92 protein-coding genes and 4 pseudogenes (1 of these 96 cut by a window edge) are annotated in these 115343 nt (G+C 73.8%); 36 read left to right on the top strand and 60 right to left on the bottom strand.

Annotation, left to right across the window (positions count from 1 at the left end; all coding sequences use genetic code 11):
• Positions 1-39 precede the first annotated feature (39 nt).
• On the top strand, positions 40-204 hold the full coding sequence (locus tag OG946_RS29350; protein ID WP_326798972.1) for a hypothetical protein: 165 nt from the start codon (positions 40-42) through the stop codon (positions 202-204).
• Between the two features lie 455 nt (positions 205-659).
• On the opposite strand, the gene OG946_RS29345 is transcribed toward OG946_RS29350, so the two are convergent.
• From OG946_RS29345 to OG946_RS29310, 8 genes and pseudogenes are all read right to left on the bottom strand, one after another.
• The gene (locus OG946_RS29345) at positions 660-998 is read right to left on the bottom strand and encodes a MerR family transcriptional regulator (RefSeq protein WP_326798971.1); all 339 of its coding nucleotides are present in this window, start codon (positions 996-998) and stop codon (positions 660-662) included.
• 482 nt (positions 999-1480) lie between these two features.
• Positions 1481-1633: pseudogene (locus OG946_RS29340) on the bottom strand (DUF2267 domain-containing protein); the annotation flags it as partial.
• Between the two features lie 60 nt (positions 1634-1693).
• Positions 1694-1795 (bottom strand): annotated as a pseudogene (locus OG946_RS29335) (DUF2267 domain-containing protein); the annotation flags it as partial.
• A gap of 94 nt (positions 1796-1889) precedes the next feature.
• Positions 1890-2489, bottom strand: coding sequence for an alkaline shock response membrane anchor protein AmaP (gene amaP / locus OG946_RS29330; RefSeq protein ID WP_326798970.1), 600 nt, complete (start codon positions 2487-2489; stop codon positions 1890-1892).
• A 6-nt stretch (positions 2490-2495) separates the two neighbouring features.
• A complete protein-coding gene (locus tag OG946_RS29325; protein ID WP_326798969.1) occupies positions 2496-3122 on the bottom strand; it encodes a DUF6286 domain-containing protein in 627 nt (208 codons plus the stop codon).
• The gene (locus tag OG946_RS29320; protein WP_442814520.1) at positions 3119-3463 is read right to left on the bottom strand and encodes a hypothetical protein; all 345 of its coding nucleotides are present in this window, start codon (positions 3461-3463) and stop codon (positions 3119-3121) included. The genes OG946_RS29325 and OG946_RS29320 overlap by 4 nt, the downstream gene beginning before the upstream one ends.
• A 60-nt stretch (positions 3464-3523) precedes the next feature.
• The gene (locus OG946_RS29315; RefSeq protein ID WP_326798967.1) at positions 3524-3730 is read right to left on the bottom strand and encodes a hypothetical protein; all 207 of its coding nucleotides are present in this window, start codon (positions 3728-3730) and stop codon (positions 3524-3526) included.
• Positions 3731-3768: 38 nt separating this feature from the next.
• Complete coding sequence (locus OG946_RS29310; protein WP_326798966.1) at positions 3769-4260, bottom strand: Asp23/Gls24 family envelope stress response protein; 492 nt, start codon at positions 4258-4260, stop codon at positions 3769-3771.
• Between the two features lie 885 nt (positions 4261-5145).
• Here OG946_RS29310 and OG946_RS29305 point away from each other — a divergent pair.
• The 3 genes and pseudogenes from OG946_RS29305 to OG946_RS36225 form a co-directional block, all read left to right on the top strand.
• A complete protein-coding gene (locus OG946_RS29305; protein ID WP_326798965.1) occupies positions 5146-5409 on the top strand; it encodes a CopG family transcriptional regulator in 264 nt (87 codons plus the stop codon).
• On the top strand, positions 5406-5822 hold the full coding sequence (locus OG946_RS29300) for a type II toxin-antitoxin system VapC family toxin (RefSeq protein WP_326798964.1): 417 nt from the start codon (positions 5406-5408) through the stop codon (positions 5820-5822). The genes OG946_RS29305 and OG946_RS29300 overlap by 4 nt, the downstream gene beginning before the upstream one ends.
• Before the next feature lie 507 nt (positions 5823-6329).
• Positions 6330-6645 (top strand): annotated as a pseudogene (locus tag OG946_RS36225) (transposase); the annotation flags it as partial.
• A gap of 293 nt (positions 6646-6938) precedes the next feature.
• Here OG946_RS36225 and OG946_RS29290 read toward each other — a convergent pair.
• Positions 6939-8297 carry a class I SAM-dependent RNA methyltransferase gene (locus tag OG946_RS29290; protein WP_326798963.1) on the bottom strand — a complete coding sequence of 453 codons (1359 nt, stop codon included), beginning with the start codon at positions 8295-8297 and terminating at the stop codon, positions 6939-6941.
• 193 nt (positions 8298-8490) lie between these two features.
• On the opposite strand from OG946_RS29290, the gene OG946_RS29285 reads away from it, so the two are divergent.
• Both OG946_RS29285 and OG946_RS29280 read left to right on the top strand, forming a co-directional pair.
• Positions 8491-9162, top strand: coding sequence for a potassium channel family protein (locus tag OG946_RS29285; RefSeq protein ID WP_101421036.1), 672 nt, complete (start codon positions 8491-8493; stop codon positions 9160-9162).
• Positions 9163-9226: 64 nt separating this feature from the next.
• Positions 9227-9895, top strand: coding sequence for a potassium channel family protein (locus tag OG946_RS29280; protein WP_326798962.1), 669 nt, complete (start codon positions 9227-9229; stop codon positions 9893-9895).
• Between the two features lie 257 nt (positions 9896-10152).
• Here the strand turns inward: OG946_RS29280 and OG946_RS29275 are convergent, their stop codons facing one another.
• The 11 genes from OG946_RS29275 to OG946_RS29225 form a co-directional block, all read right to left on the bottom strand.
• Positions 10153-10980 (bottom strand): DUF3159 domain-containing protein, encoded by an 828-nt coding sequence (locus tag OG946_RS29275; RefSeq protein ID WP_326798961.1) that lies wholly within the window; start codon positions 10978-10980, stop codon positions 10153-10155.
• Complete coding sequence (locus OG946_RS29270) at positions 10977-11381, bottom strand: OB-fold nucleic acid binding domain-containing protein (RefSeq protein ID WP_326798960.1); 405 nt, start codon at positions 11379-11381, stop codon at positions 10977-10979. Before OG946_RS29270 ends, OG946_RS29275 begins: the two co-directional genes overlap by 4 nt.
• Positions 11382-11413: 32 nt before the next feature.
• Positions 11414-12097, bottom strand: a complete 684-nt coding sequence (locus OG946_RS29265; protein WP_326798959.1) for a response regulator — start codon at positions 12095-12097, stop codon at positions 11414-11416.
• 100 nt (positions 12098-12197) lie between these two features.
• Positions 12198-14759 (bottom strand): sensor histidine kinase KdpD, encoded by a 2562-nt coding sequence (locus OG946_RS29260; protein ID WP_326798958.1) that lies wholly within the window; start codon positions 14757-14759, stop codon positions 12198-12200.
• Between the two features lie 181 nt (positions 14760-14940).
• A complete protein-coding gene (locus OG946_RS29255; protein WP_326798957.1) occupies positions 14941-15711 on the bottom strand; it encodes an ABC transporter ATP-binding protein in 771 nt (256 codons plus the stop codon).
• Positions 15708-16706: an ABC transporter ATP-binding protein gene (locus OG946_RS29250; RefSeq protein WP_326798956.1), complete on the bottom strand. Its 999-nt coding sequence runs from the start codon at positions 16704-16706 to the stop codon at positions 15708-15710. Before OG946_RS29250 ends, OG946_RS29255 begins: the two co-directional genes overlap by 4 nt.
• Before the next feature lie 105 nt (positions 16707-16811).
• A complete protein-coding gene (locus tag OG946_RS29245) occupies positions 16812-19748 on the bottom strand; it encodes an FtsX-like permease family protein (protein ID WP_326798955.1) in 2937 nt (978 codons plus the stop codon).
• The gene (locus tag OG946_RS29240) at positions 19745-23176 is read right to left on the bottom strand and encodes an FtsX-like permease family protein (protein WP_326798954.1); all 3432 of its coding nucleotides are present in this window, start codon (positions 23174-23176) and stop codon (positions 19745-19747) included. Before OG946_RS29240 ends, OG946_RS29245 begins: the two co-directional genes overlap by 4 nt.
• Before the next feature lie 240 nt (positions 23177-23416).
• Positions 23417-24187, bottom strand: coding sequence for a DUF3710 domain-containing protein (locus tag OG946_RS29235; protein WP_326798953.1), 771 nt, complete (start codon positions 24185-24187; stop codon positions 23417-23419).
• 1 nt (position 24188) lies between these two features.
• Positions 24189-24710: a dUTP diphosphatase gene (dut, locus tag OG946_RS29230; protein ID WP_326798952.1), complete on the bottom strand. Its 522-nt coding sequence runs from the start codon at positions 24708-24710 to the stop codon at positions 24189-24191.
• Positions 24707-25288, bottom strand: a complete 582-nt coding sequence (locus OG946_RS29225) for a PaaI family thioesterase (protein WP_326798951.1) — start codon at positions 25286-25288, stop codon at positions 24707-24709. Before OG946_RS29225 ends, dut begins: the two co-directional genes overlap by 4 nt.
• Positions 25289-25359: 71 nt before the next feature.
• Here OG946_RS29225 and OG946_RS29220 point away from each other — a divergent pair, with 71 nt between their 5' ends.
• Entirely contained in the window at positions 25360-25812 is a 453-nt protein-coding gene (locus OG946_RS29220; RefSeq protein ID WP_101421049.1) for a DUF3093 domain-containing protein, read from the top strand.
• Positions 25813-25834: 22 nt separating this feature from the next.
• On the opposite strand, the gene OG946_RS29215 is transcribed toward OG946_RS29220, so the two are convergent.
• The 4 genes from OG946_RS29215 to OG946_RS29200 all read right to left on the bottom strand — a co-directional run bounded on the left by OG946_RS29215 (position 25835) and on the right by OG946_RS29200 (position 29208).
• Positions 25835-26623, bottom strand: coding sequence for a hypothetical protein (locus OG946_RS29215; protein ID WP_326798950.1), 789 nt, complete (start codon positions 26621-26623; stop codon positions 25835-25837).
• A gap of 8 nt (positions 26624-26631) precedes the next feature.
• Positions 26632-26931, bottom strand: a complete 300-nt coding sequence (locus OG946_RS29210; protein WP_018838171.1) for a DUF4193 domain-containing protein — start codon at positions 26929-26931, stop codon at positions 26632-26634.
• A 316-nt stretch (positions 26932-27247) separates the two neighbouring features.
• Positions 27248-28516, bottom strand: a complete 1269-nt coding sequence (locus OG946_RS29205; RefSeq protein WP_326798949.1) for a sensor histidine kinase — start codon at positions 28514-28516, stop codon at positions 27248-27250.
• A 38-nt stretch (positions 28517-28554) separates the two neighbouring features.
• Positions 28555-29208: a response regulator transcription factor gene (locus OG946_RS29200; protein WP_101421051.1), complete on the bottom strand. Its 654-nt coding sequence runs from the start codon at positions 29206-29208 to the stop codon at positions 28555-28557.
• 294 nt (positions 29209-29502) lie between these two features.
• On the opposite strand from OG946_RS29200, the gene OG946_RS29195 reads away from it, so the two are divergent.
• Positions 29503-29679 (top strand): hypothetical protein, encoded by a 177-nt coding sequence (locus OG946_RS29195; RefSeq protein ID WP_164492590.1) that lies wholly within the window; start codon positions 29503-29505, stop codon positions 29677-29679.
• Between the two features lie 233 nt (positions 29680-29912).
• Here the strand turns inward: OG946_RS29195 and OG946_RS29190 are convergent, their stop codons facing one another.
• Together OG946_RS29190 and OG946_RS29185 are read right to left on the bottom strand one after the other, a co-directional pair.
• A complete protein-coding gene (locus tag OG946_RS29190; RefSeq protein ID WP_326798948.1) occupies positions 29913-30737 on the bottom strand; it encodes an inositol monophosphatase family protein in 825 nt (274 codons plus the stop codon).
• Between the two features lie 85 nt (positions 30738-30822).
• Entirely contained in the window at positions 30823-31938 is a 1116-nt protein-coding gene (locus OG946_RS29185; protein WP_326798947.1) for a ferrochelatase, read from the bottom strand.
• Positions 31939-32089: 151 nt separating this feature from the next.
• Between OG946_RS29185 and OG946_RS29180 the strand changes: the two genes are divergently transcribed.
• Positions 32090-33421, top strand: coding sequence for a D-arabinono-1,4-lactone oxidase (locus OG946_RS29180; protein ID WP_326798946.1), 1332 nt, complete (start codon positions 32090-32092; stop codon positions 33419-33421).
• Positions 33422-33446: 25 nt separating this feature from the next.
• Here OG946_RS29180 and OG946_RS29175 read toward each other — a convergent pair whose 3' ends face one another.
• Positions 33447-34541: a hypothetical protein gene (locus OG946_RS29175; RefSeq protein WP_326798945.1), complete on the bottom strand. Its 1095-nt coding sequence runs from the start codon at positions 34539-34541 to the stop codon at positions 33447-33449.
• Positions 34542-34952: 411 nt separating this feature from the next.
• Here OG946_RS29175 and sepH point away from each other — a divergent pair, with 411 nt between their 5' ends.
• Positions 34953-36038, top strand: coding sequence for a septation protein SepH (gene sepH, locus OG946_RS29170; RefSeq protein ID WP_326798944.1), 1086 nt, complete (start codon positions 34953-34955; stop codon positions 36036-36038).
• A gap of 129 nt (positions 36039-36167) precedes the next feature.
• On the opposite strand, the gene OG946_RS29165 is transcribed toward sepH, so the two are convergent.
• The gene (locus OG946_RS29165) at positions 36168-36995 is read right to left on the bottom strand and encodes a sulfurtransferase (protein WP_326798943.1); all 828 of its coding nucleotides are present in this window, start codon (positions 36993-36995) and stop codon (positions 36168-36170) included.
• A gap of 252 nt (positions 36996-37247) precedes the next feature.
• Between OG946_RS29165 and OG946_RS29160 the strand changes: the two genes are divergently transcribed.
• Entirely contained in the window at positions 37248-37964 is a 717-nt protein-coding gene (locus tag OG946_RS29160) for a VOC family protein (RefSeq protein WP_442814652.1), read from the top strand.
• A 45-nt stretch (positions 37965-38009) separates the two neighbouring features.
• On the opposite strand, the gene OG946_RS29155 is transcribed toward OG946_RS29160, so the two are convergent.
• The 3 genes from OG946_RS29155 to OG946_RS29145 form a co-directional block, all read right to left on the bottom strand.
• The gene (locus OG946_RS29155; protein WP_326798941.1) at positions 38010-39224 is read right to left on the bottom strand and encodes an alkaline phosphatase family protein; all 1215 of its coding nucleotides are present in this window, start codon (positions 39222-39224) and stop codon (positions 38010-38012) included.
• A complete protein-coding gene (locus OG946_RS29150) occupies positions 39224-39814 on the bottom strand; it encodes a DUF5998 family protein (RefSeq protein WP_047018498.1) in 591 nt (196 codons plus the stop codon). The genes OG946_RS29155 and OG946_RS29150 overlap by 1 nt, the downstream gene beginning before the upstream one ends.
• 185 nt (positions 39815-39999) lie before the next feature.
• Positions 40000-42882, bottom strand: a complete 2883-nt coding sequence (locus OG946_RS29145; protein WP_326798940.1) for a GNAT family N-acetyltransferase — start codon at positions 42880-42882, stop codon at positions 40000-40002.
• A gap of 222 nt (positions 42883-43104) precedes the next feature.
• On the opposite strand from OG946_RS29145, the gene OG946_RS29140 reads away from it, so the two are divergent.
• Positions 43105-43389, top strand: a complete 285-nt coding sequence (locus OG946_RS29140; protein WP_326798939.1) for an HPr family phosphocarrier protein — start codon at positions 43105-43107, stop codon at positions 43387-43389.
• Between the two features lie 118 nt (positions 43390-43507).
• Here the strand turns inward: OG946_RS29140 and OG946_RS29135 are convergent, their stop codons facing one another.
• From OG946_RS29135 to OG946_RS29125, 3 genes are all read right to left on the bottom strand, one after another.
• Complete coding sequence (locus OG946_RS29135; protein ID WP_326800397.1) at positions 43508-44197, bottom strand: GntR family transcriptional regulator; 690 nt, start codon at positions 44195-44197, stop codon at positions 43508-43510.
• 151 nt (positions 44198-44348) lie between these two features.
• A complete protein-coding gene (locus OG946_RS29130; protein ID WP_442814650.1) occupies positions 44349-45713 on the bottom strand; it encodes a M16 family metallopeptidase in 1365 nt (454 codons plus the stop codon).
• 20 nt (positions 45714-45733) lie between these two features.
• On the bottom strand, positions 45734-47089 hold the full coding sequence (locus OG946_RS29125) for a M16 family metallopeptidase (protein WP_326798936.1): 1356 nt from the start codon (positions 47087-47089) through the stop codon (positions 45734-45736).
• A gap of 177 nt (positions 47090-47266) precedes the next feature.
• On the opposite strand from OG946_RS29125, the gene OG946_RS29120 reads away from it, so the two are divergent.
• The 4 genes from OG946_RS29120 to OG946_RS29105 all read left to right on the top strand — a co-directional run bounded on the left by OG946_RS29120 (position 47267) and on the right by OG946_RS29105 (position 53209).
• Positions 47267-49720, top strand: a complete 2454-nt coding sequence (locus OG946_RS29120; RefSeq protein WP_326798935.1) for a DNA gyrase/topoisomerase IV subunit A — start codon at positions 47267-47269, stop codon at positions 49718-49720.
• 100 nt (positions 49721-49820) lie between these two features.
• Positions 49821-50774 carry a threonine ammonia-lyase gene (locus tag OG946_RS29115; RefSeq protein WP_326798934.1) on the top strand — a complete coding sequence of 318 codons (954 nt, stop codon included), beginning with the start codon at positions 49821-49823 and terminating at the stop codon, positions 50772-50774.
• Positions 50775-50867: 93 nt separating this feature from the next.
• On the top strand, positions 50868-51572 hold the full coding sequence (locus tag OG946_RS29110) for a DUF485 domain-containing protein (protein WP_442814519.1): 705 nt from the start codon (positions 50868-50870) through the stop codon (positions 51570-51572).
• Entirely contained in the window at positions 51569-53209 is a 1641-nt protein-coding gene (locus tag OG946_RS29105) for a solute symporter family protein (RefSeq protein ID WP_326798933.1), read from the top strand. Before OG946_RS29110 ends, OG946_RS29105 begins: the two co-directional genes overlap by 4 nt.
• A gap of 15 nt (positions 53210-53224) precedes the next feature.
• Here OG946_RS29105 and OG946_RS29100 read toward each other — a convergent pair whose 3' ends face one another.
• Together OG946_RS29100 and OG946_RS29095 are read right to left on the bottom strand one after the other, a co-directional pair.
• Positions 53225-54889 carry a sensor histidine kinase gene (locus OG946_RS29100; protein WP_326798932.1) on the bottom strand — a complete coding sequence of 555 codons (1665 nt, stop codon included), beginning with the start codon at positions 54887-54889 and terminating at the stop codon, positions 53225-53227.
• A gap of 168 nt (positions 54890-55057) precedes the next feature.
• Positions 55058-56023: a sucrase ferredoxin gene (locus tag OG946_RS29095; protein WP_326798931.1), complete on the bottom strand. Its 966-nt coding sequence runs from the start codon at positions 56021-56023 to the stop codon at positions 55058-55060.
• 222 nt (positions 56024-56245) lie between these two features.
• Here OG946_RS29095 and OG946_RS29090 point away from each other — a divergent pair, with 222 nt between their 5' ends.
• The 6 genes and pseudogenes from OG946_RS29090 (at position 56246) to OG946_RS36220 (ending at position 63524) form a co-directional block, all read left to right on the top strand.
• Positions 56246-57250 (top strand): LacI family DNA-binding transcriptional regulator, encoded by a 1005-nt coding sequence (locus OG946_RS29090; RefSeq protein WP_326798930.1) that lies wholly within the window; start codon positions 56246-56248, stop codon positions 57248-57250.
• Between the two features lie 136 nt (positions 57251-57386).
• Positions 57387-58781 carry an ABC transporter substrate-binding protein gene (locus tag OG946_RS29085; RefSeq protein ID WP_326798929.1) on the top strand — a complete coding sequence of 465 codons (1395 nt, stop codon included), beginning with the start codon at positions 57387-57389 and terminating at the stop codon, positions 58779-58781.
• Positions 58782-58783: 2 nt separating this feature from the next.
• Positions 58784-59734: a carbohydrate ABC transporter permease gene (locus tag OG946_RS29080; protein WP_326798928.1), complete on the top strand. Its 951-nt coding sequence runs from the start codon at positions 58784-58786 to the stop codon at positions 59732-59734.
• A gap of 16 nt (positions 59735-59750) precedes the next feature.
• A complete protein-coding gene (locus OG946_RS29075) occupies positions 59751-60632 on the top strand; it encodes a carbohydrate ABC transporter permease (protein ID WP_326798927.1) in 882 nt (293 codons plus the stop codon).
• Positions 60633-60682: 50 nt separating this feature from the next.
• Complete coding sequence (locus OG946_RS29070) at positions 60683-62338, top strand: glycoside hydrolase family 13 protein (protein ID WP_326800395.1); 1656 nt, start codon at positions 60683-60685, stop codon at positions 62336-62338.
• A gap of 63 nt (positions 62339-62401) precedes the next feature.
• Positions 62402-63524, top strand: a pseudogene (locus OG946_RS36220) (hypothetical protein).
• A 50-nt stretch (positions 63525-63574) separates the two neighbouring features.
• Here the strand turns inward: OG946_RS36220 and OG946_RS29055 are convergent.
• Positions 63575-65689, bottom strand: coding sequence for a DNA gyrase/topoisomerase IV subunit B (locus OG946_RS29055; protein WP_326798924.1), 2115 nt, complete (start codon positions 65687-65689; stop codon positions 63575-63577).
• Positions 65690-66121: 432 nt separating this feature from the next.
• On the opposite strand from OG946_RS29055, the gene OG946_RS29050 reads away from it, so the two are divergent.
• Complete coding sequence (locus tag OG946_RS29050) at positions 66122-66352, top strand: DUF7455 domain-containing protein (RefSeq protein ID WP_047018479.1); 231 nt, start codon at positions 66122-66124, stop codon at positions 66350-66352.
• Between the two features lie 187 nt (positions 66353-66539).
• Here the strand turns inward: OG946_RS29050 and OG946_RS29045 are convergent, their stop codons facing one another.
• Positions 66540-67379, bottom strand: a complete 840-nt coding sequence (locus OG946_RS29045) for a S1 family peptidase (RefSeq protein ID WP_326798923.1) — start codon at positions 67377-67379, stop codon at positions 66540-66542.
• 212 nt (positions 67380-67591) lie between these two features.
• Here OG946_RS29045 and OG946_RS29040 point away from each other — a divergent pair, with 212 nt between their 5' ends.
• Complete coding sequence (locus OG946_RS29040) at positions 67592-68794, top strand: IS110 family transposase (protein ID WP_326795825.1); 1203 nt, start codon at positions 67592-67594, stop codon at positions 68792-68794.
• Between the two features lie 198 nt (positions 68795-68992).
• On the opposite strand, the gene OG946_RS29035 is transcribed toward OG946_RS29040, so the two are convergent.
• The 7 genes from OG946_RS29035 to OG946_RS29005 all read right to left on the bottom strand — a co-directional run bounded on the left by OG946_RS29035 (position 68993) and on the right by OG946_RS29005 (position 79968).
• A complete protein-coding gene (locus tag OG946_RS29035; RefSeq protein ID WP_326798922.1) occupies positions 68993-71374 on the bottom strand; it encodes a hypothetical protein in 2382 nt (793 codons plus the stop codon).
• Complete coding sequence (locus tag OG946_RS29030; protein ID WP_326798921.1) at positions 71349-72302, bottom strand: patatin-like phospholipase family protein; 954 nt, start codon at positions 72300-72302, stop codon at positions 71349-71351. The genes OG946_RS29035 and OG946_RS29030 overlap by 26 nt, the downstream gene beginning before the upstream one ends.
• A gap of 278 nt (positions 72303-72580) precedes the next feature.
• Complete coding sequence (locus OG946_RS29025) at positions 72581-74170, bottom strand: RNA polymerase sigma factor (protein ID WP_326798920.1); 1590 nt, start codon at positions 74168-74170, stop codon at positions 72581-72583.
• Between the two features lie 772 nt (positions 74171-74942).
• Entirely contained in the window at positions 74943-75947 is a 1005-nt protein-coding gene (locus OG946_RS29020) for a FadR/GntR family transcriptional regulator (RefSeq protein ID WP_326798919.1), read from the bottom strand.
• Between the two features lie 67 nt (positions 75948-76014).
• Positions 76015-77949, bottom strand: a complete 1935-nt coding sequence (locus OG946_RS29015) for an ATP-binding cassette domain-containing protein (RefSeq protein WP_326798918.1) — start codon at positions 77947-77949, stop codon at positions 76015-76017.
• A gap of 275 nt (positions 77950-78224) precedes the next feature.
• A complete protein-coding gene (locus OG946_RS29010) occupies positions 78225-78980 on the bottom strand; it encodes an NUDIX hydrolase (protein WP_326798917.1) in 756 nt (251 codons plus the stop codon).
• 151 nt (positions 78981-79131) lie between these two features.
• Positions 79132-79968 (bottom strand): SDR family NAD(P)-dependent oxidoreductase, encoded by an 837-nt coding sequence (locus OG946_RS29005; RefSeq protein WP_326798916.1) that lies wholly within the window; start codon positions 79966-79968, stop codon positions 79132-79134.
• Between the two features lie 115 nt (positions 79969-80083).
• Here OG946_RS29005 and OG946_RS29000 point away from each other — a divergent pair, with 115 nt between their 5' ends.
• On the top strand, positions 80084-80740 hold the full coding sequence (locus OG946_RS29000; protein WP_326798915.1) for a TetR/AcrR family transcriptional regulator: 657 nt from the start codon (positions 80084-80086) through the stop codon (positions 80738-80740).
• 30 nt (positions 80741-80770) lie between these two features.
• Here OG946_RS29000 and OG946_RS28995 read toward each other — a convergent pair whose 3' ends face one another.
• A complete protein-coding gene (locus tag OG946_RS28995) occupies positions 80771-83074 on the bottom strand; it encodes a glycogen debranching N-terminal domain-containing protein (protein WP_326800394.1) in 2304 nt (767 codons plus the stop codon).
• A gap of 211 nt (positions 83075-83285) precedes the next feature.
• Positions 83286-84581 carry a DUF4192 domain-containing protein gene (locus OG946_RS28990; protein ID WP_326798914.1) on the bottom strand — a complete coding sequence of 432 codons (1296 nt, stop codon included), beginning with the start codon at positions 84579-84581 and terminating at the stop codon, positions 83286-83288.
• Between the two features lie 197 nt (positions 84582-84778).
• On the opposite strand from OG946_RS28990, the gene OG946_RS28985 reads away from it, so the two are divergent.
• Positions 84779-85648, top strand: coding sequence for an SAM-dependent methyltransferase (locus OG946_RS28985; RefSeq protein ID WP_326798913.1), 870 nt, complete (start codon positions 84779-84781; stop codon positions 85646-85648).
• Between the two features lie 52 nt (positions 85649-85700).
• Here the strand turns inward: OG946_RS28985 and OG946_RS28980 are convergent, their stop codons facing one another.
• Positions 85701-87860 carry a RecQ family ATP-dependent DNA helicase gene (locus OG946_RS28980; RefSeq protein WP_326798912.1) on the bottom strand — a complete coding sequence of 720 codons (2160 nt, stop codon included), beginning with the start codon at positions 87858-87860 and terminating at the stop codon, positions 85701-85703.
• Between the two features lie 352 nt (positions 87861-88212).
• Between OG946_RS28980 and OG946_RS28975 the strand changes: the two genes are divergently transcribed.
• Positions 88213-88863, top strand: a complete 651-nt coding sequence (locus tag OG946_RS28975) for a hypothetical protein (RefSeq protein ID WP_326798911.1) — start codon at positions 88213-88215, stop codon at positions 88861-88863.
• Between the two features lie 36 nt (positions 88864-88899).
• Here the strand turns inward: OG946_RS28975 and OG946_RS28970 are convergent, their stop codons facing one another.
• The 3 genes from OG946_RS28970 to OG946_RS28960 all read right to left on the bottom strand — a co-directional run bounded on the left by OG946_RS28970 (position 88900) and on the right by OG946_RS28960 (position 91051).
• On the bottom strand, positions 88900-89484 hold the full coding sequence (locus OG946_RS28970) for a hypothetical protein (protein WP_326798910.1): 585 nt from the start codon (positions 89482-89484) through the stop codon (positions 88900-88902).
• A gap of 124 nt (positions 89485-89608) precedes the next feature.
• Positions 89609-90322, bottom strand: a complete 714-nt coding sequence (locus tag OG946_RS28965) for a ribonuclease HII (protein WP_326798909.1) — start codon at positions 90320-90322, stop codon at positions 89609-89611.
• A gap of 96 nt (positions 90323-90418) precedes the next feature.
• Positions 90419-91051: a TetR/AcrR family transcriptional regulator gene (locus OG946_RS28960; RefSeq protein ID WP_326798908.1), complete on the bottom strand. Its 633-nt coding sequence runs from the start codon at positions 91049-91051 to the stop codon at positions 90419-90421.
• A 181-nt stretch (positions 91052-91232) separates the two neighbouring features.
• On the opposite strand from OG946_RS28960, the gene OG946_RS28955 reads away from it, so the two are divergent.
• The gene (locus tag OG946_RS28955; protein ID WP_326798907.1) at positions 91233-92714 is read left to right on the top strand and encodes an MFS transporter; all 1482 of its coding nucleotides are present in this window, start codon (positions 91233-91235) and stop codon (positions 92712-92714) included.
• Positions 92715-92911: 197 nt separating this feature from the next.
• On the opposite strand, the gene OG946_RS28950 is transcribed toward OG946_RS28955, so the two are convergent.
• Genes OG946_RS28950 through OG946_RS28940 form a run of 3 tightly spaced genes read right to left on the bottom strand, consistent with a single transcriptional unit; the run spans position 92912 to position 95110 of the window.
• On the bottom strand, positions 92912-94006 hold the full coding sequence (locus tag OG946_RS28950; protein WP_326800393.1) for an ADP-ribosylglycohydrolase family protein: 1095 nt from the start codon (positions 94004-94006) through the stop codon (positions 92912-92914).
• 22 nt (positions 94007-94028) lie between these two features.
• Complete coding sequence (locus OG946_RS28945) at positions 94029-94634, bottom strand: YdbC family protein (protein ID WP_326798906.1); 606 nt, start codon at positions 94632-94634, stop codon at positions 94029-94031.
• A 53-nt stretch (positions 94635-94687) separates the two neighbouring features.
• Positions 94688-95110, bottom strand: a complete 423-nt coding sequence (locus tag OG946_RS28940; RefSeq protein ID WP_326798905.1) for a RidA family protein — start codon at positions 95108-95110, stop codon at positions 94688-94690.
• A 101-nt stretch (positions 95111-95211) separates the two neighbouring features.
• Here OG946_RS28940 and OG946_RS28935 point away from each other — a divergent pair, with 101 nt between their 5' ends.
• The gene (locus OG946_RS28935; protein WP_326798904.1) at positions 95212-96111 is read left to right on the top strand and encodes a LysR family transcriptional regulator; all 900 of its coding nucleotides are present in this window, start codon (positions 95212-95214) and stop codon (positions 96109-96111) included.
• 199 nt (positions 96112-96310) lie between these two features.
• Here OG946_RS28935 and OG946_RS28930 read toward each other — a convergent pair whose 3' ends face one another.
• Together OG946_RS28930 and nrdR are read right to left on the bottom strand one after the other, a co-directional pair.
• Positions 96311-99193: a vitamin B12-dependent ribonucleotide reductase gene (locus OG946_RS28930; RefSeq protein WP_326798903.1), complete on the bottom strand. Its 2883-nt coding sequence runs from the start codon at positions 99191-99193 to the stop codon at positions 96311-96313.
• A 148-nt stretch (positions 99194-99341) separates the two neighbouring features.
• Positions 99342-99935: a transcriptional regulator NrdR gene (gene nrdR, locus OG946_RS28925; RefSeq protein WP_326798902.1), complete on the bottom strand. Its 594-nt coding sequence runs from the start codon at positions 99933-99935 to the stop codon at positions 99342-99344.
• Positions 99936-100442: 507 nt separating this feature from the next.
• Between nrdR and lexA the strand changes: the two genes are divergently transcribed.
• The gene (gene lexA, locus OG946_RS28920; RefSeq protein ID WP_326798901.1) at positions 100443-101234 is read left to right on the top strand and encodes a transcriptional repressor LexA; all 792 of its coding nucleotides are present in this window, start codon (positions 100443-100445) and stop codon (positions 101232-101234) included.
• Positions 101235-101628: 394 nt separating this feature from the next.
• Here the strand turns inward: lexA and recX are convergent, their stop codons facing one another.
• On the bottom strand, positions 101629-102435 hold the full coding sequence (gene recX / locus OG946_RS28915; protein WP_326798900.1) for a recombination regulator RecX: 807 nt from the start codon (positions 102433-102435) through the stop codon (positions 101629-101631).
• Positions 102436-102438: 3 nt separating this feature from the next.
• Positions 102439-103578: a recombinase RecA gene (recA, locus tag OG946_RS28910; protein ID WP_326798899.1), complete on the bottom strand. Its 1140-nt coding sequence runs from the start codon at positions 103576-103578 to the stop codon at positions 102439-102441.
• Between the two features lie 250 nt (positions 103579-103828).
• Here recA and OG946_RS28905 point away from each other — a divergent pair, with 250 nt between their 5' ends.
• Positions 103829-104554 (top strand): class I SAM-dependent methyltransferase, encoded by a 726-nt coding sequence (locus tag OG946_RS28905; RefSeq protein ID WP_326798898.1) that lies wholly within the window; start codon positions 103829-103831, stop codon positions 104552-104554.
• 51 nt (positions 104555-104605) lie between these two features.
• Here OG946_RS28905 and OG946_RS28900 read toward each other — a convergent pair whose 3' ends face one another.
• Both OG946_RS28900 and OG946_RS28895 read right to left on the bottom strand, forming a co-directional pair.
• Positions 104606-105607, bottom strand: a complete 1002-nt coding sequence (locus OG946_RS28900; protein WP_326798897.1) for a TAXI family TRAP transporter solute-binding subunit — start codon at positions 105605-105607, stop codon at positions 104606-104608.
• Positions 105608-105732: 125 nt separating this feature from the next.
• Positions 105733-106914 (bottom strand): trypsin-like serine peptidase, encoded by a 1182-nt coding sequence (locus tag OG946_RS28895; protein ID WP_326798896.1) that lies wholly within the window; start codon positions 106912-106914, stop codon positions 105733-105735.
• A gap of 366 nt (positions 106915-107280) precedes the next feature.
• Between OG946_RS28895 and OG946_RS28890 the strand changes: the two genes are divergently transcribed.
• The 5 genes from OG946_RS28890 to OG946_RS28870 all read left to right on the top strand — a co-directional run.
• Positions 107281-109227 carry an IucA/IucC family protein gene (locus tag OG946_RS28890; RefSeq protein ID WP_326798895.1) on the top strand — a complete coding sequence of 649 codons (1947 nt, stop codon included), beginning with the start codon at positions 107281-107283 and terminating at the stop codon, positions 109225-109227.
• Positions 109228-109267: 40 nt separating this feature from the next.
• A complete protein-coding gene (locus OG946_RS28885; protein WP_326798894.1) occupies positions 109268-110029 on the top strand; it encodes a GNAT family N-acetyltransferase in 762 nt (253 codons plus the stop codon).
• 21 nt (positions 110030-110050) lie between these two features.
• A complete protein-coding gene (locus OG946_RS28880) occupies positions 110051-111862 on the top strand; it encodes an IucA/IucC family protein (protein ID WP_326798893.1) in 1812 nt (603 codons plus the stop codon).
• 40 nt (positions 111863-111902) lie between these two features.
• A complete protein-coding gene (locus OG946_RS28875) occupies positions 111903-113957 on the top strand; it encodes an ATP-dependent DNA helicase (protein WP_326798892.1) in 2055 nt (684 codons plus the stop codon).
• Positions 113958-114054: 97 nt separating this feature from the next.
• Positions 114055-115343, top strand: the 5' portion of a protein-coding gene (locus OG946_RS28870) for a RelA/SpoT family protein (protein WP_326798891.1). Its footprint extends 934 nt past the window's final position; 1289 of the gene's 2223 nt are visible here — the first part of the coding sequence; it begins with the start codon at positions 114055-114057; the stop codon falls past the right edge of the window.

Raw genomic sequence — 115343 nt, 5'->3', positions numbered from 1 at the left:
GTTCTCGGGGCCCGCGGGGCGAGTCCGTACCGGTGCGGGGTGGAGTTCCCGGAGCGCCCGCGCGGTGCCGATCCGCAGACCTTCGCCGCGGGGCAGAACGTGCCGTTCTCCGTCAACGAGCGTCAAGAAGGAGAAGACTGGCGCGCGGCTGCCCCAGCAAGGCGGTACACCATTGCCATCCGCCAGGGTCAGGTTCAGCGCTGATCACCCGGACGACGATCACTTAGCTGCGGCCGGCACGGTGAGGGCGCCGAACTCGTCGCGCACGCGGCCGGGTAGGCGCGGCGGATGCCACCCTGGCCGTCGAGGTCTGCGGTCCCCGCGGAAGCCCGCCGTGCCGTTCGCGCAGGGCCCGCTCGTGATCCCGATCCGTGACCATCAGACGGCGCAACCCGTCTCCTTCGACCAATCAGCCCGCCGCGCAGCCCCGTCGGGCGAAACCGGTCCCGCGACGTACCAAGGCAGGTGCGCGCATGAAGCTCGCCCTTGACCGTACATCCCGTGCTGCCGGCGTCCGCCGCACGTCTGCCCCGTGCCCACCCGCCGAAGAAGCAAGCCGGAAGGTGCCTGACACCTTCGAGGTCGGCACCGGCGGCACCTTCACCGCACCCGGCGCAAGCGCGCGCGGAAAGTGCCGCAGGCCGGGCGGGTACGCCGCTTCAGGCATCGGACTTGGGACGGCGTTCAGGGGCCTGCCGGTCCCGTTCTTCATTGATGCGCTTGGCCTCGCCGAGCTGGTCTTCGAGGCTGATGATGCGGCAGGCGGCCTCGACGGGGGTGCCCTGGTCGACGAGTTCGCGGGCGCGGGCGGCGAGTCGCAGCTGGTGGCGGGAGTAGCGGCGGTGTCCGCCCGACGAGCGGAGGGGGGTGATGAGGCGGGCTTCTCCGAGGGTGCGGAGGAAGGCGGGGCTGGTGCCGAGTATTTCGGCGGCACGCCCCATGGTGTAGGCGGGGTAGTCATCGTCGTCGAGACGGCCGAGCGGGTCTTCTTCGGTCATGCACACCTCTGATAGGGAAACGCATCGAGGGGCCCTGGCGCCGAACGGCGCCAGGGCCCGAGGGGGGTTTGCAACACCATCTGCCGGCTTTCAGATGCCGGCCACTGTTATCCGCACTGCCGCCAGAGAAGAGGCGGGGAGTGCGAGGATCGCGGATGTGTGACCGTGTGACCACCTTCCGTTCCGGGGCCTGCGGTACCCGGGCTGTTCATGACTTCGCCCGGGCGATCCTGATGGCGTCTGCTTCCTCCTTCTCCTCTACTCGTCTGTCACTGCTGTCTTTCCTGCGGGCAGTTCGTCCTCTGCCACGCCTTCTCGATCTCTTGGCTACGTGTAGAAGACTACGACAGCCCACCGCGGATGTCTATTCCGGCCACGACAGATTTTCCGTGTGCGGGGTAGCCGACTTCTACCGTCTCAGGCATGCGAAAAGTTGCACGCGCGCACGCGTCTTAGGTGTGAGGGGGGTGCACGGAGGAGCATGTCGGCTGGCGTTCCAGCCCGGCCAGAACCAGGCGGACGACTACGTCGGCTCGCTGCCGGGAGGGGTAGGCGCCCTCGTAGCGGGCCCGCTCCAGCAACTGTTCGTATGCCGCCCCGTACTGCCGGGGTAGCACGTGCCGGTCGGAGATCACTGGGTCGTTCGCCTTTCTGCCTGCGGCCCGGTGGTGTCCGGGCGCCGGCGTGCCGGATGGTCAGGTGGAGCGGAGGCGGCCGGAGAGCAGGTCGTAGCCGACCGGGAGCTGGAGCAGGATCCGGCCCATGAGGTCCTCTCCGGCGGCGTCGGCGACGCCCTCGCGGACACTCGCTGCCGCCGCAGGGGAGGATGATGACGGCTGCCGCGACGACGCCATCGCTCAGGTGTTCGCTGTGGCGCAGGTGTGGGAATCTTCAAAGGACGCGGTCTGCGCGGTGTGAAGTTGCTCGAAGCCGGATCTCGGTCGGTAGCTGGTCTGTCCCTACGGCATCGCGGGCATGGGGAATTGCTTCGTCGGCGATGAGGGCAACAGTGCGCGCGGGGTCGGCGTGCGGGGCCAGCCGCAGGGACAGCCAGGTACGGGGATGGGTGCGGCGGCCGACCAGGCGGGTGGCTGCCCGGTCGACGCCAGGAAATGCCCCGGCTTCCGCGGACAGGGCGTCCTCCAGGGCGCGGCCGTTCACCTGGGCCGTCTCGCCGTCGTGGGTGTCCACCAGTACCTCGCTCAGTCGGCGACGGCGCACCTGGGCCAGCAGCCACCACAGGGTGAGCAGGAGGATGACGGCCAGCGCGGCGATGACGACGGGCCACCACCATCCCTGGTCGCGCCATCGGGTTCGGTCGGCGTCGCTGAGCAGGACCTGTTGGGGTCGGTCCCAGGGCCAGGCGCTGGGGAAGTGCCATCGGCGCAGGAGATCCAGTCCGCCAAGCAGCGCAGTCCCGCCGAAGCCGAGGAGGACCAGACCGCACGCTCCGAGCAGCAGCCGGTTGACGATCAGGCGTGCCTGGCGCATGTCACCTCACCACCTCTTCGCCCGTTTCGCGTAGACGGACAGTTTCGGCTGGCGGGCCAGTGCAAGCTGGCGCAGCTCCTGGTCCAGGGTGGTGCGGAGCTCTTTGCGTACGTCATCCAGGTTGCGGAAGTGGGAGATGGCGTGCGCTTTGACGCGTCGTCGGCCAACGGACAGCTTTGCTGACTGGACGCCGGAGATTTCCATGGCACGGTCGCGCAGGATCAACGCGGCCGCTGAGCGTTCAAGGCCGGCGCGGATGTCACCGCAGGGGCGCTGCATCGGGAGCAGATTACGCAGTCCGGGAGTCAGCGCCGTGACCACGAGCCACAACCCGATCGCGGTGATCGCGGCTGTGCTGGCCAAGACCCAGGTGTTGTCCAGGTGGACGGTGGACAGCTTGTGGGCGAGCCAGCGGCGCCAGTGCATACCTGGTCGTCCGGCGCGGACCGACACCACGTCGTAGAGCAGGAAGCCGGAAGCGACCAGCACGATCAGCGCGACGATGCTCGCAGGAACCCTGCGGGCCGACCAGAACCGCCGGGCCCGGCCGGCGTCCATGGCGGCACCGCTACCGAGGACGCCGCCCGCTTTCGAGCGGGCGAGCTCGCCATCGGGAAGGCTCTCCTCACTCACCGCGCCCGCTCCCTGCCGGACGCCTGCGGTCCGCGCAGTCGTTCGACGCGCACGGCGACCTGGAGAATGGTCATGCCCGCCAGGCTTTCGACACGTTCACTCACCCGCCGGCGGACTTCGGCACACTGGATGCCGATCTGCGTGGGGTAGTCCAGGTCAACGCTGACCTGTACCTGGGCCTGACCGAAGCCGTTCCCGCCCTGGGGGCGTACCGAGACCTTGGCCCGTGCGGTCGCCGTCGTGGAGCCCGCTGCCGGGCCCTGTGTGTGAGCAGGGCTGCGTGCGCGTAGCGCCTCGCGCGCCTCTTGCATCGCGATCTTGGCTACCACCCGGTCCGCCACCCGTGTCGCGCCCCGGGCTTCGGACCTCACTCGTGGAGCCGCTGGTGTCGTCACCGGGCCTCACCTGCGCCGGTCGAAACGGTCGCCGCTTCCGCCTCTTCCGGCGCGGAAGAGGTCGCCCATCTCCAGGTCGCCGTCGGCAACCCGCCCGAGAACGAACCCGATCAAGCCCAGGACCACCACCACGACAAAGGCTCCGAAACCACCGAAGTACCCGGCGAAGCCAGCCGCCATCCCGGCTGCCACGCCGATCGCGGTCATGCTCATCATGTGCTCCCTACCCAGCACTGGCCGGCGCGACCGGACTACCTGATCGTTCTGCCACCGTCTTCTTCGTCCTCGTCTTCAGGCAATTTGACGTCGTCGACCGCGATGTTGACCTCGACAACATCCAGGCCCGTCATCCGCTCCACAGCCGCAATAACACTCTCCCTGACCTCCGAGGCCAGGTCCGCGATGGGGAAGCCGTACTCGACCACGAGATCTAGATCGAGGGCGCACTGCACCTCGCCGACCTCGGCCTTCACTCCACGGGTGACGGACGACCTGCTGCTCGCACCACCGGGAACCCGGTCGCGGACGGTGCCGAGCGTACGCGTGATACCGCCGCCCATGGCGTGTACGCCCGGCACGTCCCTCGCGGCCAGCCCCGCGATCTTCTCGACCACCCCGTCGGCGATGGTGGTCCGGCCGCGATCGCCCTGCGCAACCTGCCTGCCGGCGCCACCTCCATGACCGCCCTCACCGCCCTGACGGCCCGCAGGCGCAGACTGTGGTTTTTCCGTCTCGTGGGACACCACGAAGCCACCTCTCACTTGATCAACAAGATCCTCTTACATGATTTGCCCCGAATGAAAGATTTGGCACAGTAGTCCCACTTTTATTGCGGCAATGAGGTGAATGTGCATCGCGAACGGTGAGCGGTTGACCGCCCCGGCGCCCACAGACACGGGCGCTTCGGATCGCGGCGCACGCCCACCGGGCGGCCGTGGCCCACCGTGTCGAAGTCCTGCACGCCCTGCGGGCGGCGTTGATGCGGATCGCCGGCTGCCGTATCGGCATGGCCGGCCAGCGCCTGAGGGCTGCGCGACCCTCAGGCACGAGCCGTCCTGGCCGCTGCCCCCACTCCCCGGGCCGCATCCCGGCTGGACCACAAGACCCTGGCCCACCTGCTCAGTGCGGCAGGCAGGAAACGCAGAGTGGAAGGCGAAGCCGAGAGACTCCACATGAACTTCAGCAGCCCCGTGATGCTCCTCGACCCCCCGTGGCGAAGACGCCGAGGCTGTGCATGAGCGTCACGACACCTCGGAGAGCGTCATTTCAGCGTCAGAATATCGCCCATACCGCACACAACGCACCTCATGCGCATCATGAAAACCGAAGGTCAGGCCGCCTTTTCGGCCCTCACAAGCACTGCCACGCACTCCATGTGGTGGGTCATCGAGAAGAGATCGAATTTCGACTACTCGGAAAGAAATGCAGGTCAGAGCCGGTACACGTCTCAAAATCACGCCCGGTACGCGCCATCAGCGTCAAACGAGCGTCACGGATCACCAAGGCGGCAGGCAGTGATGTGCCAGCTGTCCAGACGACGAGGGCGCCCAGAGCACACAGGGACTTGCCTGATCGCGCAGCCCGAACGACACCGAACCAGGAGGAGCATCAGCGGTAAGATAGGTAGCATGAGTGAAGCCACCGGCAAGTACTCCATCACCATGCCGCGGGACATCGCCGAGGCCGCCCGCGACCGCAGCGGACCCTCCGGCCTCTCCGCCTACGTCGCCGCAGCGGTCGCCCGTCAGGTCGAGCGCGACAATCTCAACGAGCTCATCGCCGTCGCGGAGGCGGAACACGGCCCAGTCACCGACGAGGAGATCCAGGCCCTGCGCGACGAGCTCCACCGGGCCCGGCAGCAGCAGGGCTCGGGCCGGGCGGACGCCGCGTGACCCGCACCTCCCCCGCGGTCCCGGGCGGCACCCTCGTCCTGGACAGCGAAGGGCTAGCGAAGGCCGTCCTGCGCGACCGGACTGTCACAACCTGGCTCGCCCTCGCACGCGCCGATGATCTCCGGGTCATCACCTCCGCGGCCACCCTGGTCGAGGTTATCCACCCTCGGATCAACCGCCCCGCCCTGGAGTGGGCCCTCTCCCGGCTGGTCGTGGAACCGGTCACCGACCCGCTCGCCCGGCACGCCTCTACGCTCCTCGCCGACGCCGGTCTCCACGGCCACAAATACGCCATCGACGCCATACTCGCCGCGACCGCACTCGGCGCCCCCGGCCCCACCACCGTGCTCACCTCCGACCCCGAGGACCTCACCGCCCTCTGCGGGACACGGGCCACCGTGATCAAGATCTGACGGGAACCGCCTCGCTTGCCGCCCGGCGTGAAGTACAACTGCCGCAGTGACCGCATCCTCACATGGTCAGCCTTCTCCGTGCCGCGCAGGCCACCGAAGCGCGCTGGCCGAGCCGACTGCGCGGCGGCACCCGAGCCGCCCCCAAGTCCGCTTCTTGCCGCAATGGGGGGGATCCTCCGGTTCACGGTCGGACCCACCCCTCACACGCTCAGCCCCCTGAACCGCCCCTGCGTTCCCGCGTACGTTCGGCCTGAGTCGTGTCGTCGCCGATGAGCCCTGCGAAGACCAGTGCGCGCGAGCCGTCAAGGCTGGCCTTGAGAAGATGCGCCACGCACGACCGGAACGCCGGGGACGGATCTGCGGCCAGCCGGTCCAGGTGGAGCACCATTAAGGCGGCCCGTGAGCCGTCCTGGTCATGGATCAGCAGGTTGCCCAGACTCTCGGCCGCACTGCCTCGTACTGAATTGATCCCGTCGAAGTACAGATCGGGGTTGCCGAGGGTCGGCCCCGATGGTCAGACAGATGCTGCTGGACGCCAAGGAGGACCTGACCGCCTTCGCGGTCTTCCCACTCCAGCACTGGAAAGAGATCCAGTCGACGAACCCGCTGGAGCGGATCAACCGCGAGATCAAACGCCGCACCGACGTCGTGCAGGTCTCCCCCCAACCCCGCCGCCCCAGAGCGACTGACCACCGCCGTGCTCGCCGAGACGCACGACGAATGGATCGCCTTCCCCCGCCGCTGCCTACCCGAAGGCAGCATGACCGAGCTCCACACCGAAAACCGGACCACAGACCAGCCACCCGCCCCTACACCACTCCAGGGGACATGGCCGCGATACGGGCGACGAGCTCGGCCGCAGCGTCTCCCACACCTGCTTCGCCCCGCCCCCGATAGCCGCCCGTGTCCCCGTGCTACCCCACCTGAATGCCCGTCAGAACGAGCGTCATTTCAGCGTCATGACTGCCAGGACACCCCGCCCGCAGACCAGGCAACAATCAGCCATTGCACCAGAAAAGCCCAGGTCAGATCCTATGGGGCCATACCATCACGCCTCGAACTGTTTCCGCGGGGGAAAGATGTCGAATCCATCCCCCGTTTCCACAAAATTGCAGGTCAGTGCCCCTTCTCGGCCCTCACAAGCACTGCCACGCACTCCATGTGGTGGGTCATCGGGAAGAGGTCGAAGGCTCGGGTCCACTTCGGGGTGTAGCCCGCGGCGGTGAAGTAGGAGAGGTCTCGGGCCAGGGCTGCCGGGTCGCAGGCGACGTAGGCGATGCGGCGGGGGTGGAGGGCGGTGACCTGGGTGATCACCTGGCGGCCGGCGCCGGTGCGGGGTGGGTCCAGGACGACGAGGTCCGCTTCTGTGATGCCCGTGCGGGGGAGGACGCGGTCGACCTTGCCCTGTTCGATGCGGACGCGGTCGAGGTCGGCGAGGTTGTGGCGGGCGTCCGCGGCGGCGCGTTTGCCGGACTCGATGCCGAGGACCGCGCCCTTCGGGCCGACGCGTTCGGCGAGGGCGCCGGCGAAGAGGCCGACGCCGCAGTAGAGGTCGAGGGCCATGTCGCCCTTCTTCGGCATCAGGCCCGTCATCACCGTCTCGACGAGCAGGTCCGCGCCCCGCGGGTGCACCTGCCAGAAGCCGCCCGCGCCGACGCGCCAGGTGCGGCCCGCGGCGCGTTCGCGGACGAAGTCGCGGCCGTGGACGCGGTGGATCGCGGCGGGGGCGCCGGGGGTGCGGGGGTCTTCCGCGCGGAGCACGGAGACGGGGCGGTCCAGTTCGACCAGGGGGAGCCGGCCGCCCGGGCGGGGGGTGAGGACGACCTGGCGGTCGCCGGAGCCGGTGGCGGCGATGGCCTCGACCGTGGCCAGTTGCGGCCACTCACGGCTCTCCACGCCCAGTTCCTCCACCTCCGGGGCGGCGATCAGGCAGCGGTCCACGGGCTGCACCTCGTGCGAGCGGTGCTTGCGCAGGCCCGCGCGGCCGCCGGGGTCGATCGCGTACTGCACCCGGGTGCGCCATGCCGGCACCTCGCCCTTCGGCACCTTGTCGCCCGGCACCGGCTCCACCGTGCCGTCCCACCCCGCGTCCTCGGCGGTGAGCCCCGCGAGCCGGGTCAGTTGCTCGGCGAGTACGTCGGCCTTCAGCCGGCGCTGGGCGCCCGGGGCGACGTGCTGGAAGTCGCAGCCGCCGCACTTGCCGGGGCCGGCGTAGGGGCACGGCGCCTCGATGCGGTCCTTCGCCGGTTCCAGCACCCGGACCGCGTCCGCGCGCAGGAAGCGTGCGCCGGCGCGTCCCTCGGTGACCCGCGCGACGACCCGTTCGCCGGGCAGCGTGTGGCGTACGAAGAGCACCTGGCCCTCCGCCGTGCGGGCCACGCAGTGCCCGCCGTGCGCCACCGGGCCGACCTCGACCTCGTACTCGTCCCCGACCACGCTCGGGGACGTGGCGTGGGCCTGCTGTTCTTCGGGCACGGGGCGGACTCCTGGGGCTGGTTCTGTGGCTGCGGGCGGACCGGGCGCGCGCCAGTCTAGGCGGCCCGCCCGACCCGTACCGTACGGGCGGGCCCATCGGCCCCACCCGTCTACCGGCGCCACCCGGGGTGCTCCCCGGCCCAGAGGGTGTGTAGCTTGAACAGAAAAGCCGGACAGGGCGAAGGGACGCCGTGTGCACATCGTGATCATGGGGTGCGGCCGGGTGGGCTCCACCCTGGCGCGCACGCTGGAGCAGCAAGGGCACACGGTGTCGGTGATCGACCGCGACCCCACCGCCTTCCGCCGCCTCGGCCCCGGCTTCGGCGGGCGCCGCATCACCGGCATCGGCTTCGACCAGGACACCCTGAAGGACGCCGGCATCGAGGAGGCGGGGGCCTTCGCCGCGGTCAGCTCCGGCGACAACTCGAACATCATCGCCGCCCGCGTCGCCCGCGAGATGTTCGGCGTCGAGAACGTCGCCGCCCGGATCTACGACCCCCGCCGCGCCGAGGTCTACCAGCGGCTCGGCATCCCCACCGTCGCCACCGTCCGCTGGACCGCCGACCAGATGCTGCGCCGGCTGCTGCCCTCGGGCGCGGAGCCGCTGTGGCGGGACCCGAGCGGCCGGGTGGAGCTGGCGGAGGTGCACACCTCGGCGTCGTGGATCGGGCGCCGGGTGGCCGAGCTGCAGGAGGAGACGGGCGTACGGGTCGCGTTCCTCACCCGGCAGGGCGAGGCCGTGCTGCCCACCGCGAAGACGGTGCTGCAGGACGGCGACCTGGTGCATGTGATCATGCGTACCGACGAGGTGGAGCAGGTCGAGGCGGCCTGCGCGAAGGGCCCGGAGACGGAGGACCGACGGTGAGCGACGCACTCGCGGCCGCCCGGCCGCACGCTGAGGCGCGCGGGGAAGTGAACGGAGCAGCGCTGTGAGAGTCGCGATCGCAGGTGCCGGTGCGGTGGGCCGCTCCATCGCGGGCGAGCTGCTGGACAACGGGCACGAGGTCCTGCTCATCGACAAGACGCCCACCGCCATCGCCGTCGAGCGGGTGCCGCGGGCGGAGTGGCTGCTCGCCGACGCCTGCGAGATCGCCTCGCTGGACGAGGCGGCGCTGCAGCGCTGCCACGTGGTCATCGCCGCCACCGGCGACGACAAGGTCAACCTCGTCGTCTCGCTGCTCGCCAAGACCGAGTACGGCGTGCCGCGCGTGGTCGCCCGGGTCAACAACCCGCGCAACGAGTGGCTCTTCACCGAGGCGTGGGGCGTGGACGTCGCCGTCTCCACGCCGCGGCTGATGTCCGCCCTGGTGGAGGAGGCCGTCAGCGTCGGCGACCTGGTCCGGCTGCTGCGCTTCAGCCACGGCGACGCGAACCTCGTCGAGCTGACCCTGCCGGAGGAGTCGGCCCTCACGGGCACCGCCGTCGGCGACGTCGACTGGCCCGCGGACACCACGCTGGTGACGATCATCCGCGGCAGCACGGTCCTCACCCCGAAGCCGGACGACACCCTGGAGGCGGGCGACGAGCTGCTGTTCGTGGCCGCGCAGGCGCGCGAGGAGCAGTTGGAGGAGCTGCTTTCGGTACGCCGCGAAGGCTGACCCGGCGGCGCGCTAGGGTCTGTCTTCAATCTCCCGTCTGCGGCTGGGGGTACCGCCCACGTGCGCGCAGCGCGCTGTGGGGGAGCCCGGCACGCACGCTCGCTGCGTTGCCGGGATCGACCGAAGAGGCCCACTATGCGGACGACCCTCCGCCTTGCGAGCGCACGCACCAGACTCCCCCTACGCCCTGAGGGCGTGGGCGGTGCCCCCCGCGCCGCCCGCCCTGCGGGCGAACGACGCGAGATCGACGACAGACCCTAGTCGCGCTCGGCCGCCGGGTGGCCGCGCTTCTCGCGTTCCTCCTGTGCCTTCTCCTCCGCTTCCGCCTCCGCGATCACGTCGATCGGCGGCGGCGCCTGCTTGAGGAAGATGTACGTGAGCGTGACCGCGAGCAGCAGCGGCGGGATCTTCAGTGCCACGATCACCCAGCCGAACTCCTTGGGGTCGGCCCAGAAGTACAGCGGGAAGAGGATCGCGGACTTGGCGAGGAAGATCAGGCCCCAGGCCCAGCTCGCCTTGGCGTACGCCTTCTTGCGGCCGGGGTTGCGGGTGCGCCACGACAGGTTCTCGCGGAACAGCGGGCCGAGGATCACCCCGATCAGCGGCAGGCCCGCGAGGGTGCTGAGGATGTACGCGAGCGCCAGCCCGAGGCCGTAGAGCAGCCCGGGGAGGTAGAAATCCTTGGCGTTGCCGGTCATGTTCGCGAAGGCGACGCCGATGGCCACGCCGAAGACGCCGCTGAAGGCGTGCTTGAAGGTGCCGCCGGTGATCAGCCGGGAGAGGCCGAGCAGCAGCGAGACCCCGAGCGCGGCGATCGCGGAGGGCTTGATGTCCGAGCCGATGGTGTAGACGAGCACGAAGACGAGCCCCGGGACCGTGGTCTCCACCATGCCGCGGATGCCGCCGAACGCCTCGGCCATGGCGGCCTGGGTGACAGCGTGCGAGTCGCCCTCCGGTACGTCGGAGGCGGTGCGGCCGGCATCGTCCTCGGACGAGGGCGCCGGTGCGGGTGCGGTCCCGGGTGGGCCGCCGGTCGCGCCGGTGCCGCCGGCGCGCTCGTCGGCCGGCTTCTGGAAAGACGTCACCGCTGCTCCTGTCCGAGGGGTCGCAGTTCGTACTTGGGGTTGAAGAGCACCCGCCGCCCGCGGCTCATGGCGATCCGTCCTGAGGCGGTCAGGCTGCGGCCCGGCTCGATGCCGGTGATGGCGCGGCGGCCGAGCCAGACCAGGTCGAGCGAGTCCGTGCCGTCGAAGAGCTCCGCCTGCAGCGCGGGGACGCCGGCGCGCGGCTGGAGCGTGACGGTGCGGAGACTGCCGGTGACGGTGACGACGGCGCGGTCGTGGCACTGCCGGATCGGCGTGACGTCGGCGGTCTCCTCGTCGGGCGGGAGGCTGTCCTCCACCGGCGGCTCCGCGGCGCCGGTGATACGGCCCAGCAGCCGGCGGAACGGGCCGGCGGGTCGGTCGGCGCTACGGGCGGGGTCCATGCCCGCAGGGTACCCGCACGGGGCGGTCCGTTTCACTGCTCGAAGCGGTAGCCCATGCCCGGCTCGGTGACGAAGTGGCGCGGGTGGGCCGGGTCGGCCTCCAGCTTGCGGCGGAGCTGGGCCATGTAGACCCGCAGGTAGTTGGTCTCCGTGCCGTACGAGGGCCCCCAGACCTCCTTGAGGAGCTGCTTCTGGCTGACCAGCCGGCCGGCGTTGCGTACCAGCACTTCGAGCAGGTGCCACTCGGTGGGCGTGAGGCGGACGTCGGCGCCGTCGCGGTGGACCTTCTTGGCCGCGAGGTCGACGGTGAAGGCGTCCGTGGTGACGACGGCCTCGTCCCCGACGGGCGCGGAGGGCTCGGCGCGGCGGACGGCGGCGCGCAGCCGGGCCAGCAGCTCGTCCATGCCGAAGGGCTTGGTCACGTAGTCGTCCGCGCCCGCGTCGAGGGCCTCGACCTTCTCGTCCGAGCTGTGCCGGGCGGAGAGCACCAGGATCGGCACCCGGGTCCAGCCGCGGATGCCGCGGATGACGTCGACGCCGTCCATGTCGGGCAGGCCGAGATCCAGGACGATCACGTCGGGGTGGCGGTCGGCGGCGAGCTTGAGGGCGGTGGCGCCGTCCTGGGCGGCGTCGACCTCGTACTTACGCGCTTTGAGGTTGATGACGAGCGCGCGCACGATCTGCGGCTCGTCGTCGACCACGAGCACCCGGTGCATGGCGGCTGCCTTTCGTCCATTCGGAGGATACGGATACGGAGACGGGGCGCGCGCGCCGGCGCCGCCGGGGAGCCGGCGGCCGCGTACGGGACGGCGGGAGTCACGTCGTCGCCTGGGCCGGCAGCTCGGCGGACGCGGGGGTGCCGCGGCCCGGGGCCGCCCGCAGCGTGAGCACCATCGTCAGCCCGCCGCCGGGGGTGTCCTCGGCGACGAGGGTGCCGCCCACCGCCTCGGCGAAGCCACGGGCGACCGCGAGGCCGAGGCCCACGCCGGCGCCGCGGGGGGCGTCCCCGTAGCGCTGGAAGGGCTCGAAGATCCGGTCCTTGCCGCTGTCGGGGACCCCGGGGCCGCGGTCGACGACGCGCAGCTCGACCCGGTCGCCGAGGGCGCTCGCCTGCACCAGGACGGGGGTGCCCGGCGGGCTGTACTTGACCGCGTTCTCGACCACGTTCGCCACCGAGCGCTCCAGCAGCCCGGCGTCGACGGTGACCATCGGCAGGGTCTCGGGGATCCCGAGCGTGACGCTGCCCTCGGGCACGCCGGCCAGCGCCTTGGGCACCACCTCGTCGAGGTCGACCTCGCGCAGCAGCGGGGTGACGGTGCCGGTCTGCAGGCGGGACATGTCGAGCAGGTTGCCGACGAGGGCGTCGAGCCGGTCGGCGCCCTCCTCGATGGCGGCGAGCAGCTCCGCCTCGTCCTCCTCGGACCAGGCGACGTCGTCGGAGCGCAGCGAGGTGACGGCGGCCTTGATGGCGGCGAGCGGGGTGCGCAGGTCGTGGCTGACGGCGGCGAGCAGCGCGGTGCGGATGCGGTTGCCCTCGGCCAGCTTGCGGGCCTCCACGGCCTCGGCGGCCAGCCGCTGCCGCTCCAGTACGACGGCCGCCTGGGCGGCGAACGCGCCGAGCACCCGGCGGTCGGCGGCGGGCAGCTTGCGGCCGGTGAGCGCCAGCGCCATGTCGTCGCCCACGGGCATGTCGGCGTCGGCGTCGTCCGGGCCCGGGGGGGCGCCGGCGCTGCCGCCGACGCGGCCGACGCAGGTCCAGCCGTCCTCGCCGCGCTGCCGCTCGAAGAGCGACACGGACTCCATGCCGAACGTCTCGCGCACCCGGTCCAGGAGCGATTCGAGCGACCCCTCGCCGCGCAGCACGCTGCCCGCGAGCAGCGACATCACCTCCGACTCGGCGCGCAGCCGGGCGGCCTGGGAGGTGCGGCGGGCGGCGAGGTCGACGACGGACGCCACCGCGACGGCGACCGCGAAGAAGACCACGAGGGCGACGATGTTGCGCGCGTCGGCGATGGTGAAGGTCTCCACGGGCGGGGTGAAGTAGTAGTTCAGCAGCAGCGAGCCGACCCCGGCGGAGGCCAGCGCCGGCAGCGTGCCGCCGAGGAGGGCCGCCAGCACGGTGGCGAAGAGGAACAGCAGCACCTCGTTGGCCAGCCCGAGGGTCCGGTCGAGCCTGAGCATCACGGCGGTGAGCAGCACGGGCCCGACCAGGCCGACGAGCCAGCCGGCGACGATACGGCCGCGGCCGAGGCCGGCGCCGCGGGCCATCGGCAGCCCGCGGCCCTTGGCGACCTCGCCGTGGGTGACGATGTGCACGTCGAGGTCGGGCCCGGACTCGCGGGCGACGGTCGCGCCCACGCCGGGGCCGAAGGCGTACTGCCACGCCTTGCGGCGGCTGGAGCCCAGCACGATCTGGGTGGCGTTGACGCCGCGCGCGAACTCCAGCAGGGCGTCCGGCACGTCGTCGCCGATGACGTGGTGGAACGTACCGCCCAGGTCCTCGACAAGGGTGCGCTGGACGGCCAGCTCCTCGGGCGGGGCGGTGTTCAGGGGGGTCAGGCCGTCGCTGCGGGAGATGTAGACGGCCATGATCTCGCCGCCCGCGCCCTTGGTCGCCAGCCGGGCGCCGCGGCGGATGAGCGTACGGCCCTCGGGGCCGCCGGTGATGCCGACGACGATGCGCTCGCGAGCCTGCCAGGTGTCGCGGATGTCGTGCTCGCTGCGGTACTCCCGCAGGTAGTCGTCGACGCGGTCGGCGACCCAGAGCAGCGCCAGCTCGCGCAGGGCGGTGAGGTTGCCGGGGCGGAAGTAGTTGGACAGCGCGGCGTCGATCTTGCCGGGGTCGTAGATGTTGCCGTGGGCCATGCGGCGGCGGAGCGCCTCGGGCGACATGTCGACAAGCTCGATCTGGCCGGCCTTGCGGACCACGGCGTCCGGCACGGTCTCCCGCTGCCGTACACCGGTGATGGCCTCCACGACGTCCCCCAGCGACTCCAGGTGCTGGATGTTGACGGTCGATATGACGTCGATGCCGGCGCTCAGCAGCTCCTTGATGTCCTGCCAGCGCTTCTCGTTGCGGGAGCCGGGGACGTTGGTGTGGGCCATCTCGTCGACGAGCGCCACGGCGGGCCGGCGGGCGAGGACGGCGTCCACGTCCATCTCGGTGAACCGCGTGCCGCGGTAGTCCAGCTCGCGGCGCGGTATCTGCTCCAGGCCGTAGAGCAGCACCTCGGTGCGCGGCCGGTCGTGGTGCTCGACGAAACCCACGACCACGTCGGTGCCGCGCTCCAGCCGTCGGTGCGCCTCGGAGAGCATCGCGTAGGTCTTGCCCACGCCCGGCGCCGCGCCCAGGTAGATCCGCAGCTTGCCCCGTGTCATGACTCGATTGTCCGTCCGCTTTCGTGCATGTCGCACCGTCGAGCGTACGACCGCGCGGGCGGTCCGGCGCCCCCGGCGAGGGCCGGGGACCGGACCTTGACGCGTCTCTGACGGGAGCCGGGGGCGCCGCGGGGCCGTGGGGCGTACGGGTGGCGGGCGGCGGGTGCGGCGGTCGTACGGGTCAGAGGGCCGGCGGCTCCCCGGCCGTGCCCGCCTCCGAGTGGTCCGTGATCGTGCCGTCGCGCAGCTCCAGGACCCGGTCCGCCAGGTCCAGCAGCGCCGCGTCGTGCGTGGCCACCAGCGCCGTGACGTCCTCGCTGCGCACCACCGCCCGCAGCAACTCCATCACCGCGTGCCCCGTCTCCGCGTCCAACTGCCCCGTCGGCTCGTCCGCGATGATCAGCGCAGGACGGTTCGCCAGCGCCCGGGCGATCGCCACCCGCTGCTGCTGCCCGCCGGACAGCTCCCCCGGCCGCTGCGCGGCGTGGTCCGCGAGCCCGACCAGCGCGAGCAGCAGCTCCACCCGCTCCTCGCGCTCCCGCGGCGGTACCTTGCGCAGCCGCATCGGCACCCCGACGTTCTCTGCCGCGGACAGGATCGGGATCAGCCCGAACGACTGGAAGACCAGCCCGATCCGGTCCCGCCGCAGCTCCAGCAGCTCCGCCTCGCCGAGCCCGGACAGCGCCACGCCGTCCAGCTCGATCCGGCCGGAGTCGGCGACGTCGAGCCCGGCGACGAGGTTCAGCAGCGTCGTCTTGCCGGAGCCCGAGCGGCCCTTCAGCGCGACCAGCTCGCCGCGCGGCACCCGCAGCGACACCCCGCGCAGGGCGTGCACGGCGGTGGCGCCGCTGCCGTACGTGCGGTGCAGGTCCTCGACGACGACCATGGCCCCGGCGCCGGCCGCCGCCCGTTCCCGTACCGCCGTGCCTTCTCTGCCGGTGTCCTCGCTCATGCGTCCTCCCCCTCGTCGCGCCGCCCGCCGGGCGGCTCGCCCTGTCCTTCCGGCGCGGCCGGCTCCCCGCCGGCCCGCCACACCCCGACGTGGCCCCGCTCCGCGGTCAGCCGGACCCGTCGCCGCAGACCGTACCGCTCGACGTACTCGCGCGGGAGCTGCAGCCTGCCGACCCGGTCGAGCACGGCGTACTCCGCGGCCGTCAGCCCCTCGTCCCGCAGCGTCTCGGCGGCGGTGCGGCCGTCGCGGATCTGCACCGTGCGGCGGACCTGACGGGAGACCAGCGGGTCGTGGGTGACGACGAGGACGGTGGTGGCCAGCTCCTCGTTGGCGCGGCGCAGCGCGGCGAAGACCTGCTCGCCGCTCGCGGTGTCCAGCTCCCCGGTCGGCTCGTCGGCCAGCAGCACCCGCGGCCGGTTGGCGGCGGCGACGGCCACGGCGACGCGCTGCTGCTCGCCGCCGGACAGCTCGCCGGGGCGGCGGTGCGCGCAGTCCGCGACGCCGAGGGCGTCGAGCAGGTCGGCGGCCCGGGCGGGGCGCTCGCGGCGGGGGACGCGGGCGTACGCCATGGGCAGCGCAACGTTCTCCTGGGCGGTCAGGTACGGCAGCAGGTTGCGGGCGGTCTGCTGCCAGACGAAGCCGACGGTGCGGCGCCGGTACGCCAGCCGCTCGCGGCGGCCCATGGCGAGCAGGTCGTGCCCGGCGACGCGGGCGCGGCCCGCGGTGGGCACGTCGAGGCCGGAGAGGATGCCGAGGAGGGTGGACTTGCCGGATCCCGAGGCGCCGACGAGGGCGGTCATCTCACCTTCCGCGACGGCGAGATCGAGGCCCTGGAGGGCCTGCACCTCGACGCCTTCGGTGTGGAAGATGCGGACGAGGTTGTCACAGTCGACGACGGGCCCGCCGCCCCCGGCGGCGGGCGCGGCCCGGGCGGCGGCCTCCAAGTCGGCGAGGTCGGGGGGCGGGTCCTGGGCCGGGGTGCGGGGTTCGGTCACGCGGACCTCCTGGGCCGGGTCCGGGCGGTCGGGGATGTGCGGTGGGGCATGGGGCCGGGCGTGCCGGACGGGCTGCCCGCGGTCCCCGCCGGGCGGCGATCGCGGTCATCGGTCCTCCCCCACGCGCAGGGCCGTCAGGCGGCGGGTGCGGCGGGTGGTCACCGCGTCGGCGGCTGCCGCCGCGGCGACGAGGGCGAGCAGACCGAGGGTCAGGGCGGCGGTGAGGAGGAGGTCGGGGTGGCGGGAGGGGGCGGTGGGGCCGCCGGTGAGGGCCTGGAGGTCCAGGGCCGGGCCCAGGGCCGCGGGCAGTGCGAGGCCCAGGACGAGGCCGCCGGCCGCGGCGGCGAGGGCGAGCGGGGCGAGTTGCAGGACGCCGAGGGCGGTGGCGCCGCGCCGGCCGAGGCCGAGGAGGCGCAGGTACGCGGTGGTGCGGGCGCGCTCAGGGGCGGAGAGCAGCAGCTCCACGAGCAGCGTGAGCAGCGCCAGCGCGGCGGCCAGCGCCGCGCACACGGCGTGCGCGCCGCGGATCGCGCCGAGCACGCCGTCGTCGCGGTCCGCCGCCCGCTCCTCCGCGGTGATCAGCAGTTCCCCGTACGGGCTGCCGTAGCCGGTGCCGGGCGCGGCGGCGCGCAGGGCGGCGGGGGTGGCGGTCCCGTAGTACAGGACGGCGGCCGTGCCGCGGGGGGTGTCCGCGGCGCGCTCCCGGTCCGCGGCGGCGAGCGCCGCGGTGTCGGCGAGCAGCAGCGGCCGGTCCGCGCCCGGCGCCGCGCCGCTCGCCCCGTACAGCGGGCCGAAGGCCGCGTCCCGCGCCGCGCCCCCGGCCAGCCGCCCCGCGACCCGCACCCGCACCCCCGGCCACTCCGTCTCGTACGTCTCCCCGGTACGGACCTCCCCCCGCTCCCCGCCGGCCAGCACCGGGAGCACCAGCCGCCCCGCGCCGTCCCGCCGCGGCGCCCCCAGCCCCGCGACCGCCGCCGCGGCCGAACCGGGGTCGGCCCGGCGCAGCGCCGCCCCGTCGACGGCGAGCACGTCGGCGCCGCGCTGCCCGAGGCCGGTGACGGCGCTGGTCAGGTCGGTGCGAACGAGCCGTACCCGCACCGCCTCCGCCACGCCCGGCGCCCGGCGCAGCGCCTCGTCGGCGGCGGGCCCTGCGGCGTCGGTGAGCACGGCGTCGGCGCCGCCGGTCCGCCATTCGAGCGCGTCGCGGCGGCCCTCCTCGACGGTGCCGGTGACCAGGCCGCCGAAGACCGCGGCGCCCAGGGTGGCGACGAGCACGAGCAGCGCGAGCACGGCGGCGGGCGCGTCGCGGGCGGCGCGGGAGAGCACCAGCAGGCCGAGCGGGCCGCGGCGGCGGGCCGCGAGCCGCGCCAGCAGGCGCAGCGGCGGCGGGTAGGCCCGTATCAGCAGCACCACGACCGCCAGCCCGCACAGCAGCGGCGCCCCGGCGACCAGCGGGTCCGACGCGCCGCTGCCGGCCGTGCCGCGCACCCGCAGCGCCCACACGCCGGCGCCGGCGAGCAGCAGCACGGCGGCCTCCGCGGTCAGCCGCCGCCCCGTACTCCCCCGGCGGCGGCGCGGGCCCGGCCGCCGGTCCCGTACCGCCGCCCAGGTCAGCGCGGGCAGCGCCAGCCAGGCCGCACCCGCGACCGCGGCCGCCGGCCACACCGACGGCGCCGCGCCGCCGGGCAGCGCCAGCCGCGCCCCCGCGTACCCCGCCGCCAGCGCCGCGCCCGCCACGGGCGCGTACTGCGCGGCGCGGGACAGCGCGACGCCCGGCGCGGAGGCACCGCGGGCGCGCCGCAGCCGGTGCTCGCCGAGCCGCCGCCGCACCGCGAGCCGGGCGGTGACGAGGACGGCGGCGAGGCCGACGCCGACGACGGAGGCGAGGGCGAGGGAGACGACGGTGGCGGCCTGGTCCCACTCGGCGTCGAAGTCGCGGACGAGCGGCTGGACTTCGTCGGTACGGGTCGGGCGCTCGGCGTGGTGGGAGCCGTAGATGCACAGGGGGTTGCCGGTGGTGGCGCAGAAGTTGTCGGCGGAGGCGCGGTCGTACGCGGCGAGGCCGCGGATCAGCGCGGCGCGGCCGTCGTCGCCGGCGAAGCGGGCAGCGGCCTCGTCGCGGTCCTCGTCCGTCTCCGCGACCTCCAGCCGGAGCCGCCACTCGACGGTGAGCTGCGGCAGCCCGCGGGCGAGGAGGGCGTCGAGCGCGCCGGGGGCGATGAGCGCCTGGGCCTCGGCGGGCCCGCGGTCGGCGGGGAGCGGGACGGCGAGGAGCGGGTTGCCACGCCAGAGGCGGGCGGCGGGGTCGGGGCGGAGGAAGCCGGTGACGACGACGGGGGTGTCCAGTTGGGCGACGCGCGGGGTGAGGGCCAGCTCCTGGCCGAGGCGCAGGCCCAGCGCGTCGCGGGTGCGGGTGGAGACGGCGATCTCGACGGGCCCGTCGGGGCCGGTGTCGCGCGGAGGGCGGCCGGCGGCGTAGCCGGCGGGGCCGGGGGCCTCGGTGGTGTGGAGCAGGGAGAGGGCGGCGGTGCCGCGGGGGGCGTCGAGGGTGGCGGCGGGGACGAGGACCTGGTGCCCGGGCTTGCCGAGGAGACCGTCGAGGGCGTCGGGGGAGCCGGTGGTCACGTCGTGCCCGGCCTGCTCCAGGTCGTCGGCGAGGCGGGTACTGCCTTCCCCCGACGGTCCGGTGACCGGCTGACCGAACGTCACGGTGCGGGTGAGCAGGGGGCGTTCGTCCTGCGCGGCGGCGATCCGGTCGACGAGCGCGCGGCCGGCGGCCAGGTCGAGGAGCGGGGGCGCGGCGGTGGCGACGGCGGCGAGGACCGCGACGAGCACGCCGAGGCAGGCGAAGGCGGGCAGGTCGGCGCGGGCCTCGCGCCAGGCGCGGGGGCGGAGGGCGGGGCGGGGCGCTTGGTCGGAGGCGGCTCGCCGGTCCGCGCCGCTCGCGCCGGAGCCTTGGCCCGTAGCGGCCGTGCCCGCCGTCTTTCCCGTACGAACCGGGCCGCCCGCCCGCTCCGTACGCCACCGCCGCCACCCCCTCATTCGTCCCCCGCCCTCAGCACCCGCGCCAGGTCCGTGCGCGCCAGCGCCCGCGCGGTCGCCGTGACCGCGAGGCAGATCAGCGCCGTCACCGCCGCCGCGACCACCGCCACCCGCACCCACGGCACCGCCACCGCCAGCTCCGGGTGCACCGGCGCCCCGGTCTCCGTGACCGTCACCGCCGGTATCACCGCAGCCGCGAGCGCCACCCCCGTCGCCGTGCCCACCGCGGCGGCGAACGCCGCGACGCAGAGCTGCTCCGTCCACAGCAGCGCCGTCAACTGCCGCGTCCGTACGCCCAGCGCCCGCAGCAGCGCGAACTCCCGCGCCCGCGCCCGTACCGCCAGCACGCTGTGCAGCGCGAAGCCGACGACGGCGAACGCCGGTGCCAGCACCAGGCACAGCCGCAGCGCCCCGTCCGTGCCCTCGCGCAGCGGCGACGCCGCCAGCTCCGCCCGCTCCCCCGGCACGTCCCGCGCCGTACCCAGCTCCGGGCGCCGCTCGACGGCCGCGCGGGCGGCACCGGCGGCGCCGCCGCGGGCGGCCAGCCACCAGTGCGACTCCACCGGCGGGTCGAGCCCGGCCCGTACGAGATACGCCGCGAGCACCCGGGTGTCGACCAGCAGCCGCCCCCGCCGCGGGTCGGTGCCGGGGACGGCGTCGACGCTGCCGACGACCCGCGCCCGCAGCTCCGTGCCGCCCGGCAGCCCGGCGCGCAGGGTCTCGCCGACCTCCGCCTGGCCCGCGGCGAGCAGCGGGCCGGTGGCGAGCACGGGCACGGGCCGCGGCTTGCCCTGGCCGGTGAGGCCGAGTTGGACCTGCCAGCTCAGCAGTTCGTCGGGCAGCGAGGTGTCCGGGCCGCGCAGCACGCCGTCGAAGAGCGTGTCGGGAGCGGTGCGCAGTTCGCAGAGGACGAACCCGGTGGCGCGGCGCGGCGGCATGCCGCGCGTCGGCGCCGGCTTGCGTCCCGGGCAGCCGGCGAGCCCGCGGTCGGGCCGCTCGCCGCCGATGAGGTCCCGCCAGCCGGCGCCGCGCGGGGCGCCCGCGAAGTCGTCGATCGTCAGCCGGTACGTGCGCTGCGCGGCCTCCTCCTCCGTGTGCAACTGGAGCCCGGTGAGCCGCAGCGGGTACTGGTACCCGGCGAGCGGGAGGCTCATCCGGTGCGCCCGGCCGTCGGCGGGCGGCAGGGAGCCGGAGACGGTGTGCGCGAGGCCGTCGGCGTCCTCCAGGGTGGCGGCGAGCGTGAACGGCTCGGCGGTGCCGGGGCCGTCCGCGTCGAGCCGTACGCGCATGCCCAGGGCGTCGGGGCGGCCCGGCAGCGGCAGCCCGTGGGACTGCGCCTCTTCTGTGCCGCCGAGCGCGGCGAACACGTCGTACGGCAGGCCCGCCCCGTCCCGGACGGCGGGCACGGGGCCGGCGGCGGCGCCGGTGCGGAGCGTCGGCAGCACCTCCGCGGAGTCCAGCGCGGTCAGCCCCGCGAACGAGGTGCCGACGGTGACGTCCCAGTCCACCACCGGCGTGGCCGCGGCGACGCCGGGCAGCCGGCCGTACCGTGCGTGGCGCTCCGCGCGCGGCACGAAGCCCGCGCCCTCCTGCCCGGCCTCGACGCTCAGGTCGGCGCCGACGGCGAACGCGGACTGGTCGCGGTCGCCGCGGTCGAGCACCGCGAGGGCGGTGGCGCCGAGCGCGGCGATGGCCAGCGCGAGCGCGACGAGCAGCGCGGGACCCGCCTGCCCGGCCGCCCGGCGGCCCAGGTGCCAGCCGCCCAGCGGCAGGACCAGGCCCGCGGAGCGGCGCGCGAGCCGGTCGGCGGCGCGGGCGGCGAGCGGCAGCAGCCGGAGCGCGAGCAGCACGGTCGCGGCGGTGAGGGCGACGGGCGCGAGCACGACGACGGGGTCGACGGTGCCGGAGTCGGCGACCGGGGTGCGGTACGTGACGAGTTGCAGCCAGCCGACCGCGGCGACCCCGGCCAGCGCCAGGTCCGCACCCGCCCGCTGGTACGCCGCAAGGCGCGGCACCCGGCGCCGCAGCCGGGCCACCGCGCGCCGGTCCCGGGCGGCCCGGGCGACGGGCGTGAGCGCCGCGGCGGCGTGCACGGCGAGCGCCAGCGCGGCGACCGTCCACCCCGCGCCGGTCGCGGCACTCCCCGGCACCGGCCCGTCGAACAGCCCGGCCTCGGCAAGACCCCGTAGCAGCGGGCCCGCCGGATACGGCGCGGCCAGCGCGGCGGGCAGCGCCACCGCGGCCCACTGCGCCGCGGCCCCGCAGACGAGCCGCAGCGGCCCGGCGCCGCGGCTGCCGAGCAGCACCACCTCGGCGGCGCGGTGCCGGGCGAGCTGCCTGGCGGTCAGCACGAGCGCGGCGAGGGCCAGCGAGGCGAGCAGGGCCACGGGCAGGTACGTACCGGCCCGCGCGACGGCGACGGGCACGTCCAACTGCCGCAGCGCGTACGGCAGGTCGGTGGCCGCCTCGGTGTCGGCGAGCGCGCCGCCGCCCCGGCCGAAGACGACCCGCTCGGCGTCCCCCGCGGCCAGCGCGACGACGCGCTCCCGCAACGGCCCGACCTGCCCGAGCCGCAGCCGCCGCGCGTCGGGCACGGCGAGCCACACGGCTCTGGCGTCCCGCCGGAGTAAGGGATGCCTGGCGAAGACGCGCCGGTCGACGAGGCCGACGCTGTCGGGGGTGCCGAAGGTCCCGGTGAGGTCCTGCCAGAGGGGCGCGCGGGGGTCGCGCGGAACGTAGAGCCCGGAGACCCGCATGGCCAGCGGCCGCACCGCGGCATCGCCTCCGGAGCCGGCGCCGGGGTCCTCGCCGCCGGAGCCGCGGCCTTCGCCGGCCGCGCTCTCGTCTCCCGTGCCGGAACCGCCGCCGCCCGCGCCCGAGTCGGAGCCCTCGCCGCCGCCCTCCGCGGCGGCGTCCTCGTCGCCGCCCAGGGCGAAGTCGTCGCCCGTCGCCAGGCCCAGCCGCGCCGCATAGCCCTCGTCGAGGACGACCTCCACCGGCCCCCCGGCCGCCGCCCCGGCCCGCGGCCACTCCCCCTCCGTCAGCCGCGCCTGGCGGCCGGCATCCTCCGCCCACAGCAGCGAAAGACCCACCGCGCCCCGCCCGCCGACGCCGCTCCCGGCCACGGCCAACTGCTGCTCCCGCGCGGCCGGCGCCCGCACCAGCCGCGTCGTCCGGTGCGCCACCTCGCCGTACGTACGCGCCAGCGCGCCCCGCACGGGTCCGTCCGCGCGCGCCACGGCGTCCGGGTCGTACGCCCCGCTGATCCGCACCGCCGCGTCCGGATCCGCCGCGAGCCGCTCCCTGGCCCCGGTCTCCGCGGCCTGCTCGGCGACCGCGACGAGCGCGGCGAGGACGGTGACGGCCAGGAGGAGGGCGAGCGCGGCAGCGGCCAGCACGAGGCCGTGGTGCGCGCTCTGCCGCAGCACCGGCGGTAGCCTGCGCCCCGGCCGCGCGACGGTCGCCGTCAACGGTCCCCCCATGTCCCGGATGCCGGGAGAATAAGCGAGCCGCAAACGCCCCGGGCAGCCCCGGAACCCGCCGTCACCGCTTCGTTACCCGGGGGTGGCGGCCACCGGGTTCACTGGGGCCCCGCCCACACACCACGGCGGCGGGCCGGGTCGTCATGACCCGGCCCGCCGCCGTACAACCGCTTCCGCGCGGAACGCTCAGCGCACCTCGGTGATCTCCGGGCCGCGCGCCAGCGAATCGATGCCGCCCGCGAACCGCGAGCCCTCGCTCGCCTCGTCCTGCTGCACCCCGTCCGGCACCATCTGCGCGTCCGTCGGCAACTGCAGCACGATCGGGTCCCGCGGCGCCATGGGCCCGTCACCGCGTACGACGACGGTCTCGCGGAAGATCTTCTCCAGCACCCCCGCCGCCTGCGGCTGCACCGCGGCGTGGCCGGAGATCACCCCGCGCAGGAACCACCGCGGGCCGTCGCAGCCGACGAACCGCACGACCTGCATGCCGCTCTTGCCGTCCGGCAGCTTGACCGGCACCTGCGCGCGCAGCTCCCAGCCGAGGCTGTCCTTGTGCTCGTCGATGATGCCGCCCTGCTTGGTGATGCCGTTGGCGATCTCGGTGCGGACCTCGCCCCAGATGCCCTCGTTCTTGGGGGCGGCGAAGCCCTGCAACTGGATCGCGCTGTCCCGCAGCACCACGGTCGCGGCGACGATCGAGTCGCCCGCCACCTCGACACGCAGCTCCATGCCCTCGACCCCGGGGACGAGCAGGCCGCCGAGGTCCACCCGGCCGCGGCCGGCGTCCTCGACCTCGCCGATGTCCCACGGTCCTTCGGGCCGCTCCTCGGGGGGCAGCGCGTAGCGGCGCTCCTCCCCGTCCTCCGGCTCGTCCGCCGACTCGGCGTCCTCCGCGGCCACGCCGTCGGCGAGCTTGTCGGCGGGCTCCTCCTGCCCCTTGCGACGACGTCCGAACACGTCACTGTCCTTCCCGGTCGGCAATGACCGAAGCGTATCCATGAACTGCCTGACGGTCCCCGAGGGAGGCGTGCCCTCCGGTCGAACCGTGCCCACCCTCGCCCCTGGCGGAACCGGGGAGCTCGGATACCTCGTGGAAGCGGGCCTTCTCCACCTGCTGGATCACGAGCTGGGCGATCCGGTCGAAACGCTCGAACCGCACCGGGCGGCGCGGGTCGAGGTTGACCACGTTCACCTTGATCTCCCCACGGTACCCGGCATCCACCGTCCCCGGGGCGTTGACGAGGGTGACGCCGCAGCGGGCGGCGAGCCCGGAGCGCGGGTGGACGAACGCGGCGTAGCCGTCGGGCAGGGCGATGGCGATGCCGGTGGGCAGGATGACGCGCTCACCGGGGGGCAGCTCCGCGGGCCGGGTGGTGACGAGGTCGACGCCGGCGTCGCCGGGGTGCGCGTACGCCGGGAGCGGTACCTCGGGGTCGACGCGGCGGATCAGCACGTCCACCGGCTCCCGCCCGGCCGTCACGGGTTCACCTCGAACGCGCGGGCCCGCCGGACCTGGTCGGGGTCGGCCATCGCGGCCCGGATCTCGCGGTCCCGGCCGTGCTCGACGAAGTGGTCCACGTTCACCTCCACGAACAGGGCGTCGGCGCGTACGGCCACCGGTCCTTCGGGGGCGTCGAGGCGGCCTGCGGCGGTGGAGTAGATCTTGCGGCCGGCGACGGCACGGACGTGGGCGGCCAGGTGGAGCGTGGTGCCCACCGGCACCGGGCGCAGGAAGTCGGTCTCCAGCCTGCCGGTCACCGTGATGGTGCGCAGCAGCCAGCTCAGCGCGCCCAGCGTCTCGTCGAGCGCGGAGGTGAGCACCCCGCCGTGGGCGAGGCCCGGGGCGCCCTGGTGGGCGGCCTTGACGGTGAACTCCGCGGTCACGCTCACGCCCTCGCCCGCCCGCGCGGCCAGGTGCAGGCCGTGCTCCTGCTCGGCGCCGCAGCCGAAGCACTGGTCGTAGTGGGAGCCGAGGAGCTGTCCCGGCGCCGGGGCGTCCGGGTGCCGCGCGGGTTCCGCGGCGCCGGGCGGCGGGGTCAGCTTGTCACTTGCAGTCACGCGGCCAGAGCCTACCTGCGCACCCGACCCGCGGCCGAGCCGCGGTCGGGGGCCGTGGGAGGCTGGTCGCCATGGAGACGACGCAGAGCTACGACGAGCGGCTGAGCGCACCGCGGTCCTGGTGGGGTCTGGCGGTGGGCACGGGGGTGTGCCTGGCGCTGATGCTGACGCCCTTCGGGACGCTGCCGCTGCTGGCCGGGCTCGCCGGCGGGACGGCGCTGGCGGCGGTCGGCGTCAGCTCGTACGGGTCGGCGCGGATCCGCATCGTCGCCGGGAAGCTCGTCACCGACGACGCCCGGGTCCCGCTGACGGCGCTGGGCGAGGCGCAGGCGCTGGACGCGGAGGAGGCGCGGGCCTGGCGTACGCACAAGGCGGACACGCGCGCGTACATGCTGCTGCGCGGGTACATCCCGACGGCGGTGCGGGTGGAGGTCACGGATCCGGAGGACCCGACGCCGTATCTCTACCTGTCGACGCGGCAGCCGGAGCGGCTGGTCGCGGCGCTCAGGTCCGCCGCGGGCTGAGGGCGGGACGCGCGAGCGCGCCTCAGCGCTCACCCGGCGGCAGCGCCCGCGGGTCGCCCTTCGGCAGTCCCGTGCCCGTGCCCCCGGCGCCGGTGCGGCCGCCGGGGTCCCCGGGCGTCGCAAGCTCCCCGCCCGCGGGCGGGAGCGCGTCCCACGGGACCTGGCGGGCGCGCAGGTCGTCGCGGATGCGCTCGGCGAGGTTGCTCGTATCCCTGCGGTTCATCAGCGCACCGGCGGCCGCGCCCATGAGGAACGGGGCGAGGGTCGGCAGGTTCCGCACGGTGCGCTTGAGGATCTGCTGCCGCAGCCGGCGGCGCATGGGGGCGCCGAGTACGGCGTCGAAGCTGACACTGCCCTTGAGCACAGCGGTGTCGATGCCGCGCTCGTCGGTCCAGGCGCCGAGGTACGCCATGGCCCGCTGCCGAGCCGGGCCCGCCGCCCGTACCCCGTACACCTCGTGCAGCTCGGCGATCAGCTTCAGCTCTATCGAGGCCACCGCCACGATCTCGGCGGCGAGTTCGGCGGGCATGGCTGGCGGCGCGGGCATCATCGCCGCCGCTCCGATGCCCGCGCCGACCGTGGCGCTCCCCTTCACCGCACCGGCGACGAGCCGGTCGGCGATCTCCTCCGGGCCGAGCCCGGGGAACTGCCGGCGCAGGGTCGCCAGGTCGCGGACCGGGACGCGCGGCGCCGTCTGCACGATGGCGTCCGCCACCCGCTCAAGCGCCGCCCGGACGCGCCGGTCGGGGCGCGTCCGCTGCAGGATCCCGGTCTTCGGCCCGGCGGGACCGGAGCCGGCCGTGGGGGGCACGGCCGGCCTCAGGCCGCGCAGTCGCGGCAGATCGGCTGGCCGTTCTTCTCGGCGGCCAACTGGCTGCGGTGGTGCACCAGGAAGCAGCTCATGCAGGTGAACTCGTCCTCCTGGCGGGGCAGGACCCGCACGGACAGCTCCTCGTTGGAGAGATCCGCACCGGGCAGTTCCAGCCCCTCGTTCTGCTCGAATTCGTCGACGTCGACGGCGGCGGCCGACTTGTCGCTGCGCCGCGCCTTCAGCTCTTCGATGCTGTCTTCGTTGACGTCGTCGTCTGTCTTGCGTGGGGTGTCGTAGTCCGTTGCCATTCTCGCTCTCCCCCTCCGGGTGGTCAGTGAGTCTCCAGCGCACGTAACGCATGAGAGGCCGGTCTTGTGCCCGACCCGAAGCGGAGATTTTGCCTCACATCAAGGTCTGTTACGCAATCGACACCCAGCCGCCCCCCGCAGGGGTGATCGCGGCCGGATGGCGAAAGGGACCATACGCGGTCCCGGGCCCTTCTCGTGCACGCCACCCCGTGTACTTCCCGTGACCGCATCCTGCGGAAACGCGGATCTTACGGGCTTTTCCCGGAATACGGCGATGACGCAGCGCACACGCCCGGGATGAGTGGAATGTGACGTATCACACAGTCTGCATGGGCAGGGCGACGCGAATCACCAGGCCCCCGCCTTCGCGCGGCTGTGCGGTCACCGTCCCGCCGTGCGCGCGAATGACGGATCTCACAATGGACAGCCCCAGTCCTACCCCCTTGTCACTGCCCGTACGCTCCGTACGAAGACGCCGGAACGGCTCGAAAAGGTTGTCCACCTCGTACGCCGGGACGACCGGTCCGGTGTTGGCGACCGTCAGCACGGCGACGCCGGGCTGCGCCTCCGTCGCCACCTCGACCCAGCCCCCCTCGGGGACGTTGTACCGCACGGCGTTCTGCACCAGGTTCAGCCCCACCCGCTCCAGCAGCACCCCGTTGCCCTGGACGTACGCGGGCTTGCGCACCCCGCGCAGCTCGACGCCCCTGCCCTGCGCCTCGCCGCGGGTCTGGTCCAGCGCCTGGGAGGCCACCTCGGCGAGGTCGACGGGCTTTCTGTCGACGATCTCGTTCTCGCTGCGGGCGAGCAGCAGCAGGCCCTCCACCAGCTGCTCGCTGCGCTCGTTGGTGGCCAGCAGGGTCTTGCCGAGCTGCTGCAGCTCCGGCGACGCCTGGGGATCGGAGAGCTGGACCTCCAGCAGAGTGCGGTTGATCGCCAGCGGCGTGCGCAGCTCGTGCGAGGCGTTGGCGACGAAGCGCTGCTGGGCGTTGAACGCCCGGTCGAGTCTGTCGAGCATGTCGTCGAAGGTGTCCGCCAGCTCCTTCAGCTCGTCGTCGGGGCCGTCCAGCTCGATCCGCTTGTGCAGGTCGGAACCGGCCACGCTGCGCGCGGTGCGGGTGATACGGCCGAGCGGCGAGAGCACCCGGCCGGCGACGACGTAGCCGAAGGCGAAGGCCAGGACCGTCATCCCCAGCAGCGCGAGCAGCGACTTGCGCAGCAGGGAGTCCAGGGCGAGCTGGCGGCGCCGCTCGATGCAGGCCTCCAGGATGCCGTTGAACTGGTCGTACGTCTTGGCGTCCGAGACCTCGGGACAGGGCCCGCTGGCCACCTGCACGGTGCCGCTGCTCTCCAGCAGCTTGAAGGGGGTGGCGAAGCTGTCCAGGGCGGTGGCGGCCAGCAGATAGATGATGGCCAGCAGCACCATGCCGGCCATCAGGAACATGCCGCCGTAGATCAGCGTGAGGCGTATCCGGATGGTCGGGCGCAGCCAGTACGGCGCCGCGCCCTCCCGGGGGTCCCAGGTGGGCTTGGGCGGGGTGCCGGCGGGCAGCTCGTCCGACGCGGAGCGTCTGTTGTCGTCCATAGGGCCATCCGTCGGGTGCGTGGGGGTGCGTCGGGGCGTCAGATGCGGTAGCCGGAGCCGGGCACCGTGATGATCACGGGGGGCTCGCCGAGCTTGCGGCGCAGCGTCATGACGGTGACGCGTACGACGTTGGTGAACGGGTCCGTGTTCTCGTCCCACGCCTTCTCCAGCAACTGCTCCGCGGAGACCACGCCGCCCTCGGCCCGCATCAGGACCTCGAGCACCGCGAACTCCTTCGGCGCGAGCTGCACGAGCCGCCCGTCCCGGTAGACCTCCCGGCGGCCCGGGTCGAGCTTGATCCCGGACCGCTCCAGCACCGGGGGCAGCGCCTGGGTGCTGCGGCGGCCGAGGGCGCGCACGCGCGCCGTGAGTTCGCTGAAGGCGAACGGCTTGGGCAGGTAGTCGTCCGCGCCCAGCTCCAGACCCTCGACGCGGTCGCGGACGTCGCCCGCCGCGGTCAGCATCAGCACGCGGGTGGGCAGGCCCAGCTCGACGACCTTGCTGCACACGTCGTCGCCGTGGACCAGCGGCAGGTCGCGGTCGAGCACGACCACGTCGTAGTCGTTCAGCTCGATGCGGTCGATGGCCGCCGCGCCGTCGTAGACGACGTCCACGGCCATCGCCTCCCGGCGCAGGCCGGTGGCCACCGCGTCGGCGAGCAGTTGCTCGTCCTCGACGACGAGTACGCGCACGGCGGGGTCCTCTCTACGTGGTGCGTGGGGGCACGGAACGGGGCTGAAGAACAGCTCCATCCTGCCTGCAATGTGCGTAAACCGGTGGTAAGCAGCCGGGCACCCAAAGATTCTGCGGATCCGATGTTTCCACCCCGGGTACTGCGGGGAGGACGATTCCACACCCGCCGATCACGTTTCCCAGCCTCCATTCCCGGCATGGCACACAGGCTGTAGCCGGAAGGACGGTCTCCGTGATCTGAACCGTCGGCACACCCCCAAGTGCCTCGACCCGACGACGAGGGGGCGCACACAATGGACGCTTTCACCGCTGGCATTCTGCAGCGCATCAAGAAGGCCGAGAACGAGCTGGACCGCGCCCGCGAGGAAGGCGACGAGTTCGGTGTCGAGGTCGAGCAGGAGGAGCTGGACGATCTGCGCCGGCTCGCCGCCGACCACGGCGTCGAGGTCGGCGCCGGCTCCGGAGTCTGACCCGCCCGACGCCCACACCGCCCCGGCACCCCGACGGTGCCGGGGCGCCGCATTGTCCGCAGGTGTCCGGGAGGCGTCGGCGGGGTGGCGTGAGGGTTTCGGGGTACGGGCCGGAAGGTGGCGCCGCTCCGGCGGGGGCGTACGCGCGGGAACGGCCGGGGGCACGGGCCGCGGGACCGGGGTGAGGGCCCGTACGACCGCCTGAGGCGGCGGTACGGCGCGGGCCGGGAGGATCAGTCGTGCCAGGCGCCCAGCTCGTCCAGCAGCCGCTGGAGCGGCTCGAAGAGCCCCGGCACCGCGGCGACGGTCAGGTCCCCGTCGGGCCGCCCGCCGGGCCGGGAGCCGGTCAGCGCGCCGCCCTCGCGGGCGATGAGGTCGCCGGCGGCCAGGTCCCACGGGTTCAGGCCGCGCTCGTAGTAGCCGTCGAGCCGGCCGCAGGCCACGTCGCACAGGTCGATCGCCGCCGAGCCGCCGCGGCGGATGTCGCGCACCCGGGGGATGAGCAGGCGGGCCACCTCGGCCTGGTGCGCGCGCACGTCGAGGACGTAGTTGAAGCCGGTGGAGACCAGCGCCTGGTCCATCGGCGGGGCGGGCCGGCAGTGCGCCGGTGCGCCGTTGACGAAGGCGCCGCCGCCGCGTACGGCGTGGTACGTCTCGCCGCGCATCGGCGCCGCCACGACGCCGACGACGGCCTCGCCCACGTACTCGGCGGCGATGCTGACCGACCAGTCGGGACGGCCGTAGAGGTAGTTCACGGTGCCGTCGATCGGGTCGACGACCCAGCGCACCCCGCTGCTCCCGGGCCGGCTCGCGCCCTCCTCGCCCAGGATCCCGTCGGCGGGCCGGTGCTCGGTCAGGAAGCCGGTGATCAGCTTCTCGGCGGCGAAGTCCATCTCGGTGACGACGTCGATGGCGCTGGACTTCGTCGCGGCCACGCCGAGGTCGGCGGGCCGGCGGTCGCGCAGCAGCTCGCCCGCGCGGCGCGCGGCCTCCAGCGCCAGGGCCAGCAGCTCGTCGTGGGGCGCGGCGGCGGGCTCGGGGCGGGGCTCGTCGGTCACGGTGCTCCTCGGGTGCGGGGGTGGGTGCCGCGGGCGGCTGCCGGGCGGCCGTCCGCCGGCTGTTCCGGCGGCGCCTGCGGTGGCGTCAGTCGGCGCCCGCGGTCGCGGGCCGGGGGTTGCGGGCCGGGCAGCAGCCCGCCGGGCAGACGTCGTGGCTCGGCCCCAGCCGGCCCAGCGCGAGCCGCTCGACGGGCTCCCCGCGCTCGGTCGCGGCCCGCTCCAGGACCAGCTTCCGCAGCGTCTCGACGAACTTCTGCCGCGCCCCGACGGTCGCGGACCGCACGGCGGGCAGGCCCAGCTCGGCCGCCTTCGCCGCCGCCTCGGTGTCGAGGTCGTACAGGACCTCCATGTGGTCCGAGACGAAGCCGATAGGCACCATCACGACCGCGGGCGCCCCGGCGGCGTGCAGCTCCTCCAGGTGGTCGCGGATGTCCGGTTCCAGCCACGGGATGTGCGGGGCGCCGCTGCGCGACTGGTAGACGAGCCGCCAGGGCCGCTGCACCTCGGTGAGCACGGCCACGGTGTCCGCGACCAGCTTGGCGACGTCCATGTGCTGCGCCACGTACGCGCCGCCGTCGCCGTGGTCCTCCGGGGGGCCCGAGGTGTCGGCGGCGGCGGTGGGGATGGAGTGGGTGGTGAACGCGAGGTGGGCGCCGTCGCGTACGTCCTCGGGCAGCCGCGCCAGCGCGTCCTGCACGCCGACGACCATGTCGCGGACGAAGCCGGGGGCGTTGAAGTAGTGCCGCAGCTTGTCGACGCGCGGCGGCTCCAGGCCCTCGGCGGTCAGCGCGGCCAGCGACTCGGCCAGGTTCTCGCGGTACTGCCGGCAGCCCGAGTACGAGGCGTACGCGCTGGTGACCAGCGCCAGCACCCGCCGGTGCCCGGCCTCGGTCATCTCCCGCAGGGTGTCGGTGAGGTACGGGGCCCAGTTGCGGTTGCCCCAGTAGACCGGGAGGTCGAGGCCCACCTCCGCGAAGTCCTTGCGCAGGGCCGCGAGCAGCGCGCGGTTCTGCGCGTTGATGGGGCTCACGCCGTCGAAGAGGTGGTAGTGCTTGCCCACCTCCTCCAGCCGCTCGCGCGGGATGCCTCGTCCCCGGGTGACGTTCTCCAGGAACGGAACGACATCTTCCGGGCCCTCGGGGCCGCCGAAGGACAGCAGCAGAAGGGCGTCGTACGGCTGGGAGGACGGCACGTCTGGCATGTCTTCGATCCTGCCATGAGCCCGCCCCTGGCCCGAGCCGGGCACCGGCGTCAGGACGGTCCGTACGCGTGAGTATCATCCCTGTCCAACCGGGGGCCGAGAGCCGGGACGAGGGGCCGTACGACGGGCCCGTTCAGCGGATGGACGGCGGATGCATCAGGTGAGGAGCACGAGTGCCGCGGGCGCCTGGCGCAACTGGGCGGGCACCGTCGCCGCCCGTCCTGCGCGCACCGTCAGCCCTGCCACCACCGCCGAGGTCGCCGACGCCGTACGGGCCGCCGCCGACGAAGGGCTGAAGGTCAAGGCCGTCGGTACGGGCCACTCCTTCACCGCCGCCGCGGCCACCGGCGGGCTCATGATCCGCCCGGAGCGGCTGGTCGGCATCCACGAGATCGACCGCGAGGCCGGCACCGTCACCGTCGCCGCGGGCACCCCGCTGCACCAGCTCAACCACGCCCTCGCCGCGGCCGGCCTCTCGCTGACCAACATGGGCGACATCATGGCGCAGACCGTGTCCGGCGCCACCGCCACCGGCACCCACGGCACCGGCCGCTCCTCCGCCTCGCTGGCCGCCCAGATCACCGCGCTGGAGCTGGTGACGGCCGACGGCCGGGCGCGTACGTACACGGCGGCCGACACCGGCGAGGACGCGGCGGTCTTCGCCGCCGCCCGGCTCGGCATCGGCGCGCTGGGCGTCGTCACCTCGCTGACCTTCGCGGTGGAACCGGTCTTCCTGCTCACCGCGCGGGAGGAGCCGATGGCGCTCCCGGACGTCCTCGCGTCCTTCGATGAACTGACCGAGGAGAACGAGCACTTCGAGTTCTACTGGTTCCCGCACACCGGCCGGTGCAACACCAAGCGCAACAACCGCAGCGAGGGCCCCGCCGAGCCGCTCGGCCGGATCGGCGGATGGATCGACGACGAACTGCTCTCCAACGGCGTCTTCCGGGCGGCCTGCGCGGTGGGGCGGGCGGTGCCCGCGGCGATCCCGGGCATCGCGGCGGTCTCCAGCCGCGCGCTGTCGGCGCGGACGTACACGGACATCCCGTACAAGGTCTTCACCAGCCCGCGGCGGGTGCGGTTCGTGGAGATGGAGTACGCGCTGCCGCGGGCGGCGGCCGTGGCCGCGATCCGGGAGCTGAAGGCGATGGTCGACCGGTCGGGGCTGCGGATCAGCTTCCCGGTGGAGGTACGGGTCGCGCCCGCGGACGACATCCCGCTGTCGACGGCGTCGGGGCGGGACACGGCGTACGTCGCGGTGCACCTGTACCGGGGGACGCCGCACCAGGCGTACTTCACGGCGGTGGAGCGGATCATGACGGCGCACGGCGGCCGGCCGCACTGGGGGAAGCTGCACAGCCGGGACGCGGAGTATCTGGCGGGGGTGTACCCGCGGTTCGGGGAGTTCACCGGGGTACGGGACCGGCTGGATCCCGGACGGGTGTTCGGGAACGACTACTTGCGGCGGGTATTGGGGGACTGAGCGCCCCGCGGGGGCGCCCCCGCGGCTACTGCGGCGCCCCCGGTGCCGTGGTGCCGTCCGGCTGCGGGGACGCCGGCGCCTCGCCCGTGCCGGGCTCCTCGGGTTCCTCGGGTTCCTCGCCGGTGCCCGGCGGCGTCGGGGTGGGCGTAGGGGCCGGGCTCGTGCCGCCGTCCTTGGTGCCGGGTGCGGGGCCGTCGCCGCCGCCGGGCCGCGGGGTGGACGTGCCGCCGGGGTCGGGGTGTTCGCCGGTGCCCTCGTCCGGGGAGCCGGTGCCGCCGACCCGGGGTTCGCCGGAGCCGGTGCCGGAGGTGCCGCCGGTGCCGCCGGTCTCCTCGGTGCCGGGTTCATGGGTGTCGTCGGTGGTGTGGCCGCCCCCGCCGGGCGCCGGCGGGGAGTCGGACTTTCGTTCGCCGGGGCTGAAAGACGTGCCGGTGCGGTCGTCGCCCCAGGCGTTGGAGAGCGGTCCGCCGGTGAGCTTCTCGATGCCGAAGACCACGGCCATCACGGCGGTGAAGGTCCCGGCGGCGACCAGCGCGAGGCGCCGCCAGCCGCGGGCGCGGGTGCCGTGGGTGCTGGCGCTGCCGAAGCCCCCGGTGGGGGCGGGTGCGGCGAGCACGGTGGTGGCGTCGCCGGGCTCCGGGCGGGCGACGGGCAGGAGTTGGGTCGCGTCGTCCGCCGCGGGGCGCACGGTGGGCAGCAGTTGGGTCGCGTCGTCCGCCGCGCCGGGCGCGCCCGGGAGGAGCCGCGTCTCGTCCCCGGCCGGCGGCGCCACGGTCCTGAGCAGGTGCGTCTCGTCGTCCGCCCGGTTGCGTACGGGCGTCCGCAGCGGCGTCGTCTGCTTGTGCAGCGCCTTCGGCGCCGCGACCGCCGCGTCCTTCAACTGCTGGCCCGTACGCCGGAAGACGTGCTGGAAGAGCGCGCCGCCCGCGGTGGCGCCCACGCTGACGACGCCGGCGCCGATGATCGTGCCGTACACACCCATGCTGGAGGCGAGGAACGCGGCCACCATCGTGGCCGACGCACCGCCCGCGACCTGGGCGCCGCTGAGTTCGATCTTCCCCTTGCGCTTCTCCTCGCCACCGTCGTCCGCCGTCCGGTCCGCCGTGCCCCGCATCTCCATCCCAAGATCGCTCCGATGGCCTCCTGCCCTCATGGACGAGCGCGCGGACGGACCCGTTAGTTCCGATTCCTGGGATTCTGTGATGCAACGCACCTCTTGATCGAACCGGGGCGCAACAGGCAGACTCAACTGCCGTGCAACGTTCCGCGTTCGGTGGCGCGCCGGTCCACCCGCATGGCTCGAATGGAGTACTGTGGGCGAGCCAGTGCCCCGGTGCCCGTCCGACGGCGGCGATCACGGCCGCTGCGTTGCAAATGCGTAACCGTGTCATAACGGCGCATCGGGTTCCAAGACCCGACACGCCGGGCAACTCAGCAATGTTGTGGCAGGCTGCACCCGGGCAGGCCACACTCGACTAGCGGGAAGAGCAGCGACGCACCGAACGTCGGCAGGCACCACCGGGAGGTTCCCATGCCCGAACTGCGTGTCGTGGCGGTCAGTAACGACGGCACACGGCTGGTGCTGAAGGCTGCGGACAGTACGGAGTACACCCTTCCGATTGACGAGCGTCTGCGCGCCGCGGTGCGCAACGACCGTGCGCGGCTCGGCCAGATCGAGATCGAGGTCGAGAATCATCTGCGCCCCCGCGACATCCAGGCGCGGATACGAGCCGGAGCGTCCGCGGAGGAGGTCGCCGCGCTCGCCGGGATCCCCGTCGACCGCGTCCGCCGCTTCGAGGGCCCCGTGCTCGCGGAGCGTGCGTTCATGGCCGAGCGCGCCCGCAAGACGCCCCTGCGGCGGCCCGGCGAGAGCGCCGGTCCCGCACTGGGCGAGGCGGTCGCCGAGCGGCTGATGATGCGCGGCGCGGAGAAGGATTCCGCGCGGTGGGACTCCTGGCGCCGGGACGACGGCACGTGGGAGGTGCTGCTCGTCTACCGCGTCGCGGGTGAGCCGCACAGCGCCGGCTGGACGTACGACCCGCCGCGGCGGCTCGTGCAGCCCGTCGACGACGAGGCGCGCGCGCTGATCGGCGAGACCGACGCCTCGCCCGAGCCGAGCCTGCCCTTCGTGCCCAAGATCGCGCGGCTGCCCCGGAGTCCGGAGCGGCCTTCCGACGGGCGCGGGGACCGGGACGGCGCCGGTGAGGACCGCGACTCCCTGACCAGCCTGCTGGAGGCGGTGCCGAGCTTCCGGGGTGACCTGGTGGTGCCGGACCAGTCCGCGCCCGCCGCCGCGTCCGACGGGCCCGCCGCCACGGCGGGTTCTGCGGGTTCCGCGACCAAGCCGGGGCCGGTCCACGGTCCGGTGCCGGGGCCGCCGCCCGAGGAGGAGCCCGAGCCGCCCGCGGTGGAGGAGGAGCCTCCGGCGCCCGCGGCGAGCGCGGGTTCCGCGTACGCGGACGTGCTGATGCCGCGGAGCGTCTCGGCGCACCGGGAGCGGCTGACCGGGCAGACGGACCGGCAGGCGGAGGCCGACGGCGTGCGGCCCGGCAGGCGTGCCGCGGTGCCGAGCTGGGACGAGATCGTGTTCGGAAGCAGGCGCAAGAAGCCGGAGTAGCCGTACGGCCGGGCGCGGTTCGCGGGGACTCGTCCCTACGGACCGCGCCGCCGCCCTCCGCCGCGCCACCCCGGTGGACGCCGCCCGCCCCGGCGTTGCTCCGGTACGCGGGCGGCGCCACCCGCGCCGTCAGCCCGGCTCCGCGCCCGTCGCCACCGGCCGCGCCGGGTCCGCCACCCACTCCGACCACGAACCCGGGTACAGCGCCGCGGGAATGCCCGCGATCGCCAGGGCCAGCACCTCCTGGGCGGCGGACACCCCCGAGCCGCAGTACACCCCGACCTCCGTGCCCGGCGCAGCCCCGAGCGCCCGGAAGCGCGCCGCCAGCTCCGGCGCGGGCAGGAAGGTCCGGTCCGCGCCCAGGTTCTCCGTCGTCGGCGCCGAGACCGCGCCGGGGATGTGGCCCGCGACCGGGTCGATGGGCTCCGTCTCGCCGCGGTACCGCTCCCCCGCGCGGGCGTCGAACAGCACGCCGCGGCGGGCGAGTACGCCGGCCTCCGCCGCGGTGAGCACCGGCAGCGCACCCGGCTCCGGCGTGAAGTCCCCCTCGCCTGCCGCGGGCGCCTCCCGGGAGAGTTCGCCGGGCCAGGCGGCGAGGCCGCCGTCGAGGACGCGGACGTCGGGGTGGCCGGTGTAGCGCAGCAGCCACCAGCAGCGCGCGGCGGACCAGCCCTGCCCGCCGTCGTATACGATCACGGGCCGCTCGCGGGAGACGCCCGCGCGGCGCATGGCCGCGCCGAAGACGGCGAAGTCGGGGAGCGGATGGCGGCCCGCGGGTCCTGGCGGGGCGGCCAGCTCGGCGTCCAGGTCGACGTAGACGGCGCCCGGGATGTGGCCCGCCTCGTACTCGGGGCGGCCGGGCGGGCCGCCGAGGGTGTAGCGCACGTCGAGCACGACAGGCGGCCGCGGGCCCGCCAGGTCGCTCGCGAGATCGGTTCCGGAGATGATGGCATCCATGGAGGCCATCCTGGCGCAGTGCCGCGCCGCGCCTCCCGCCCCCGTCCCCCACCCTGCCCGAAAGCGAACATCTCCCGGCGAGACGGACAATTCTTCAGATCGATCGGCGCAGAGGGGGCGCACTGCGGCACGGGGGATGGAAATATTCGCAGTGGCGTCACCGGAACGTCACCCACCGCCACCTTCCGATGGTCAGAGAGGGCTGCCATGTCCGAAGGAGCGATCCTCAGCGCGCCGGGCACACCGTGCTGGGTGAGCCTGATGGTGCACGGGCTGGACACGACCGAGGAGTTCTACCGGGGCCTGTTCGGCTGGACCTTCGAGGAGGGCCCGCGCACGCTCGGCGCGTACCGGCTGGCACGCCTCGACGGCGGCCAGATCGCCGGGATCGGCGCGATGGCCCCGGAGCGCAGGCTGCCGGTGGCCTGGACCCCGTACCTGGCGACCGACGACGCCGACGCCGCCACCGAGCTGGTGCGCTGCTGCGGCGGGACGGTGGGGGTGGGGCCGCTGGACGCCGACGCGGCCGGCCGGAAGGCGCTCTGCTCGGATCCGGCGGGGGCGGTGTTCGGGGTGTGGCAGCCGCGGCGGCCTCCGGAGGTGGAGCGGCGGGCGCGTCCCGGCACCCCGGTCTGGAACGACCTGCTGGTGCCGGAGCCGACGATGGTCGCGAAGTTCTACGAGCTGGTCTTCGGCTACGACGTACGTTCGGAGGACGACACCGCGACGCTCTACGTCCAGGACCGGCCCGTGGCGTCGGTCTGCGCCGCCGACGAGGAGACACTGCGCGAGACGGGGCCGCGCTGGACGACGCACTTCGAAGTCGCCGACGTGGACGCCTCCGTGGCGCGCGCGGTGGAGCTGGGCGGGCGGCTGGTGCGCGAGCCGCACGAGACCCCGGCGGGGCGGATGGCGGAGGTCGCGGACGTCGCGGGCGCGCGGTTCACGCTGGTGCACACGCCGCACTAGCCGTACGGTGCCGCCGGTCCGCCCCGTTCTTGCGGGGTTTGCGGGTCAGGAGCGTACGGTCAGCAGCGGGACCAACTGCTCCGCCGGGGTCAGCGAGCCGTGCATGCCGGCGAGCGCGGATTCCTTCGGCTCGGTGCGGGTGGCGACGATCGCGATGTCGTCGGCCGCGGCGACGATGACGTCCCCGAGCCGGTCCCGCACCCGCTCGTCGACCTTCGGCCCGAACCACCCCAGCGCGACGGCCTCGTCGCGGCTCACCACCCAGGCGCGCTCGCCCAGCACCTCGCGCCAGACGGTGAGCACGTCGGCGGCGGCGCCCGGGGCGGCGTACAGGTGCCGCGCGCGGCCCTCGCCGCCGAGGAGGCGCACGCCGGCGCGCAGCTCCCAGTCCTCGTCGACGTCGTAGCGGGCGTCGGCGGTGAAGGGGATGTCGACCATCCCGTGGTCGGCGGTGACGTAGAGCGCGGCGCGCGGCGGCAGTTGCTCGGCGAGGCGGCGGGCGAGGCGGTCGGCGTAGCCGAGCTGGCCGCGCCAGGCGTCGGAGTCGACGCCGTGCCGGTGGCCGTTGCCGTCGACCTCGCTGTAGTAGGTGTAGACGAGCGTACGGTCCGCGGCGGCGAGCTGCTCCGCGGTGACGTCCATCCGCTCCTCCCCCGACAGCCGGCCGTGGAAGGTGCCGCCGCTGAGCGCGATCGTCGTCAGCGGGGTGGTCTCGAACGCGGGCGAGGAGACCTGCGCGGTGTGCACGCCGGCGTCGTGGGCCAGTTGGAAGACCGTGGGGTACGGCTGCCACGCGCGCGGCGCCGTCCAGGGCTGCCAGCGCAACTGGTTCATCAGCTCGCCGGTCTCCGGGTCGCGCACCGTGTAGCCCGGCAGGCCGTGGGCGCCGGGCGGCAGGCCGGTGCCCACCGAGGCGAGCGAGGTGGCGGTGGTGGCGGGGAAGCCGGCGGTCAGCGGCTCACCGGTGGCGAGACCGTGCAGGAACGGGGCGTCCTCGGGGTGGGCGAGCAACTGCTCCCAGCCCAGGCCGTCGATGAGGAACACGCAGACGCGGTCGGCCGGTTCGACCCCGGCGAGGACCGGGCCGAAGCCGGGGACCCCGAGGCCGGCGGCGGCGCTGGGCAGCAGGTCGGCCAGGGAGCGGGTGCCGTAGCGGGGAGCGGGCGCGGCGGCGGGGTCGAGCGGCGCGGGCCAGTCCCCGGCGCCCGGTGGCGCGCCGTCCCGCGTTCCGCTTCCCGGTGTCCCCCCCGTGGCGGCCATCAGGCTTCGGGGCCGGCGGCGGTGGCCTCGGAGAGCGCTTGGGCGAAGGTCAGGGCCTGCCGTACGGTCTCGGGGCCGTCGCCGGCCTCGCTGACGCGCAGGCTCAGGTCGTCGGCGGTGGCGGAGCCGGTGTAGCCGTGGTCGGCGTCGCAGTTGGGGTCGCCGCAGGTGGCGGGCTCCATGTCGAGCCGGCTGACGGCGCCCCAGCCGACGGTCAGGACGACCTCGCGGGGCAGGGTGCCGGGGGTGTACGCCTCGGGGTTGCCGACGACGCGGCTGAGGACGACGGAGGAGATCCGGGCGAGCTTGACGGACTCGGTGGAGGTGGTGGCGTACGGCGTCGGGGAGGTGGTGTCCGCGGCCTGCTCGTCGGTGTGGCTGACGATGAAGCGGCTGTCGGTGAGCACGAGCACGGTGACGTGCCGCCTGACCTCGTTGGCGTCGAACGTCGTCTCCTGGTGGACCAGGTACGCGGACACGGGCTCCCCGCCGACGGCGGCCTCCACCGCCTCCGCCACGAGGGCGGGGTAGTAGCCGCTGCGCTCGATCGCCGCGCGCAGCCCCTTGGTCGCGGTCCCGGTCTTAGCCATGCGCCCATCCTACGGCCCGGAGGGGCCGCCCCGGTCCGCTGTCGCGAGGCTCGGGGGGCGGACGGGGCACGCGGGTTGGCACGCGCACCGGCCGCCGCGCGGGCGCGGGCCGGCATCCGGGCCGGTCGGGGCCGCCGGCCGCCGCCCGGGGCGGCTCGGTGCCGCGGGGCGGCGGGCCCCGAGGGTCAGTAGCGGGGCATGCGGCGGGCGCCGAGGTCGATGCGGGGCGGCGGCGGGGCCAGCCGCAGGGCGGCGGAGAGCACGCTGACGCCCTGCGGGGCCACCACGACCGGGGACAGCTCGGCGGAGACCACCTCGGGGTGCTCGTCGACGAAGATCGACAGCCGCAGCAGCAGCTCCTCCAGGGCCGCGGTGTCCACCGGCTGGGCGCCGCGCCAGCCGAAGAGCAGCGGGGCGCCGCGGATGGCGCGGATCAGCTCGGCGGCGTCGCGGTCGGTGGCGGGCACGAGCCGGTGCGCGAGGTCGCCGAGCAGCTCGGAGGGGGCGCCGGCCAGGCCGAAGGAGAGCACCGCGCCGACACCGGGGTCGACGGTGGCCCGTACCACGGTGTCGACGCCGCGCGGGGCCATGGCCTGCACCGCGGGCTGCACCTCGGCGGCGCCGAGTGTGCCGGTCAGCTCGGCGTGGGCGAGGCGCAACTGGTCCTCGCCGGCGAGGTCGAGGCGTACGCCGCCGAGGTCGGGGCGGTGCCGCAGGTGGACTGCGGTGGTCTTGAGCGCCACGGGGTAGCCGAGCCGGGCGGCGGCGGCCGCGGCGGCGTCCGGGTCGGGGGCGGGGAGCGCGGGCAGCACGTTGATCCCGTAGCGGCGGAGCATGCGCGCGGCGGCCTGCTCGGGGACGTCGACGGGCACGCCCTCCGCCTCTGCCGCGGGGGCGCTCGCGGCGGTACGGTCCCGGGGCGCGGATCCGTCCGCGCGGCCCGTACCGGCGGCAGGCTCCCGCCGCGCGCCGCCCGGCGCCCAGTCGGGCGGGACCCCGTCGTCGGCGCCCGCCGCCGGGCTCCGCTCCCCCAGCAGCCCGGCGATGTCCGCGGCCGCCCCGGCCGGGTCCAGGTCGTCGTACTCCGGCACCCGTCCCGGGTCCGCCGCCCGCCGGCGCCACTGGGCGTACCTGACCGCCTGCGCCAGCGCCCGCGCGGCCCGCTCCCCGGCCGGGTAGGTCGGGATGCCGTCCGGCGGGGCCGCCAGGGCGCCGGGCAGGCCCTCGATCTCCAGGTGGACGACGGCCACCGGCTTCGTCGCGCCGGCCGCCGCCGCGCGCAGCGCATCCGCGAGCGCCCCCGCGTCCTGCGGTCCCGGCACCGCGGCGAGCGCGGGCACGTCGGGGTCGGCGACCCACGGGATGGCCGTCACCAGCACCGCGTCGCAGCCGTCCTCGGCCAGCGCGGCGGCGACCGCGGCCCGGAAGTCCTCGGGCGCCGCGGCGGCGGTCAGGTCGCGCGGGGGCAGCGGGCGCAGCCCGGCGGCGCGGCAGGCGTCGTACGCGAGGAGCCCGAGGGAGTCGGAGTTGCCGACGATCGCGACCCGCGGCCCGGCCGGCAGCGGCTGGGCGGCGAGCAGCAGCCCGGTGTCGACGAGTTCGGTGACGGTGTCGACGGCGACGACGCCGGCCTGGCGCAGCAGCGCGCCGACGGTCTCGGCGGGCACCGACGTGCCGGGCACGGCGTGTCCCGGCGGCGTACTGGCGCTGTGCCGGGCGCCCTTGACGACCACGACCGGCTTGACGGCGGCGGTGCGGCGGGCGAGGCGGGTGAACTTGCGCGGGTTGCCGAGGGATTCGAGGTACATGAGGACGACGTCGGTGGCGGCGTCGTCGTGCCAGTACTGCAGCAGGTCGTTGCCGGAGACGTCGGCGCGGTTGCCCGCGGAGACGAACGTGGACACCCCGGTGAGCACCGCGCCCGGCCGCCGGTGCAGCCCGGACAGCAGCGCGATGCCGATGGCGCCGGACTGGGTGAAGACCCCGACGCGGCCGCTGCCCGCGGGCTCGGGGGCCAGGGTGGCGTTCAGGCGTACGGGCGGGGCGGTGTTGAGGACGCCGAAGGCGTTCGGGCCGATGACCCGCATGCCGTGGCCGCGGGCCTGCCGGACCAGGTCACGCTGCCGCGCGCGCCCGGCTGCGCCGGCCTCGGCGTAGCCGGAGGAGAGCACGACGAGTCCCTGGACGCCCTGTTCGCCGCAGTCGTCGACGACGCCGGGGACGCGGGCGGCGGGCACGGCGACGACGGCGAGGTCGACGGGCTCGTCGATGTCCCGTACGGAGCGGCGGGCGGGGACGTCCTCGGGCAGGAGCCGGTCCTGGCCTTCCGGGTAGGCGTGGTTGACGGCGTAGAGGCGGCCGGTGAAGCCGGCGGAGAGGAGGTTGGCGAGGACCGTGCGGCCGACGCCGCCGGGGCGGCGGCCGACGCCGATCACGGCGACGGAGCGCGGGGCGAGCAGCCGCTGGACGGAGCGGGCCTCGGCGCGCTGCTCGCGGGCGTGCATGACGGCGAGCGAGCGCTCGGTGGGCTCCAGCTCGAACTCCAGCCGCACGACGCCGTCCTCGAAACTGCGCTTCTGGGTGTAGCCGGCGTCCGTGAACACCTTCATCATGCGGCTGTTGGCGGGGAGCACGTCGGCGACGAAGCGGCGTACGCCGCGCTCCCGGGCGCAGGCGGCGATGTGCTCCAGCAGGGCGGAGGCGACGCCGCGCCCCTGCTGGTCGTCCTGGACGAGGAACGCGACTTCGGCCTGCGTGGCACCGTCGGCGGCCGGCTCGATGCGGTCGTAGCGCACGGTGGCGATGAAGGCGTCGCCGACGACGGCCGCCAAGCCCACCCGGTCGACGTAGTCGTGATGGGTGAAGCGGTGGACGTCCCGGGCGGACAGCCGGGGGTGCGGGGCGAAGAAGCGCAGGTACTTGGACTCGTCGGAGACCCGGTCGAAGAACGCGACGAGCCGGTCGGCGTCGTCCGGGACGATCGGCCTGACCTGCGCGGTGCCGCCGTCGCGCAGCACGACGTCGGCTTCCCAGTGGGTGGGGTACTCGGGTGCCGACGGGGTGGCCATGGGGCCCAGGTTACGGTCCGCGCACGCTGGCGGGAGCGGGCGCGGCAGGGCAGTCTGAGGTGACCGCGGGGCGTGCCGGGCACCGCGGGCGGCCGGGGCGGGCGGCGCAGGGCCGCGCTCCGGGACGTAAGCACAGGCCGGCCGCGGTCCGGCCGCGGTCAGGCCGGCTCGGCGCGCGTGCAAGGATGGTCTAGACAACTAGAACGATGGAAGGGCAACACCATGGTTGAGCGCCGCGTCACCGTCGGCTGGGCCGAGGGGCTGCACGCCCGTCCCGCGTCGATCTTCGTGCGGGCGGCCACCGCCGCCGGCATCCCGGTGACGATCGCGAAGGCCCCCGACGGGAACGCCGTCAACGCCGCCTCCATGCTGGCCGTGCTGGGTCTGGGCGCGAAGGGCGGCGACGAGATCGTCCTCGCCTCCGACGACGACGCCTCGGACCTCGCGCTCGACCGGCTGGCGAAGCTGGTCCAGGAGGGCCTGGACGAGCTGCCGGAAACCGTCTGACGCCCGTACACGCGAATCCGCGCACCGTGCGGCAGGGAATTGGCCGGTTACCGCCGCTCGAATTCCGGCGGTCCCGCGCATTTCCCCGCCCCGCCGATTTCCGCGCGGCACGTCATTGTTACGGCTGATCGCTTCCCGTGTTTACGGCATGTTTCCGAGAACTCACCCGCACGGTTCTCCGCAATTCGTACGCGCCCGCCGAACGCTCCACGTGCACCGTGGCGAGGCTCCGCGCCCGCTCGGCGTCCCCGCGCGCCACGGCGTCGGCGATCGCGCCGTGCTCGTCCCACGCCTCCACCGTCCGGACCGCGGGCGAGGCCCCGTACAGCCAGGCCACCTTCCGGCGCACCTGCACCAGCAGCGCGGTGAGGTTCCGGCTGCCGGTGGCCTGCGCCAGCGTCTCGTGGAACCACGTGCTCAGTGACGGCAACTCCGCGACGTGCCCGCGCTGCGCCCGCTCCCTGCCCAGCCGCACCAGCCCGTGCAGCACCTTGAGATGGGCCTCCGTACGCCGCTGCGCCGCGCGGGCGGCGCCCAGCGGCTCCAGCAGCGCGCGTATCTCCAGCACGTCCGCGGCGTCCTGCGCGGTGGGCTCGGCGACGCAGGCGCCGGCGTGCCGCTTCGTGGTGACGAAGCCCTCCGACTCCAGCGTCCGCAGCGCCTCGCGGACCGGCACCCGCGAGACGCCGTACCGGCGCGCGAGGTGCTCCTCGGCGAGCCGGGCGCCCTGGGCGAAGAATCCCGAGACGATGTCGTCGCGTATCGCCGAGCACACCGCCTGGGAAATACCGCCGTTCACCGCGCACACCGCATCATCCACGCCCCTTAGCGCCGCCGGATGAACAGTATGGCAGCGGTATGCGAATTGCGGCAGGAACGCGAAAGAGCCCGGCGTCTCCGCCGGGCTCTTTCCGGTCTGCTACGGGCCCTTCACCGCGGGCCGCGGTAAAAGCCGGCAATCAGCCGGACACGACCCTGACCTCACCGATGCCCAGCCCCCGCACCGGCTCGGCGATCTTCTCCGCGTCGCCGACGAGCACGGTGACGAGGCGGTCCGTGGGGAACGCGCTCAGCACCGCCGCCGTGGCCTCCACCGTGCCGGTGTCCGCGAGCCGGGCGTACTGCCGGGCCTGGTAGTCGTCCGGAAGCTGCTGCTCGACCTGGTCGGCCAGCGTGCCGGCGACCGCGGCCGACGTCTCGTACCGCAGCGGGGCCACGCCGACCAGGAAGTCCGCGGCCGCGTCCCGCTCGGCGTCGGTCAGCCCGTCGGCCAGCGAGCTCAGCACCTGCCAGGTGTCCGCCAGCGCGGGGCCGGTCACGTCGGTCTCCACGGAGCCGCCGATGGCCAGCAGCGCGGCGCCGGTGCCGTCGGCCGGCGAGCGCAGCGACTGGGCGGAGGCGCGGACGCCGTAGGTGTAGCCCTTCTCCTCGCGCAGCACGACGTCCAGGCGGGAGGTGAGGGTGCCGCCGAGGCAGTACGTGCCGAGGAGCTGGGCGGGCCAGACGGCGTCGTGCCGGTCGGCGCCGACCCGGCCGACGAGCATCTGCGTCTGCACCGCGCCCGGCCGGTCGACGATGACGACCCGGCCGGTGTCGTCCGCGGCCACCGGCGGCAGCGGGCGGGCCTCGGCGGGGGTGCCGGTCCAGGCGCCGAGGGTGCCGGCCAGCGCGTCGTCCACGTCGGCGCCGGTCAGGTCGCCGACGACCACGACGGTGGCGGTGGCGGGCCGGACGTGGGCGTCGTAGAAGGCCCGTACGGACGCGGCGTCGATGCGCGCGACGGACTCCTCCGTCCCCCAGCGGGGGCGGGAGAGCCGGTCGCCGGCGTCGAACAGCTCCGCGTACAGCGCCATCGCGGCGCGCCGGCCGGGGTTGGCCAGCTCGTGCGGGATCTCGTCCAGCCGGTTGGCGACCAGCCGCTCGATCTCGTCGTCCGGGAAGGCGGGCGCGCGCAGCGCGTCGGCGAGCAGCCCGAGGCCGCGGCGCAGCCGGGAGACGGGGACCTCAAGCGAGACGCGGACGCCCGGGTGGTCGGCGTGCGCGTCGATGGTGGCGCCGGAGCGCTCCAGCTCGGCGGCGAACTCCTCGGCGGTGTGGGTGTCCGTGCCCTCGGAGAACGCCCGCGCCATGATCATGGCGACGCCGTCGAGACCGGCGGGCTCGGCGTCCAGCGGCGCGGCCAGGCACACCTCGACGGCGACCACCTGCTGGCCGGGGCGGTGGCAGGTGAGCACCGTGAGCCCGTTGGCGAGGACGGTGCGGTCCGGGGCCGGGAAGGCCCAGGGCCGCGCCTCGCCGCCCTGCGGGCGGGGGTGGAAGGTCATCGTGCTGGTCGTCTCGGCGGTCACGCCTGAACCTCGTCTTCCTCGGCGCCCGCGGCACCGTCGTTCTCGTCGGCGGCGGGGGCGGTGGGCTCGTACACGAGGGCCGCGCGGTTCTCCGGGATGAGCCGCGCCTTGGCGACGGCCTGCACCTCCTCGGCGGTCACGCCGAGGATCCGCTCGACCGCGCCGAGCGCGAGCTTCGGGTCGCCGAAGAGCACGGCGTAGCGGCAGAACTCGTCCGCCCGGCCGCCGACGGTCGCGAGCCGGTCCAGCCACTCGCGCTCCAACTGCGCCTGTGCCCGCTCCATCTCCTCGGGCGTCGGCCCCTGTTCCGCGAAGCGCGCCAGCTCCTCGTCGACGGCGGTCTCGATGGCGGGCACCTCGACGCCGCCGGACGCCTTGACGTCCAGCCAGCCGAGCGACGGCGCGCCGGCGAGCCGCAGCATCCCGAACCCGGCCGCGACGGCGAGCCGGTCGCGGCGCACCAGGCGGTTGTAGAGCCGGGAGGACTCGCCGCCGCCGAGCACGGTCAGCGCCAGGTCCGCGGCGTCGGCCTCGCGGGTGCCGTCCTCGGGCAGCCGGTACGAGGCCATCAGCGCCCGCGACGGCACCTCTTCCGCGAGCGGCACGCGCTGCGCGCCGCCGAGGGTGTCGGGCAGCGAGCCGTCGCGCGGGGGCTGCTTGCCGTCGTGCGCGGGGATGGAGCCGAAGTACTGCTCCACCCAGGCCAGCGTCTGCGCCGGGTCGATGTCGCCGACGACGGAGAGCACGGCGTTGCCCGGCGCGTAGTACGTGCGGAAGAACTCCTGGCAGTCCGCGAGCGAGGTCGCGTCCAGGTCGGCCATCGAGCCGATCGGGGTGTGGTGGTACGGGTGCCCTTCGGGGTACGTCATCGCGGCGAGCTTCTCGAACGCCGTGCCGTACGGCACGTTGTCGTACCGCTGGCGGCGCTCGTTCTTCACCACGTCGCGCTGGTTGTCCAGGCTCTCCTGGGTGAGCGCGGCGAGCAGCGAGCCCATCCGGTCGGCCTCCAGCCACAGCGCCAGTTCGAGCTGGTGGGCCGGCATGGTCTCGAAGTAGTTGGTGCGCTCGAAGCTGGTGGTGCCGTTGAGCGAGCCGCCGGCGGACTGCACCAGTTCGAAGTGCCCGTTGCCGGAGACCTGCGCCGAGCCCTGGAACATCAGGTGCTCGAAGAGGTGGGCGAGGCCGGTGCGGCCGGCCACCTCGTGGCGCGAGCCCACGTCGTACCAGATGCACACCGAGGCGACGGGCGTGAGATGGTCCTCGGAGAGGATGACCCGCAGCCCGTTGTCCAAGCGGTGTTCTTCCAGTGTCAGTCCGCCTGAGTTGGCCTGCGGGGTGGCCGTCTGACCCATGGGCATGGAGTCCCTTCGATCGCTGCTGTACGCGGGACACCGGACGTCCGGTGTCGCGCCCCCACTGTATGCCGGGGGCTGTGCGCCGGGTCGTGGTCGGCGATGTCGGCGCGTGGGTCCACAATGGGGGCGCACGCCGACCGCCCGTGAACGAGCCGATGAGGAGCAGCAGCCGAGATGGCCCGCCGCAGAAGCAGTGCCCCGCCGCCAGAGGAGTTCGAAGAGCGGATCCTCGACGTCGACGTCGTGGACGAGATGCAGGGCTCCTTCCTCGAGTACGCGTACTCGGTCATCTACTCCCGCGCGCTCCCCGACGCCCGCGACGGCCTGAAGCCCGTACACCGCCGCATCCTGCACCAGATGAACGAGATGGGCCTGCGCCCCGAGCGGTCGTATGTGAAGTGTGCGCGCGTCGTCGGCGAGGTGATGGGCCGGCTGCACCCGCACGGCGACTCCGCCATCTACGACGCGCTGGTGCGCATGGCGCAGCCGTTCTCGATGCGGCTGCCGCTGGTTGACGGCCACGGCAACTTCGGCTCCCTCGGCAACGACGACCCGCCCGCGGCCATGCGCTACACCGAGTGCCGCCCCGCGCCCGCCGCGACGCTCATGGTCGAGTCGATCGACGAGGACACCGTCGACTTCGCCCCCAACTACGACGGCAGCGAGCAGGAACCCGTCGCCCTGCCGTCCGCGTTCCCGAACCTGCTGGTGAACGGCGCCTCGGGGATCGCGGTCGGGATGGCGACCAACATGCCGCCGCACAACCTGGGCGAGGTCATCGCCGCCGCGCGGCACCTGATCCGGCACCCGGGCGCCGACCTGGAGACCCTGATGCGGTACGTGCCGGGGCCCGACCTGCCCACCGGCGGCCGGGTCGTCGGCCTCGACGGCATCCGGGACGCGTACGAGACGGGCCGCGGCAGCTTCAAGATCCGCGCCACCGCGACGGTGGCGCAGGTCTCCGCCCGCCGCAAGGGCATCGTCGTCACCGAGCTGCCCTTCACCGTCGGCCCGGAGAAGATCCGCGCCAAGGTCAAGGACCTCATCGGGGCGAAGCGGCTGCAGGGCATCGCCGACCTGAAGGACCTCACCGACCGCGAGCACGGGCTGCGGCTGGTCTTCGAGATCAAGAACGGCTTCCACCCCGAGGCCGTGCTGGAGCAGTTGTACAAGCTGACGCCGATGGAGGAGACCTTCGGCATCAACAACGTGGCGCTCGTCGACGGCCAGCCGCTCACGCTGGGCCTGAAGGAGCTGCTGGAGGTCTTCCTCGACCACCGCTTCACGGTGGTGCGGCGGCGCAGCGAGTTCCGGCGTACCAAACGCCGTGACCGGCTGCACCTGGTGGAGGGCCTGCTCGTCGCGCTGCTCGACATCGACGAGGTCATCCGCATCATCCGGGCCAGCGAGAACGCCGCGCAGGCCAAGGAGCGGCTGATCGGCCACTTCTCGCTCTCCGAGATCCAGACGCAGTACATCCTGGACACCCCGCTGCGCCGGCTGACGAAGTTCGACCGGCTGGAGCTGGAGGCCGAGCGGGACCGGCTGACGGCGGAGATCGAGGAGCTGACGCGGATCCTGGAGTCGGACGCGGAGCTGCGCAAGCTGGTGTCCGGTGAGCTGTCCTCGGTGGCGAAGAAGTACGGCAGCGAGCGCCGCACGGTGCTGCTGGAGGCCGGCGGGGAGCCGGCCGCGGCGGTGCCGCTGGAGATGTCCGACGACCCGTGCCGGGTGCTGATGTCGTCCACGGGGCTGCTGGCCCGTACCGCCAACGGCGACCCCTTCGGCGAGCCGGCGCCGGCGAAGCGCGTCAAGCACGACGTGATCGTCTCCGCCGTGCCGACGACGTCGCGGGCGCACATCGGGGCGGTGACCTCGGAGGGGCGGCTGCTGCGGGTGTCGGTGATCGACCTGCCGGTGCTGCCGGAGACCGCGGCCCGGCCCAGCCTGGCCGGCGGGGCGGCGGTCTCGGAGTTCCTCACGCTGGCGGACGGCGAGAAGGTCGTCTGCCTCACCACGCTCGACGAGTCCTCGCCCGGCCTGGCGCTGGGCACGGAGCAGGGCGTGGTGAAGCGGGTGGTGCCGGACTACCCGGCGAACAAGGAGGAGTTGGAGGTCGTCACGCTCAAGGACGGCGACCGGATCGTCGGCGCGGCGGAGCTGCGCACGGGCGAGGAGGACCTCGTGTTCGTCACCAGCGACGCCCAGTTGCTGCGCTACCCCGCGGGACAGGTGCGGCCGCAGGGCCGGCCGGCGGGCGGCATGGCGGGGGTGAAGCTGGCCGACGGCGCGAAGGTCGTCGCGTTCCACGTGGTCGACCCGGCGGCGGACGCGGCGGTGCTGACGGTCGCGGGCTCCACGGGGGCGCTGGACGGTGCGTGGGTGCAGACGGCGAAGCTGACGCCGTTCGACCAGTTCCCGCGGAAGGGGCGGGCGACGGGCGGCGTGCGCTGCCAGCGGTTCCTGAAGGGCGAGGACTGCCTGACGTTCGCCTGGGCGGGACCGGTGCCGGCCCGCGCGGCGGGGCGTACGGGCGGCCCGGTGGAGCTGCCGGAGCCCGACCCGCGCCGCGACGGCTCGGGGACGCCGCTGGCGAAGCAGGTGACGGCGGTGGCGGGCCCGGTGTAGCCGCGCGGGACCGGGCGCCGGGGCGGTCTCCGGTGGTCTTCCGCGGTCCGGCCCGATCCTCGTGCTGGACCCGGGGGCCGGCGGCTGCCAGCGTGGGGCCATGAGGACTCCGACCGTCACCGACGCCCTGCTCGCCCGCCGGCTGGTCCGCGACGTGCTGCCGCCCACCCCGCTGTGGTCGTACGCGGCGCTGGACCGCGGGCCGGCCGCGGCCCTGTTCGTCAAGCACGAGAACACCCAGCCGACGGGCGCGTTCAAGGTACGCGGCGGCCTCGCCCTGCTCGCCTCGATGACCTCCGAGGAGCGCGCCCGCGGCATCGTCGGCTACTCCACCGGCAACCACGCCCAGTCGCTCGCCTACGCCGCCGCCCGGCACGGCGCGCCGTGCACGATCGTGATGCCGGAGCGCGCCAACCCCGGCAAGGTGCGCGCCGTCACCGCCCTCGGCGCCGAGCTGATCCAGCACGGCGCGACGTTCGACGAAGCCCGCCCGTACGCCGCACAGTTGGCCGCCGGGCGGGGCGCCCGGCTGGTCAGCGCCGCGGACGAGCCGGAGATCGTCGCCGGCGTGGCCACCGCGTACCTGGAGCTGTTCGAGCAGGCGCCGGACCTGGACACGGTGATCGTCCCGGTCGGCGGCGGCAGCGGCGCCGCCGCCGCGTGCCTGGTGGCCGCGGCCGTCGCGCCTGACTGCCGGGTGGTGGCGGTGCAGTCGGCGGCCTCCCCGGCGGCGTACGAGTCCTGGCGCGCGGGCCGCCTGGTCGAACTCCCCAACCGCACCCGGGTCGAGGGGCTGGCCACCGGCACCGGCTTCGCGCTGCCGCAGGCGCTGATGCGCACCGGGCTCGCGGACTTCCTCCTCGTGGACGACGACGCGATCGCCCTCGCCCAGCGCAGCCTGATGCGCGACGCGCACACGCTGGCGGAGGGCGCGGGGGCCGCGGCGCTCGCGGCGCTGCACACGCACCCGGACGCGTTCGCCGGGCAGCGCGTCGCGGTCGTGTGTACAGGAGGGAATGCCCAGGAGGCAGAAATTGCCAGGGCTATCGCCTGAAGGTGTGAAGGGCCGGGAATGCCCCGTCTGTGATCTTCCCGCGTTGCTCATTCTGGGCAGGCGGCAACTCCGCCGAGCGAGGAGAGCACTCCGGTGAACAACCCCCAGGGGCCCGAGGGGGCCCCGCCAGCCCCGCCCCGCGATCCGTGGTCGGAACGGCCGGACTGGTCCGGCCGTTCCGACCTGTCGCCCTGGCCGGAGGCGCAGCCCTGGCCGGACGCGTCGCCCTGGCCTGACCTGCAGCCCTGGCCCGCCCGGACCGCGCCGACCGACCGGCGGGAGCAGCTCTACGTGCCCGCCGCCCCGGCCCCCGGCTGGGGCTGGGACGGCTGGGAGCCGGAGCCCGTCCCCGCCCCGCCGCCTCCCCGGGCCGCGGAAAGCGCCGGCTCCGGTGTACGGGACGGCGATGGGGATGGCGATGGCGATGGCGAAGCGGACGACGCCGTGTACCTCGCCGTCCACACCACCCCCGAGTTCCAGCGCGTACGCAGCCGTTACCGCCGCTTCGTCGTGCCGGCCGCGCTCGCGTTCCTCGCCTGGTACCTGTCGTACGTCGTCGCCGCCACCGCCGTCCCCGAGCTGATGGGCCGCCGGGTCGCGGGACCGCTGAACGTCGCACTGCTCGCCGGACTCGGCCAGTTCGCGACGACGTTCCTGCTCACCTGGGCGTACGCCCGGCACGCCCGGCTGCGCCGCGACCCCGCCGCGCACGACCTGCGCTGGGACATCGCCATGCGGACCCGCCGCCCCGACGGCGACCCCGCCACCGCGCACCCGGAGCAGGAGCCGGGCCGGTGACCGGCGAGCACCAGAAGCTCGCGCTGCTGCTGTTCTGCGCGTTCGTGGCGCTGACGCTGGCCATCACGCTGTGGGCGGGCCGGCGGCGGCACGGCTCACCGGAGGAGTTCTACGCCGGCGGCCGGCTCTTCACCCCCATGGAGAACGGTTTCGCCATCTCCGGGGACTACATGTCCGCCGCCTCCTTCCTCGGCATCTCCGGCCTCATCGCGCTCTACGGCTACGACGGCGTGCTGTACTCCGTCGGCTTCCTCGTCGCCTGGCTCGTCGTGCTGCTGCTCGTCGCGGAACTCGTCCGCAACTGCGGCCGGTTCACCCTCGCCGACGTCGTCGCCTCCCGGCTGCGCCGCCCGCGGGTGCGGTTCGCCGTGGGCATCTCGTCGGTCACGGTCTCGGTGCTCTACCTCGTCGCGCAGATGGTCGGCGCGGGCAGCCTGGTGGCGCTGCTGGCCGGCGGCCACACCGGCACCGGCGCGCGCACCGCGGCGGTCGCGGGCGTCGGCGCGCTGATGGTCACGTACGTCGTACTCGGCGGGATGCGCGCGACGACCTGGATCCAGATCGTCAAGGCCGTGCTGCTGCTGGCCGGGGCGCTCACCCTCACCGTGCTGGTGCTGCTGCGCTTCCACGGCGACCCCGGCGCGCTGCTGGAGTCCGCGGCCGGGCGCAGCGGCCACGGCGCCGACTTCCTCGCCCCGGGGCTGGCGTACGGCGGCGGGCTCGCCGACCGGCTGGACTTCCTCAGCCTCGGCATCGCGCTGGTCCTCGGCACCGCGGGGCTGCCGCACATCCTGGCCCGCTTCTACACCGTGCCGACGGCCACCTCCGCGCGCCGCTCGGTGGTCTGGTCGATCGGGCTGATCGGCGGCTTCTACCTGATGACGATCGTGCTCGGCTTCGGCGCCGCGGCGCTGGTGGGCGGCGACGCGGTGCGCGCGGACGACCCGTCGGGCAACACGGCGGTGCCACTGCTGGCGCTCGACCTCGGCGGCGGCGCGGCCACCACCGGCGGAACCGTTCTCTTCGCGGTGGTGGCGGCGGTGGCGTTCGCGACGATCCTGGCGGTGGTCGCGGGGATCACGCTGGCGTCGTCCGCGTCGGTGGCGCACGACCTGTACGCGACGGTGTGCCGCTCCCGCGCGCGGCGCCGCGCGGGCCGTACGCCACGGGACGCGGACGGCGCGTCCGCTGGCGCCGGCGAGGTGGCCGTGGCGCGGGTGGCCGCGGCGGTCATCGGGACGCTGGCCATCGGCCTCGGGCTGCTGGCCCGGGACCTGAACGTGGCGTTCCTGGTGGGGCTCGCGTTCGCGGTGGCGGCCTCGGCGAACCTGCCGGTGCTGCTCTACGCGCTGTTCTGGCGCCGGTTCACCGCGCGCGGCGCGCTGTGGGCGGTGTACGGCGGGCTCGGCCCCGCGGTGCTGCTGGTGGTCTTCTCGCCGGTGGTCTCGGGCAGCCCGGACGCCCTCTTCCCGGGCATGGACTTCCACGTCTTCCCGCTGCAGAACCCGGGGCTGGTGTCCGTGCCGCTGGGCTTCCTCGCGGGCTGGCTGGGCACGGTCACGTCCGCGGAGCCCGCCGATCCCGTACGGCACGCGAAGACGGAGGTCCGGGCGCTGACCGGGGCGGGGGCCGCGTAGCGGCGGATCCGCGGGCTACGGGGCCGGCAGCCGGCTGCCGGGGACGCGCCCTGCCGCCGGCGCCAGCGCCTCGGGGAGCACGACGGTGAACTCCGCGCCCCCGCCCGGCCGCTCGCCGGCCTCCGCGTGGCCCCCGTGCCGCTCCGCGAGCCGCCGCACCAGCGCGAGCCCGAGGCCCCGCTTGCCGTGCGCGGGCGGCTCCTTCGTCGTCCAGCCGTCGGCGAAGACCAGCTCGCGCCGCTCCGCCGGCACCCCGGGCCCGGAGTCGGCGACCCGCAGCCGTACCGTCTCGCCGTCCGCCCGCAGGTCGACCTCGACCAGCGGGACCGGCGAACCCACCGCCGCGTCCAGGGCGTTGTCGACCAGGTTGCCGACGATGGTGACCAGACCGCGCGGGTCCACGGCCCGGTCCGGCAGCTCCCCCGTCAGCACCAGCGGCACGCCCCGCTCCGCGGCGACGGTGGCCTTGCCGACGAGCAGCGCGGCCAGCAGCGGGTCGCGGATCCGGCCGGTGACCTGCTCCGCGGTGGCGCGGCGGCCGCCGGCGGCCTCGGCGATGTACTCGGTGGCCTCCTCGGTCATGCCCAGCTCCAGCAGCCCGAGGAGGGTGTGCAGGTGGTTGGCGTGCTCGTGGTCCTGGGCGCGCAGGGCGTCGATGAGCCCGCGGGTGGAGTCGAGTTCGCGGCCGAGTTGCTCCAGTTCCGTGCGGTCGCGCAGGGTGGCGACGGCGCCGCCGTCGGCGGTGGGCATGCGGTTGGCGACGAGCACCCGGCCGTCGCTGACGGTCAGCAGGTCGGAGCCGGCGACCCGGCCGGCGAGCACGTCGGCGGTACGGCCCGGGCGCAGCACGTCGTCGAGGGGCCGGCCGGTGTGCTCGGGGTCGATGCCGAGGAGCCGGGCGGCCTCGTCGTTGACCAGCCGCAGCCGGCCGGCGCCGTCGAGCGCGACGACGCCCTCGCGGATGCCGTGCAGCATCGCCTCGCGCTCGTCGAGGAGGGCGGCTATGTCGGAGAACGCGAGGTCGCGGGTGCGGCGCTGGAGCCGGCGGGAGTGCGCGAAGGCGACCAGCGCGCCGACGGCCAGCGCGCCCCCCGCGTACGCCAGCACGCCGGGCACCGCCGCGATGACCCGGTCGCGTACGCCCTCGTACGGGATGCCGACCGAGACCGCGCCGACGATCCGCCCCTCGCGGTCGTAGAGCGGCACCTTGCCGCGGGCGGTCCGCCCCATGGTGCCGGTGTCGATGCCCATCCACTCCTCGCCGGCGAGCGCGGCGGAGGGGTCGGTGGAGACGCGGTGGCCGACGCGCTCGGGCCGGGTGTGGGACCAGCGCACGCCGCGGTTGTCCAGCACGACGACGTACTCGGCACCGGTGGCCCTGCGGATCCGCTCGGCGCGGCGCTGCACGGGGCCTTCCGGGTCCGCGGGGGTGGTCAGCAGGGCCTCGGCGAGGCCGGGTTCCACGGCGGTGCTCTGCGCGATGGCCATGGCGCGGCGCATCACCTGCCGGTCCAGCTCGTCGCTGTACGGCGCGAGGAACAGCGCCGCGGCGAGGATCGTGACCCCCGTGGCCAGGGCGAGCTGCATGAGCAGGATCTGGGAGGAGACACGGCGCGGCCAGCCGAGCCGCCGGCCGGAGCCGCGGGGCTCGCCGCGGCGTGCGGTCGATGGTGGGCCCATGAGCGCGAACCGTAACCGACCAGGACGCTACGGGCACTCCCCCGGACACACATCCCGCACATCCCCCCGCACATCCCCCCCCGCACATCCCCCCGCACTTCCCCGCACACCCGCCCCAGGGTAGCCTCGCCCGACTACGCAGAGTAGTCATCTGGTGCGGCGGCGGGCTCAGTGCAGTCTCGGCGGCCCCGCGGCCATCCGCGTCTGCGCCACCGGCGCGGCACCGCAGCTCGCCGGGGTGGCTGCCGCGGCGGCGCGCGGGGCGACGGGCACGTCCCAGGCGCGCCCGTCGCGGTGCGCGACGGTCACCAGCCAGCCGTCGCCTTCGGCGTCGCCGCCGCCTTCGGTACGTACGACGGCGAGGTCGTCCGCCCCGTACGCGCCTGCCAGCCGCCGCACCGCCAGCTCCGCCGCCTGCCCCTGCCGCTCCCACGTCGAGCGCCCGCGGCACCCCTCGGGCACGACCAGCCCCGAGGCCAGCGACTCGACGACCTCCTTGACGGCGTGCGGCGTCATGCGGCCGTAGGCGTAGCCGTGCGGGAGCAGGAGCAGCGTGGGCGAGAAGCGGTGGCCGCCGATGTGGGTGATCTCCCAGGTCGCGGTGCCACCCGCGGCGTGCAGGTCGGCGGCGAGCGGGCGGCCGAGGAGCGCGCAGCAGCGGTCGCGCCGCCCGTTGGTGCAGACGAAGACCGGCGGGTCGCCGTGGTACGGGCCGGCGCCGAGGGCGGCGTCGAAGCCGGCATGCTCGCCGCGGCCGAGTGCGGCGAGGTCGAGGCCGACGAGGTCCGCGGGGTCGCGGACCTCGGTGGCCCGGATCCACGTGCCGCCGGGGGCGGTGTGGGCGGCGAGGACGCGGCGGCTGGCGGGGCGGCGGGCTCCGACGGAACGGCGGACGCCTGCGGGGCGGCGGACGTCGGCGTGCCTGCCGGGCCGGCGGATGAGCGCGACGCGCACGCCGGTGCCCTCGGCGCGCTCCTCCAGCGCGCGGCCGATCTCGGGGTCGAGGTGGCTCTGGGTCAGCGCCTCGTTCCCCCACGGCCCGGCCTGCTCGACGAGCAGCCAGGTCGCGGCGACGGCCGCGGTCCCGGCGAGCGGTTCGGCCAGCTCTCCCGAGGCGGTCGCGCACGTACTCACGAAGGTGAGCCTAACCGTTCTTCAACGCCCCGTCCCGCGGGGCCCGTCCGTCCCGGTGATCCCTCCGCACCCCGGGCGCCCCGCGGTTCCCGGGATTCCCGCGGAGGCGCTGCCGCCCGCCGCGTCCGCCCGCACCCTCCGCCGTGCCGCTGACGTGGGTGGAAACGATCGATCCCGCACCCACCGCAAGTAGCTTGCGTTTCTTGCGCTAATCTTGCGTCCATGACTCGACGACTTGCTGAGGTTGCCAAGAAGGTGGGGGTCTCCGAGGCCACCGTCAGCCGCGTGCTGAACGGAAAGCCCGGGGTGTCGGAGGCGACCCGGCAGGCCGTGCTGTCGGCCCTCGACGTGCTCGGCTACGAACGGCCCACGCAACTGCGCGGCGAGCGCGCCCGGCTTGTCGGCCTGGTCCTGCCCGAGCTGCAGAACCCGATCTTCCCCGCGCTCGGCGAGGTGGTCGGCGGTGCGCTGGCCCAGCTCGGCCTCACCCCGGTGCTCTGCACCCAGACCAAGAACGGGGTCTCCGAGGCCGCGTACGTCGACCTGCTGCTGCAACAGCAGGTCTCCGGCGTGGTGTTCGCCGGCGGCCAGTACGCGCAGTCCGCCGCACCGCACGAGCACTACCGCAGGCTGGCCGAGCGGCGCATCCCGGTGGTGCTGATCAACGCCGCCATCGACGACCTGGGCTTCCCCCGCGTCTCCTGCGACGACGCGGTCGCCGTGGAACAGGCGTGGCGCCACCTGGCGTCGCTCGGGCACCGCCGCATCGGCATGCTGCTGGGCCCCGCGGACCACGTGCCCTCGGCCCGCAAGCTCGCGGCCGCAGAGGAACTGGCGCGGCAGACCGGCCTGGAGCTGCCGGAGTCGCGCGTGGCGCGGGCGCAGTACTCGCTGGAGAGCGGGCAGGCTGCCGCGACGCGGATGCTGGACGACGGCGTCACCGGCTTCGTGTGCGCCAGCGACCCGCTCGCGCTCGGGGCGATCAGGGCGGTGCGGCGGCGCGGCCTGGACGTGCCGGGGGACGTGTCGGTGGTGGGCTACGACGACTCGGCGTTCATGAACTGCACGTCGCCGCCGCTGACGACGGTGCGGCAGCCGATCGAGTCGATGGGCCGGGCGGCGGTCGAGCTGCTGTCGGCGCAGATCGGCGGCGCCCCGGTGGCGGCCGACGAGCTGCTGTTCGAGCCGGAGTTGGTGGTGCGCGGCTCCACCGGCCCCGCTCGGTGAAGGATCTTCATCTTTCAGTCTCATTCTTGCAATTTCCGCGCGACATATTGCGAAGACCTGTCGACGGTGGTTGAGTGTGCGCGCCACGGCAGCCTGCAGCCGTGGTTTCCCGCTCCTGACCAGAGGGGTCACCGAGATGAGACAAACCGGGTTCCGCCGTACCAGCGCCGCCCTCGCCGTCAGCGCCGCCCTGGCGCTCGTCGCCGGCTGCGGCACCTCCAGCTCCGACGAGGGCGGGGACGACGCGGCCGATCCGGCCGACGCCGCCGCCCCGCTGGATCCGGAGACCGAGGTCACCCTGACGATCGACTGCATGCCGCCGGCGGCCGAGAAGGCCGAGCTGAAGGAGTGGAAAGAGGACGTAGCGGCGTTCAACGAGGAGTACCCGAACGTCACGATCGAGGGGAAGCAGACCGACCCCTGTCTGGAGCCCCCGCGGTTCACGGCCATGCTCAAGGCCAAGTCCCAGCCGGACGCCTTCTACACCTACTTCACCGACCTCCAGCAGGTGCTGGACAACGACGGCGCCGCGGACATCACCGCGTACGTCAACGAGAAGACGGTCCCGGCGCTCGCGGACATCGACCCGCAGGTCCTCGACGTCCTCAAGCAGGACGGCAAGCTCTACGGGCTGCCGACCAGCAACTACACCATGGGCCTGCTGATCAACCGCAAGCTCTTCGAGGAGGCCGGCCTCGACCCCGACGACCCGCCGACGTCCTGGGACGAGGTCCGTACCGCCGCCAGGGCGATAGCCGGCCTCGGCGACGGCATCAGCGGCTTCGGCGAGTACAGCGCCGGCAACAACGGCGGCTGGCACTTCACCGCCTCGATGTACGGCCTCGGCGGCGACATCGTCTCGGAGGACGGCACCAAGGCCGCGTTCAACGACGACACCGGCCGCGAGTACGTCGAGAACCTCCACGCGATGCGCTGGGAGGACGACAGCATGGGCAAGACGCAGTTACTCAAGTGGGGTGACCTGCAGAAGCAGATGGCGTCCGGGAAGCTCGGCATGTTCCTCGCCGCGCCCGACGACATCACGTACATGGTCCAGCAACTGGGCGGTGACTACGCCGACTTCGGCATGGGGCCGATGCCCGGCGGCGAGGCGACCCTCTTCGGGGGCAACGACTACCTGATCAAGAAGGGCAGTTCGCCCGATCAGATCAAGGCCGCCATCGCCTGGCTGAACTTCAAGTTCCTCACCCCCGGCAAGGGCCAGTTCGAATGGGCGCGTACGAAGGCGGACGAGTTGCCCGTCGGGCTGCCCCAGCCGGACTTCTGGAAGGGCGAGAGCAAGCAGCAGGACGACGAGCTGCGCGCCGAGCACTCCACCATGCCGGTCGAGAACTTCCAGCCGCTCCGCGACAACCCGGTCCCCGGCCGCGCCGAGCCGCCCAAGGCCCAGGAGATCTACAAGGTCCTCGACACGGTGATGTCCGGCGTGCTCACCGACGAGGACGCCGACCCCGCCGGGCTGCTCGACACCGCCGAGGACCAGGTCGACCAGGTCCTCGCGAACCAGTAGCCATGGCGGCGCCCACTCTCTCCCGGCCGGCCGCCCCCGCCGAGGGGCGGCACGCCGGCCGGCGGCGCGCGGGCCGCGAGGACTTCGGCCGCGCACTGCGCCGCAACCTGACCGCGCACGGCTTCCTCATCGGCGCCGTGCTCTGCTTCACACTCTTCTCCTGGTATCCGATGGTCAGGGAGTTCATCCTGGCCTTCCAGAAGAACGAGGACGGCGAGACCGTCTGGGCGGGCTGGTCGAACCTCAGCTACATCGTCAACGACCCGGCCTTCTGGCAGGCGTGGCGCAACACGTTCGCCTTCACGGGGCTCGCGCTGCTCCTCGGCTTCGCCGTGCCGTTCGCGGTCGCGATCGTGCTGAACGAGTTCCGGCACGGCCGCGCGTACCTGCGGGTCCTGGTGTACCTGCCGGTGATGCTGCCGCCGGTCGCCTCCGTGCTGCTCTTCAAGTACTTCTACGACCCGGGCTACGGGCTCTTCAACCGCATCCTGGAGACCTTCGGCCTGCCCGCGCAGGACTGGCTGCAGTCGGGCGACACCGCGATGATCTCCGTCGTCATCGCGGCCACCTGGATGAACATGGGCGCCGCCACGCTGATCTACCTGGCCGCGCTGCAGGGCATCCCGGGCGAGCTGTACGAGGCCGCGGAGCTGGACGGCGCCGGCCTCTTCCGCAAGATCTGGCACGTCACCATCCCGCAGACCCGGCTCATCCTGTCGCTGATGCTGCTGATGCAGATCATCGCCACGATGCAGGTCTTCGTGGAGCCGTTCCTGCTCACCGGCGGCGCCGGCCCGGAGAACTCGACGCTCACCGTCGTCCAGCTCATCTACCAGTACGCCTTCACCTTCAACAACTACGGCAGCGCCGCGGCCCTCGGGGTCGTCCTGATGCTGGTGCTCGCCGTCTTCTCCGCCGCGTTCGTCCGCCTCGACCGCGGCAGCGAAGACTGAAGCCGGGAGATCCCAGATGGCCGAATCACAAAGGACGCTGATCTCGCCGGCGGTGCTGGCCAGGCCGCGCGGAAAGGCCCTGTACTGGACCGCCTTCGCGCTGGTCATGGTGGTCTTCACGCTGGCGTTCATCGGGCCCCTCTACTGGATGGTGACCAGCGGGCTGAAGTCCTCGCAGGAGTTCGCGCAGACCCCGCCCACGCTGGTGCCGGGCGAGGTGCAGCCGGAGAACTACTCCGAGGCGTGGAGCGTGCTGGACCTGTCGCAACTGCTCCTCAACACCTGCGTGTACGCCTTCGGCGCGCTGGCCTTCCAGCTCGTCTTCGATGTGGCCGCGGCGTACTCCCTGTCCAAGCTCCGCCCCGTGCTGGGCAAGGTCATCCTCGGCGCGATGCTCGCGACCCTGATGATCCCGGCCACGGTGCTCGTCGTACCGCAGTACCTCACGGTGCTCGACGTGCCGGTGGTGGACCGCAACCTCATCAACTCGCCGTGGGTGATCTGGCTTCCTTCGGTCACCAACGCCTTCAACATCTTCCTGCTCAAGCGCTTCTTCGACTCCATCCCCCGGGAGCTGATGGACGCCGCCGCCATGGACGGCGCCTCGCCGATGCGCACCCTGCGGTCCATCGTCCTGCCGATGTCCCGGCCGATCCTCGGCGTCGTGTCGATCTTCGCGGTCGTCGCCGTGTGGAAGGACTTCCTCTGGCCGATGCTCACCCTGCCCGACCCGTCGAAGCAGACCCTCAACGTCGGCATCTACTCGCTGGGCACGAGCGTGCCGGAGAACCAGCTCATCGCGGCCCTCGCGATCGCCTCGGTGCCCACGTTGGTGATCTTCCTCGTCTTCCAGCGCAACATCATGCACGGCCTGACCGCCGGCAGCCTCAAGGGCTGACGGTAAGGGCCCTCCTCCTGAACCAGTAGGGATTTCCTGTGAGGGATCAAGTGTCGGATACGAGCTGGTGGCGCGACGCCGCCATCTACCAGGTCTACGTACGCAGCTTCGCGGACGGCGACGGCGACGGCACCGGCGACCTCGCCGGCGTCCGCGCCCGGCTGCCGTACCTCGCCGAGCTGGGCGTGGACGCCATCTGGTTCACCCCGTGGTACGTCTCGCCGATGGCCGACGGCGGCTACGACGTCGCCGACTACCGGGCGATCGACCCGGCGTTCGGCACCCTGGACGAGGCCGAGAAACTGATCGCCGAGGCCCGCGCCCTCGGCATCCGCACGATCGTCGACGTCGTGCCCAACCACGTCTCCGACGCCCACCCCTGGTTCCGCGCCGCGCTGGCCGCCGGGCCCGGCAGCCCGGAGCGCGAGCTGTTCCACTTCCGCGCGGGGCGCGGCCCCGGCGGCGAGCTGCCGCCGAACAACTGGCCCTCCCAGTTCAACGGCGAGTGCTGGACCCGGCACGCCGACGGCGACTGGTACCTGCACCTGTTCTCCGAGCGGCAGCCGGACCTCAACTGGGCCCACCCGGCGGTGCGCCGGGAGCACGAGGACGTGCTGCGCTTCTGGTTCGAGCGGGGCGCGGCGGGCGTACGCATCGACTCCGCCGCCCTGCTCGCCAAGGACCCCGAGCTGCCCGACTGGAACGAGGACGACCCGCGCGGCGAGCCCAGCCCGTACGTCGACCGCGACGAGCTGCACGACATCTACCGCTCTTGGCGGGCCATCGCCGACGAGTACGACGGCGTGCTCATCGGCGAGCTGTGGGTGCCGGAGCCGGAGCGCTTCTCCCGCTATCTGCGCCTGGACGAGTTGCACACCGCGTTCAACTTCGACTTCCTCGCCCGCCCCTGGGACGCCGCCGAGCTGCGCGCGTCCATCGACACCACGCTCGAATACCACGCGCCGGTCGGCGCGCCCGCGACCTGGGTGCTGTGCAACCACGACGTGACCCGCACCGTCACCCGCTACGGCCGCGACGACGCCGGCCCGGGCACCGGCTTCGATTTCGCCGCCAAGCGCTTCGGCACCCCGACAGACCCGGTGCGCGGCACCCGCAGGGCGCGCGCCGCGGCGCTGCTCTCGCTCGCCCTGCCCGGCTCCGTCTACCTCTACCAGGGCGAGGAACTGGGCCTGCCGGAGGCGGAGATACCCCGGGACCGCATCGTCGACCCGATGCACTTCCGCTCCGAGGGCCGCGACCCGGGGCGGGACGGCTGCCGGGTGCCGCTGCCGTGGCGTCCCGGCGGACCGGCGTACGGGTTCAGCGACCCGGCGGGCGCGGTCGACGGCGGTCCGTCCGGGCAGGGCGACGGCGCCGCGCCGGCCGAGCCGTGGCTGCCGCAGCCCGCGGGCTGGGGCACGTACGCCGTCGAGCGCCAGGAGGACGACCCGCGCTCGATGCTGCGCCTCTACCGCGACGCGCTGCGGCTGCGCCGCGGCGAGCCGGGGCTCGGCGACGGGCCGATGCGCTGGCTCGACGCCCCCGCGGGCGTGCTGTCCTTCGCCCGCTCCGACGCGTTCGTCTGCGTCGTCAACCTCGCCGCGGAGCCCGCGCCGCTCCCGGCCTACCGAGACGTCCTGATCGGCAGCGGCCCCCTGGACGACGGGCGGCTGCCGCGGGACACGGCGGTCTGGCTGCGCATCTAGGACCGCTGAGCCGCGCGGCCGGACCGCCGGCCCGTCACCCCCCCCCCCACGGGAAGGTACGCCATGCGCAAGGCACGCACAGGAAGGATCACGCCGGCCGCATGCGTGGGCGCCGCCGCGGTGCTCGTCGCCGTGCCCGGCGGCGCCCACGGCGCCGGAGGCGGGCGCCGACCTGCCGTTCGTCTCGATCGAGGCGGAGGCGGCGGACACCGACGGCGGCCTCGTCGGCCCCGACTACACCCAGGGCACCCTGGCCTCGGAGTCCTCGGGGCGGCAGGCGGTGCGGCTCGACGCCCTGGGCGAGTACGTCGAGTTCACGCTGACCGCGCGGGCGAACGCCGTGAACGTCGCGTACAGCGTCCCCGACGGCAAGTCCGGCAGCCTCGCCGTCTACGCCCACGGCACCAAGCTCGACGCGTCGCTCGCCGTCACCTCCGGGTACTCTCCATCGACACCCCCTGGATCCCCGGGGCGCCATGTGGTCCCTCAACGCGCCTGACGTGGACTGCGTCTTCGCCGACAACACCATCCCGCAGCCCAACCTGGCCAACGGCATCGCGATCTACGGCGGCACGGACATCACCGTCGAGAACAACCGCGTCCTCGACACCAACGCGCCCGGCAGCGGCATCGCGATCTCCAACCAGAAGTTCCTGGACCCGTTCCACCCGCTGGCCGACTGGGCGCCGATCGCGGCGATCCGCGACAGCGCGCCGGTGATGGCGCAGACCACGGACGTCTCCCGCGTCACGCACTTCGGCGGCATCTACACGTACGACGCCATCGCGGGCGCGAACGACCCGGACTGGGGCGGCGTCGCCGCCTGGTGCCGGCAGAACGGGTACGTGTGGGCGCCGTCCATCGGCCCCGGCTACCTCGACGACCGCGCCGTGCCCGGCAACACCTCCCCGACCGTGGACCGCGCGGACGGCGCGGTGTACGACCGCAGTTGGGGCTACGTGCTGGATCCGGCGAAGGGCGGTCCGGCGGACTGGGTGACGCTCACGTCGTTCAACGAGTGGCACGAGGGCAGCCAGTTGGAGCGGCTGCGGCGGCGCCGCCGCAGCCGGTCTACGTCACGTACGACGGCGCCTACGGGCGTACGGGCGCGGCGGCCGAGACCGCGTACCTGGACCGGACCCGGCACTGGGTCACCGAGTTCGAGGCGGCGTCCGGCCGCGGCTGAGACCGGCCTGCGCGGGCCCGGGCCCCGGCCGGCTCCGGCCGGTCCTGGGCTCAGGTGTCGATCCGCGAACGGTCCAGGGTGGCCGCCGAGTTGGTGATGAACTCCTTGCGGGGGGCGACCTCGTTGCCCATCAGCAGGTTGAACACCTGCTCGGCGGCCTCCAGGTCGCTGATGTTGATCCGCCGCAGCGTGCGGTACCGCGGGTCCATCGTGGTCTCCGCGAGCTGGTCGGCGTCCATCTCGCCGAGGCCCTTGTAGCGCTGGATGGAGTCCTTGAAGCGCGTGCCCTTGCGCTGCAGGTCGAGCAAGGTCTCGCGCAGCTCGGTGTCCGAGTACGTGTAGATGTACTTGTCCTGGCCCCTCTTGGGCTGGACCAGCTCGATGCGGTGCAGCGGCGGCACCGCGGAGAAGACCCGGCCCTCCTCGACCATCGGGCGCATGTAGCGCTGGAAGAGGGTGAGCAGCAGGGTGCGGATGTGCGCGCCGTCGACGTCGGCGTCGGCGAGGAAGATCACCTTGCCGTAGCGCGCCTGGTCGATGTCGAACGTCCGCCCCGAGCCGGCTCCTATCACCTGGATGATCGCGCTGCACTCGGCGTTCTTCAGCATGTCCGCGACGGACGCCTTCTGGACGTTGAGGATCTTGCCGCGGATCGGCAGCAGGGCCTGGAACTCCGAGTTGCGCGCGAGCTTGGCGGTGCCCAGCGCGGAGTCGCCCTCGACGATGAACAGCTCGGAGCGCTCCACGTCGTCGCTGCGGCAGTCCGCGAGCTTGGCGGGCAGCGAGGAGGACTCCAGCGCCGTCTTGCGGCGCTGCGCCTCCTTGTGCTGCCGGGCGGCGATACGGGTACGGGCCGCGGCCACGGCCTTCTCCAGCACGGCGCGCGCCTGCTGCTTGGCGTCCCGCTTGGTCGAGGTCAGGAACGCCTTCAGCTCCTTGGTGACGACCTGGGCGACGATCCGGGAGGCCGCCGAGGTGCCGAGCACCTCCTTGGTCTGGCCCTCGAACTGCGGCTCGGCCAGCCGGACGGTGACCACGGCGGTCAGGCCCTCCAGCGCGTCGTCCTTGACGATGTCGTCCTCGGCTACGCGCAGCAGCTTCAGGCTCCGCAGTGCGTCGTTGACCGTGCGGGTCAGGGAGCGCTCGAAGCCGGTGACGTGGGTGCCGCCCTTGGGAGTGGCGATGATGTTGACGAAAGAGCGGATCGTGGTGTCGTACCCGGTGCCCCAGCGCAGCGCGATGTCGACGCCGAGGTCGCGGGTGACCTCGGTGGGCGTCATGTGCCCGCGGTCGTCGAGCACCGGGACGGTCTCCTTGAACGTCCCCTGCCCGGAGAGCCGCAGCACGTCGCAGACGGGGCGGTCGGGGGCGAGGAACTCGCAGAACTCACTGATCCCGCCGTCGTAGCGGAAGGTCTCCGCGGTGTGGTCCGCCTTGTCGGCGGAGCGCTCGTCGCGCACGGTGAGCGTGAGGCCGGGCACGAGGAAGGCGGTCTGCCGGGCGCGCGCGTGCAGGTCGTCGAGCGAGAGCGCGGCGTCCTTGAGGAAGATCTGCCGGTCCGGCCAGAAGCGGATGCGGGTGCCGGTCCTGGTCTTGGGGATCTTCTTGCCCTTGGTCATGCCGCTGGCGGGCTCGAAGGAGGCGTCGGCGCCCTTGCCCGAGAACCGGCCGGGGACGCCGCGGCGGAAGCTCATCGAGTGCGTCCTGCTCGACAGGTCGACCTCGACGTCGAGCCGGGCGGACAGCGCGTTGACCACGGAGGCGCCTACGCCGTGCAGGCCGCCGGAGGCCGCGTACGCGCCGCCGCCGAACTTGCCGCCGGCGTGCAGCTTGGTCATGACCACCTCGACGCCGGACAGCCCGGTCTTCGGCTCGACGTCGACGGGGATCCCGCGGCCGTCGTCGTCGACCTGCACGGAGCCGTCGGCGGCGAGCAGCACGTCGATGTTCCGGCAATACCCCCCCAGGGCCTCGTCGACAGAGTTGTCGATGATCTCCCACAGGCAGTGCATGAGGCCGCGGCTGTCGGTGGAGCCGATATACATGCCGGGCCGCTTGCGGACGGCCTCCAGGCCCTCCAGAACGAGCAGGTGCCGCGCGGTGTAGTTGGAGCCGTCGCGCTCGGCGGCGGCCAGCACGGACGGCACGGACGTGTCGGCGGTCACTCAGTTCGCTCCTCGCTGAATTCGGGCCCGGGTGGCGGTGGCGGGCCTCATCTGCCGGTCAGAGGGTACCGAGGCTCTATAGAGCCGGTACGCAGCCACCCGCATGTGACTCGATACTAGTCCCGCTTCGAGTGCATGTTCGATCCCTCGGAGGGGTGATTGGTTTATCACGTTCCCTTACGCGCATGAACCATTTAGGCTCCGGGCACGTCCTCATGAACAACCGGCAACCCAGCCGGGGAGGTCAAAAAGGCCCAAAGACGCTCATTACGGCACAGGCGCGACAAGCATTACGGCTCATCCGCCGCCACCTGGCGACATCGGGCCTGGTCAGGAACGCTTTCCCGATCCCGACCCACGAGCGGGAACGTTTTCGGCCTGGTTGGATGTTGACCCTGGTACGACAGCTCGTCGAGCTAGAGAAGAGGCGACGTGACTACTGTTCTGACTCCCGCAAGCCCGCTGACGGCCGCCGACCGGTGCGACCGCTGTGGCGCCCAGGCTTACCTGCGCGTTGTCCTGACGAGCGGCGGCGACCTGCTCTTCTGTGCGCACCACGGCCGTAAGTTCGAGCCGGAGCTCAAGAAGATCGCTGCCGAGATACAGGACGAGACGGAGCGGCTCCAGACCACTCCCGCGTCGGCATCCGCCGACGAACGCTGACGCGCCGACGTCAGCCCGACGAGCCTCGTGCGGCCTCCGGGCCGGACCTGGGCGGTCATTCCCGCTGGGGGGTGGCCGCCTCGTCGGTTTCCGGGGCGGTACGGGCCCGTACGGCGACGGGCGGCGCGGCGCGCAGGCAGCGCGAGGGCAAACGCGGCAGGAGAGCCCTGGGGGGCGTCTGCGGTCCTCAGGGGGCCTTGACGGGCCCGTGTGCCGTGACGGTCTTCACGGCCGCCGAGATGCGCGTATAGACGCCGGGACGGCCCTTCTCACCGCAGCCCCCGCCCCACGAGACCAGGCCCACCAGCCGGCCCTTCACGACCAGCGGACCGCCGCTGTCGCCCTGGCATGCGTCAGGACCGCCGCGCATCAGCCCCGCGCAGACCATCGACGCGGCCACGTAGCGGCCGTCGGGACTCCCCGGGTACGCCCGCTCGCAGACCGTGTCCGGCAGCACCTCGACGTCGGCGGCGTGCAGCCTCGTGGGGTAGCTGGCGTTCCCCGCGGTGTCCCCCCAGCCGTAGACCCGCGCGGGCGAGCCCGGCTCGTACGCCGGGTCGTCCGGCTTCTCCGCCAGCTTCAGGAAGGCCGTGGTCTCGGCCGGGCGCTTGAGCCGCAGCACGGCGAGGTCGCCGGCGTTGGTCCAGGCGTCGTAGTCGGGGTTCACCCAGACCTTTTCGAGGGCGAATTCCTCGCCCTCGGTGCCCGCGAGGTCACCGCGGCCGGCCACGACGGCCAGGTCGCCGACCTTGCTCCAGTGCTCGCCCAGGGTCTCCTCGGCGAGGCAGTGCGCGGCGGTCAGCACCACCTTCGGGGACACCAGCACGCCGGCGCAGAACTGCCCCGACCGCTCGTCGCCGAAGAGCTTCCGGCTGGTCAGCGCGACCGTCCAGGGGCTGTCGTCGATGGCCACCGGGTGCCCGCCCACCACCACGCCGTCCGCCGCCGCCGGCGGCGCCTGCCCGAGCACGGCCGGGGGCAGCAGCGCGGCGACGACGGCGGCGATCGAGCGAAGACGCGGGTACATGGGGTCTCCGTAAGTTGTTGGGCGGCCCGGGAGGGCCGGATGTGGCTTATGGGTTCTTGCCTTCAGTGGCTTCCAAGGAGTGGCCGTCCGGTTCTCCGGGGCGCCCTGGCTGCTGATTGAGATGTGCGCGCTGTGTGCGGTCGCTGATTACGGAGATGACAGCGGGGTGTTCCTCGGGCCGGCGGCATGCTGTACGGAACGAGGAGGGGCGAGTGAGTAAGCGACAGGTCCGGGTCTGGGCCGGTATCGACGCGGGCAAGGGCCATCACTGGGCCGCGGTGGTCGACGACACCGGCGCCACGCTGTGGTCGAAGAAGATCGACAACGACGAGTCCGCGATCCTGACCGCGCTGGGGGAGATCCTCGGCCTGGCGGACGAGGTCTGCTGGGCGGTGGACATTGCCGGCACGTCCTCCGCGCTGCTGCTGGCTCTGCTCGCCGCCCACGGCCAGCGGGCCGTCTACGTGCCCGGCCGCACGGTCAACCGCATGGCCGGGGCTTACCGGGGCGAGGCCAAGACCGACGCCCGTGACGCCTACGTCATCGCCGAAACCGCCCGCCACCGCCGGGACTTCGCCACGATCGACGTGCCCGCGCAGCTGGCCGCCGACCTCGCACTGCTGACCGCCCACCGCGCCGACCTGGTCGCCGACCGGGTGCGGATGATCAACCGGCTCCGCGACATGCTGACCGGCGTCTTCCCCGCGCTGGAACGGGCCTTCGACTACTCCGCCCACAAAGGTGCGCTGGTCCTGCTGACGGGCTACCAGACACCGGCCGCGATCCGGCGCCGTGGCCGGGCGAGACTGACGGCCTGGCTGGCCAACCGCAGCGTGCGCGGCGCCGACGCCGTTGCCGCGACCGCACTGGATGCCGCCCAGGCACAGCAGACCGCGCTGCCCGGCGAGGACGTCGCCGCTCAGCTCGTCGCCGACCTGGCCACGCAGATCCTGGCCCTGGACGACCGGCTCAAGCAGATCGACAAGCAGATCCGTGAGGTGTTCCGCAGCCACCCCCAAGCCGAGATCATCGAGTCCCTGCCCGGCATGGGCCCGATCCTCGGCGCCGAGTTCATCGTCGCCGCCGGCGACCTGACCGCCTACACCGACGCCGGCCACCTCGCCTCCGCAGCCGGCCTCGTGCCCGTCCCACGCGACTCCGGCCGGCGCACCGGCAACATGCACCGGCCCAAGCGCTACAGCCGCCGCCTGCGACGGGTGTTCTACCTCTCCGCGCAGACCAGCATCATCCGCGAAGGCCCGAACCGGGACTTCTACCTCAAGAAGCGCGGCGAAGGCTGCAAACACGTCCAGGCCGTCATCGCCCTGGCCCGCCGACGCGCCAGCGTCTTGTGGGCACTCCTGCGCGACAACCGAGCATTCACCCCCGCCCCGCCGGCCACGCAGACGGCTTGACTTCATCATTGAGACTCCCTGACGGCGTGAGGCTTGGGCGGTCGTGCACTACAGCCTCATTCAGCAGGGCGCGGGCCGCACCTCAGTCGCGCCGCCCGCGGGCCCCCGGGATTCCCGCGTGACCTGCGGCAACGCCGGTCCGGCGGGGGCGTGGCATCCGAACGACCCGCGCCCCCGGGAGGTGCCCGGGGGCCGCGGTCACGGCGCCGCCGGTGCCGCCGCCGGGGACGACGTCACCGCGGGTGCCGCCGTCGCCGCCGGGGCCGGCAGGTGGCGCAGCCGTTCGGAGGCGAGACAGGCGCGGGTCAGGATGGTCCGTACCTCGTCGGCGGCGCTGCCGCTGCACCGGGCGAGGTAGAAGATCACGATGTTGATGGCGGCCACCGACCCGGCGTAGATGTAGACGTCCTTCGCCGTACCGACGTAGATCGACAGCCCGATGCCCCAGCAGGCCACGCTGTAGAAGCCGGCCGTGAGCGTCCAGCTGTAGAGCGCGTCGAGACCGGCGATCCGGCCCTGGGGCACGGTGCCCAGTTGCCTGCCGCGGGCCTCGGCGACGGCGGCGCGGGCGAAGACCAGGCAGGCGGCGTTGCACAGCGCGGTGGAGAGGATGCCGATGGCGGTGCAGATGGGCCACCAGTCGCGGTGGAACAGCGTGGTCGACAGCACCAGCACGGCGGGGATCAGGGTGAACAGCCGCATCGCGACCTCGGCCAGGACCGCCCGCCGGCTCAGCCGCCCCTGCTCCCGGCCCGCGACCAGCGGGGTGAGACCGGCGAAGAGGTTCTGGTAGTACCGGGCACCGGCCAGCAGGAAGCTCATGCCGACCAGCCGCACCGGCGCGTTGGCGGAGTGGTCGGGGATGGTGTAGCCGTCCAGCCGCAGCCAGTCGAGCAGCGGGAGTTCCTCCTCGCCGGCGCTGTTGGTGCGTTGCAGCAGGGTGATGTAGTTGTTGCCCCAGCTCCAGTTGAGGTCGCGCAGCCAGTACGTGATGACGATGCTCGCCGCGACGTACCAGGCCGCGGCCGACAGCCAGGAGAAGAAGAGCAGCCAGCGCACGTGCATGCCGCGGTGCGGGTCGTGGTACAGCGACTGGGTGCGCCGGATCCGCCACATCTGGAGCTGCTGCCTCGGCGCCCCGGCGAGCGGCGTGTACAGCCGGACGAAGCGGGTGCCGGCGCTCTGCACCCGGGTCGCCTCGACGGCCGCCAGCTCCTCCTCGTAGAAGTGGAGCAACTGCGGATAGAGCCGCTCCCCCGGCACGGGCCGGAACAGCAGCAGCCGGTTCTCCGGGACGGAGTCGGTGAGGTCCTCGATGAACCGCGCCAGCAGCGGCGTCTCGGCGTAGAAGGCGTCGGGTACGGTCACGGCGCGCGCGCCGGACCCGGCCGTCTCCCGGTGCTCGCTGCCGATCGCGATGAGGAGCTGCCCGACGGAGTACAGGTCCGCCTGCCGGGGGTCGACCACCATCGTCTCGCTGCGTACCTCGGGTGCCACGAACGCCGCGTCCGGTCCTCCGGAGCCCGGGACGGTGTGGGAGTAGAGGTAGTTGACGCCGAGGTCGATGAGGACGAAGCGGCGGCTCCCCGCACCCGTACCGCCGCCCGGTCCCGAACCCGATCCGCTGAGGATGATGTTGGACGGGGAGAGGTCGCCGTGGCGCAGGCCGCACCGGTCCAGTTCGTCCAGCACCCCCAGCAGCCGGGGCCCGAGGTCGCGCAGGAGATCGAGCCGGATGCGCGTGCTGTCCGGCTGCCGGCTCAGATACTCCGCCAGCGTCTCGCCGGGCACGAAGTCCATGAGGATCCACCGCCCGCTGCTCGCCCACGCACGGGCCAGCGGCAGCGCCTCGGTCGCCGCCTCCTCCCCCGCGCGGACGTCGCCGTAGGCGGAGCGGTACTCCCGGGTGGCCCGGACGATGGTCGGCACCCTCAGGTACGGGTAGACGATGCACTTGAGGGCGAACGGGATGCGCCTGCCGTGCGCCTGGCGCAGCGGGAGACCGGTCAGGATGAACGACGTCGTGCCGTGGCGGTGGAACCGCAGCGTCCCGATGTCGACTTCGCGCCACGCGTCGAGCGTCGCGGCGTCCTCGTCGGCGCTCCCCTCCACGTCCGGAATCGCGACGTCGGGCGCGTACAGCGTCCGTATCGCCTCCCGCACGGCCGGGTCCGCGACCGCCGGCACGCACAAGGCGGCGCAGTCGTGCGGCGTCCGCTCGCCCTGGTCGTAGCGGCGCTGGTAGGAGTGCGCCAGCGACACCAGGGTGAGGAGGAGCAGGCCGAGATATCCGCCGACCGCCCGGAACTCGGTGCGAAACGGCTCCGGGCGGCCGGCGAATTCCGTACGCCAGCGGGCCACCTCTTCGATGACCGATTCCCACGACTGCTCGAACTCGCCGCTAAAGCTGTGCGCCTCGAACGGCAGGCCGAAAAGGACCCGGCTCCAGTCCTCCCGGTCCCACTCGCATAACTCGTTCTCCGCCCGGGTCGCGGCGCCTGCCCCGCCCGGTGCGGGTGAAGTATCGGATAAGGCGCGGATGATCGCGCGGAGATTACGCGCGCTGCCGGTTGTGGGCATCGTCCTTCGTCACGATGGTCAGTTGGGGTACGGCGCGAATGCGGCCGTTCTTTATCAGCGCCGGGTCCTTGCCCTCGACGGCGCAGTACATCACCTCGTACCCGCCGCGGGCGCCGCCGAGAATCCGGCCGGGATCCAGCTCGTGCCGCTTGACCTGCGGCATCCACGACAGGGGCGCGAGGTCGAGCACGTACGGGGCGTCGCCCGGCTCCGTCATCCGCCGCTGCAGCATGAGGCGCTCGTCCCGGTAGCGCTCGATCGCCTCGCCGTAGCCCCGGCCGAGGCCGTCGCGGATGCGGTCGAGATGGCGGATGGCCCAGCGCTGCGAGACGGACAGCTTCTGCGCGGGCGGCTGGATGGGGCGGGTGCTCAGGGACAGCACGTGCGTGCAGCCGTCCGCCAGCGCCAGCTTGTACGGGTGCGGGGTGAGGACGCCGCCGTCGACGGCCCGGGAGCCGCGGAAGTCCGCGGTGCCGCGCAGCGCGACGGGGAGCCAGGCGCTGGCGACGAGGGCGGCCCGCAGGTCGGCGCGCGAGGTGAAGTCGGTGACGGCTTCGGTGCGGATGTCGTCCACGAGGGTGACGGCGACGTGCAGCCGCGTCGGGGAGGCGATGACCTTCTCGTACCCGAGGGGCTTGACGTTGTCCACGACCTCGAACGCGTAGTCCAGGTCCATGATGCGGCCGCGCAGCACGCGCCGGAAGTCGACGAACGTCCGGGTGGCGAGGTCGTCGTAGTAGATCGAAAGCGGATACCAGGTCTCGCCGTTGAGGAAGTAGGCGCTGTTGATGGCACCGGAAGAAGCGGAGTATATGGTGTCGAACGCCTGATTGAGCCCGCAATCCTCAAGGGCGCAGAGCATGGCCGCCGAGACGACGCCGCGGATGCCGCCCCCCTCGACGGCAAGCCCGATCTTGAGGTCGTCCACGGGCTTGTCGTGCGTATGTCCCTTTTCCCGGCGATGGCGTAAGGCAGCCAGCACAGGATGGTCCGCGTGCCACGGCATGGCACTACTCATGAGTCATGTCCTCCCTGAGGATCCGAGATTGTCACGCCCGGCAAGTGTCGTCAATTCCCGGAGAGTTCACGAATTCGTACCGGCTTCCGCACGTATCGCGGCCGCGGCGGCACGCCCCGCGCCACCGGCGAAGGAAAACGCCCCCGACCCGCGGCAGGGCAGGTCAGGGGCGCTGGAGGCCGCTCGGCTCAGTCGAGATAGTCGCGCAGCACCTGGGAGCGCGACGGGTGCCGCAGCTTCGACATGGTCTTGGACTCGATCTGGCGGATGCGCTCGCGCGTGACGCCGTACACCTTGCCGATCTCGTCCAGGGTCTTGGGCTGCCCGTCGGTGAGCCCGAAGCGCATGGAGACCACGCCCGCCTCGCGCTCGGAGAGCGTGTCGAGGACGGAGTGCAGTTGCTCCTGCAGCAGGGTGAAGCTGACCGCGTCGGCCGGCACGACCGCCTCGGAGTCCTCGATCAGGTCGCCGAACTCGCTGTCGCCGTCCTCGCCCAGCGGGGTGTGCAGGGAGATGGGCTCGCGGCCGTACTTCTGGACCTCGATGACCTTCTCCGGGGTCATGTCCAGCTCCTTGGCCAGCTCCTCCGGAGTGGGCTCGCGGCCCAGGTCCTGGAGCATCTGGCGCTGCACACGGGCCAGCTTGTTGATGACCTCGACCATGTGCACCGGGATGCGGATGGTACGGGCCTGGTCGGCCATCGCGCGGGTGATCGCCTGCCGGATCCACCAGGTGGCGTACGTGGAGAACTTGTAGCCCTTGGTGTAGTCGAACTTCTCGACGGCGCGGATCAGACCGAGGTTGCCCTCCTGGATGAGGTCCAGGAAGAGCATGCCGCGGCCCGTGTAGCGCTTGGCGAGGGAGACCACGAGGCGGAGGTTGGCCTCCAGCAGGTGGTTCTTCGCGCGGCGGCCGTCCTCGGCGATGATCTCCAGCTCGCGGCGGAGCTTCGGCGCCAGCTTGTCGGCGGCGGCGAGCTTGTCCTCGGCGAAGAGGCCGGCCTCGATGCGCTTGGCGAGCTCCACCTCCTGCTCGGCGTTGAGCAGGGGGACCTTGCCGATCTGCTTCAGGTAGTCCTTGACCGGGTCTGCGGTGGCTCCGGCCGCGGCGACCTGCTGCGCGGGGGCGTCGTCCTCGTCCTCGTCGGAGAGCACGAAGCCCTCCGCCTCGGCCTCGGCCGGCGGCTCCTCCTTCTCCAGGGAGCCGTCGTCCGGGCCCTCGGAGCCGGACTCGCCGTCCTTGGCCGCGCCCTTCTTGCCGGCCGCCTTCTTGGCCGGGGCCTTCTTCGCCGCGGTCTTCTTGGCGGCCACCTTCTTGGCGGTGGTCTTCTTGGCGGCGGCCTTCTTCTCCGGCTCGTCCGCCGGGTCGCCCAGGCCCGCGGGCACCGGATCGTCCATGGGGGCCTCCTGGACCGCGTGCGCCGTGGCCGTGGCCGTCGGCTTCTTCGTCGCGGTCTTGGCGGGGACGGCTTGCTTGGCGACCGCCTTGGTGGCGGTCCGTTTCGCCGGGGTCTTCGCCGGCACGCTCTTGCGGGTGCGCTTGGGCGCCTCTGCGGCACTGACCATCAGTGTCACACCCTCCTCTTCGAGGATCTGATTGAGGCTGCGCAGGACGCTCTTCCACTGGGTGGGCGGAATCTGGTCAACCTCGAAGGCACGACGCACGTCATCACCGGCGATCTGCCCTTCGGCCTTCCCCCGCTCGATGAGTGCCATCACGGACTCAGCTTCGGCGATCTCCGGCGGGAGCGTACGGGATGTGCTGGCCGACACGAACAACCTCTCGAAACGATGGGAACGACCGGTGGCGGGGATGGACCACCGGCGTAGAGGCGGAACCGCGATACGTGCGCCACCACCTCTTAGGTCATCGCGCCTTCCCGCACAGCGTTACGCCCAATCCACGTGGCCCAGGTCACAATCTACTGCCACCGGCGCGGCGGCACGAAAGCCGCCCGGCAGGCGCCGGCCCGTCCGGGCGCCCGGAGGGCGTGCGGACGCCCGGGCGGAGCGCGGCGTACGCCCGCCGTCCGGCGGTTGTGCGCCGGTGGGCGCGGGGCGTGCGGGGCCGGTGGGGCCGGGTACGGCCGGGTGGGTGCCCGGGCGGGTGGTCCGGCGGCGTTCCGGGATCTCCGGGGGGGTGTCCTGCGGATGTCCGGGGGTGTCCGGGTGGTCTCCGGGGGTCTCGTACGGGCCGGGGCGCGGGCGTCGCGGTACGTGCCCGGGTGGCTGCCCGGACGCGTCGTCCGGGGCCCGTCCGGGGGGTCTCCCGGGCCGCCCCTGCGGTGTGGGGTGTCCCGGGGCCCGCGCCTGCGGTCGGCTGCTGCGACCCGGCCCGGCCGGGGCCGGCTCGGGTGTCCGGGGGCCGCCGCGCGGTGGGCTCGGGTGTCCCGGCCGCCAGGCGGGTGGGCTCCGGGGTCCCGGGCCGCCAGGCGGGTGGGAGAGTCCTGCCGGGGCGCGGCGCCGCCGTCCCCCGGCGGGGGCCGGCGGCGGTGCCGGGGCGCGTACCGACGGGGGCGCGGGGCCGGGGCCTCGCGCCCGTACCCCGCCGTCAGTGCTCGCGCGGCGCCGGCACGACGCGGTCGCCCGCGCCGATCTCGGTGTGCACACCCAGCAACTGCCGCATCGCCGACTCGGCCGCGGCGCCGTCGCCGCTGCCCAGCGCCTCCACGATGTGCACGTGGTGGGTGACGGCCTGCTCACTCGGGCGGTCGCAGCCGCCGGCGGGGCCGCCGGAGACCTGCAGCGCCGCGGTGACCACGCCGGCCAGGTGCTCCAGCATCCGGTTCCCCGCGACCTGCAGGACCAGCGCGTGGAACTCGGCGTCGGCGCGGGCGAACGTGACCGTGTCGCCCTGCACCAGCGCGTGGCTCATGATCTCGGCCATGTCCGTCAGCCGCTGCTGGACGGCGCCGCGGCCGTGGCCCGCCGCGAGCCTGGCGGCCAGCGGCTCGATCGTCCAGCGCAGCTCGCACAGCTCCCGGCGCTGGTCCTCGCGCTGCGGGCCGAAGGCCCGCCACTCGATGATGTCCGGGTCGAGCAGGTTCCAGTCGCTGACCGGGCGGACCCGGGTGCCGACGTTGGGGCGGGCGCTGACGAGGCCCTTGGCCTCCAGCACACGCAGGGACTCGCGCACCACGGTGCGGGAGACCTCGAAGCGCTGCCCGATCTCCTCGGGCACGAGCGGGCGGTCGGCGCCCAGATCGCCCGAGACGATCATCTGGCCGAGCTGCTGGACGAGTTGGCCGTGGAGGCCGCGGCCCCGGCTGGTCGCCGCGCGGCGGCCGACGCGGCCGATCTCGGGCTCACCGGTGTCCCACGCGGGCGGCGCGGGGGCGGCGGGCGGCGCGGCGGGGCCGGGGGCGGCGGCAGGGGGGACGGGAGCGGCGGGGGCGGCGGCCGCGGGGCCGTCGGGGAACGGGTAGCGGTCCAGATCCCCGTGGCCGGCGAAACCGGACTCGGAGGAGCGGGCCGTCATCATGGTCTGCGCAAGGGTACTCACGAAACCTTTGTCGGCGGACGTCCCGGCCGCCTTGAGGGCTTTGGTGAAAAGCACACGAAAGGGTGATCGCCCAGCGCCCCTCCATTGACGCCGCGGCGACCTCAAACCGGTGGGAAACCGGCTATTCACCAGGTGAGTTGAAAACCCTCCGTACGAAACTCGGACACCCGCTCCGCTCCAGCGCGCGCCCCAGGGATCGGGCCCGGCCCGCGGTCAGGACGTACGCCCCGAGGAGGGCGCCGAGCGACAACACCAGCGCATGTCCGAAAGGTTGGGCGGGCACGCCGAACACGCCGCCGAGGTGCAGTCCGCTGCCGGGCCGCGGGATGTGCAGCACACGCATGAGCTGCACCGGGAGTTCTCCGAGGCGGCGTACGGCACCGGTGTCGGCGAGCGCGTGGATGCCGGGGGCGACGGCGACGGGCACGGTGAGCACGGCGGCCAGCCCCAGCGACGCCGACGTGAACAGCCCGGCGGCCAGCACCCCGGTCCAGGCGCAGCCCACCGTCACGCCCGCCCAGCTCAGCAGCTGCAGACCGCCGTCCGCGGGCATGTCCACGACGTCGCCGAAGAGCACGAGCAGCGCCGTCGCGTCCGCGAGCAGCACCGCGACGAAGAGGAGCAGCGCCACGGCCGTGCTCACGGCGAGCTTGGCGAAGAGCAGGCCGAGGCGGCGCGGCACGGCGCCGACGGCCGGGGTGAGCGAGGGGAAGCTGAACTCCTGGCCGAAGGCGTGCGCGCCGAGCAGCCCGGCGCCGATCGCGGCGGGCGGCAGCGGGAAGACCGGCGCCCAGCCGGTGAGCATGCGGACGGCGGGGGCGTCGGAGACGGCGGAGCCGCCCGCGGAGTGCGCGAGGAGGGCGGCGCCGGCGATGGAGGCGGCGAGGGTGCCGGCGGCGGCGACGCGGGGCAGCCGGGAGCCGGAGGCGGCGCGGCGCAGCTCGTAGCGCAGGGGGTGGGCGGGGCCGGGGAGCCAGCGGCGGCGCAGCGGTCCTGCGAGGGGGGCGTCGTCGGGGCCGGCCACGGGGGCGGGGATGAAGGTGCCGGCGGGCGGGGTGTCGCCGGCGGCCGGCGGCTCGGCGCCGGTGTCAGTGCCGGGTTCTAGGGTGGCCGTGGTGGTGGGGGTGCGGGTGGCCGCGGGCGCGGCGGCTTCGGGGGTGGCGGCTTCGGGGGTGGCGGTGAGGACGGACTCGTGGGAGGAGTCGGTGAGTTGATGGAGCAGGATGCCGTTGCGGTACGCGAGTTCGCCGACGGCCGCGCTGTCGGTGCCGTAGACGGCCAGGGCACCGCCGTCGCGCCGTACCACCTCGATGCGCCGTTCCGGCGTGCTCGCCTGCCGCGTCAGATAACTGGCGAACCGCTCGGACTGCGGCGTCCTGATCAGGACGCAGGGGCGCAGCCGCAGCCGGGCGAAGTCGTCGGCCTCCTCGTCGGCGACGAGCCGGCCGGCCCGCAGCGTCAGCACCCGGTCGGCGAAGCGGGCGGCGACGCGCGGCTGGGCGGTGGCGAGCACGACGCAGACGCCGGCGGCGGCCAGCTCGCGCAGCAGGGCGTAGTAGAACGCCGCCTCGCGGCGCGGCAGATCGCGTACGGGGTCGTCGAGCAGCAGGGAGTGCGGCTGGCCGAGGAGCGCGGTGGCGAGGCCGAGGCGGCGGTCCATGCTGAGGGAGAGGGCGTCGAGCCGGTCGTCGGCGAGCGCGTCGAGGCCGACGTGGGTGAGCAGGGCGTCGGCACGGGCCGCGGGGACGCCCACGGCGGCGGCGAGCATGCGCAGGTGGCTGAGCACGGTGCGGGCGGGGTGTCCCGCGACGTCGCCGAGCACGGCGCCGACCTCGCGGGCGGGGGCGGGGAGCCGGCTCAGCGGGCGGCCGTCGTACAGCGCGATGCCGCGGCCGCTGTCCAACTGGAGCATGAGGCGCAGCGCGGCGGTCTTGCCGGCGCCGGGCTCGCCGAGCAGCGCGGTGACGGTGCCCGCCTCGGCCTCGAACGTGAGGTCGCGCACGGCCGGCGGGCGGCCGCCGCGGGGCCTGCTCGTGAGTCCGATGGCCTGGATCACCACGCCTCCCTAAATCGGTTGATATCCGACATATAGGGATGATTGCGCAGGAGGCGCGCCGAGACCGGGATTTCACCCCGGGGCGCGGTGCGGCGTCGCGGATGTGTGCTCGTACGACTCGTATGCCCGGAGGGGCGTAGCCCGGGGGCCCGCCGGCCCGGGACTGGGTGCCCCCGTGCTGTGCGGGGCGTGCCGCTCGGGCCTGCCGGAGCCGGCTGCGCGGACGCGCGGTGAGGGAGGCGCGGTGAGGGACGGGGTGTGCTGCCCGGTGGTGCTCAGACCTCGGGGCGCAGCATCGGGGGGTTGAGGATCGTGGCGCCGCCGGCCTGGAAGAGCTGCGCGGGACGGCCGCCCTGGCGGGTGGTGGTGCCGCCGGTGGGCAGCAGGAAGCCGGGGGTGCCGGTGACCTTGCGGTGGAAGTTGCGCGGGTCCAGGGCGACGCCCCACACCGCCTCGTACACCCGGCGCAGCTCCCCGACCGTGAACTCCTGCGGACAGAAGGCCGTGGCCAGCGACGAGTACTCGATCTTCGACCGGGCCCGCTCCACGCCGTCGGCCAGGATCCGGCGGTGGTCGAAGGCCAGCGGCGGGTGCTCCCCGTCGTCGTCGGCGGGGCCGATGAGGGTCTCGATGGGCGCCCACCGGGCGCCGCCGACGTCGCCGCCGGCGCGCGGCGCGGGAAGGTCCGGCGCCAGCACGAGGTGGGCGACGCTCACCACGCGCATCCGCGGGTCGCGCTTCGGATCGCCGTAGGTGGCGAGCTGTTCGAGGTGCGCGGCGTGCGCCGGGGTGTCCTCCTCCACCGGGCCGTGCGCGTGCAGGCCGGTCTCCTCCGCGAGTTCACGCGCCGCCGCCTCGGTCAGGTCCTCCTCCTCGCGTACGAAACCGCCGGGCAGCGCCCACCGGCCCTGAAAGGGGGCCTCACCGCGGCGGACGATCAGGGCGCTCAGCGCGTGCCGGCGCACGGTGAGCACGACCAGGTCGACGGTCACGGCGAACGGCGGGTAGGCGGACGGCTCGTAGGGGGGCATGGCGGGGATCTTAGTCGTCTGCCTGACGATAATCAGGACTTCGCGCGGAGACCGACCGGACGCGGTTCCACGGGCTTGCTGCGTGATCACAAGCGGCGAGGACGATCGCCGATTGCCCGTCCTCCGTTTCCCGCGCTCCGGTCCCGTGCCCTCACACCGAGTCCACCAGTTCCTGCGTGAGACGGTGCAGGCGCAGCGCGTCCTCCCGGCGGAACGCCGGGCCGTCCGAGGGCAGGCGGCGACCGGTGCGGTAGGCGGTGAAGGACTCGGCCGGAGGGTCGTCGAGCAGGGGGGTCATCCGTTCGACGGCCTTCGGCACGGACCTGGCGAAGACGGCGAAGGACGCCTTGGTGAGGGTGCGCAGCGGCTGCGGAAGGTGGTGGGGCATGCCGGTGGACACCACGCCGGGGTGGTAGCCGATGTAGCGGACCGGTGTGTCGGCGTACACGGCGGCGAAGGCCGCTCCGAGCAGGTCGTTGGCACGGAAGGACTGCAGGGTCGCCTTGAAGCCGCTGTAGCGGCGGGTCAGTTGCGGGTCGTCCCAGTGGATGCGCCCCAGCGGGGTGCCGGGGGTGCCGACGTTCATGATGACCGGTCGCGGCGCGGATTCCAGCGCCCCGCGGAGGCCGTGGCTGAGGACGTACCGGCTCAGGTAGGCGAGAGCGAAGCTGCGCTCGAACCCCTCCCGGGTGACGGTGCGCGCGCCGAAGAGCCGGTAGCGCTGGGCGCACAGGACGAGTTTGTCCACGGCGGGGCAGGCGCGCTCGATCTCGGTGACGAGATCCCTGGCCGACGAGACCGAGGTCAGGTCGGTCCGCAGGAAGGTGACGCGGCCCTCGGCCGCGGCGGTCGCCGCCTCGGCCAGCAGTGCCTCCCCCTTGGCGGGCGTACTGCCGACGGCGATGACCCTCGCTCCGCGGCGCAGGTAGTGCAGCGCAAGCCCTTTGCCGAGCCCGTCGGTTCCTCCGGTGATGACCACTGTCTGCATCCCTGGCACTCCTCCGGCTATCCGGATACTCGCTATCCGCTTACGCGGACCGTACCACGAACCGGATATAGTGCATCCGCTTGAGCTCTGGTCCCATCGGCGGAGGAGGCGGTCCGTGAGCAGGCCGAAGGAAGGGCCGGAATCGGCCGCGGCAGGGGCACGTCCACTGCGTCGGGACGCCGAGCTCAACCGGCAGCGCATCCTGCGGGCGGGCCGCGAGGTCTTCGCCGCACGTGGGCTCCAGGCCACGCTCAACGACGTCGCGCACCACGCCGGCCTCGGAGTCGGCACCGTCTACCGGAAATTCCCCGACAAGCAGGCGCTCGCGGAGTGTGTCTTCGCCGAAGAACTCGGCGAAATCGCGGCGATGGCGCGGCAGGCACTGGAGGAGGATGACGGCTTCGCCGCGCTGTCCGGGTTCCTCGAAAGATCCCTGGAGCGGGCCGCCCGCAACCGCGGGCTGCGCGAATTGATGCGCAACGGCACCGTCGAGGGCGCCGAAGTCGCGCGGGCGAGGCAGGAGATCGCCTCGCACAGCGAAAGTCTCGTGGCGCGGGCACGCGCCCAGGGAACGCTGCGCGACGGCGTCACCGAGGCCGACATCGCACCAATCGCCGCGATGATCGACGCCGTGATGGCCCTTCCCGGCCCTTCCGAACAGTGGCGGCGTTACCTGGCGGTCATCCTCGACGGACTCCGCGCCCACCCGGAACACCCACTACTGCCCACTCCGGGTGGCACCCACCGGCCTCGCCTTTCACCGGGCGCATGACGAGGATGTCGCCGGCCACGGGGCGGCGGTTCAGGAGCCGAGTTGGAAGCCGGGGGCGACCTCTTCGACGACGGCGAGGCCGAGGCGGCTGACCCGTACGGCGAAAGGCTCTTCGGCCAGCCGCCAGCCCGTGAGCTGCACCGCGCCCAGCGGGGCCGTGGCCGGCGGACGGGCGGCGACGGTACCGGCGGGGATGTCGGGGGCGACGCCGGCGAGCGCGGTGAGGATGTGCACCGCGGCGGCGGCCGCGACGGCGGAAGGGCGGCAGGCGGCCGGGTGCGGGAGCGGGGCACCGCCCGCGGTGCGCTGGTCGCCCGCGTACATCTCGGGGAGGTGGTGGCCGAAGTGGCCTGCGGCGTCGAGAAATCCGCGGAGGAGGGCGCCGGCCTCCTTGTCGTAGCCGGCGGTGAAGAGGCCGGCGACGGCGACGGCGGTCTCGTGGACGTGCACGGCGCCGGCGCGGTGGCCGAAGGGGTTGAAGCCGGGCTCTGCGGCGCCGAGGCTGCGCAGGCCCCAGCCGGAGTCGAGGGCGGGGCCGCCGAGGAGGTGGGCGAGCTGACCGGTCTGCGCCTTGTCGAGGAGGCCGGGTGCGCTGTCGGCGACGGGGGCGGCATTGCCGTCGGGAGAGGCGGGCGCGGCGGTGTCGGGGGTGGCGTTGCCGTTGGCGGGGGCGCAGCCGAGGGCATCGGCCGCGGTCGGCAGGAGGTGGGCGGCGGGGCTGCCGAGGTGGGTGAGCGGACGGCCGTCGGGGGCCAGGGCCGCCGCGGGCCTGCCGCCTGCGACGTCCTCGGTCCAGAAGACGGCGCGGAACCGCTCGCGCAGGGCCGCGGCCCACTGGCGCCACTCGGCAGCTCCGGGACGGCCGCAGACATCGAGCAGTTCGGCGCCGAGGAGGGCGGCGCGGTGGGCGTGGGCCTGGGTCTCGCAGCGGTACGGGCCGCCGGGAGCGGGGTCGGGGACGAAGCCGCGGTCGTCCGCGGCAGCGCGCAGCCACGCGAGGCAGCGCTCGGCGGCGGGCAGGAGCCCGTCGAGATCCCGCTCCGGCAGCCCCCAGCGGCGGGCCTCGGCGAGCACGGCGGGAAAGAGGAGGGTGGCCTCGACGCCGGTGGCGGCCGGGGGCAGGTGCGGTCCTGAGTCCCGGAGGGTGCCGGGCAGCCGCGCCGGTTCCTGAGCCCCGGCGGCGGGGGCCGCCGGCCAGGTGCGGGCGACGGCGCGCAGGGTGCCGGCGGCCAGGCGCGTACCCAGCGGCAGGAGCATGCGGGCGGCCCAGAGCGCGTCGGCAGGCGCCAGCGCGCAACGCCACGGCACCCCGGCGACGAGGTGCACGTCGGCCGGCTCGGCGGGATCGCGGAGCAGCAGGGTCCGCAGGTCGTCGAGCGCGGTGTCCAGCAACGGGGCGACTCGCGGATCGTCGCCCGCCGCGGCGGCGGCCGGCGACCACGGCACCGGCGGCAGCTCCCGCGGGGCCGCCTGATCCGTCCCGATCCGCAGCTCCAGCGTTCGCGACCCGCCCGGCGCCAACTCCAGTTGCCACCGCAGCAACCCGGCCGCGGCGATCACGTCGTCGGGCGGCGGCTCCGCAGTGACCAGGGCCCCCACCCCGGGGGCCCCACCCCCACCCCCTCCCCCTCCGCCGCTTCCTTCGGCGCTCCGCACCCCGCCGCCGGGCACCGCCGCGGCCCCACGCCCGCCGCTCCTGTGGGCCGTGCCGCCGCGCACACCGTCTCCACGCACCGCGCCACCGCGCACACCGCCGCCGCGCGCGGCACCGCCGTGCGTCTCGGCGCCGCCGTGTGCACCGGCGGCGGGCGCCCCACCGCCGGGCGCGGTGCCGGTCCGCGCCGGGTCCGTGGCGCGTGCCCCTGCTCCCCCGGCGTCCGCGGGTGCGGCGTCCGGCTCGCGGCCGGGGTCCGCGAGGGCCGGGAGCGGGCGCCAGCGCAGGCCCGACTCGTGGACGCTGGCCGGGACTTCGCGGCGGTCGTGTCCGGCGGCGACCGCGCTCAGCTCGGCGAGGTCCGTGCCCAGCTCGGCCTCCAGCGTCAGGCGCAGTACGCGGGTGGAGCTGCTGTGCAGCGTGATCCGCTCGACCCCGGCGGCGTGCCGCACCCGCTCCACGACCACGGCGGGGTCCGGCCCCGCCTCGGCGCCGGTGCGCACTGTGCCCACGAAGCGCACCCGGTCCGCGCCCGCCCGGCGCCCCTGCACCGGCAGCGGCTCGACGCCGCCCACCCGCAGTTGCAGCCGTCCGACCAGCCGGCGCCCCGCCCGGTAGAACCCTTCGAGTCCGTGGCCGTCGAGCTGGCCGTGGCGGGCGGAGACGGCGAACGCCGGCATGGCGACGCAGACGAGCACGTCGTGCGCGGGGCCGGGCACGGGTGGCCGCTGACGCGGGAGATGGGGGGTGGGAGACACGCGGCAGTCCTCTCGGGAAGCCGTGGACGGACAAGGCGACGACCGGCCGCCGCCGTGAGAACGCCCGCAAGCCCCTCCAGGTCACGCCGACGGCCCGTCGGCCGCCCCACACCGCGCCCTCATACCGTCATCGCTACTCCTTGCTCCGCACGTCGCGGCGCCGGACGGTGCGGCGCGACGTGCGGCGGCCGGGCGGACGGCGGGAGCCGCGGTTCGACGGCTGGGCCGGCGGCAGGCACAGCGGTCGCGCCCGCGACCGGGACGGCGCCGGCGCCGGCCGCTGGGAGCGCAGCTCCGCCGGCACCGGCGAGACGGCCTCCTGGGCGCGGCGCTGGCGGCGCAGGGAGCGCCGCAACGGCTCCGGGTCCAGGCCCTCGTTGATCGCCTGGTGGAGCAGCCGGGCGAACAGGTATTCCGGATCGGATGCCAGGGCGCAGCCGAGGGCGACGCGGGCCGCCGCCTCGTCGCCGCTCGACCACGCCACCCAGCCGGCGAGCGTCAGCGGCGCCGCGGCGTGCTCCACATACGCTCCGATGCAGCGGCGGGACAGCGCCCGCCACAGCCGCAGCGCGCCCGCCCCCTCCTCGCCTTCCATCCGCTCGGCGGCGCGGTCGCGGGTGAGCCGGTCCTGGAGCCCGACGATGAGGGCCGCGCACTCGTCGTCGGTGAGCAGCCTGTCGTCCCGCTCATCAGTGTCCGCCGCCGCCTCCCCCGCGGGCGGCGGAGCGTCGGTGAGCCGGGCGATCAGCCGGTCCGTCAGCGCCAGGGTCTCGGCGCGCACGGTCTCGCGGCCGGCCTGCTCCAGGATCCGGGGCACGAGCGAGCCGCCGGCCGCGTCGAACGCCCGGGTCTGCCGGTCGACGTCCGGGTGCCGGGGCGCGATCCTGCCCTCCAGCGCGCGCAGCGACCCTGGCCGCTGCACGCCCGCGTAGGCCGCGGCGGCGGCCATGGCGGAGCTGCCGGGCGGGACCAGCTCCGTGCCCTCCGGTGGACAGCAGCGCTCGTCCGGGCAGAGGTAGGACCAGAAGCGCCCGGCGGAGATGCACAACGCCTCGACGACCGGCACCTCCAGACGCCCGCAGGCCACGCGGAGCCGCTGGGCGAGCGAGCGCAGCCGCTCCATCACCTCGCGCGGGTGCTCGCCCGCGCCGGGGTCCTGGCAGAGGAAGACGACGATGCCGTCCGGCTTGTCGCCCCGCTTCGCGCTGCCCTCGATGAGGCACTCCGCGAGCTGGGCGGCCACGTCTGGCCAGCCGTCCCGGTCCGGCGGAATGCCGAGGCGCAGCCGGCCGCCGAACCGTCCGTGCTCGCCGTGCAGCGCGGCGAGGACGACGCTGTCGTCCGGGTGGAAGCCCATCAGGTACGGCAGGGCGTCCGCCAGCTCGGCCGGGCTGCGGAGCACGACCTGCGTTTCGTTGTGCGTTGTCATGGCTTGAGGGTTTCGTGTCTCCGCGAGATCCGCGACCCCTGTGGATAACCCCTGGCAGGGGCATGCCATCACCCTCCCGGACCTGGGGAATCCGGCCAACCCGGGGGTTGGCCGGTTCGGTTCGGGCTCCCGGCTCAGGCGGCCTCTACGGTGACGCGAGGAAGGCGACGTACGCCGACACGAAGGGGCAACGCGCCATGGCATCCGACGCGCACGACAGCAACCTCGCTCCCCCGTCGCCCGAGGAGGTCGGTTCCGCGTACGACCGGTTCGGCCCGCTGTACGACCTGACACAGGGCACCGCCGCCATCCACGTCGGCCGGTGGTCGGCGGACGACGCGGGCCTGCCCGCGACCTCGCTCGGGGAGCTGGCCGACCAGGCGATGAACCGGCAGACCGACTACTACATCGACGCCCTGGCACCCGGTGAGACCGACCACGTGCTCGACATCGGCAGCGGCACGGGCGGTCCCGCCGTGCGTCTTGCGGAGCGCACCGGCGCGCGGGTCACGGGGATCACCGTCAGCGAGACGCAGGTCGCCCGCTCCCGGAAGCGGGCCGCCGCCGCGTCGCTCACGGACCGCGTGACGTTCGCCCTCAACGACGCGCTGGAACTCCCCTACGAGGACGCCTCGTTCGACGCCGCCTGGGCCATCGACTCCTTCGCCCACATCGCCGACCGGCTGCGCGGACTGCGCCAGGCGTGGCGTGTGCTGCCGCGCGGCGGGCGGTTCCTGATGACGGAGTTCACCCGCCGCGGTGAACCGTCGCGCGCGCAGTTGGACACGTTCCGGCAGGTCTGGACGTCGCCGCCGCCGCTGCCGCTGGCGGAAGGGCTGCGGCTGGCGTACGAGGCGGGCTTCGAGCTCGTGCGGCTGGAGAACCAGACCCACGACGTCATCATGAACGCCGAGGTCATGACCGTTCTCTACCGGGACCACCACGACGAGATCCGGGAGCGCTACGGGCTGGAGACGACCGCGGCGATGGATGCGTCGATCCCGCTGTTCCGCACCTTCGTCCGCGACCATCTCGGCTACTTCGTCTACCTCCTGCGCAAGCCGTAGCCAGCCGCGCGGCCGGTGCGGTGCGGCTGCCCGGCGCCGTCGTCGCGCTCGCTCAGCCGCTCGCCGCGAGGACCAGCGGCAGCACCCCCTCGGCGCCCGCCCGCCGCAGCAGCCGGGCCGCGACGGCGAGGGTCCAGCCGGAGTCGGTGTAGTCGTCGACGAGCAGTACCGGGCCCGGGTTGTCCGCCAGGGCGGCGGCGAGGTCGTCGGAGACGGCGAAGGTGCCCGTCAGGGTGGCGAGCCGCTGGGCGGAGTTGCTGCGGCGCACGGCGTGGCCGGCGTCCGGGTCCGCGTACGCCAGCGTGCCGAGATACGGCAGCCGTCCGACCGTGGCGATGCCCCGGGCGAGCGAGTCGACCAGCAGCGGCCGGGACGTGGACGGCACCGCGACGACGCCCACCGGCCGCGCCGGGGCGTCCGCCCCACCGGCCGCCCAGCCGCCCGGTGAGCGCGCCCAGTCGGCGAGCACGTCGACCGCCGCCCGCAGCACGTCGTCCGGCACGGGCGCATCGGGGGTGTTCGGCGCGAGCAGCGGCCGCAGCCTGTTGCCCCAGCCGATGTCGGAGAGGCGTCCCAGCGCCCGCCCGGTGGCGCCCTGCTCACCCGCCGGGATACGGCCCTTGAGGTCGATACCCAGCGCGGCCATGCCGGTCGGCCACATCCGGCGCGGCTCGACCTCGGTCCCCGGCCGGTCCAGCTCCTTCTCGGCCCCCGTCAGCGCTCCCGCCGAGACGCCCGCATCGACCCACGGGCCCGCGCAGTTGTCGCAGCGCCCGCACGGCTCCGCCCCCTCGTCGTCCAACTGCGCGCGCAGGAACTCCATACGGCAGCCCGGCGTGCTCAGGTAGTCCCGCATGGCCTGCTGCTCGGCTGCGCGCTGCCGCGCCACCCACGCGTACCGCTCGGTGTCGTACTCCCATTCGCGACCGGTGGCCGTCCAGCCGCCCTTGACCCGCCGGACCGCCCCGTCGACGTCGAGCACCTTGAGCATCGTCTCCAGCCGCGTACGCCTGAGGTCGACGGCCGCCTCCAGGGCCGGGACGGACAGCGGGCGGCCGGCGTCCGCGAGCGCGGCGAGGGTCTGGCGGACCAGCGCTTCCGGCGGGAAGGCGGTGTCGGCGAAGTAGCGCCAGATGGCCTCGTCCTCCCGGCCCGGCAGCAGCAGCACGTCTGCGTGGTCGACGCCGCGGCCGGCGCGGCCCACCTGCTGGTAGTACGCGATCGGCGAGGATGGCGAGCCGAGGTGGACGACGAAGCCCAGGTCCGGCTTGTCGAACCCCATGCCCAGCGCGGACGTGGCGACCAGCGCCTTGACCCGGTTCGCCAGCAGGTCCTCCTCGGCCTGCAGCCGGTCGGCGTTCTCCGTGCGCCCCGTGTACGAGGCCACGGGGAAGCCGCGCTGCCGCAGAAAGGCGGCGGCCTCCTCGGCGGCGGCGACGGTCAGCGCGTAGACGATCCCGGAGCCCGGCAGCTCGCCCAGGTGCTCGGCGAGCCAGGCGAGGCGGTGCGCCGCGTCGGCCAGCCGGACCACGCCGAGCCGCAGGCTCTCCCGGTCCAGCGGGCCGCGCAGCACCAGGGCCTCGCCGCCGCCGGTGCCGAGCTGCTCGGCGACGTCGGCGGTCACGCGCGCGTTCGCCGTCGCGGTGGTCGCCAGCACGGGCACGCCCTGGGGCAGGTCGGCGAGCATGGCGCGCAGCCGCCGGTAGTCGGGGCGGAAGTCGTGGCCCCAGTCGGAGATGCAGTGCGCCTCGTCGACGACGAGGAGGCCGGTCGTGGCGGCCAGCTCGGGCAGCAGCCGGTCGCGGAAGTCCACGGAGTTCAGCCGCTCGGGGCTGACGAGGAGCACGTCGGTCTCCCCGCGCTCGACCTCCTCGTGGATGGCGCCCCACTCCTCGGGGTTGGCCGAGTTGATCGTACGGGCCCGGATGCCGGCCCGCGCCGCGGCCTCGACCTGGTTGCGCATCAGCGCCAGCAGCGGCGACACGATCACCGTGGGGCCCCCGCCGCGGCGGCGCAGCAGCGCGGTGGCGACGAAATACACCGCCGACTTGCCCCAGCCGGTGCGCTGCACCACCAGCGCGCGGCGACGCTCGCGCACGAGGGCGTCCACGGCCTGCCACTGGTCCTCCCGCAGCCGGGCCGGGCCGCCGGGGTCGCCGACGAGCCCGGCGAGAACGGCGTCGGCTTCGGCGCGCGGCTCCTGATCGTCCATGCCCCCATGCAACCCGATGGCACCGACAGTCAGCCACCTCACGCACGGTGATTACTGCTGTTACGCAGTTGGTCAGCGGTTGGACAGCGCGAGGACGCCGGCTCGCCCACAGCCGGAAAGCGGCCAGGCAACCGCCGCCGCGGGGCCCGAAAGCGGCCCGTACCGCAGCCGGCCGGCGGCCGGAGAAGATGGACCTGTCGACAATGCCGCATTGCCGCAGGCCAGTTCGGCGGGGAGAATTGAGGTTCGCTCCCAGCGCCGGCCCGGTCCCCCGGGCTGCTCGACGCTGCGCGCCCACGCCCGTTCGCCCCCGCCGTGCGTTCCGTACGCCCGCAGCCCCCAGGGAGGGCCCTTGGTCTTCGGCCCCGCCACCGGCGACACCGGCCCGTCCGGCCGCATCCTCGAACCTGCCGAGTGGGCCGCGGCCGGCATCCCGCTCCTGCGCAACCCCCGCGAGATCGTCACCGGCCTGCACGCCCGCCACCGGCCGGCGCCGCAGACGGCCGTGATCGCCGTACTCGACCCCGACGAGCGGCTGCGCGCGAGCGCGTCGCTCGCGCGCCGCGAGGCGGGCCGCCCGGAGGCCGCACCGGACGGCTGGGACCTGCGCAACGCGCTGCTGGCCCGGCTCCGCCGGGTCATCCCCCACGACCTGCGCCGCCGCTTCCCGGTCCGTACGGCGGTGCTGCTGTACTGCCGCACCGGGGACGCCGGCTGGACGGAGGAGGACGGCGCGTGGATGTGGGGGCTGCGGGACGCCTGCACGCTGCACGGGCTGCGCTGCGGCGCGTACATCACGCTCACCGGCGGCGGCTGGCAGGTGCTGGGCGAGGGCCGCGGCGGCCGCCGACCCTACGCGGACGGGCCGCCGGCGGACGGGGAGTTCACCGCGGACGCCCCCGCGCCCGAGTTCGGTACGGCCCCGGGCCCGCGGGCGCTGCAGCAGCCGGAGGCGGCGCAGCGGGACGCGGACGCGGAACCGACCATCTCGTGGGCGGTCTGAGCCGCCCGCGCTCCGCCCGCGGGCGGAGCGCGGCGATCAGGCCGAGACGCCCAGGACGCCGTTGATGTAGTCCGCGTCGCCGCAGAGGATCAGCAGCGCCGCCGCGCGCGTCATGGCCGCCGGCAGCGCCGCGGCCGTCGCCTCGTCACCGCCGCCGTTGACGGCGACGACGACCACCGGCCGCCGGGCCAGCCGCTCCGAGGCAGCGGCGGCCGCGTAGAAGACGTCGTCCCCCGCGGCTTCCTGCGCCCAGTAGCCCTCCTCGCCGAACGACAACTCGTGCGCCGCCCACGGGTGCGGATCGCCGGTGGTGAGGACGAGGATCTCGGCCGGCGCGCGGCCGGACTCCAGCAGCAGGTCGACGGCTTCGTCGGCGGCGTCGACGGCACCTTCGGGCGTCGCGGGGATCAGTTGGAGCTGCGGCCCGGCGGCGGGCCTGCCCTGGCCGCCGGCGGGTGCGGGACGGGCGCCGGGCGCGGTGGCGCCGGGGGCGCGGCCGCCGGGGCCGGAACGGGAGCCGCCACGCGGCCGTACGGGTCGGGGGCCTGGGATGGGACGAGGGGGCACGCTGCGGCCCGGGACGCTCTCCTGGGTGGGAGAGTCCTCGGCAGGGAGAGGCATGGGCGCATGTCTATCAAATGGCTGTGACAAGCACATCAGCGGGTGGGCAACTGAAGCGGCCGGCGCTCGCGGCCCGCAGCCCCCCGCGGGAGGCACCGCGGCCCTGACCGCAGGGCCGCGTACCTCAGATGTCCAGCCCCAACTGCCCGGCCGCCTCCAGCTCCGCGGCCTCGGGTACGATCCGCTGGCGCTTCAGGTGCTGCCACTTGTCCAGCCCGTCCATGTACGCCCAGGAGAGCCGGTGCAGATCCGTGGGCCCGTACTCCTGGAGGGCGGCCCGGTGCACGGGCGAGGGATAGCCGGCGTTGCCCCCGAAGGCGTACGGCTCGTACTCGGCCCGCGCGGCGCCCAGTTCGGCCATGCGCGCGTCGCGGTGGACCTTGGCGAGCACGGACGCGGCGGCGACGGCGACGCACGACTGGTCGCCCTTGATCACCGTACGGACCCGCCAGGGCGCCCCGAGATAGTCGTGCTTGCCGTCCAGGATCACCGCGTCCGGCCGTACGGGCAGCGCCTCCAGCGCCCGGCCCGCGGCGAGGCGGAGGCAGGCCGTCATGCCCAGTTCGTCGATCTCCCGCGACGAGGCGTGACCCAGGGCGTACGCGGTGACCCACCCCGTCAGCTCGGCGGCCAGTTCCTCGCGCCGCTTGACCGTCAACAGCTTGGAGTCGGTGAGCCCTTCGGGCGCGCGGCGCAGCCCGGTGACGGCCGCGCACACGGTCACGGGACCGGCCCACGCACCCCTGCCGACCTCGTCGACGCCCGCGACGACCTTGGCACCGGTGGTGGCGCGCAGGGAACGCTCGACGCGGTGGGTGGGCGGCTCGTAGGGACTCACAAGGTCAGCTTACGACCCGGCCCCCGCCCGGCCCACGCGCACCCGCGCGGGACACCGGCACCCGGGCTGGGCACCTGCACCCGGGCGGTTCCGCGCTCACTGCCCCTGCAGCAGCGGGACCATCACCTGGTCGACCAGTTCGTCCATGTCCTTGTCGCTGAGGTCCCGGCCGGTGGTCTTGTGCCGGTACATCATCATCGCCGGCAGCACGTCGAGCACCAGGTCCCCGTTCACCTCGGGCCGCACGTCCCCCCGCTCGACCCCGCGGCGCAGCAGCTCCGCGATCAGCTCCTTGCCGGGGTCGATGATCTGCCCGATGATCACCTCGTGGAACTGCTCGGCCTGCTCGCGGTCGCACTCGTCGAGCACCGCGCGCAGCGCCTGCCCGCCGCTGGAGTACATCCGGTCGCGCAGCGCCCGGCAGAACTCGGTGAGGTCGGCCCGCAGGCTGCCCCGGTCGGGCTGGGTCTCCAGGGGCGGCACCCCGGCCCGCAGCGCGTCCTGGACGAGCTCCGACTTCGACGCCCAGCGCCGGTAGACGGCCGCCTTCCCGGTCTGCGCGCGGGCGGCGACGCCCTCGATGGTCAGCCCCTTCCAGCCGGCGACGCCTAGCTGTTCGAGCGCGGCATCCAGGATGGCGCGTTCGAGTACATCACCCCGGCGGCGCATGCCCTGGCTCCGGCCGGTTTCGGTGCACGCTCCGGGAGCGGTCCGGCGCGAACTACCCATATCGGTCTCTCCGTAAGCGGCCTTAGTGAACGCTTGCGTTCCTTCGCGAGGGCTCCTACGCTCAACTCATCCAGTGAACGCCACCGTTCACTCTCTCACACGTATGGGGAACACGGTGACTGCCTCCCAATTAGCGAACGAGCGGGGAAAGGGCAAGGCTCCGCGTGCGGACCAGCGCACCATGGCGCTGCTCATCATCGCGGCCTGCCAGCTCATGGTCGTTCTCGATGTGTCGGTCGTGAACATCGCGCTCCCGCACATCCAGAACTCCCTTGACTTCTCCACCACCGGCCTGACCTGGGTCGTCAGCGCATACACACTCACCTTCGGCGGTCTGCTCCTCCTCGGTGGGCGGGCCGGGGACATCCTCGGCCGCCGCCGCGTGCTCATCTTCGGCATCGCCCTCTTCATCGCGGCCTCGCTGCTCGGCGGCTTCGCGCAGGAGCCGTGGCACCTGCTCGTGGCGCGCGCCGTGCAGGGCGCGGGCGCCGCCATCGCCTCACCCACCTCCCTGGCGCTCGTCACCACCACGTTCCCCGAGGGCCCCGAGCGGAACCGGGCGTTCGGTGTGTTCGCGGCGGTCTCCGCGGCCGGCGGCGCCATCGGCCTGCTGGCCGGCGGCATGCTCACCGAGTGGCTCAACTGGCGCTGGGTGCTCTTCGTCAACGTGCCCATCGGCCTTCTGATCATCCTCGCCGTCCCGCTGTACATCAACGAATCCGAGCGGCACCCGGGACGCTTCGACATCTCCGGCGCGCTGACGTCCACCGCCGGCATGGCGGCGCTCGTCTACGGGTTCATCCGCGCCGCCGAGGAGGGCTGGCGGGACAGCCTGTCGATCGGCTCGTTCGCGGCGGCCGCGATCCTGCTCGTGACGTTCGTCTTCGTCGAGCGCGGCGCGAAGGACCCCATCACGCCGCTGAAGATGTTCGCCGACCGCAACCGCTCCGGTTCGTACGTGATCATGCTGAGCCTGGCGGCCGCTCTGTTCGGCATCTTCTTCTACCTGGTGCTGTTCGTGCAGAACGTCCTGGAGTACAGCCCGATCAAGGCGGGCGTGGCGTTCCTGCCGATCTCGGTGGCCATCGTCGCCAGCGCCGGCCTCGTGCAGAAGTTCCTGCCGGTGCTCGGGCCCAAGCCGTTCGTGATCGGCGGCTCGTCCATCACCGCGGTCGCGCTGGCCTGGATGGTGCTGCTGGACACCGACAGCTCGTTCCTGGGCGGGGTGCTCGGACCCGAGGTCGTCTTCGGCTTCGGCATGGGCATGAACTTCGTGACCCTCACCATCACCTCCGTCTCCGGCGTCGCGCAGGACCAGGCGGGCGCCGCGTCCGGCCTGCTCAACGCCACACAGCAGGTGGGCGGTTCGCTCGGCCTGTCCATCCTGACCACGGTGTACGGCACGGCCAGCAGGGACGAGGCGGAGAAGCAGATACCGGCGTTCATGGGCAAGGCGTCGCCGGAGCAGATAGCGGGCTTCGAGAAGTCCGGCGAGCTGCCGCCGCCGTGGAGCAAGGAGGTGCTCACGGTGGGCATGTCCCAGGCTTTCGTCGCCGCCACGGCCATGGTCGTGTTCGCCGTGGTCGTCGCCGCGGTGGCCATCAAGGTACGCAAGGCGGAGATCGAGGCGCTGTCCGGCATGGCGGGACCGGGCGCGGGCTGACACGGCGCGACCGGACGCCGGTGGCCCCGTCAGTGGCGGGGCGGGGTCACCGGGTACGGCGGGCCCTTTGGCCGTGTACGCCGCGGGTTTTCGGCGCGTACGGAGCGGGGCTTCGGCCCGTACGGCCGCGGATTCCGCTGCGTACCCGGGCGTCTCCGTGCTGCCGTCGGCCCCGGCCCGTCCGCGGCCCGGCGCCGTCAGGAGTCCGCGGCAGCGGGAACCCACTCCGGCAGCGGCTCCACGTGCCGTACCCACTCCGCCGGCGGCGCCCCGGCCGCCGCGCCCGCGAGCACTCCGCCGACGATCGCGCACGTGGTGTCCACATCCCCACCGGCCTGCACCGTGGCCCAGAAGGCACCCGTGAAGTCGCCGAGGTGCCGGGCGGCCGACCACAGGGCGAACGGCACGGTGTCGTGCGCGGTGCTGCGGCGGCCGTTGCCCAGCACGGCGGCGACGGTGGCGACGTCGTCGTAGTCGAGCATGTCCCGTGCCCGGCGCAGCCCTTGGGCGACGGCGCTGCGCGGCACGAGCGCGATCACCTGGTCGAGCAGCGCGGCACCATCGGGCCCGGCGGCGGCGTCCGCCGGGCCCGCCGCGGCGTCGCCGGGCGGATCGGCGGCCAGCGCCGCCGCCGCGGCCACCGCCATGCACCCGGTGACGGCCTCGCGGTGCTGGTGGGTGACGTACGACGAGACCTCCGCCTGCCGTACCGCCTCCTGGACGTCCCCCGCGTACCAGGCGCCCAGCGGTGCCACCCGCATCGCCGCGCCGTTGCCCCAGGACCCCTGGCCGTCGAAGAGAGCGGCGGCGAGCCGGCGCCAGTCCTCGCCGTCGCGCACCTGCCGCAGGATCCGGTTCACCGCGCGCCCGTAGCCGCGGGGGCCGCCGGCGTTCTGCCGGCCGGCGAACGACGCCGCCAGCGCGTCCTGTTCGACGCGGCCGTGCGCGGCGAGCACCGCCACCACCGACGCCGCCATCTCCGTGTCGTCGGTCCACCGCCACGGCGCGGGCGGCAGCTCACGGCGGGCCAGGAGCGGAAAGCTGCCGGGCTCGGAGTACCGGGCGCCGAGGGCGTCGCCGACGGCCAGCCCGCGCAGGCTCGTGAGGGCGCGTACGAGGCGCGCGTCGGGCACCCGCGCGCCCGGGTCTTCGGGCGCGCGAGCACCCCGGCCGGTGCCGGCCGCTGCGGCCGTGTCCGGGGCCGGTTCCTGGGCGGTGCCCGGAGCCATGGACGGGTCCGGGGACGGGTCCGGCGGCGGGGCGGAAGCGGGATCCGGTGTCATCTCGGGCACAGCGTAGCGGCCGGGCATCCGGTCAGACGGTCCAGGACTCCACGAGATCCACCACGTCCCCCGCCAGCGCCGCCACGTCCGCCGCGGTCTGCGCGCGCAGCGCCAGCCGCTCCACCCGCTCCTCGCGGTACTTGCCGTGCTCCGCCTTCGCCCACCACAGCGACAGCACCAGGAACTCGCCCTCCCCCGACTGCCCCAGCACGCCCCGCAGCATCCCCGGCGACCCCGCCATCGCCGGGTTCCACACCTTCTCCTGCATCAGCGTGAAGTGCTCCACGCGCTCCTCGTGCACCCGGCAGTGCGCGAGCCGCATCACGTCGGCGCCCTCGAACTGCGGCTCGAAGCCCATCTTCACGTCCATGCGGTGCTCGAAGAGCCGCACCCGCATGTCGCGGAACGTGCCGAGTTGGGCAGCGGCGAGCCGGTCGTGCGAGCGGGCCATGAAGGAGTCGTACAGCGCCCGGCTCTCCCAGAAGGCGATGAGGTGCACCACGCCCTCGCGCGCCCGGCTCCAGCCCCCGCCCTGCCCGAGAAAGCCCGGTTCGCCGGGCAGCCCCGCCCACTTCCGCTGCCCGCGCTCGAAACCCCGGCGGTCCACCACGGTGCAGCGAATCCACTTGACCAGCACCGCGCTATCGTACGGCCTGGTTCAGCGGCGATCACCGGCGTGCGAGCGGCAGTTCACGCCCCCTGACCGCCGGTCACCGCCGCGACGATCTCCACTTCCAGCAGTGCGCCGTCCCGGAAGAGCCGGGAGACCTCGACGGTGGTGCTGGACGGCGGCGGGCCGGAGAAGTACCCGCGCCGCACCTCCGCGTACTCGGCGAGCAGGCCCATATCGGTGACGAACGAGCGGATGTTCACGACGTCCGCGAGGGTGCCGCCGTGTGCGGCGAGGATCGCCGCCAGGCTCTCCATCACGTGCCGGGCCTGCGCGCGCATGTCCCCGGGGCCGACGACCCGCCCGTCGGCGTCCAGCGCGACCTGCCCGGAGACGAAAAGCAGGGCATCGTCGCCGCCGAGGCCGAGGCGTACGACGTGGGAGAAGTTGCCCGCGGGCGGCGGGACGGCGGCGGGGTTGTCGAAGGTCTTCTGCAGCGTCATGTGCCGGAACGCTAGGCGGGGACCCACCCATCCGACCAACGAATGTCTCGCATGCCTACGATGCGGAGACCGCATACCTTGTCCGACCCCGGAGCCGCTGTATGGACACCGCCTGGCTGGAGGTCTTCCGCGCCGTCGCCCGCCACGGCTCCTTCACCGCCGGGGGCACCGCACTGGGCTTCACGCAGTCCGCGGTGTCCCGGCAGATCGCCGCGCTGGAAGCGGAGTTCGGCGCGCCGCTCTTCGACCGGCTGCCCCGCGGCGTACGGCTCACCGAGCAGGGCCGCCACGCCCTCGGCCACGCCGAGGCCGCCCTCGACCGCCTCGCCGACGCCCGCCGCGACCTCGCCGCGCTGGACCGGCTGGCGGCCGGGCGGCTGCGGCTCGGCTCCTTCGCTACCGCGGACGCCGCCCTCGTGCCCCGCGCGCTGGCGTCCTTCGCCGCCGACCACCCGGGCGTGCGGGTGACGCACGTCGAGGGCTACAGCCGCGACCACGTCGCCGCGCTGGCGGCCGGCGGGCTGGACCTTGCGCTGGTGTCGGGCTACCCGGAGCAGGTGGCGGCGTACGAGGGGGTGGAGCTGACGCACTTGCTCGACGACCCGGTGCTCGTCGCGCTGCCGGCCGGTCACCGGCTGGCCGGGAGCACCCGCCCGCTGCGGCTTGCGGACCTGGCCGGCGAAAGCTGGGTCGCGGGCAGCCAGGCGCCGGAGGAGACGCTGATCAGCGCCAGCCTGCGGCAGGGCTTCCGGCCCCGTATCGACTACGTCGCCCGCGAGTGGACGGCGAAGTTCGGCTTCGTCGCGGCCGGCCTGGGCCTCACCCTCGTCCCCGCCCTCGCCGCCGGAGCCCTCCCCGCAGGCGTCACCCTCGCCCCCCTCCGCCCCGAGGACGCCCCCACCCGCACAGTCCACGCAGCCACGCCCCACACCACCCACCCCCCGTCGGTCAGGGGCTTCCTCCCGTACCTGCACCGGGCAGCCGCCGCGACGAAGGGCTGACACCCGCGAACACCGGACCGCTGGAGACGCCTGCGGGAACAGCCATCGGCATCCCGCCTCGGAGTTCACCCGGATGTGCGTCCGGCACGCTCCCAAGGCGACGGAGGGGACCGGCCGGTGGCCGGTCCCCTCCGGGACGTGCGGTCAGCTTCGTGGGCGGCTCACGACGGGCGTCCGCCCGGCATGGAACCCGGCCCGGTCAGCTGCAGCCGCTGGTCGAGCCGCAGCCCTCGCAGATGTAGCAGCTACCCGCCCGCTGCATCTTCGTGCCGCAGGAGAAGCACAGCGGCGCGTCCGCCTGGATGCCGAGCTGCATCTCCACCAGCTCCGCCGACGTGTGCGCCTCCTTCGGGGCCGGCTTGGCCTGTTCCATCGTCACCGGCGGCGTCGGCAGCGGCGCCGGCTCGCGGGGGGCCGACTGGGCCAGGCCCTCGACGTCCAGCTCGTCGTCCGTCGGCTCGTACGAACCCGTCTCCAGGTGCCGCTCGCGCTCCTCCGCCGAGTGGATGCCCAGCGCCGAGCGCGTCTCGAACGGCAGGAAGTCCAGCGCCAGGCGGCGGAAGATGTAGTCGACGATCGACTGCGCCATCCGCACGTCCGGGTCGTCCGTCATGCCCGCGGGCTCGAAGCGCATGTTCGTGAACTTCGAGACGTACGTCTCCAGCGGCACTCCGTACTGCAGCCCCACCGAGACCGCGATCGAGAAGGCGTCCATCATGCCCGCGAGGGTCGAGCCCTGCTTCGACATCTTCAGGAACACCTCGCCCAGCCCGTCGTCCGGGTAGGAGTTGGCGGTCATGTAGCCCTCGGCGCCGCCGACCGTGAAGGACGTGGTGATGCCCGGGCGGCCCTTGGGAAGACGGCGGCGCACCGGACGGTACTCGACGACCTTCTCCACGGCCTCGCGGATCGTCTCCTCCGCCTTGTCCGCGGCCTTGTCGGCCTCCTTCTTCTTCGCCGACAGCGGCTGGCCGACCTTCGAGCCTTCCACGTACACGGCGAGGGCCTTGACGCCCAGCTTCCAGCCCTGGAGGTAGATCTCCTCGACGTCGGCGACGGTGCTCGTCGTGGGCATGTTGACCGTCTTGGAGATGGCGCCGCTCAGGAAGGGCTGCGTCGCCGCCATCATGCGCACGTGCCCCATCGGCGAGATGGAGCGCTCGCCCATGGCGCAGTCGAAGATCTCGTAGTGCTCGGGCTTGAGGCTCGGGGCGTTCACGACGCTCCCGTGCTCGGCGATGTGCGCCACGATCGCCTCGATCTGCTCCTCCTGGTACCCCAGGCGCTTCAGCGCCATCGGCACCGTCTGGTTGACGATCTGCATCGAGCCGCCGCCGACCAGCTTCTTGAACTTCACCAGCGCCAGGTCCGGCTCGATGCCCGTCGTGTCACACGACATCGCCAGGCCGATGGTCCCCGTCGGGGCCAGCACCGACGCCTGGGCGTTGCGGTAGCCGTGCTTGTCGCCGAGGCGGACCACGTCCTGCCAGGCTTCGGTGGCGGCGGCCCAGACGGGGGTGTCCAGGTCGTCCATGCGCTTGGCCGTGCCGTTCGCGTCCGCGTGCTGCTGCATGACGCGCTTGTGGGCGGTGGCGTTGCGGGCGTAGCCGTCGTACGCGCCGACGGCGGCGGCCAGTTGCGCGGAGCGCTTGTACGCGGTGCCGGTCATCAGGGAGGTGATGGCGCCGGCGAGGGCACGGCCGCCGTCGGAGTCGTAGGCGTGGCCGGTGGCCATGAGCAGGGCGCCGAGGTTGGCGTAGCCGATGCCGAGCTGGCGGAAGGCGCGGGTGTTCTCGGCGATCTTCTGGGTGGGGAAGTCGGCGAAGCAGATGGAGATGTCCATCGCCGTGATGACGAGCTCGACGACCTTGGCGAAGCGCTCGACCTCGAAGCTCTGCCGGCCGTCGGCGCCCTGCTTGAGGAACTTCATCAGGTTCAGCGAGGCGAGGTTGCACGAGGTGTTGTCCAGGTGCATGTACTCGCTGCACGGGTTGGAGGCGGTGATACGGCCCGACTCCGGCGCGGTGTGCCAGTGGTTGATGGTGTCGTCGTACTGGATGCCGGGGTCGGCGCAGGCCCAGGCGGCCTCCGCCATCTGCCGGAACAGCTTCTTCGCACCGACCTCCTCGATGACCTCGCCGGTCATCCTCGCGCGCAGGCCGAACTGCTCGTCATTCTCGACGGCCTTCATGAACTCGTCGGTGACACGCACTGAGTTGTTGGCGTTCTGGTACTGCACAGAGGTGATGTCGTCACCGCCGAGGTCCATGTCGAAGCCCGCGTCGCGCAGGGCGCGGATCTTCTCCTCTTCCTTGACCTTGGTCTCGATGAACGCCTCGATGTCGGGGTGGTCGACGTCGAGCACGACCATCTTCGCCGCGCGCCGGGTGGCGCCGCCGGACTTGATGGTGCCGGCGGAGGCGTCCGCGCCGCGCATGAAGGAGACCGGTCCCGAGGCGTTGCCGCCGGAGGAGAGCAGTTCCTTGCTGGAGCGGATACGGGAGAGGTTGAGCCCGGCGCCGGAGCCGCCCTTGAAGATCATCCCCTCTTCCTTGTACCAGTCGAGGATCGACTCCATGGAGTCGTCGACGGAGAGGATGAAGCAGGCACTGACCTGCTGGGGCTGCGGGGTGCCGACGTTGAACCACACCGGCGAGTTGAAGCTGAAGATCTGGTGCAGCAGGGCGTAGGTCAGCTCGTGCTCGAAGATCTCGGCGTCCGCGGGCGAGGCGAAGTACTTGTGATCCTCGCCGGCCTTGCGGTACGTCTTCACGATCCGCTCGACGACCTGCTTGAGGCTGGTCTCCCGCTTGGGGGTGCCCACCGCACCGCGGAAGTACTTGCTCGTGACGATGTTGACGGCGTTGGCCTCCCAGAACTCGGGAAACTCCACGCCGCGCTGCTCGAAGTTGACCGAACCGTCTCGCCAGTTGGTCATGACGACGTCACGGCGAGCCCACTCCACCTCGTCGTACGGGTGCGTACCGGGGGTGGTGTGGATCCGCTCGATGCGCAGACCCTTGTTCCCCTTGGCGCCGCCCTTGCGGGAACTGCGCGCCGGGCCGCTCGTCGTCTCTGTCATGCCGCCTCCCTATACGGGCGTGAACGCCCTGATGTGCCCGCATCTTCCCGGGCACGGTTCCTGTTCTTGATCTGCTTGTTCCGCAGGCGGACGGCGCGCTGCGCCGCGCACCGGCCGGGTGTGGATGACGGGTGGCCCGCGGTGGGCGTCAGCCGGCCGCTCTGCCGGGTGACGGGACTCCGGGGGCCTCGCCGCGGCCCGGACTGCGGCCGGGGCCGGGCGCGCCGGGGTCGCCCGGCGCGGGAGGTGGGGCCTGGTCGTCCTGTCCGTCTGGGCCGCCGCTGTCGGCGGGGTGCCTGTCCGCGGTCCGCAACTGCGTGATGGCGTCGTCGAAGTCCTCGAGGGAGTCGAAGGCGCGGTAGACGGAGGCGAAGCGCAGGTAGGCGACGAGATCGAGGTCCTGCAGCGGGCCCAGTATGGCGAGCCCGACGTCGTGGCTGGAGACCTCGGCGCTGCCGGTGGCCCGGATCGCCTCCTCGACCCGCTGGCCGAGCTGGGCCAGCGCGTCTTCGGTGACGGGGCGGCCCTGGCAGGCCTTGCGGACGCCCGTGATCACCTTGGCGCGGCTGAAGGGCTCGGTGACCCCGCTGCGCTTGATGACCATCAGGGACGCGGTCTCCACCGTGGTGAAGCGGCGCGAGCAGTCGGGGCACTGCCGGCGGCGGCGGATTGCTGCACCGTCGTCGGTGGTGCGGCTGTCGACGACCCGGCTGTCGGGGTGCCTGCAGAAGGGGCAGTGCATCGCTCTCCACCCTCCCCTTCTCGCGCACGGCACGTCGGTCCGGCGGCCCCCCGCGGCCCGCCGGAGCAGACCTCAATCATATGGGATGCCCTTCCGGTGAGAGGAAGGGGGACCACAACTTGTGGGCTGCTGACACCCATCTAACCACTAGATCTGGGGTTTGGCTGCCATTGAGAGCGGAGAGCGTGTTGCCGCGCCACGAGATCGGGCGGGGCGCGGGACGGGACACCGCGCGGAACATCGGCAGCCTACGTGAGCGCGCGGACCGCGACACGCGAGGGGCGGGGGTGACAAGCTGGACGGCACCCCGCACCCCCGCGGCGACGGCCCGGTACAGGGCGGACGGCGGGCCGCACGCAGCCATCAGGCCAGCGCTTTACACCCAGTTGATGGATCACGGAAGTGAAACCGAAATTTTTCACTCGAACGTGTGTTTGGCGCAACCTTTCGAAAGCAACTACCGTTGGTCCTACGAGAGAGAGACCGTCTCGAGAGGGGCCTGCCGACGTGACCACTACCGCAGACACCACAGCCATCGCCGCCCACGAACGGCCCCAGCAGGCAGCGGAGCCGCAGCTCACGCCGCCTCCCGGGGACGGCCGTGAGGGCGAGGCACAGCCACCAAAGCGCTCCATGCCCGGGCGTCCGCCGGGCATCAGGGCCGACAGCTCGGGCCTGACCGAGCGGCAGCGCCGGGTCATCGAGGTCATTCGCGACTCGGTGCAGCGTCGCGGCTACCCCCCGTCGATGCGCGAGATCGGCCAGGCCGTCGGCCTCTCGTCCACCTCGTCGGTCGCGCACCAGCTCATGGCCCTGGAGCGCAAGGGCTTCCTGCGCCGGGACCCGCACCGGCCGCGGGCGTACGAGGTGCGCGGCGCGGACACGCCCACCACCCAGGCAGCCACCGACACCACGGGCAAGCCCGCCGCGTCGTACGTGCCGCTGGTCGGCCGGATCGCCGCCGGTGGTCCGATCCTCGCCGAGGAGTCGGTCGAGGACGTGTTCCCGCTGCCGCGGCAGCTCGTCGGCGACGGCGAGCTGTTCGTGCTGAAGGTCGTCGGTGACTCGATGATCGAGGCGGCGATCTGCGATGGCGACTGGGTCGCGGTGCGCCGCCAGCCGGTCGCCGAGAACGGCGACATCGTCGCCGCGATGCTGGACGGCGAGGCCACGGTCAAGCGGTTCAAGCGCGAGGACGGCCACGTGTGGCTACTCCCGCACAACGCGGCGTACCAGCCGATTCCGGGCGACGAGGCGACGATCCTCGGCAAGGTCGTCGCGGTCCTCCGCCGGGTCTGAGACCCGGCACGGCATATCCGGCCCGGGACCTGGCCCCCGGGCGCCGCCCTGCGCGGCGCGGAGTGTCGCGAACCGGCCGCGGCGGCGGCCGGACACGCGCGCACGGCGGAGGCACGGCCTCGCGTACGACACGGGTACGCGCGGCGGGTACGAGCGGCGAGGACACCGCCCCCGGCCCGCACAGGGGTCGCACGACTCCGGACCGCTCAGGTCTGCCGGGCCAGGCACCCACGGCAGCACAGAGCCACCCCTCCTGCCCGTCCGGCGCTGGCACGCCGGGGCAACTCGGCCCGCCGAGGGCCGTCTCCGACACCGAGCCAGGGCAACTCGGCCCGCGCGAGGGCCTTTCCGACGCCGAGCCGGGGCGGCCCCGGGCCCTTCGGCCCCGCGCCGCTCAGTCCGCCAGCAGGTCCTCGGTCTCCTCGCCCTCCGCCTCCAGCGCCTCACGGACCACGCGGATCGCCAGCCCCTCCCCGTAGCCCCGGCGGGCCAGCATGCCCGCCAGGCGACGGATGCGCTTGTCGCGGTCGAGGCCGCGGGTGGCGCGGAGCTTGCGGGCGACCAGCTCGCGGGCCGTCTCCTCCTCGGTGTCCGCGCCGAGCCGGCCCACCGCCTCGTCGACCACCGGGGCCGCCACGCCCCGGGTGCGCAGTTCGCGCGCGAGCGCGCGGCGGGCGAGACCACGGCCGTGGTGCCGGGACTCCACCCAGGCGCCGGCGAACGCCGCGTCGTCGATCAGCCCGGCCGCTTCGAGGCGGTCGAGCACGGCCTCCGCCACCTCGGCGTCGATCTCCCGCTTGGCCAGCGCGTCCGCGAGCTGCTTGCGGGTGCGCGGCGAGCCGGTGAGCAGGCGCAGGCAGATCGACCGCGCCCGTTCCTCCGGGCTGAGCGACGTCTCCCGCACCCGGTCCTCGGACGGCTCCCACCGGCCCCGCGAGCGCCCTCGCCGGGAGGCCCCGCCGCGCCCGGACCGGCCCGGGTGCCCCGGTCCGCCGTAGCCGTCAGGGTCCTCCTCCAGCCCGTACCCCCCGTCCTCCGGCCGGGCGCCGTCGGGGCCGTCCCCTTCGCCGTACGCCGCCGGGCCGCGCCCGCCCCGCCGTCGGCGCCCGCCCGGCGGGGCGGCGCCGTCCTCCGGGCCGCCCCCGAACGGGGGGCGGCCGTCGTCCGGAGGCGGGAGCGGCCAGTCGGTGCGCCGGACCACGGGTCAGCTCTTGGCCGCGGCCTTGGCCGCCTTCGCTGTCTTGGCCGGCACCGGCACCGTCTTCTTGCCCGCGGGGGCGGCACCGTCCGCAGCCGCCGCGGGACCGGCAGCCGTGTCCGCACCCGGCTCGCCCTCCGGGTTCTCCTGCTTCGGGCCGATGCCCAGCTTCTCCTTGATCCGCCTCTCGATCTCGTCGGCCAGGTCGGGGTTGTCCTTCAGGAACGTCCGCGCGTTCTCCTTGCCCTGGCCGAGCTGGTCGCCCTCGTGCGTGTACCAGGCGCCGGACTTGCGGATGAAGCCGTGCTCCACGCCCATGTCGATCAGGCCGCCCTCGCGGCTGATGCCCTGCCCGTAGAGGATGTCGAACTCGGCCTGCTTGAAGGGCGGCGCGACCTTGTTCTTCACGACCTTCACGCGTGTGCGGTTGCCGACGGGCTCCGTGCCGTCCTTGAGCGTCTCGATGCGCCGGATGTCCAGCCGCACCGAGGCGTAGAACTTCAGCGCCTTGCCGCCGGTGGTGGTCTCGGGCGAGCCGAACATCACGCCGATCTTCTCGCGCAGCTGGTTGATGAAGATCGCGGTGGTCTTCGACTGGTTCAGCGCGCTGGTGATCTTCCGCAGGGCCTGGCTCATCAGCCGGGCCTGCAGGCCGACGTGGGAGTCGCCCATCTCGCCCTCGATCTCCGCGCGCGGCACGAGGGCCGCGACCGAGTCGATGACGATCAGGTCGAGCGCGCCGGAGCGGACGAGCATGTCCGCGATCTCCAGCGCCTGTTCGCCGTTGTCGGGCTGGGAGAGGATGAGGGAGTCGATGTCGACGCCGAGCTTCTTCGCGTACTCCGGGTCGAGGGCGTGCTCCGCGTCGACGAACGCGACCGTGCCGCCGGCCCGCTGCGCGTTGGCCACCGCGTGCAGCGTCAGGGTCGTCTTGCCGGAGGACTCCGGCCCGTACACCTCCACCACGCGGCCGCGCGGCAGGCCGCCCACACCGAGCGCCACGTCGAGCGCGGTCGACCCGGTGGGGATGACTTCCACGGGCTCGTTCGGCCGCTCGCCGAGGCGCATCACGGCACCCTTGCCGAATTGCCGTTCAATCTGGGCGAGTGCGGCGTCAAGCGCCTTCTCGCGGTCAGTCGCTGCCATGGGTTCCACCCGGGATGTCTGAGTCGATCGCTTCACGTCCACGACGCTAGCGCCTGCCACTGACAACGCGCCTCGCCTCGGGCCGGCCTGGGGAGAACCCGGGCCGAACTCACATGGGAACCTATGTTCGATTTAGCTGTCAACCCGCACCGCCGAACCCATCCGCCCCGTGCGTTTCCCCGCGCCCGTGGGCTCCCGCCGCATCAAACCCGGTGGCTGCGCCGCCCCGGAGCCGCATAGGTTCGGCCGCATGGCCGACGACTGTTTCGCGCATCCACGGCTCGCCGCGATCTACGATCCGCTCCACCCCGACCGCCGCGATCTCGACGCGTACCTGCGGCTCACGGACGAGTTCGGCGCCCGCCGGGTCCTGGACATCGGCTGCGGCACGGGGGTGTTCGCACTCCTCCTGGCCGCCCGCGGGATCGAGGTCGTCGGCGTCGATCCCGCCCAGGCGTCCATCGACGTCGCCCGGGCCAAACCGGGCAGCGGGCGAGTGCGCTGGATCTGCGGCGACGCGACCGCCCTCCCGCCGCTGCGGGCCGACCTCGCGACGATGACGGCGAACGTCGCCCAGGCGATCGCCGATCCGCAGACGTGGGACGAGACCCTGCGCGGGGCCCGCGCAGCACTGCGGCCCGGCGGGCACCTGGTCTTCGAGACCCGGGACCCGGCCCGGCGCGCGTGGGAGGAGTGGACCCGCGAGCGCTCCTCGCGCGTGACGGAGATCCCGGGCGTCGGCTCCGTCGCGAGCCGGGTCGAGCTGATCGAGGTGGACCTGCCGCTGGTGACCTTCCGCTGGACCTACGAGTTCGCCGCCGACGGCCAGGTGCTGACCTCGGATTCGACGCTGCGCTTCCGCGAGCGGGAGGAGGTCGAGCGGGACCTGGCCGCCCACGGCTACGCGGTGGAGGACGTCCGGGACGCGCCCGACCGCCCGGGAAAGGAGTTCGTGTTCCTGGCCCGCCGTCCGTGAGCGACGGTCGCCGTCCACCCGGATGTCATCCGCCCAGGACGGCTCCCGGCCCTACGGCTTCTCCTGCCGGTAGTAGCGGGCCGCGCCCTCGTGCAGTTCCAGCGGGTCGGTGAAGACCGCCGTGCGCAGGTCGACCCGCTGGGCGGCGTGCACCACGCGGCCGATCCGGTCCCGGTCCCGTATCACCGTGCTGGTCACGCTCTCCGTCAGCCGGGGGTCCTCCCGGTCGGTGGTGACCAGCAGGTTGGCCACCGCGAGCGTCGGCACGGCGGTGTCCCGCTGGACCGTCGGGTAGGCGTCGGGCGGCATGACCGCGGCGCGGTAGTAGCGGGCCAGTTCGCCCTGGGCGTGGAGGGGGCCGAGGAGGTCGCCGAGCGGTACGAGTTCGATCTCGGTCTGCTGCGCCAGGCGTTCGACGGCCTCCGTGGGCAGGCCGCCGGACCAGAAGAAGGCGTCGATCTCCCGGTCGCGCAGGAGTTCCGGCATCGTGTCGAGGCCCTCGCGCACCGCCGTCACGTCCTGGTCGAAGTCGAGCCCGGCCGCCGACAGCAGCCGCCGGGTGATCAGTTGGACACCGGAGCCGTCCTCGCCGACGCCGACCTTGAGGCCGCGCAGGTCGGCGGCGTGCCGCACGGGCGAGTCGCGCAGGACGACGAGCTGCATGTAGTCGTCGTAGAGCCGGGCCACCGCGCGCAGCCCCTGCCAGCCGGGCAGCCGGTCGCGGCGGTACGTGGCCACGGAGTCGGCGGTGGCGACGGCGAAGTCGGCGCGGCCCGCGGTGACCTTGCGCAGGTTGTCGATGGAGCCCTGGCTGGTGTGCAGTCGTACGTCGAGGTCCGGCTCGTCCCGGGCGAGCCCTTCGCGCAGCAGCCGCCCGTACTCCGCGTACACGCCGGAGCGCACCCCCGTGGCGAAAACCACCTTCCCCGCAGGGCTGCCGCTGCCGCCCAGCGGCAGCAGCCACCACAGGAGCAGCCCGAGCACGGCCGCCGTCGCCACGGCGGCCTGGAGCGCTCGGCGCCTGCCGAGGCGGCGCGGGACGAAGTGGACCACGCGGCGATCCTGCCAAACCGGGGCCCGGCACGGCCAGCGCGCCGGACTCCCGGTGGGAGCCCGGCGCGCTGTCGGGCCTGGATACGGCCCGACGCCGAAGCGCGTGGCCGTACGGTACGGGCGGGCTAGCCGCCGCTCACCTGGTCGAAGACCGCCTTGGCCTCCTTGTCGAGCCGCGGCCCGGCGAGCCAGGTGGCCTGCAGCGGGCCGATCGACGTGACGGACACGAGCTGCTCCTCGCCGTCGTTCGACGCGGTCCAGCCGCCGCCGGAGGCGCCGGCGGTCATGGTGCAGCCGATGCGGTACATCGTGGGCTGCGACGCCTGGATCGACAGCCGGCCCGGTGCGTCGGTGCAGGAGTACAGGCGCCCGCCGTCATACGGCGCAGCCGCCGGGTAGCCGGTGGCGGTCAGGTCACCGACGTCCTTCACCGCCGGGGCGTCGAACCAGACGGGCACCGCGGCGCCGACGGTCTCCTCCAGGGACTGCCCGCCGCCGTCCTTCGGCTGGACCTTCATCACGGCGAAGTCGTACGGGGCGCCCACGCCGCCCTGCGACTTGCCCTCGGAGATCCACTCGTCGGTCGTACGGGCCTCCTCGGCCCAGAACGTGCCCTTCGGCGCGATGTCGGCCTCGGTCGCCTGCTCGGCCTCCAGCTCGGCGACGGTCTTGCCCTCGGGGTTGAAGGAGGGCACGAAGATGACGTTGCGCCACCAGCCGCCTTCGGAGCCCTTGTGCACGCAGTGGCCGGCGGTGGCCACCAGGTTGGACTTGCCCGGATTGGCCGGGTCGGCGACCACGGTGCCGGAGCAGACCATGGGGCCCTCGGGGGTGTCGAAGAAGATCTTCCCGGCGGCGGGCTGCGACTCGTCGTACGGGGTGGTCGCCTCGACGGCCTCGACGGGCGCCGGCTCCGGGTCGGTGACGCCCTGGTCCTCGGAGACGTCGTCCTCGTCGACCCGGTTGGGCGGCTGCTCGGCGTCCCACATCCGGTCGGGGTCCCAGAGGTCCTCGATGATCGGGTTGATGAACTCGCGCGCGTCGCGCAGCCAGTCATCCTTGGCCCAGTCCTCCCAGCCGCCGTCCCTCCACTTGTCGAGGTCGAGGTTCTTCAGGGCGTCCGGGATCTCCTCGGGGAGCGCCAGATCCTTCTCGGGCGCCTGCGACTCCTGCTGTTGCTGCTTGTCGTCGGCGCCGCTGTCACCGTCGCCGTCCTCGCAGGCGCCGGCGGTCAGCGCCAGTGTGACCGCGAGGGCCGCCGCGGCCAGCGCCTTTCTCGGTATACGACGTTTCCCGTTGGCGGGCATGGATCGAATCCCCCAGTTTCTCTACAGGTGCCCCGGCGGGACACGAGCCCCCACTATGCCGGTGCCGTTGGGGACGGCCGCACCGGGCCCCGTGGTTCCACCGGGCCCAAGGATCTTGGCGGCGGGCCGTGTTCCGGCGGCGGGTGCGTCGTTGGTAGGGGCGGGGGATGCGGACCCGTATCCGGTGCGAGGGGGTGGGGCTGTGCCCGCGATTCGCGCAGCGGACGTGCACGCGCGCGTCTGCCGTACGCGCCACACCCTCGCCGCGCCCCCCCCGCGCCCGGTCCTGCGTCCCTCCTCCCCGGCCCCTCCGTACGGCCCGGGGACGCTCGATCCCGTACGCGACCCATCCCGAGGTGCACGTCTGTGAACGCGAAGCCCGCCGGCGACGAACTCCCCGCCGGCAGCGGCCGGCCCCCGGTGCGCCGGCGGCTGGCCCGCCTCATCGAGCCCGCGGTGCCCCGCCAGTACCGGCGCGGCGGCGAGGGCGGCGGCGGGCAGCCGGAGCCCGACCCGCTGGAGCACCCGGACGCCAAGGCCGCCGCCGACGCGGCCGCCGCCGAGAACCTGCTGCGCTGCTGGGTGCGCGAACAGGGCGTGGCGGAGCCGGAGAACGGCACGCTGCGGCTGCTGCTGCCCGCCAGCGGGGCGTGCCTGCGCGTCCCGGTGCGGTACTGGTCGGCGGCCGGCTGGCACCGCTTCGGGCGGCCGGTGCTGCACGGCGCCCCCAAGGACGCGCCGCCGGTGGACGCCGTGACCCTGGCGGCGCTGCTGAGCCGGGAGGCCGCGTACGCCGCCGCAGAGGCCGCCGACGCCGGCGGCAGCGGCGCGCATACCGCGCCCGAGCCGGCCGGCGGCGCCGCCGCCCTCGTCGGCCGCGTCGCCGACTCCGTACGCCACACCGCGGTGTTCCTCACCGCCCGCCGGGCCGGCTCCCCGCCCGCGACCGCGGATCCGTTCCTGACCGGCGAGCAGTCCCTGCTCCTCGGCCACCCCCTGCACCCGACGCCCAAGAGCCGCGAGGGGCTCTCCGAGGCCGAGACCCGGCGCTACTCCCCCGAGCTGCGCGGCAGTTTCCCGCTGCACTGGCTCGCCGTCCACGACAGCGTCCTCGCCTGCGACTCGGCGTGGACCGAGCGCGGGAAGGGCGTGCCCGCGCGCGAGCTGGCCGCCCGGCTGGCGGGCCCAGGGCTGCGGGTGCCGCCGGGCTGCACGCCGCTGCCCGTACACCCGTGGCAGGCCCGCGAGGTCCGCGAGCGCCCCGGCGTCGCCGCGCTGTTCGACGCCGGTCTGGTGCGCGACCTGGGCCCGCACGGCGACCCCTGGCACCCGACCGCGTCGGTGCGGACGCTGTACCGCCCCGGCGCGCCCGCGATGCTGAAGCTCTCCCTCAGTGTGCGGATCACCAACTCCCGCCGCGAGAACCTCCGCAAGGAGCTGCACCGCGGCACGGAGGTGCACCGGCTGCTGCGCGCCGGGCTCGGCAAGGAGTGGCAGGCGTCGTTCCCCGGCGGCTTCCCCGGCGCGCCGGGCTTCGACGTCGTACGGGATCCGGCGTGGCTGGCCGTCGACACCCCGGCCGGCGAGCCGGTCGCGGGTCTGGACGCGGTCGTACGGCACCAGCCGTTCGCGGCGCAGGACGACGCGCTGTGCATCGCGGCGCTGACGTCCCCGGTGCCGCGGTCGCCGAAGGGGGCGATGCGCTCGCGTCTCCAGGAGGTCGTCGGGCAGTTGGCCGACCGCACGGGGCAGAGGGCGGCAGCGGTGGCCGCGGAGTGGTTCCTGCGCTACCTGGAGGTGGTCGTACGGCCCGTGATGTGGCTGGACTCCGAGGCGGGCGTGGCGCTTGAGGCGCACCAGCAGAACACCGTGCTGCTCCTCGACGCGGACGGCTGGCCGGCCGGCGGCCGGTACCGGGACAACCAGGGGTACTACTTCCGCGAGTCCCGCCGCGCCGAGCTGGAGCGCCGGCTACCGGGCCTGGGCGGCGCCAGCGACACGTTCGTCCCGGACGACGTGACGGACGAGCGCTTCACCTACTACGTGGGCGTCAACAACGTCCTCGGCCTCGTCGGCGCCTTCGGCGCCGCGGGGCTGGTCGACGAGCGCGTGCTGCTCGCCGCCTTCCGCCGCTTCCTGGAGCGGTCCGCCGCGGGCGAGGGCCGCTGCGCGCTGGCCGAACGGCTGCTGAGCGGCGGGACGCTGCGCTGCAAGGCCAATCTGCTGACCCGCGTACACGGCCTGGACGAGCTGGTCGGCCCGGTGGACACGCAGTCCGTATACGTCACCGTTCCCAACCCGCTGCACTCCTGACCGCCCCTCGACTCCCTTCCGTGCGACGAGAAGAGGCACCGTGTCACCCGATCCCCCGACCCCCACCAGGCCCCCGGAGCTGCTTCCCGACGACACCATCGACTTCGGCGTCGGCCTCGCCCGGTTCCTCAGGGACGCCGCCCGGTCCCCTGCCCCGTACGCCATCAATTGCTGGACGGCCGCCGGCACCCCCGCCGGCCCGTTCCGTCTGGAGCCCGTCGACCCGGCCGAGCCGGAGCGCGACCTGGCGCTGCTGCACCGCTGGATGAACGACCCGTCGGTGGCCGCCTTCTGGAAGCTCGCGGGACCCGTCGAAGTCACCGCGCGGCATGTACGGACGCTAGTGGAAGGGGGGCACAGCGTGCCCTGCTTCGGCGTCCTGGCCGGCGTGCGGATGAGCTACTGGGAGGTCTACCGCGCGGACCGCGACCCGCTCGCCGGGTACTACCGCGCGCGCCCGTACGACACGGGGGTCCATCTGCTCCTCGGCGGCGGCGCCGACCGCGGCCGGGGGCTCGGTTCCCTGCTGATCCGCACGGTCAGCGACCTCGTGTTCGACAACGACGCGCGGTGCGGGCGGGTGCTCGCGGAGCCGGACGTGCACAACGTGCCGTCGGTCGCCGCCTTCCTGAACGCCGGTTTCCACTTCCAGGAGGAGCTGGCACTGCCCGACAAGCGGGCGGCGCTGATGGTGCGGGAGCGCGCGCTGCGCGACAGTGACGGCGAGACCCGTGCCGGGCCCGCGCCGCGGACCGGCCCGCCCCCGAGCCGGCCCGGGCCGCCCCGGCCCGACCTGCCGTAGGACGGAGAGGAGCCCACGCCCTTGTCCGACGCCGCGAATACCACCGACAGAACCGACTGGGACCTGGCCGCCCGCCGGCTGCTCGCCAAGATGCTGGGCGAGTTCGCCTACGAGGGCATAGTCGCCCCGGAGCCCGACCCGGCACCCCCGCCCGGCCCCGGGCCCCGTCCCGGCCCGGCCGACGACGGCCGGTATCCCTACCGCCTCCCGGTCACCGACGAGGTGACCTACCACTTCACCGCCCGCCGCGGCCCGTACGGCCACTGGCGCATCGACCCCGGCTCCCTGACCCCCAGCGGCGACCCGCTGCGCTTCCTCGCGCAGGCGCACGACGGCCTCCTGCGGCTGGCCGGTGACACCACCGGCCACCTGATCCGGGAGCTGACCGCCACCCTCGCCGCCGACGTCCGCCTCGCGCGCGGCGCCCCGCCCGCCGCCCGCCTCGCCGATCTCGGCTACGCCGAGCTGGAGGGCCACCAGACCGGCCACCCGTGGCTGGTGGCCAACAAGGGACGCATCGGCTTCTCCGCCGCCGACGCCGCCGCGTACGCCCCGGAGGCCCGCCTCCCGCGGCGGCTGCCATGGCTGGCGGTGCACCGCTCGCTCGCCGAGTACCGCGGCGTGCCCGCCGTCGCCCGCCCCGAGGAGCTGTACGCGCAGGAGCTGGGCGACGCCACGCGCGCGGGGTTCGCCGCCGCGGTGGCCGCGGCCGGCCGGGACCCGGACGCGTACCTGTGGCTGCCCGTGCACCCGTGGCAGTGGGACGAGACCGTCGCCACCCTCTACGCGCCGCAGGTCGCCGCCGGGCTCGTGATCCCGCTGCCGCCGGATGCCTGCCCCGCCGACATGTGGCTGCCGCAGCAGTCGGTGCGTACGTTCCTCAACCTCAGCCGCCCGCAGGGACGTTCCGTCAAGCTGCCGCTGTCCGTGCTCAACACCCTGGTCTGGCGCGGCCTGCCCACCGAGCGCACCCTCGCGGCCCCCGCCGTCACCCGCTGGGTGCACGGCATGCGGGACGCCGACCCCTTCCTCGCCGAGGAGACGCGCGTCGTGCTGCTCGGCGAGACCGCGAGCGTGACGGTGCGCCATCCGCTCTACGACTCCCTGCCGGGCGTCCCGTACCAGTACCGCGAGCTGCTGGGCTGCATCTGGCGGGAGCCCGTCGGCCCGCTGCTGGACCCCGGGGAGCGGGCCAGGACGCTGGCGGCCCTGCTGTGGACGGACGCCGACGGGCGTTCGCTGACGGCCGAGCTGGTACGCCGCTCGGGGCTCACGCCCCGCGCGTGGCTGGCGCGGCTCTTCGCCGCCCTGCTGCCGCCGCTGCTGCACTTCCTGTACCGCTACGGCACCGTCTTCTCGCCGCACGGCGAGAACGCCGTCGTGGTCTTCGACGATGCGGACGTGCCGGTGCGGCTGGCGGTGAAGGACTTCGTCGACGACGTCAACGTCAGCTCCAAGCCGCTGCCCGAACACGCCGGGATGCCGGGCGACGTACGCCGCACGCTGCTGACGGAACCGCCGGAGTTCCTGCCGCAGTTCATCCACTCAGGGCTCTTCATCGGCGTCTTCCGCTATCTGGCGCCGCTGTGCGCCGACGAACTGGGCGTGCCGGAAGCGGAGTTCTTCGGCCTCGTACGGGCGGAGATCCTGCGCTACCAGCGGCGGTTCCCGGAGCTGAAGGAGCGCTTCGCGCTCTTCGACCTGCTGGCGCCGCGCATCGACCGGCTGTGCCTGAACCGGAACCGGCTCTACCTCGACGGCTACCGCGACCGGGCCAGGCGCCCGCACGCCGCCGTCGACGGCACCGTACCCAACCCTCTTCACTCGACGTGACGGTCGTCACTGTCAGTGCCGCCCCTTAGGGTTGCGTGCCATGGCAGACCAGAACGTCCTCGCGCCCGACGAAGGCGCCGGCACCCCCACGCACGACGGCTCCGACGACCGCAGCGAGCTGCGCGAACTGCTCCATGCGGCCGTCGCCGCCGTCGGCGGTGTCGAGCGGGAGGGCCAGGTGGCGATGGCCGAGGCGGTCGCGGAGGCGATCGCGGACGGCTCGCACCTGCTGGCACAGGCCGGGACGGGGACGGGCAAGTCGCTGGGCTATCTGGTGCCGGCGCTGGCGCACGGCGAGCGGGTCGTGATCGCGACGGCGACGCTGGCGCTGCAGCGGCAGCTCGTCGAGCGCGATCTGCCGCGCACGGTGGAGGCGCTGCACCCGCGGCTGCGCCGCCGTCCCGAGTTCGCCACGCTGAAGGGGCGGTCGAACTACCTCTGTCTGCACCGGGTGCACGAGGGCGTGCCGCAGGACGACCCGGACCTGGGCGCCGGGCTCTTCGACCCGTTCGAGAGCGCGTCGTCGCAGCCGTCGAGCAAGCTGGGCCAGGATCTGCTGCGGCTGCGCGACTGGGCGGACGAGACGGAGAGCGGCGACCGGGACTCGCTGACGCCGGGTGTCTCGGACCGCGCCTGGTCGCAGGTGTCGGTGTCGGCCCGGGAGTGCCTGGGCGCGGCGCGCTGCGCGTACGGCCCGGAGTGCTTCGCGGAGGCAGCGCGGGAGCGGGCGAAGCTGGCGGAGGTGGTGGTCACGAACCACGCGCTGCTGGCCATCGACGCCCTGGAGGGCGCCCCGGTGCTGCCGTCGCACGAGGTGCTGATCGTCGACGAGGCGCACGAGCTGGTCTCCCGGGTGACCGGCGTGGCCACCGGCGAGCTGACCCCCGGGCGGGTCAACCGCGCGGTGCGGCTGTCGGCGAAGCTCGTCAACGAGAAGGTGGCGGACGCCCTGCAGACGGCCGCGGAGAGCTTCGAGCGGCTGATGGAGCTGGCGCTGCCGGGCCGCTTGGAGCCGGTCCCCGAGGACCTGGGGTACGCGCTGCTGGCGCTGCGGGACGCCTCCCGTACGGTCATCTCCGCGCTGGGCACGACCCGGGACTCCTCCGTGCAGGACGAGGACGTGGTGCGCCGGCTCGCGCTCGCCTCGGTGGAGAACGTGCAGGAGGTCGCCGAGCGGATCACGCAGGGCTCGGAGTTCGACGTGGTGTGGTTCGAGCGGCACGACAGGTTCGGGGCGTCGCTGCGGGTGGCGCCGCTGTCGGTGTCGGGGCTGGTGCGCGAGAAGGTGTTCAGCGACCGGTCGGTGACGCTCACGTCGGCGACCCTCAAGCTGGGCGGCGACTTCGCGGGGATCGGCGCCTCGCTGGGGCTGCCGCCGGAGGGCAGCAGCGAGGAGGGCGCCCCGGTCTGGAAGGGGCTCGACGTCGGCTCCCCCTTCGAGTACCGCAAGCAGGGCATCCTCTACGTCGCCAAGCATCTGGAGCGGCCGGGCCGGGACGGCACGCGCAAGGACATGCTCGACGAGCTGGCGGAGCTGGTGGAGGCGGCCGGCGGGCGCACACTGGGCCTGTTCTCTTCGAAGCGGGCCGCCGAGGCCGCGGCCACGGAGCTGCGCGGCCGGCTCGACGTGCCGGTGCTGCTGCAGGGCGAGGAGACGCTCGGCGAGCTGATCAAGCGCTTCGCGGCGGACGAGGCGACGTGCCTGTTCGGCAGTCTGTCGCTGTGGCAGGGCGTCGATGTCCCCGGCGCCGGCTGCCAGTTGGTGGTGATGGACCGCATCCCCTTCCCCCGCCCCGACGACCCGCTGGCCACCGCGCGGCAGGAGGCGGTGGAGAAGGCCGGCGGCAACGGCTTCATGGCGGTCGCGGCGACGCACGCGGCGCTGCTCATGGCGCAGGGCGCCGGCCGGCTCGTCCGCGCCACGGGCGACCGCGGCGTCGTCGCGGTGCTCGACCCGCGGCTGGCGACGGCCCGTTACGGCAGCTATCTCCGCGCCTCCATGCCGGACTTCTGGTATACGACCGACCGCAACCAGGTACGTCGTTCGCTGGCGGCAATCGACGCGTCCGCAAGGTCCGATCGCTCGAATGGGTGATCTAGACCACGCTGGGCGAGAGCCGTACGGCACTGCGTGATGGTCTCGGTAGCATCAAGTACCGGCACGGGAGCCGGTGAGCTGCCGGAGGTGCCGATTGAGCGCAGAGGTCCACAGTCCGGGCAATCCGGCGGGCGGTCCCCGCCGACGCGGCAGGGCCCGCCTCGATCTCCGCCGGCTGGGCCGGGTGGCCCTGCTGGGCGGCGCGTCGTCGCGGGACGGCCTGCCGCACGCCCTGGAGCATGTGGCCAAGGCGCACCGCGGGTTCTATCCCGACGCCGACATCCCCACGCTGCGTACGGCCTATCTGCTCGCCGAGCACGCGCACCGGGGCCAGATGCGCAAGAGCGGCGACCCGTACATCACGCATCCGCTGGCCGTCACCCTGATCCTGGCCGAACTCGGCGCCGAGACCACGACGTTGACGGCCTCGCTGCTCCACGACACGGTCGAGGACACCGAGGTGACGCTCGACCAGGTGCGGTCGGGCTTCGGCGAGGAGGTGGCGTACCTCGTCGACGGCGTCACCAAGCTGGAGAAGGTCGACTACGGGGCCGCCGCCGAGCCCGAGACCTTCCGCAAGATGCTGGTGGCGACAGGCAGCGACGTGCGGGTGATGTCCATCAAGCTCGCGGACCGGCTGCACAACATGCGCACCCTGGGCGTGATGCGCCGGGAGAAACAGGTGCGCATCGCGCGCGTGACGCACGACGTGCTGATCCCGCTGGCCGAACGGCTGGGCGTGCAGGCGATCAAGACCGAGCTGGAGGACCTGGTCTTCGCCGTCCTCCAGCCCGAGGACTACGCGCGCAGCCGTGAGTTGCTGCTCGCGAACGCCGGGCGGCCGGACCCGCTGGAGGAGACGGCGGCCGAGATGCGCGAGGTCCTGCACGCCGCCGGCATCACCGCAGAAGTCGCCATCCGGCCGCGGCACATCGTCTCGGTGCACCGGGTGCTGCAGAAGCGCGGCGAGCTGCGCGGGACGGACTTCGGCCGGCTGCTGGTGCTGGTGCCGGAGGCGGCCGACTGCTATGCGGTGCTGGGCGAGTTGCACACGTGTTTCAAGCCCGTGCCCGCGGAGTTCAAGGACTTTATCGCCGTACCGAAGTTCAACCTCTACCAGTCGCTGCACACGGCCATCGCCGACCAGCGCGGGTACGTCGTCGAGACGCTGGTACGCAGCCGGCAGATGCACCGCGTCGCCGAGGCCGGGGTGGTGGCGCTGGCCAGCCCGCTGGCGCGGCCCGCGGCCGGCCAGGTGGGTGACTGGCTGAAGCGGCTGCTGGAATGGCAGCGCGCCACGCCCGACCCCGACGCCTTCTGGTCCGCCTTACGCGAAGACCTCGCCCCCGACCAGGAGATCACGGTCTTCTGCGACCCGGGCGG

The organism is Streptomyces sp. NBC_01808, assembly GCF_035917395.1.
In the GTDB taxonomy this organism is placed as follows: domain Bacteria; phylum Actinomycetota; class Actinomycetes; order Streptomycetales; family Streptomycetaceae; genus Streptomyces.
This window is presented reverse-complemented; position numbering and strand designations above follow the sequence as displayed.

Bases quoted from the DNA above. Each gene is read 5' to 3' on its own strand.
- OG946_RS29345 (WP_326798971.1), bottom strand. From the start codon at position 998: ATGACCGAAGAAGACCCGCTCGGCCGTCTCGACGACGATGACTACCCC.
- amaP (WP_326798970.1), bottom strand. From the start codon at position 2,489: ATGCGCCAGGCACGCCTGATCGTCAACCGGCTGCTGCTCGGAGCGTGC.
- OG946_RS29315 (WP_326798967.1), bottom strand. From the start codon at position 3,730: ATGAGCATGACCGCGATCGGCGTGGCAGCCGGGATGGCGGCTGGCTTC.
- OG946_RS29305 (WP_326798965.1), top strand. From the start codon at position 5,146: ATGAGTGAAGCCACCGGCAAGTACTCCATCACCATGCCGCGGGACATC.
- OG946_RS29270 (WP_326798960.1), bottom strand. From the start codon at position 11,381: ATGGACCCCGCCCGTAGCGCCGACCGACCCGCCGGCCCGTTCCGCCGG.
- OG946_RS29265 (WP_326798959.1), bottom strand. From the start codon at position 12,097: ATGCACCGGGTGCTCGTGGTCGACGACGAGCCGCAGATCGTGCGCGCG.
- OG946_RS29260 (WP_326798958.1), bottom strand. From the start codon at position 14,759: ATGACACGGGGCAAGCTGCGGATCTACCTGGGCGCGGCGCCGGGCGTG.
- OG946_RS29255 (WP_326798957.1), bottom strand. From the start codon at position 15,711: ATGAGCGAGGACACCGGCAGAGAAGGCACGGCGGTACGGGAACGGGCG.
- OG946_RS29245 (WP_326798955.1), bottom strand. From the start codon at position 19,748: ATGAGGGGGTGGCGGCGGTGGCGTACGGAGCGGGCGGGCGGCCCGGTT.
- OG946_RS29220 (WP_101421049.1), top strand. From the start codon at position 25,360: ATGGAGACGACGCAGAGCTACGACGAGCGGCTGAGCGCACCGCGGTCC.
- OG946_RS29210 (WP_018838171.1), bottom strand. From the start codon at position 26,931: ATGGCAACGGACTACGACACCCCACGCAAGACAGACGACGACGTCAAC.
- OG946_RS29205 (WP_326798949.1), bottom strand. From the start codon at position 28,516: ATGGACGACAACAGACGCTCCGCGTCGGACGAGCTGCCCGCCGGCACC.
- OG946_RS29195 (WP_164492590.1), top strand. From the start codon at position 29,503: ATGGACGCTTTCACCGCTGGCATTCTGCAGCGCATCAAGAAGGCCGAG.
- OG946_RS29185 (WP_326798947.1), bottom strand. From the start codon at position 31,938: ATGCCAGACGTGCCGTCCTCCCAGCCGTACGACGCCCTTCTGCTGCTG.
- OG946_RS29180 (WP_326798946.1), top strand. From the start codon at position 32,090: ATGCATCAGGTGAGGAGCACGAGTGCCGCGGGCGCCTGGCGCAACTGG.
- OG946_RS29175 (WP_326798945.1), bottom strand. From the start codon at position 34,541: ATGGAGATGCGGGGCACGGCGGACCGGACGGCGGACGACGGTGGCGAG.
- sepH (WP_326798944.1), top strand. From the start codon at position 34,953: ATGCCCGAACTGCGTGTCGTGGCGGTCAGTAACGACGGCACACGGCTG.
- OG946_RS29165 (WP_326798943.1), bottom strand. From the start codon at position 36,995: ATGGATGCCATCATCTCCGGAACCGATCTCGCGAGCGACCTGGCGGGC.
- OG946_RS29155 (WP_326798941.1), bottom strand. From the start codon at position 39,224: ATGGCCGCCACGGGGGGGACACCGGGAAGCGGAACGCGGGACGGCGCG.
- OG946_RS29150 (WP_047018498.1), bottom strand. From the start codon at position 39,814: ATGGCTAAGACCGGGACCGCGACCAAGGGGCTGCGCGCGGCGATCGAG.
- OG946_RS29145 (WP_326798940.1), bottom strand. From the start codon at position 42,882: ATGGCCACCCCGTCGGCACCCGAGTACCCCACCCACTGGGAAGCCGAC.
- OG946_RS29140 (WP_326798939.1), top strand. From the start codon at position 43,105: ATGGTTGAGCGCCGCGTCACCGTCGGCTGGGCCGAGGGGCTGCACGCC.
- OG946_RS29130 (WP_442814650.1), bottom strand. From the start codon at position 45,713: ATGACCTTCCACCCCCGCCCGCAGGGCGGCGAGGCGCGGCCCTGGGCC.
- OG946_RS29125 (WP_326798936.1), bottom strand. From the start codon at position 47,089: ATGGGTCAGACGGCCACCCCGCAGGCCAACTCAGGCGGACTGACACTG.
- OG946_RS29120 (WP_326798935.1), top strand. From the start codon at position 47,267: ATGGCCCGCCGCAGAAGCAGTGCCCCGCCGCCAGAGGAGTTCGAAGAG.
- OG946_RS29115 (WP_326798934.1), top strand. From the start codon at position 49,821: ATGAGGACTCCGACCGTCACCGACGCCCTGCTCGCCCGCCGGCTGGTC.
- OG946_RS29100 (WP_326798932.1), bottom strand. From the start codon at position 54,889: ATGGGCCCACCATCGACCGCACGCCGCGGCGAGCCCCGCGGCTCCGGC.
- OG946_RS29090 (WP_326798930.1), top strand. From the start codon at position 56,246: ATGACTCGACGACTTGCTGAGGTTGCCAAGAAGGTGGGGGTCTCCGAG.
- OG946_RS29085 (WP_326798929.1), top strand. From the start codon at position 57,387: ATGAGACAAACCGGGTTCCGCCGTACCAGCGCCGCCCTCGCCGTCAGC.
- OG946_RS29080 (WP_326798928.1), top strand. From the start codon at position 58,784: ATGGCGGCGCCCACTCTCTCCCGGCCGGCCGCCCCCGCCGAGGGGCGG.
- OG946_RS29075 (WP_326798927.1), top strand. From the start codon at position 59,751: ATGGCCGAATCACAAAGGACGCTGATCTCGCCGGCGGTGCTGGCCAGG.
- OG946_RS29045 (WP_326798923.1), bottom strand. From the start codon at position 67,379: ATGTACCCGCGTCTTCGCTCGATCGCCGCCGTCGTCGCCGCGCTGCTG.
- OG946_RS29035 (WP_326798922.1), bottom strand. From the start codon at position 71,374: ATGCCCACAACCGGCAGCGCGCGTAATCTCCGCGCGATCATCCGCGCC.
- OG946_RS29010 (WP_326798917.1), bottom strand. From the start codon at position 78,980: ATGCCCCCCTACGAGCCGTCCGCCTACCCGCCGTTCGCCGTGACCGTC.
- OG946_RS29005 (WP_326798916.1), bottom strand. From the start codon at position 79,968: ATGCAGACAGTGGTCATCACCGGAGGAACCGACGGGCTCGGCAAAGGG.
- OG946_RS28995 (WP_326800394.1), bottom strand. From the start codon at position 83,074: ATGCCGGCGTTCGCCGTCTCCGCCCGCCACGGCCAGCTCGACGGCCAC.
- OG946_RS28990 (WP_326798914.1), bottom strand. From the start codon at position 84,581: ATGACAACGCACAACGAAACGCAGGTCGTGCTCCGCAGCCCGGCCGAG.
- OG946_RS28985 (WP_326798913.1), top strand. From the start codon at position 84,779: ATGGCATCCGACGCGCACGACAGCAACCTCGCTCCCCCGTCGCCCGAG.
- OG946_RS28980 (WP_326798912.1), bottom strand. From the start codon at position 87,860: ATGGACGATCAGGAGCCGCGCGCCGAAGCCGACGCCGTTCTCGCCGGG.
- OG946_RS28970 (WP_326798910.1), bottom strand. From the start codon at position 89,484: ATGCCTCTCCCTGCCGAGGACTCTCCCACCCAGGAGAGCGTCCCGGGC.
- OG946_RS28960 (WP_326798908.1), bottom strand. From the start codon at position 91,051: ATGGGTAGTTCGCGCCGGACCGCTCCCGGAGCGTGCACCGAAACCGGC.
- OG946_RS28955 (WP_326798907.1), top strand. From the start codon at position 91,233: ATGGCGCTGCTCATCATCGCGGCCTGCCAGCTCATGGTCGTTCTCGAT.
- OG946_RS28940 (WP_326798905.1), bottom strand. From the start codon at position 95,110: ATGACGCTGCAGAAGACCTTCGACAACCCCGCCGCCGTCCCGCCGCCC.
- OG946_RS28935 (WP_326798904.1), top strand. From the start codon at position 95,212: ATGGACACCGCCTGGCTGGAGGTCTTCCGCGCCGTCGCCCGCCACGGC.
- OG946_RS28930 (WP_326798903.1), bottom strand. From the start codon at position 99,193: ATGACAGAGACGACGAGCGGCCCGGCGCGCAGTTCCCGCAAGGGCGGC.
- nrdR (WP_326798902.1), bottom strand. From the start codon at position 99,935: ATGCACTGCCCCTTCTGCAGGCACCCCGACAGCCGGGTCGTCGACAGC.
- recA (WP_326798899.1), bottom strand. From the start codon at position 103,578: ATGGCAGCGACTGACCGCGAGAAGGCGCTTGACGCCGCACTCGCCCAG.
- OG946_RS28905 (WP_326798898.1), top strand. From the start codon at position 103,829: ATGGCCGACGACTGTTTCGCGCATCCACGGCTCGCCGCGATCTACGAT.
- OG946_RS28895 (WP_326798896.1), bottom strand. From the start codon at position 106,914: ATGCCCGCCAACGGGAAACGTCGTATACCGAGAAAGGCGCTGGCCGCG.
- OG946_RS28875 (WP_326798892.1), top strand. From the start codon at position 111,903: ATGGCAGACCAGAACGTCCTCGCGCCCGACGAAGGCGCCGGCACCCCC.